98 protein-coding genes and 2 pseudogenes (1 of these 100 running past the window's edge) are annotated in these 115,343 nt (G+C 54.5%); 46 read left to right on the top strand and 54 right to left on the bottom strand.

Annotation, left to right across the window (positions count from 1 at the left end):
• Positions 1-262 precede the first annotated feature (262 nt).
• The gene (locus tag ACQ0PY_RS04990) at positions 263-1,915 is read left to right on the top strand and encodes a DUF3300 domain-containing protein (RefSeq protein ID WP_109739881.1); all 1,653 of its coding nucleotides are present in this window, start codon (positions 263-265) and stop codon (positions 1,913-1,915) included.
• Positions 1,916-1,927: 12 nt separating this feature from the next.
• Positions 1,928-2,719: a DUF2950 family protein gene (locus ACQ0PY_RS04985; RefSeq protein WP_044267424.1), complete on the top strand. Its 792-nt coding sequence runs from the start codon at positions 1,928-1,930 to the stop codon at positions 2,717-2,719.
• Positions 2,720-2,774: 55 nt separating this feature from the next.
• Here ACQ0PY_RS04985 and lpdA read toward each other — a convergent pair whose 3' ends face one another.
• From lpdA to pdhR, 4 genes are all read right to left on the bottom strand, one after another.
• Complete coding sequence (gene lpdA, locus ACQ0PY_RS04980) at positions 2,775-4,202, bottom strand: dihydrolipoyl dehydrogenase (RefSeq protein WP_042997911.1); 1,428 nt, start codon at positions 4,200-4,202, stop codon at positions 2,775-2,777.
• Between the two features lie 199 nt (positions 4,203-4,401).
• On the bottom strand, positions 4,402-6,309 hold the full coding sequence (gene aceF / locus ACQ0PY_RS04975; protein ID WP_109739880.1) for a pyruvate dehydrogenase complex dihydrolipoyllysine-residue acetyltransferase: 1,908 nt from the start codon (positions 6,307-6,309) through the stop codon (positions 4,402-4,404).
• Between the two features lie 14 nt (positions 6,310-6,323).
• A complete protein-coding gene (gene aceE / locus ACQ0PY_RS04970) occupies positions 6,324-8,987 on the bottom strand; it encodes a pyruvate dehydrogenase (acetyl-transferring), homodimeric type (protein WP_042997913.1) in 2,664 nt (887 codons plus the stop codon).
• Between the two features lie 288 nt (positions 8,988-9,275).
• Positions 9,276-10,040, bottom strand: coding sequence for a pyruvate dehydrogenase complex transcriptional repressor PdhR (gene pdhR / locus ACQ0PY_RS04965; protein WP_042997914.1), 765 nt, complete (start codon positions 10,038-10,040; stop codon positions 9,276-9,278).
• A gap of 589 nt (positions 10,041-10,629) precedes the next feature.
• Here pdhR and aroP point away from each other — a divergent pair.
• The 3 genes from aroP (at position 10,630) to ACQ0PY_RS04950 (ending at position 14,518) form a co-directional block, all read left to right on the top strand.
• Positions 10,630-12,003, top strand: a complete 1,374-nt coding sequence (aroP, locus tag ACQ0PY_RS04960) for an aromatic amino acid transporter AroP (RefSeq protein WP_086512694.1) — start codon at positions 10,630-10,632, stop codon at positions 12,001-12,003.
• A gap of 158 nt (positions 12,004-12,161) precedes the next feature.
• A complete protein-coding gene (locus ACQ0PY_RS04955; protein WP_044267419.1) occupies positions 12,162-13,568 on the top strand; it encodes a glycoside-pentoside-hexuronide (GPH):cation symporter in 1,407 nt (468 codons plus the stop codon).
• A complete protein-coding gene (locus ACQ0PY_RS04950) occupies positions 13,568-14,518 on the top strand; it encodes a glycoside hydrolase family 43 protein (protein WP_042997917.1) in 951 nt (316 codons plus the stop codon). The genes ACQ0PY_RS04955 and ACQ0PY_RS04950 overlap by 1 nt, the downstream gene beginning before the upstream one ends.
• A gap of 47 nt (positions 14,519-14,565) precedes the next feature.
• Here the strand turns inward: ACQ0PY_RS04950 and ampE are convergent, their stop codons facing one another.
• Both ampE and ampD read right to left on the bottom strand, forming a co-directional pair.
• Positions 14,566-15,420 carry a beta-lactamase regulator AmpE gene (gene ampE / locus ACQ0PY_RS04945; protein WP_044255451.1) on the bottom strand — a complete coding sequence of 285 codons (855 nt, stop codon included), beginning with the start codon at positions 15,418-15,420 and terminating at the stop codon, positions 14,566-14,568.
• Entirely contained in the window at positions 15,417-15,980 is a 564-nt protein-coding gene (gene ampD, locus ACQ0PY_RS04940; RefSeq protein ID WP_044267415.1) for a 1,6-anhydro-N-acetylmuramyl-L-alanine amidase AmpD, read from the bottom strand. The genes ampE and ampD overlap by 4 nt, the downstream gene beginning before the upstream one ends.
• 87 nt (positions 15,981-16,067) lie before the next feature.
• On the opposite strand from ampD, the gene nadC reads away from it, so the two are divergent.
• The 4 genes from nadC (at position 16,068) to hofC (ending at position 20,204) form a co-directional block, all read left to right on the top strand.
• On the top strand, positions 16,068-16,967 hold the full coding sequence (gene nadC, locus ACQ0PY_RS04935) for a carboxylating nicotinate-nucleotide diphosphorylase (protein WP_042997920.1): 900 nt from the start codon (positions 16,068-16,070) through the stop codon (positions 16,965-16,967).
• A 206-nt stretch (positions 16,968-17,173) separates the two neighbouring features.
• Complete coding sequence (gene ppdD / locus ACQ0PY_RS04930) at positions 17,174-17,611, top strand: prepilin peptidase-dependent pilin (RefSeq protein WP_042997921.1); 438 nt, start codon at positions 17,174-17,176, stop codon at positions 17,609-17,611.
• Positions 17,612-17,620: 9 nt separating this feature from the next.
• The gene (gspE, locus tag ACQ0PY_RS04925; protein ID WP_109739879.1) at positions 17,621-19,012 is read left to right on the top strand and encodes a type II secretion system protein GspE; all 1,392 of its coding nucleotides are present in this window, start codon (positions 17,621-17,623) and stop codon (positions 19,010-19,012) included.
• Positions 19,002-20,204, top strand: coding sequence for a protein transport protein HofC (gene hofC / locus ACQ0PY_RS04920; RefSeq protein WP_042997923.1), 1,203 nt, complete (start codon positions 19,002-19,004; stop codon positions 20,202-20,204). Before gspE ends, hofC begins: the two co-directional genes overlap by 11 nt.
• A gap of 56 nt (positions 20,205-20,260) precedes the next feature.
• Here hofC and ACQ0PY_RS04915 read toward each other — a convergent pair whose 3' ends face one another.
• The gene (locus ACQ0PY_RS04915) at positions 20,261-21,304 is read right to left on the bottom strand and encodes a GMP reductase (RefSeq protein WP_109739878.1); all 1,044 of its coding nucleotides are present in this window, start codon (positions 21,302-21,304) and stop codon (positions 20,261-20,263) included.
• A gap of 225 nt (positions 21,305-21,529) precedes the next feature.
• On the opposite strand from ACQ0PY_RS04915, the gene coaE reads away from it, so the two are divergent.
• The 3 genes from coaE to yacG are packed head-to-tail and all read left to right on the top strand — an operon-like array spanning position 21,530 to position 23,097.
• A complete protein-coding gene (gene coaE, locus ACQ0PY_RS04910; protein ID WP_044255456.1) occupies positions 21,530-22,150 on the top strand; it encodes a dephospho-CoA kinase in 621 nt (206 codons plus the stop codon).
• On the top strand, positions 22,150-22,893 hold the full coding sequence (zapD, locus tag ACQ0PY_RS04905) for a cell division protein ZapD (RefSeq protein ID WP_042997926.1): 744 nt from the start codon (positions 22,150-22,152) through the stop codon (positions 22,891-22,893). Before coaE ends, zapD begins: the two co-directional genes overlap by 1 nt.
• Positions 22,894-22,902: 9 nt before the next feature.
• Positions 22,903-23,097, top strand: coding sequence for a DNA gyrase inhibitor YacG (gene yacG, locus ACQ0PY_RS04900; protein ID WP_042997927.1), 195 nt, complete (start codon positions 22,903-22,905; stop codon positions 23,095-23,097).
• A gap of 59 nt (positions 23,098-23,156) precedes the next feature.
• Here the strand turns inward: yacG and mutT are convergent, their stop codons facing one another.
• The 23 genes from mutT to leuO all read right to left on the bottom strand — a co-directional run bounded on the left by mutT (position 23,157) and on the right by leuO (position 50,288).
• Positions 23,157-23,549 carry an 8-oxo-dGTP diphosphatase MutT gene (gene mutT / locus ACQ0PY_RS04895; RefSeq protein WP_044255459.1) on the bottom strand — a complete coding sequence of 131 codons (393 nt, stop codon included), beginning with the start codon at positions 23,547-23,549 and terminating at the stop codon, positions 23,157-23,159.
• Positions 23,550-23,612: 63 nt separating this feature from the next.
• Positions 23,613-26,318 carry a preprotein translocase subunit SecA gene (gene secA / locus ACQ0PY_RS04890; RefSeq protein WP_042997929.1) on the bottom strand — a complete coding sequence of 902 codons (2,706 nt, stop codon included), beginning with the start codon at positions 26,316-26,318 and terminating at the stop codon, positions 23,613-23,615.
• A 63-nt stretch (positions 26,319-26,381) separates the two neighbouring features.
• Positions 26,382-26,888: a secA translation cis-regulator SecM gene (secM, locus tag ACQ0PY_RS04885; protein WP_042997930.1), complete on the bottom strand. Its 507-nt coding sequence runs from the start codon at positions 26,886-26,888 to the stop codon at positions 26,382-26,384.
• A gap of 276 nt (positions 26,889-27,164) precedes the next feature.
• Positions 27,165-28,082: a UDP-3-O-acyl-N-acetylglucosamine deacetylase gene (lpxC, locus tag ACQ0PY_RS04880; RefSeq protein ID WP_000595473.1), complete on the bottom strand. Its 918-nt coding sequence runs from the start codon at positions 28,080-28,082 to the stop codon at positions 27,165-27,167.
• Positions 28,083-28,182: 100 nt separating this feature from the next.
• A complete protein-coding gene (ftsZ, locus tag ACQ0PY_RS04875; RefSeq protein ID WP_004857884.1) occupies positions 28,183-29,334 on the bottom strand; it encodes a cell division protein FtsZ in 1,152 nt (383 codons plus the stop codon).
• A gap of 61 nt (positions 29,335-29,395) precedes the next feature.
• Positions 29,396-30,658, bottom strand: coding sequence for a cell division protein FtsA (ftsA, locus tag ACQ0PY_RS04870; protein ID WP_003018755.1), 1,263 nt, complete (start codon positions 30,656-30,658; stop codon positions 29,396-29,398).
• The gene (gene ftsQ / locus ACQ0PY_RS04865) at positions 30,655-31,485 is read right to left on the bottom strand and encodes a cell division protein FtsQ (protein ID WP_150547070.1); all 831 of its coding nucleotides are present in this window, start codon (positions 31,483-31,485) and stop codon (positions 30,655-30,657) included. The genes ftsA and ftsQ overlap by 4 nt, the downstream gene beginning before the upstream one ends.
• Before the next feature lies 1 nt (position 31,486).
• Entirely contained in the window at positions 31,487-32,407 is a 921-nt protein-coding gene (locus ACQ0PY_RS04860) for a D-alanine--D-alanine ligase (RefSeq protein ID WP_109739877.1), read from the bottom strand.
• Positions 32,400-33,875 carry a UDP-N-acetylmuramate--L-alanine ligase gene (murC, locus tag ACQ0PY_RS04855; protein WP_042997934.1) on the bottom strand — a complete coding sequence of 492 codons (1,476 nt, stop codon included), beginning with the start codon at positions 33,873-33,875 and terminating at the stop codon, positions 32,400-32,402. The genes ACQ0PY_RS04860 and murC overlap by 8 nt, the downstream gene beginning before the upstream one ends.
• A gap of 52 nt (positions 33,876-33,927) precedes the next feature.
• Positions 33,928-34,995 (bottom strand): undecaprenyldiphospho-muramoylpentapeptide beta-N-acetylglucosaminyltransferase, encoded by a 1,068-nt coding sequence (gene murG / locus ACQ0PY_RS04850; protein WP_044255477.1) that lies wholly within the window; start codon positions 34,993-34,995, stop codon positions 33,928-33,930.
• Positions 34,992-36,236 carry a cell division protein FtsW gene (gene ftsW / locus ACQ0PY_RS04845; protein ID WP_042997936.1) on the bottom strand — a complete coding sequence of 415 codons (1,245 nt, stop codon included), beginning with the start codon at positions 36,234-36,236 and terminating at the stop codon, positions 34,992-34,994. Before ftsW ends, murG begins: the two co-directional genes overlap by 4 nt.
• Positions 36,236-37,552, bottom strand: a complete 1,317-nt coding sequence (murD, locus tag ACQ0PY_RS04840) for a UDP-N-acetylmuramoyl-L-alanine--D-glutamate ligase (protein WP_042997937.1) — start codon at positions 37,550-37,552, stop codon at positions 36,236-36,238. Before murD ends, ftsW begins: the two co-directional genes overlap by 1 nt.
• Before the next feature lie 2 nt (positions 37,553-37,554).
• On the bottom strand, positions 37,555-38,637 hold the full coding sequence (gene mraY / locus ACQ0PY_RS04835; protein ID WP_042997938.1) for a phospho-N-acetylmuramoyl-pentapeptide-transferase: 1,083 nt from the start codon (positions 38,635-38,637) through the stop codon (positions 37,555-37,557).
• Positions 38,631-39,989 carry a UDP-N-acetylmuramoyl-tripeptide--D-alanyl-D-alanine ligase gene (murF, locus tag ACQ0PY_RS04830; RefSeq protein ID WP_044255486.1) on the bottom strand — a complete coding sequence of 453 codons (1,359 nt, stop codon included), beginning with the start codon at positions 39,987-39,989 and terminating at the stop codon, positions 38,631-38,633. Before murF ends, mraY begins: the two co-directional genes overlap by 7 nt.
• Entirely contained in the window at positions 39,986-41,473 is a 1,488-nt protein-coding gene (murE, locus tag ACQ0PY_RS04825) for a UDP-N-acetylmuramoyl-L-alanyl-D-glutamate--2,6-diaminopimelate ligase (RefSeq protein ID WP_109739876.1), read from the bottom strand. Before murE ends, murF begins: the two co-directional genes overlap by 4 nt.
• On the bottom strand, positions 41,460-43,226 hold the full coding sequence (ftsI, locus tag ACQ0PY_RS04820) for a peptidoglycan glycosyltransferase FtsI (RefSeq protein ID WP_042997941.1): 1,767 nt from the start codon (positions 43,224-43,226) through the stop codon (positions 41,460-41,462). Before ftsI ends, murE begins: the two co-directional genes overlap by 14 nt.
• Before the next feature lie 15 nt (positions 43,227-43,241).
• Positions 43,242-43,607, bottom strand: a complete 366-nt coding sequence (gene ftsL, locus ACQ0PY_RS04815; RefSeq protein ID WP_012904474.1) for a cell division protein FtsL — start codon at positions 43,605-43,607, stop codon at positions 43,242-43,244.
• Entirely contained in the window at positions 43,604-44,545 is a 942-nt protein-coding gene (gene rsmH, locus ACQ0PY_RS04810; protein ID WP_044255494.1) for a 16S rRNA (cytosine(1402)-N(4))-methyltransferase RsmH, read from the bottom strand. Before rsmH ends, ftsL begins: the two co-directional genes overlap by 4 nt.
• A gap of 1 nt (position 44,546) precedes the next feature.
• Positions 44,547-45,005: a division/cell wall cluster transcriptional repressor MraZ gene (gene mraZ / locus ACQ0PY_RS04805; RefSeq protein ID WP_044255498.1), complete on the bottom strand. Its 459-nt coding sequence runs from the start codon at positions 45,003-45,005 to the stop codon at positions 44,547-44,549.
• 610 nt (positions 45,006-45,615) lie between these two features.
• The gene (gene cra / locus ACQ0PY_RS04800) at positions 45,616-46,620 is read right to left on the bottom strand and encodes a catabolite repressor/activator (RefSeq protein ID WP_042997944.1); all 1,005 of its coding nucleotides are present in this window, start codon (positions 46,618-46,620) and stop codon (positions 45,616-45,618) included.
• 180 nt (positions 46,621-46,800) lie between these two features.
• Positions 46,801-47,292, bottom strand: coding sequence for an acetolactate synthase small subunit (gene ilvN / locus ACQ0PY_RS04795; RefSeq protein ID WP_042997945.1), 492 nt, complete (start codon positions 47,290-47,292; stop codon positions 46,801-46,803).
• 2 nt (positions 47,293-47,294) lie between these two features.
• Positions 47,295-49,019 (bottom strand): acetolactate synthase 3 large subunit, encoded by a 1,725-nt coding sequence (ilvI, locus tag ACQ0PY_RS04790; protein ID WP_044267398.1) that lies wholly within the window; start codon positions 49,017-49,019, stop codon positions 47,295-47,297.
• Positions 49,020-49,337: 318 nt separating this feature from the next.
• Positions 49,338-50,288 carry a transcriptional regulator LeuO gene (gene leuO / locus ACQ0PY_RS04785; RefSeq protein WP_042997947.1) on the bottom strand — a complete coding sequence of 317 codons (951 nt, stop codon included), beginning with the start codon at positions 50,286-50,288 and terminating at the stop codon, positions 49,338-49,340.
• 658 nt (positions 50,289-50,946) lie between these two features.
• Here leuO and leuL point away from each other — a divergent pair.
• The 5 genes from leuL (at position 50,947) to leuD (ending at position 55,804) form a co-directional block, all read left to right on the top strand.
• Entirely contained in the window at positions 50,947-51,033 is an 87-nt protein-coding gene (leuL, locus tag ACQ0PY_RS04780; protein WP_042323878.1) for a leu operon leader peptide, read from the top strand.
• Between the two features lie 89 nt (positions 51,034-51,122).
• Positions 51,123-52,694 carry a 2-isopropylmalate synthase gene (leuA, locus tag ACQ0PY_RS04775; protein WP_109739875.1) on the top strand — a complete coding sequence of 524 codons (1,572 nt, stop codon included), beginning with the start codon at positions 51,123-51,125 and terminating at the stop codon, positions 52,692-52,694.
• Positions 52,694-53,785 (top strand): 3-isopropylmalate dehydrogenase, encoded by a 1,092-nt coding sequence (gene leuB / locus ACQ0PY_RS04770; protein WP_042997949.1) that lies wholly within the window; start codon positions 52,694-52,696, stop codon positions 53,783-53,785. Before leuA ends, leuB begins: the two co-directional genes overlap by 1 nt.
• A 2-nt stretch (positions 53,786-53,787) precedes the next feature.
• The gene (gene leuC / locus ACQ0PY_RS04765; RefSeq protein WP_109739874.1) at positions 53,788-55,188 is read left to right on the top strand and encodes a 3-isopropylmalate dehydratase large subunit; all 1,401 of its coding nucleotides are present in this window, start codon (positions 53,788-53,790) and stop codon (positions 55,186-55,188) included.
• 10 nt (positions 55,189-55,198) lie between these two features.
• A complete protein-coding gene (leuD, locus tag ACQ0PY_RS04760; RefSeq protein ID WP_044255511.1) occupies positions 55,199-55,804 on the top strand; it encodes a 3-isopropylmalate dehydratase small subunit in 606 nt (201 codons plus the stop codon).
• Positions 55,805-55,893: 89 nt separating this feature from the next.
• Here leuD and ACQ0PY_RS04755 read toward each other — a convergent pair whose 3' ends face one another.
• Entirely contained in the window at positions 55,894-57,072 is a 1,179-nt protein-coding gene (locus tag ACQ0PY_RS04755; RefSeq protein ID WP_109739873.1) for a sugar efflux transporter, read from the bottom strand.
• A gap of 109 nt (positions 57,073-57,181) precedes the next feature.
• Positions 57,182-57,304 (bottom strand): glucose uptake inhibitor SgrT, encoded by a 123-nt coding sequence (gene sgrT / locus ACQ0PY_RS04750; RefSeq protein WP_042323887.1) that lies wholly within the window; start codon positions 57,302-57,304, stop codon positions 57,182-57,184.
• A gap of 95 nt (positions 57,305-57,399) precedes the next feature.
• Here sgrT and sgrR point away from each other — a divergent pair, with 95 nt between their 5' ends.
• The 4 genes from sgrR (at position 57,400) to thiQ (ending at position 62,592) form a co-directional block, all read left to right on the top strand.
• Positions 57,400-59,055, top strand: a complete 1,656-nt coding sequence (sgrR, locus tag ACQ0PY_RS04745) for an HTH-type transcriptional regulator SgrR (RefSeq protein ID WP_109739872.1) — start codon at positions 57,400-57,402, stop codon at positions 59,053-59,055.
• 285 nt (positions 59,056-59,340) lie between these two features.
• Positions 59,341-60,324, top strand: coding sequence for a thiamine ABC transporter substrate binding subunit (thiB, locus tag ACQ0PY_RS04740; protein ID WP_044255518.1), 984 nt, complete (start codon positions 59,341-59,343; stop codon positions 60,322-60,324).
• The gene (thiP, locus tag ACQ0PY_RS04735; protein ID WP_109739871.1) at positions 60,300-61,910 is read left to right on the top strand and encodes a thiamine/thiamine pyrophosphate ABC transporter permease ThiP; all 1,611 of its coding nucleotides are present in this window, start codon (positions 60,300-60,302) and stop codon (positions 61,908-61,910) included. The genes thiB and thiP overlap by 25 nt, the downstream gene beginning before the upstream one ends.
• A complete protein-coding gene (gene thiQ / locus ACQ0PY_RS04730) occupies positions 61,894-62,592 on the top strand; it encodes a thiamine ABC transporter ATP-binding protein ThiQ (RefSeq protein ID WP_109739870.1) in 699 nt (232 codons plus the stop codon). Before thiP ends, thiQ begins: the two co-directional genes overlap by 17 nt.
• A 40-nt stretch (positions 62,593-62,632) precedes the next feature.
• Here thiQ and ACQ0PY_RS04725 read toward each other — a convergent pair whose 3' ends face one another.
• From ACQ0PY_RS04725 to araC, 3 genes are all read right to left on the bottom strand, one after another.
• Positions 62,633-63,400, bottom strand: coding sequence for a DedA family protein (locus tag ACQ0PY_RS04725; protein ID WP_042997957.1), 768 nt, complete (start codon positions 63,398-63,400; stop codon positions 62,633-62,635).
• Between the two features lie 483 nt (positions 63,401-63,883).
• The gene (locus ACQ0PY_RS04720) at positions 63,884-64,840 is read right to left on the bottom strand and encodes a hypothetical protein (protein WP_224788342.1); all 957 of its coding nucleotides are present in this window, start codon (positions 64,838-64,840) and stop codon (positions 63,884-63,886) included.
• 97 nt (positions 64,841-64,937) lie between these two features.
• Positions 64,938-65,783 (bottom strand): arabinose operon transcriptional regulator AraC, encoded by an 846-nt coding sequence (gene araC / locus ACQ0PY_RS04715; protein ID WP_044255526.1) that lies wholly within the window; start codon positions 65,781-65,783, stop codon positions 64,938-64,940.
• 340 nt (positions 65,784-66,123) lie between these two features.
• On the opposite strand from araC, the gene araB reads away from it, so the two are divergent.
• From araB to rluA, 6 genes are all read left to right on the top strand, one after another.
• Positions 66,124-67,833 carry a ribulokinase gene (araB, locus tag ACQ0PY_RS04710; RefSeq protein ID WP_109739869.1) on the top strand — a complete coding sequence of 570 codons (1,710 nt, stop codon included), beginning with the start codon at positions 66,124-66,126 and terminating at the stop codon, positions 67,831-67,833.
• Between the two features lie 10 nt (positions 67,834-67,843).
• Entirely contained in the window at positions 67,844-69,346 is a 1,503-nt protein-coding gene (gene araA, locus ACQ0PY_RS04705) for an L-arabinose isomerase (RefSeq protein WP_042997960.1), read from the top strand.
• Between the two features lie 96 nt (positions 69,347-69,442).
• The gene (gene araD / locus ACQ0PY_RS04700; RefSeq protein ID WP_044327795.1) at positions 69,443-70,138 is read left to right on the top strand and encodes an L-ribulose-5-phosphate 4-epimerase; all 696 of its coding nucleotides are present in this window, start codon (positions 69,443-69,445) and stop codon (positions 70,136-70,138) included.
• An 84-nt stretch (positions 70,139-70,222) separates the two neighbouring features.
• Complete coding sequence (gene polB / locus ACQ0PY_RS04695; RefSeq protein WP_109739868.1) at positions 70,223-72,574, top strand: DNA polymerase II; 2,352 nt, start codon at positions 70,223-70,225, stop codon at positions 72,572-72,574.
• A gap of 134 nt (positions 72,575-72,708) precedes the next feature.
• Positions 72,709-75,615, top strand: a complete 2,907-nt coding sequence (gene rapA, locus ACQ0PY_RS04690; RefSeq protein WP_044267394.1) for an RNA polymerase-associated protein RapA — start codon at positions 72,709-72,711, stop codon at positions 75,613-75,615.
• An 11-nt stretch (positions 75,616-75,626) separates the two neighbouring features.
• Positions 75,627-76,286, top strand: coding sequence for a bifunctional tRNA pseudouridine(32) synthase/23S rRNA pseudouridine(746) synthase RluA (gene rluA / locus ACQ0PY_RS04685; RefSeq protein ID WP_109739867.1), 660 nt, complete (start codon positions 75,627-75,629; stop codon positions 76,284-76,286).
• Positions 76,287-76,449: 163 nt separating this feature from the next.
• On the opposite strand, the gene djlA is transcribed toward rluA, so the two are convergent.
• Positions 76,450-77,265, bottom strand: coding sequence for a co-chaperone DjlA (djlA, locus tag ACQ0PY_RS04680; protein ID WP_054176442.1), 816 nt, complete (start codon positions 77,263-77,265; stop codon positions 76,450-76,452).
• Between the two features lie 255 nt (positions 77,266-77,520).
• Here djlA and lptD point away from each other — a divergent pair, with 255 nt between their 5' ends.
• Genes lptD through apaH form a run of 6 tightly spaced genes read left to right on the top strand, consistent with a single transcriptional unit; the run spans position 77,521 to position 84,261 of the window.
• On the top strand, positions 77,521-79,875 hold the full coding sequence (lptD, locus tag ACQ0PY_RS04675) for an LPS assembly protein LptD (RefSeq protein WP_044267389.1): 2,355 nt from the start codon (positions 77,521-77,523) through the stop codon (positions 79,873-79,875).
• A 53-nt stretch (positions 79,876-79,928) separates the two neighbouring features.
• Positions 79,929-81,215: a peptidylprolyl isomerase SurA gene (gene surA, locus ACQ0PY_RS04670; protein ID WP_044267387.1), complete on the top strand. Its 1,287-nt coding sequence runs from the start codon at positions 79,929-79,931 to the stop codon at positions 81,213-81,215.
• Entirely contained in the window at positions 81,215-82,204 is a 990-nt protein-coding gene (gene pdxA / locus ACQ0PY_RS04665; RefSeq protein WP_042997968.1) for a 4-hydroxythreonine-4-phosphate dehydrogenase PdxA, read from the top strand. Before surA ends, pdxA begins: the two co-directional genes overlap by 1 nt.
• The gene (gene rsmA / locus ACQ0PY_RS04660) at positions 82,201-83,022 is read left to right on the top strand and encodes a 16S rRNA (adenine(1518)-N(6)/adenine(1519)-N(6))-dimethyltransferase RsmA (RefSeq protein WP_044255552.1); all 822 of its coding nucleotides are present in this window, start codon (positions 82,201-82,203) and stop codon (positions 83,020-83,022) included. The genes pdxA and rsmA overlap by 4 nt, the downstream gene beginning before the upstream one ends.
• 2 nt (positions 83,023-83,024) lie before the next feature.
• A complete protein-coding gene (gene apaG / locus ACQ0PY_RS04655) occupies positions 83,025-83,402 on the top strand; it encodes a Co2+/Mg2+ efflux protein ApaG (RefSeq protein ID WP_042997970.1) in 378 nt (125 codons plus the stop codon).
• A gap of 10 nt (positions 83,403-83,412) precedes the next feature.
• The gene (apaH, locus tag ACQ0PY_RS04650) at positions 83,413-84,261 is read left to right on the top strand and encodes a bis(5'-nucleosyl)-tetraphosphatase (symmetrical) ApaH (protein WP_042997971.1); all 849 of its coding nucleotides are present in this window, start codon (positions 83,413-83,415) and stop codon (positions 84,259-84,261) included.
• Between the two features lie 92 nt (positions 84,262-84,353).
• On the opposite strand, the gene folA is transcribed toward apaH, so the two are convergent.
• The 5 genes from folA to ACQ0PY_RS04625 form a co-directional block, all read right to left on the bottom strand.
• Complete coding sequence (gene folA / locus ACQ0PY_RS04645; protein WP_042997972.1) at positions 84,354-84,833, bottom strand: type 3 dihydrofolate reductase; 480 nt, start codon at positions 84,831-84,833, stop codon at positions 84,354-84,356.
• Positions 84,834-85,030: 197 nt separating this feature from the next.
• Positions 85,031-86,893: a glutathione-regulated potassium-efflux system protein KefC gene (gene kefC / locus ACQ0PY_RS04640; RefSeq protein WP_044255555.1), complete on the bottom strand. Its 1,863-nt coding sequence runs from the start codon at positions 86,891-86,893 to the stop codon at positions 85,031-85,033.
• The gene (gene kefF, locus ACQ0PY_RS04635) at positions 86,886-87,416 is read right to left on the bottom strand and encodes a glutathione-regulated potassium-efflux system oxidoreductase KefF (RefSeq protein WP_044255558.1); all 531 of its coding nucleotides are present in this window, start codon (positions 87,414-87,416) and stop codon (positions 86,886-86,888) included. The genes kefC and kefF overlap by 8 nt, the downstream gene beginning before the upstream one ends.
• A 103-nt stretch (positions 87,417-87,519) precedes the next feature.
• Complete coding sequence (locus ACQ0PY_RS04630; protein ID WP_042997976.1) at positions 87,520-87,753, bottom strand: YgdI/YgdR family lipoprotein; 234 nt, start codon at positions 87,751-87,753, stop codon at positions 87,520-87,522.
• A gap of 102 nt (positions 87,754-87,855) precedes the next feature.
• Positions 87,856-89,187 carry an MFS transporter gene (locus ACQ0PY_RS04625; protein ID WP_109740612.1) on the bottom strand — a complete coding sequence of 444 codons (1,332 nt, stop codon included), beginning with the start codon at positions 89,185-89,187 and terminating at the stop codon, positions 87,856-87,858.
• Positions 89,188-89,227: 40 nt separating this feature from the next.
• On the opposite strand from ACQ0PY_RS04625, the pseudogene ACQ0PY_RS04620 reads away from it, so the two are divergent.
• Positions 89,228-89,329 (top strand): annotated as a pseudogene (locus ACQ0PY_RS04620) (hypothetical protein); the annotation flags it as partial.
• On the opposite strand, the gene fixX reads toward ACQ0PY_RS04620, so the two are convergent.
• Genes fixX through ACQ0PY_RS04600 form a run of 4 tightly spaced genes read right to left on the bottom strand, consistent with a single transcriptional unit; the run spans position 89,326 to position 92,646 of the window.
• Positions 89,326-89,613 carry a ferredoxin-like protein FixX gene (gene fixX / locus ACQ0PY_RS04615; RefSeq protein WP_042997977.1) on the bottom strand — a complete coding sequence of 96 codons (288 nt, stop codon included), beginning with the start codon at positions 89,611-89,613 and terminating at the stop codon, positions 89,326-89,328. The pseudogene ACQ0PY_RS04620 and the gene fixX overlap by 4 nt on opposite strands.
• A complete protein-coding gene (locus ACQ0PY_RS04610; RefSeq protein ID WP_044267384.1) occupies positions 89,610-90,896 on the bottom strand; it encodes an FAD-dependent oxidoreductase in 1,287 nt (428 codons plus the stop codon). Before ACQ0PY_RS04610 ends, fixX begins: the two co-directional genes overlap by 4 nt.
• A gap of 22 nt (positions 90,897-90,918) precedes the next feature.
• On the bottom strand, positions 90,919-91,860 hold the full coding sequence (locus ACQ0PY_RS04605) for an electron transfer flavoprotein subunit alpha/FixB family protein (RefSeq protein WP_109739866.1): 942 nt from the start codon (positions 91,858-91,860) through the stop codon (positions 90,919-90,921).
• 12 nt (positions 91,861-91,872) lie between these two features.
• On the bottom strand, positions 91,873-92,646 hold the full coding sequence (locus tag ACQ0PY_RS04600; protein WP_061070535.1) for an electron transfer flavoprotein FixA: 774 nt from the start codon (positions 92,644-92,646) through the stop codon (positions 91,873-91,875).
• A 478-nt stretch (positions 92,647-93,124) separates the two neighbouring features.
• Here ACQ0PY_RS04600 and caiT point away from each other — a divergent pair, with 478 nt between their 5' ends.
• From caiT to caiE, 7 genes and pseudogenes are all read left to right on the top strand, one after another.
• Complete coding sequence (gene caiT / locus ACQ0PY_RS04595) at positions 93,125-94,642, top strand: L-carnitine/gamma-butyrobetaine antiporter (protein WP_042997981.1); 1,518 nt, start codon at positions 93,125-93,127, stop codon at positions 94,640-94,642.
• 32 nt (positions 94,643-94,674) lie between these two features.
• On the top strand, positions 94,675-95,817 hold the full coding sequence (caiA, locus tag ACQ0PY_RS04590; RefSeq protein WP_042997982.1) for a crotonobetainyl-CoA dehydrogenase: 1,143 nt from the start codon (positions 94,675-94,677) through the stop codon (positions 95,815-95,817).
• 84 nt (positions 95,818-95,901) lie between these two features.
• On the top strand, positions 95,902-97,119 hold the full coding sequence (gene caiB / locus ACQ0PY_RS04585) for an L-carnitine CoA-transferase (RefSeq protein WP_109739865.1): 1,218 nt from the start codon (positions 95,902-95,904) through the stop codon (positions 97,117-97,119).
• Positions 97,120-97,181: 62 nt separating this feature from the next.
• Positions 97,182-98,735 carry a crotonobetaine/carnitine-CoA ligase gene (gene caiC / locus ACQ0PY_RS04580; protein WP_109739864.1) on the top strand — a complete coding sequence of 518 codons (1,554 nt, stop codon included), beginning with the start codon at positions 97,182-97,184 and terminating at the stop codon, positions 98,733-98,735.
• Between the two features lie 52 nt (positions 98,736-98,787).
• On the top strand, positions 98,788-99,573 hold the full coding sequence (caiD, locus tag ACQ0PY_RS04575) for a crotonobetainyl-CoA hydratase (protein ID WP_042997985.1): 786 nt from the start codon (positions 98,788-98,790) through the stop codon (positions 99,571-99,573).
• Positions 99,570-99,707, top strand: a pseudogene (locus ACQ0PY_RS04570) (hypothetical protein); the annotation flags it as partial. The gene caiD and the pseudogene ACQ0PY_RS04570, both read left to right, overlap by 4 nt.
• Positions 99,688-100,284, top strand: coding sequence for a carnitine operon protein CaiE (caiE, locus tag ACQ0PY_RS04565; RefSeq protein ID WP_109739863.1), 597 nt, complete (start codon positions 99,688-99,690; stop codon positions 100,282-100,284). The pseudogene ACQ0PY_RS04570 and the gene caiE, both read left to right, overlap by 20 nt.
• A gap of 44 nt (positions 100,285-100,328) precedes the next feature.
• On the opposite strand, the gene caiF is transcribed toward caiE, so the two are convergent.
• The 5 genes from caiF to ACQ0PY_RS04540 all read right to left on the bottom strand — a co-directional run bounded on the left by caiF (position 100,329) and on the right by ACQ0PY_RS04540 (position 107,780).
• Positions 100,329-100,718 carry a carnitine metabolism transcriptional regulator CaiF gene (gene caiF / locus ACQ0PY_RS04560; protein ID WP_042997987.1) on the bottom strand — a complete coding sequence of 130 codons (390 nt, stop codon included), beginning with the start codon at positions 100,716-100,718 and terminating at the stop codon, positions 100,329-100,331.
• Between the two features lie 250 nt (positions 100,719-100,968).
• The gene (carB, locus tag ACQ0PY_RS04555) at positions 100,969-104,193 is read right to left on the bottom strand and encodes a carbamoyl-phosphate synthase large subunit (protein WP_109739862.1); all 3,225 of its coding nucleotides are present in this window, start codon (positions 104,191-104,193) and stop codon (positions 100,969-100,971) included.
• Between the two features lie 18 nt (positions 104,194-104,211).
• Positions 104,212-105,360, bottom strand: coding sequence for a glutamine-hydrolyzing carbamoyl-phosphate synthase small subunit (gene carA, locus ACQ0PY_RS04550; protein WP_044255590.1), 1,149 nt, complete (start codon positions 105,358-105,360; stop codon positions 104,212-104,214).
• A gap of 457 nt (positions 105,361-105,817) precedes the next feature.
• Positions 105,818-106,639, bottom strand: a complete 822-nt coding sequence (gene dapB / locus ACQ0PY_RS04545) for a 4-hydroxy-tetrahydrodipicolinate reductase (protein ID WP_042997990.1) — start codon at positions 106,637-106,639, stop codon at positions 105,818-105,820.
• Between the two features lie 133 nt (positions 106,640-106,772).
• A complete protein-coding gene (locus ACQ0PY_RS04540) occupies positions 106,773-107,780 on the bottom strand; it encodes a LacI family DNA-binding transcriptional regulator (RefSeq protein WP_044267378.1) in 1,008 nt (335 codons plus the stop codon).
• 187 nt (positions 107,781-107,967) lie between these two features.
• On the opposite strand from ACQ0PY_RS04540, the gene ACQ0PY_RS04535 reads away from it, so the two are divergent.
• Genes ACQ0PY_RS04535 through ACQ0PY_RS04515 form a run of 5 tightly spaced genes read left to right on the top strand, consistent with a single transcriptional unit; the run spans position 107,968 to position 112,281 of the window.
• Entirely contained in the window at positions 107,968-109,713 is a 1,746-nt protein-coding gene (locus ACQ0PY_RS04535) for a class I mannose-6-phosphate isomerase (protein WP_044255596.1), read from the top strand.
• A 4-nt stretch (positions 109,714-109,717) separates the two neighbouring features.
• The gene (locus tag ACQ0PY_RS04530) at positions 109,718-110,146 is read left to right on the top strand and encodes a PTS sugar transporter subunit IIA (RefSeq protein WP_109739861.1); all 429 of its coding nucleotides are present in this window, start codon (positions 109,718-109,720) and stop codon (positions 110,144-110,146) included.
• Between the two features lie 11 nt (positions 110,147-110,157).
• Positions 110,158-110,652, top strand: a complete 495-nt coding sequence (locus ACQ0PY_RS04525) for a PTS sugar transporter subunit IIB (protein ID WP_042997994.1) — start codon at positions 110,158-110,160, stop codon at positions 110,650-110,652.
• Positions 110,653-110,662: 10 nt separating this feature from the next.
• On the top strand, positions 110,663-111,463 hold the full coding sequence (locus ACQ0PY_RS04520; RefSeq protein ID WP_109739860.1) for a PTS mannose/fructose/sorbose/N-acetylgalactosamine transporter subunit IIC: 801 nt from the start codon (positions 110,663-110,665) through the stop codon (positions 111,461-111,463).
• On the top strand, positions 111,463-112,281 hold the full coding sequence (locus ACQ0PY_RS04515) for a PTS system mannose/fructose/sorbose family transporter subunit IID (RefSeq protein ID WP_042997996.1): 819 nt from the start codon (positions 111,463-111,465) through the stop codon (positions 112,279-112,281). Before ACQ0PY_RS04520 ends, ACQ0PY_RS04515 begins: the two co-directional genes overlap by 1 nt.
• A gap of 40 nt (positions 112,282-112,321) precedes the next feature.
• Here ACQ0PY_RS04515 and ACQ0PY_RS04510 read toward each other — a convergent pair whose 3' ends face one another.
• The 4 genes from ACQ0PY_RS04510 to ispH all read right to left on the bottom strand — a co-directional run.
• Entirely contained in the window at positions 112,322-113,104 is a 783-nt protein-coding gene (locus ACQ0PY_RS04510; RefSeq protein ID WP_042997997.1) for a glucose-6-phosphate isomerase family protein, read from the bottom strand.
• Positions 113,097-113,660, bottom strand: a complete 564-nt coding sequence (locus ACQ0PY_RS04505; RefSeq protein ID WP_042997998.1) for a glucose-6-phosphate isomerase family protein — start codon at positions 113,658-113,660, stop codon at positions 113,097-113,099. Before ACQ0PY_RS04505 ends, ACQ0PY_RS04510 begins: the two co-directional genes overlap by 8 nt.
• 98 nt (positions 113,661-113,758) lie before the next feature.
• Positions 113,759-114,673 (bottom strand): ribonucleoside hydrolase RihC, encoded by a 915-nt coding sequence (gene rihC, locus ACQ0PY_RS04500; RefSeq protein ID WP_042997999.1) that lies wholly within the window; start codon positions 114,671-114,673, stop codon positions 113,759-113,761.
• 66 nt (positions 114,674-114,739) lie between these two features.
• Positions 114,740-115,343, bottom strand: partial view of a 4-hydroxy-3-methylbut-2-enyl diphosphate reductase gene (ispH, locus tag ACQ0PY_RS04495; RefSeq protein ID WP_042998000.1) — the 3' portion only. It continues 347 nt past the right edge of the window; 604 of the gene's 951 nt are visible here — the last part of the coding sequence; the start codon falls outside the window, past its right edge — the gene reads right to left on this strand; the stop codon is at positions 114,740-114,742.

The raw sequence follows: 115,343 nt of genomic DNA, 5'->3' as shown, positions 1-115,343 counted from the left end.
TGTTAATCTGTTTACAAAAAAGCAACATAAAAAAGTGGCTGAATCGTTAAGGATGGTCTAATGCCCTTTTCGATTTCAGAAGCGGGAAATTTATCGCTGTTACGAATCGTCACACTATTTCGCATTCTTATAATCACTCTACTGTACCGATCCCAAGATTAGTCAAAAATTAAACTATCGTCTCTTTATACTCACGCAACACTGCACCTGCGGGTGGCAGCACTTCGACCATTGCGATTTCCAGGAAATCGGGAGTAAGAATATGACGTTGCCCTTTAAACCCCACGTGCTTGCGTTGTTCTGTAGCGCCGGACTACTCGCTGCTTCAGGCGTGCTGTATGTCAAAAGCCGCACACCGGAAGCCCCTACGCTGCCCACGCCCCCCATCGCTGCGCAACCGCTCGCGCCAGCCGAAGCGACTCCCGTTGCGAAAGTGAGCTTTACCACGGCGCAAATCGATCAATGGGTCGCGCCGATCGCCCTCTATCCGGACCCGCTGCTTTCGCAAGTTCTGATGGCCTCGACCTATCCGGCTAACGTCGTCCAGGCAGCACAATGGTCGCGCGATAATCCGACACTGCAAGGCGATACCGCCATTCAGGCTGTCGCAAACCAGCCGTGGGATCCCAGCGTGAAGTCACTGGTCGCCTTTCCGCAACTTATGACGCTGATGGGGGAAAACACGGAGTGGGTGCAAAACCTCGGTGATGCATTTCTGGCGCAACCGCAGGATGTGATGGACTCCGTGCAACGCCTGCGCTTACTGGCCCAGCAGACCGGCTCGCTGAAATCTACGCCGCAGCAGACGGTGACCAGCACGCCGAAAAAGAGCGTCGCGGCAGCCCCCTCAACCACCTCCTCCGCAACAAAATCCAGCGCCGTTTCCGCCGCCCCAGCCTCCACGGTAATTAAAATTGAACCTGCAGATCCGCAGGTGGTGTACGTCCCCAGCTATAATCCCGCTACGGTTTATGGCACCTGGCCCAACACCGCATACCCGCCGGTGTATCTCCCGCCTACGCCAGGCGAGCAGTTCGCTGGCAGTTTTGTTAAAGGGTTCGGCTACAGCCTGGGCGTCGCCACCACCTATGCGCTGTTCAGCAATATCGACTGGGATGACGACGATCATCACCACGATGACGATCACCATCATGATGACGATCATCACGACGGTCACGGTTATCAACACAATGGCGATAACATCAATATCAACGTCGATAACTTCAACCGCATCTCCGGACAGAATCTGAAAACACAGAACATGACCTGGCAGCACAACCCGGCCTGGCGCGGCGGCGTACCGTATCAGAATGGCACGACCGCCCCGCGTTTCCACCCGACCGACGTCAGCGGCGGTCTCAGCGCTACACAGCAGCCTGCTGCGACGGCATCCCGCGACAGCCAGCGTCAGGCAGCGATGGCACAACTGCAACAGCGTCATCCGGATGCGTCTAAAGCGCTGGCTCAGCAACCGACAGCCACAACGCGTGATGCCCAGCGCAAAGCGGCCGCTCAACAGTTGAATCAGGTTGCCCAACGCAATAATTATCGCGGCTATGACGACAACAGCAACAGCGCGCGTCGTCAGAACGCGCAACAGACCTTGAAACAATCGACTACGACAGCGCAACAACTGCATCGTGACGATCTCAGGGCCAAAGCGCAGCAACGCCCGATTTCACAACCGCAGCGGGAGACGGTACGTCAGCGCGTCGAATCCTCCTCGCCACAGCAGCGTCAGGCGTTTCAGCAAAACCATGCGAATGTATTTAGCGGTAACGACAGCCGTTCGCCGAACTGGCAATCGCAGCAGCAGCGCGGTCAGGAAAGCCGCCGTCTGAGTAACATCAGTAATGAGCAACGAGCCCACATGCGCGAACGCGCATCTGAACACCATGAATTTCGCCGTCGTTAACGGGAGCCGATAATGAAAAAAGTACTGTTAAGCACCCTGCTGCTCTCGCTTCCGTTAATGAGCTACGCCCAGCAGATGTTCGCCACGCCAGACGAGGCCGCCAGCTCTTTTGCCCGTGCAATTGCCGACAATAACGATGCGCAAATGACTACCCTGTTAGGCGATAACTGGCGACAGTTTTTGCCCCCTGAAGGCGCGGACCCCGAAGCCATTGCGCGCTTTAACCGCGACTGGAAAGTCAGCCACCAGATTGTGCAACAAGGTAACGTCGCTCACCTGAACGTCGGCCAGGAGAACTGGCAGTTGCCCATCCCCATCGTGAAGGCGAGTAAAGGCTGGCATTTTGATATGTCTGCCGCGCAGGATGAGATCCTCACGCGCACGATTGGCCGCAATGAACTCTCGGCGATACAGGCCATGCGTGCCTATGTCGACGCCCAGTATGACTACTGGCAGCGCAAACAAGCATTTGCCAGCCGAATTATCAGCCATGCAGGTCAACAGGACGGTCTCTACTGGCCGGTAAAACCAGGTGAAACGCCCAGTCCCTTAGGGCCGGCTTTCAGTCCTGAGTCACCTGGCGAAGGGTATCACGGCTATTATTTCCGCATTATTGCCAGCGATAACGCGAAAGGATTTGCGCTGCTTGCCTGGCCGGTGACCTGGGGCGAAACGGGTGTGATGAGCTTCATGGTAAGTCAGGACGACCGGGTGTATCAGACGAATTTAGGGGAAGATAGCGGGCTAAAAGCCATCGCCATAGAGAAATTTACGCCACACGAGCCGTGGAAGCCGGTGGAGTAGCAGGCATAAAAAAAGCGGCATTTACGCCGCTTTTTCGTTACCGGAAGGCTGAAGATTATTTCTTCTTCTTCGCTTTTGCGTTCGGCAGGTCAGTGATGCTACCTTCGAACACTTCTGCCGCCAGGCCCACGGACTCGTGCAGAGTCGGGTGCGCGTGGATGGTCAGCGCGATGTCTTCAGCGTCACAGCCCATTTCGATTGCCAGACCGATCTCACCCAGCAGCTCGCCGCCGTTGGTACCGACAATCGCACCACCGATGACGCGGTGAGTTTCTTTGTCGAAAATCAGTTTAGTCATACCGTCTGCGCAGTCGGAAGCGATAGCACGGCCAGAAGCAGCCCACGGGAAGGTGGCGGTTTCGTAGCTGATGCCTTTCTCTTTCGCTTCTTTCTCGGTCAGACCTACCCATGCCACTTCTGGTTCAGTGTAGGCAATGGATGGGATCACTTTCGGATCGAAGTAATGCTTCATGCCGGCGATAACTTCAGCGGCAACGTGACCTTCGTGAACCCCTTTGTGCGCCAGCATCGGCTGACCGACGATATCGCCGATAGCAAAGATGTGCGGCACGTTGGTGCGCAGCTGTTTGTCAACGCGGATGAAACCACGATCGTCCACTTCCACGCCTGCTTTGCCAGCGTCGAGGTTTTTACCGTTCGGCACACGACCGATTGCCACCAGCACGGCGTCATAACGCTGCGCTTCAGCAGGGGCTTTTTTGCCTTCCATGGAAACGTAAATACCGTCTTCTTTCGCTTCAACGGCAGTCACTTTGGTTTCCAGCATCAGGTTGAATTTCTTGCTGATGCGTTTGGTGAAGACTTTAACGATATCTTTGTCCGCCGCCGGGATAACCTGGTCGAACATTTCAACCACGTCAATCTCTGAACCCAGCGCGTGGTACACAGTACCCATTTCCAGACCGATGATACCGCCACCCATGACCAGCAGACGCTTCGGTACGGATTTCAGTTCCAGGGCGTCGGTGGAATCCCACACGCGCGGATCTTCATGAGGAATGAACGGCAACTGGATCGGACGGGAACCCGCCGCGATGATCGCGTTGTCGAAGTTGATCACGGTTTTACCGTTCTCACCTTCCACTTCCAGGGTGTTCGCCCCGGTGAATTTACCCAGACCGGTAACCACTTTCACTTTACGGCCTTTCGCCATGCCAGCCAGACCGCCGGTCAGCTGAGTGATTACTTTTTCTTTCCAGGTACGAATCTTGTCGATATCGGTTTTCGGCTCGCCGAAGACGATACCGTGTTCTGCCAGCGCTTTGGCCTCTTCGATAACTTTGGCTACGTGCAGCAGTGCTTTAGAAGGGATACAGCCGACGTTCAGACAAACACCACCGAGGGTGCTGTAACGTTCAACGATTACGGTTTCCAGACCTAAATCAGCGCAACGGAAGGCTGCAGAGTAACCTGCGGGGCCTGCCCCAAGTACCACGACCTGAGTTTTGATTTCAGTACTCATCATGACCTCTTAATTTATTTCCGGCGATCCCTGGTCTTGTCGCCCATCGTCCACCGGGTCGTTCTATCCGTCCGTATTTTACAAAATTGTTAACAATTTTGAAACAACAAAACGGCAACGATTTATCTTTAGCACTAATAACCCCAAAACCATCATGAGATTACCAGAAAAAAGCCGGCCGTCGGGCCGGCTTTTTTGCTTACATCACCAGGCGGCGAATGTCAGACAGCATATTGTTAATGATGGTAATGAAACGCGCACCATCAGCACCGTCAATCACGCGGTGGTCGAAGGACAGAGAGATCGGCATCATCAGACGCGGTACGAACTCTTTACCATTCCACACTGGCTCCATCGCGGACTTGGAGACACCCAGGATCGCGACTTCAGGCGCGTTCACAATCGGTGCAAAGTGGGTCGTACCCAGGCCGCCGATGCTGGAGATGGTGAAGCAACCGCCCTGCATTTCGCCAGCCGTCAGCTTACCGTCACGCGCTTTCTTAGAGATAGCCGTCAGTTCACGAGACAGCTCGGTCACGCTCTTCTTGTTCACGTCTTTAAAGACCGGAACCACCAGACCATTCGGGGTATCTACCGCCACACCGATGTTGATGTATTTCTTCAGCGTCAGGCGCTGGCCGTCTTCGGACAAGGAGCTGTTGAAGCGTGGCATCTGTTCCAGAGCCGCAGCAACCGCTTTCATGATGAAGACCACTGGGGTGAATTTCACGTCCAGTTTGCGCTTCTCAGCCTCAGCGTTCTGCTGTTTACGGAACGCTTCCAGGTCGGTGATATCGGTTTTGTCGAAGTGGGTAACGTGCGGGATCATCACCCAGTTACGGCTCAGGTTAGCACCAGAAATTTTCTGGATGCGGCCCAGTTCCACTTCTTCGATTTCACCAAACTTGCTGAAGTCGACTTTCGGCCATGGCAGCATGCCCGGGATACCGCCACCTGCTGCGGCTGCCGGAGCAGCTTCCGCACGCTTGATAGCGTCTTTCACGTAAGCCTGAACGTCTTCGCGCAAGATACGACCTTTACGGCCTGTGCCCTTCACTTTCGCCAGGTTCACGCCGAACTCGCGCGCCAGACGGCGAATCAGTGGGGTCGCATGAACGTAAGCATCGTTCTCAGCAAACTCAGATTTGCCTTCAGCTTTTGCGGCCGGAGCAGCGGCAGCTGGCGCAGGTGCAGATGCAGATGCAGATGCAGCGGCTGGAGCCGGTGCGGCAGCCTGCTGTGGCGCGGCAGCAGCAGGTGCTGCGCCTTCCACTTCGAAGACCATAATCAGAGAGCCGGTTTTCACTTTATCGCCGGTGCTGATCTTGATTTCTTTAACGGTACCCGCGAACGGCGCCGGCACTTCCATAGAAGCTTTGTCGCCTTCAACGGTGATCAGTGATTGCTCAGCGGTCACTTTATCGCCCACTTTCACCATCACTTCGGTCACTTCAACTTCGTCACCGCCGATATCCGGTACGTTAACGTCTTTCGCGCCAGTGGCTGCTGGTGCAGCAGCCGGGGCCGGAGCAGCGGCCTGTGCAGGCGCGGCAGCAGGTGCAGCACCCGCCACTTCGAAGACCATGATCAGGGAGCCGGTAGACACTTTGTCGCCGGTGTTGATTTTGATCTCTTTCACGGTACCCGCGAACGGCGCCGGCACTTCCATAGAAGCTTTGTCGCCTTCTACGGTGATCAGGGACTGTTCAGCGGCAACGGTATCGCCCACTTTGACCATGATCTCAGTCACTTCAACTTCGTCACCGCCGATGTCGGGTACATGGACGTCTTTCGCTGCTGCAGCTGCAGGTGCTGCTGCCGGAGCGGCTTCTTTCTTCTCTTCTGCCGGAGCAGGTGCAGCGGCTGCTGCACCGTCAGCGGAATCGAAAATCATGATCAATTTGCCAGTCTCGGTTTTGTCGCCAACAGAGACTTTAATCTCTTTAACAACACCAGCCTGCGGAGACGGGACTTCCATAGAGGCTTTGTCGCCTTCTACGGTGATCAGCGACTGTTCGGCTTCTACCTTGTCGCCTACTTTGACCAGGATCTCGGTGATTTCAACTTCATCTGCCCCGATGTCCGGTACTTTGATTTCGATAGCCATTATTCTTTTACCTCTTACGCCAGACGCGGGTTAACTTTTTCTGCATCGATGTTGAATTTGGTAATTGCATCCGCAACCACTTTCTTATCGATTTCGCCACGTTTAGCCAGTTCGCCCAGTGCCGCGACTACCACGTAGGAAGCATCCACTTCGAAGTGGTGACGCAGGTTTTCACGGCTGTCAGAGCGACCGAAACCGTCGGTACCCAGTACGCGATAATCATCAGCCGGTACATAAGTACGAACCTGTTCGGCAAACAGTTTCATATAGTCAGTTGATGCTACAGCCGGCGCGTCGTTCATCACCTGAGCGATGTACGGAACGCGCGGGGTTTCCAGTGGGTGCAGCATGTTCCAGCGTTCACAGTCCTGACCATCACGCGCCAGTTCGGTGAAGGAGGTGACGCTGTACACGTCAGAGCCCACGCCGTAGTCTTTCGCCAGGATCTCTGCCGCTTCACGCACGTGACGCAGGATAGAACCGGAGCCCAGCAGCTGAACTTTACCTTTGCTACCTTCCAGGGTTTCGAGTTTGTAGATACCTTTACGGATACCTTCCTCAGCACCTTCCGGCATGGCTGGCATGTGGTAGTTTTCGTTCAGCGTGGTGATGTAGTAGTAAACGTTCTCTTGTTTCTCACCGTACATACGCTCCAGACCATCGTGCATGATGACCGCAACTTCGTAGGCATAAGACGGATCGTAAGAGATACAGTTCGGGATAGTCAGAGACTGAATATGGCTGTGACCATCTTCGTGCTGCAGACCTTCACCGTTCAGCGTTGTACGACCAGACGTCCCGCCAATCAGGAAGCCACGCGCCTGTTGGTCACCTGCTGCCCAGCACAGGTCGCCGATACGCTGGAAACCGAACATGGAGTAGTAGATGTAGAACGGAATCATCGGCAGATCGTTGGTGCTATAGGAAGTCGCCGCGGCCAGCCAGGAAGACCCTGCGCCCAGCTCGTTGATCCCTTCCTGCAGAATCTGACCTTTCTCGTCTTCTTTGTAGTACGCAACCTGTTCACGGTCCTGCGGGGTGTACTGCTGGCCGTTCGGGCTGTAAATACCAATCTGACGGAACAGACCTTCCATACCGAAAGTACGCGCTTCGTCGGCGATGATCGGAACCAGACGATCTTTGATCGATTTGTTCTTCAGCATCACGTTCAGGGCACGAACGAAAGCGATGGTCGTAGAGATTTCTTTGTTCTGCTCTTCCAGCAGCGCGCCGAAGTCTTCCAGGGTCGGCAGTTCCAGCTTCTCAGTGAAGTTCGGCTGACGGCTCGGCAGGTAGCCGTGCAGCGCCTGGCGGCGTTCGTGCAGGTATTTGTGCTCTTCAGAACCTTCCGGGAAGGTAATGTAAGACAGTTTTTCAACCTGCTCGTCAGTAACCGGAACATTGAAACGGTCGCGAATGTAGCGCACGCCATCCATGTTCATTTTCTTCACCTGGTGAGCGATGTTTTTACCTTCGGCGGTGTCACCCATGCCATAACCTTTGATGGTATGGGCCAGGATGACGGTGGCTTTGCCTTTGGTTTCCTGCGCTTTTTTCAGTGCAGCGTAGACTTTCTTCGGATCGTGACCACCACGGTTCAGCGCCCAGATCTGCTCATCAGTCCAGTCGGCAACCAGTGCTGCGGTTTCCGGATATTTACCGAAGAAATGCTCACGAACGTATGCGCCATCTTTGGATTTGAAGGTCTGGTAGTCGCCGTCAACGGTTTCGTTCATCAGTTGGATCAGTTTACCGCTGGTGTCTTTACGCAGCAGCTCATCCCAACGACCGCCCCACATCACTTTGATTACGTTCCAGCCAGCACCTTCGAAGATGCCTTCCAGCTCGTTAACGATTTTGCCGTTACCGGTGACCGGGCCGTCCAGACGCTGCAGGTTACAGTTGATGACGAAGACCAGGTTATCCAGTTTTTCACGGGTCGCAATGGTGATAGCACCCTTGGATTCCGGCTCGTCCATCTCACCGTCGCCAAGGAAAGCGTAAACGGTCTGTTTAGAGGTGTCTTTCAGGCCACGGTGTTCCAGATATTTCAGGAACTTAGCCTGATAGATCGCACCGATTGGGCCCAGACCCATAGAAACGGTCGGGAACTGCCAGAATTCTGGCATCAGTTTCGGGTGCGGGTAGGAAGACAGGCCATTGCCATGAACTTCCTGACGGAAATTGTCCATCTGCTCTTCAGTCAGACGGCCTTCCAGGAATGCACGTGCGTAAATGCCCGGGGAGATGTGGCCCTGGAAGTACACCAGGTCGCCGCCATCCTGCTCATTGCGGGCACGGAAGAAGTGGTTGAAGCACACATCGTACACGGTCGCAGAAGACTGGAAGGATGCCATGTGGCCGCCCAGCTCGAGGTCTTTTTTAGACGCACGCAGCACGGTCATGATGGCGTTCCAACGGATAGCAGAACGAATACGACGCTCCAGCTCCAGATTGCCCGGATATTCCGGCTCATCTTCAACGGCAATAGTGTTGATGTAATTGCTTGCCCCTGTACCTGCCGCTACTTTCACGCCGCCTTTGCGGGCTTCAGAAAGAAGCTGGTCAATCAGATACTGAGCGCGCTCAACACCTTCTTCACGGATGACCGATTCGATCGCCTGTAGCCAGTCGCGAGTTTCGATCGGATCCACGTCATTTGGGAAACGTTCTGACATGGGGGTATTCCTTATCTATCTAATACGTTGAGTTATCTGGAACCTGTCCCATTGCGCTCTTTGTTCTTCATTCTTCAGGTTGTCTCTTTGTTGGCTGCGCTTCCTTGCGCCAGTCACATAGTTCACTATGCTCCTGGCGACTCGCGCGCTTGCCGCCGCGATACAAGCCGAATTATTTTGAACAACTAAAAGTGCAATAAGACAGGTTCTGCGTTTAGTTGCCGCGCTTTTCATTCATTAGCGCTTGATTTACAACATCTTCTGGCTAACGAGCTACCAGAAAAATCACTAATTCTTTCGCTGCTCCAGACGACGTAAGGCGCGTTCACGACGGCTCTCCTCACGGCTGCGGTCGAGCAGTATCTCTTCGATAAATGCCAGATGGCGATGTGATGCTTCACGCGCCTCTTCTGGCTTACCGGCAATAATCGCTTCGAAAATACGGGTGCGGTGACCACTCACCAGCGGAAGCATCTCGCGACGCGAATAGAGCAACTCGAAGTTCTGACGTACGTTCTGGGCCAGCATGGGCTCCATACACCTTAGCAGATGAAGTAACACCACATTGTGCGCAGCTTCGGTGACAGCAATTTGATACTGGAGGACCGCATCGGACTCGGCATCGCGGTCACCCGACTCTTGCGCCAGTTCAATGGCATGATGCAATTCACGAATACGTGTTTTGTCTTCATCCGTACTGCGCAACGCTGCGTAGTATGCAGCAATGCCTTCCAGCGCATGGCGCGTCTCAAGCAGGTCAAACTGGGATTCAGGATGGTCGGAGAGCAGTTCTACCAGTGGATCGCTAAAGCTCTGCCACAGGCTACTCTGAACAAAAGTGCCGCCGCCCTGGCGACGAAGCAGCAATCCCTTCGCTTCGAGACGTTGAATCGCCTCACGCAAGGAGGGACGGGAGACGTCGAACTGTTTCGCCAGTTCGCGTTCCGGTGGGAGTTTTTCGCCCGGGCGTAGTGTGCCCTCAAGAATCAAAAACTCCAGCTGTTGCTCAATCACATCGGATAATTTTGGTTGGCGGATTTTGCTGTAGGCCATGATGTCCTGTCTTAAGCCATTTGCCCGAAGTCAATTGGTCTTACCAATTTCATATCTGTGACGCTAAAGTAACAAAGTATTCACCTTATGTCCATACAGGTTTTGATTGAAATCAGTAAAGCAGGCACATTTTAACAACATCACAGAAATATCGTTTCAAACATGTAACTATGCACAAATGTTAAATTTACCACCCGCGAGGTAGTTTTAACCTTATTGAAACGAAGAAAAATCCTGGTTGAACCGATTCAGATGCATTTTTATGCATATTTTATGTATGGGTAATCACTTTATATCTTACAGAAGTGTTATCAGGGAATAAGAGGCGGGATAGACAACTGCTCTCTTTTTATTCAACTCGTCATCATCCATTCACAAAGCAGGTGCATTCCCTGCCGCATACCATTATTCTGTTCCGGACAAAAGAGTTTCGGCGACATTTTAAAAAACATTGCTGTAAACATAATAATACAACAGACGGAATTGCAAACTTACACGCATCTCTGCGTAGGACAAATAATAATTACTCAAATTGCCCGGTCGCCGTCACGCGGCCGGGTACTGAAGGGTAAACCACTCACGAGGTTTCATGATGGACAGTCAGCAGCACGGCGAGCAGCTAAAGCGCGGCCTTAAGAACCGCCATATCCAGCTTATCGCGCTGGGCGGCGCGATAGGAACAGGCCTGTTCCTGGGAAGCGCCTCCGTAATTCAGTCCGCGGGCCCCGGTATTATTCTGGGTTATGCGATAGCCGGTTTTATTGCCTTCCTTATTATGCGCCAGTTGGGTGAAATGGTGGTTGAGGAGCCGGTCGCCGGTTCATTCAGTCACTTTGCCTACAAGTACTGGGGAAGTTTTGCGGGATTTGCATCGGGCTGGAACTATTGGGTGCTGTATGTGCTGGTTGCAATGGCGGAACTGACCGCCGTCGGCAAGTACATTCAGTTCTGGTGGCCGGAGATCCCCACCTGGGTTTCGGCAGCCGTTTTCTTTATTGCGATCAACGCCATCAACCTGACCAACGTAAAAGTGTTCGGTGAGATGGAGTTCTGGTTTGCGATCATCAAAGTCATCGCCGTGGTCGCGATGATCCTGTTCGGCGGCTGGCTGCTGTTCAGCGGCAATGGCGGCCCGCAGGCAACCGTGCGTAACCTGTGGGAACAGGGCGGCTTCCTGCCTCATGGCATGACCGGGCTGGTAATGATGATGGCGATCATCATGTTCTCTTTCGGCGGGCTCGAGCTGGTCGGTATCACCGCAGCTGAAGCCGATAACCCAGAGCAGAGCATTCCCAAAGCCACCAACCAGGTAATCTATCGTATTCTGATTTTCTATGTGGGTTCACTGGCCGTTCTGCTTTCCCTGCTGCCGTGGACGCGTGTCACCGCTGACACCAGCCCGTTTGTCCTAATCTTCCACGAGCTGGGCGATACCTTCGTGGCGAACGCGCTGAATATCGTGGTTCTGACGGCGGCACTGTCGGTATACAACAGTTGCGTTTACTGTAACAGCCGCATGCTGTTTGGTCTGGCGCAACAGGGTAACGCCCCGAAAATCCTGCTCACTATCGACAAACGCGGCGTGCCGGTGAATACCATCATCGTTTCGGCGCTGGTGACGGCGCTGTGCGTATTGATCAACTACATGGCGCCAGAATCCGCCTTCGGCCTGCTGATGGCGCTGGTGGTCTCCGCACTGGTGATCAACTGGGCGATGATCAGTCTGGCGCACATCAAATTCCGCCGAGCGAAGCAGCAACAGGGAGTGAAAACCCGCTTCCCGGCACTGTTCTACCCGCTGGGTAACTGGGTCTGTCTGGCCTTCATGGCGGCGGTGCTGGTAATTATGCTGATGACGCCGGGTATGGCGATTTCGGTTTACCTGATCCCGGTATGGCTGGTTGTTCTTGGCATCGGTTATCTGTGCAAACAGAAATCCGCGAAGACGGCGAAAGCCCATTAATTCCTTGAACCCTCACCCGTCATGGGTGAGGGTTGTTACCTGCCTCACACTTTCTCCCCAACAGCCATTTCGTCCATATCAGCGGCGCTATCCTGCAACGCAATTAAAGGCTTACAGACGAATAATTCTTTCCATCACCTTGATGGGGAGACATCTCAATGGATACAGGTAAGCTGTCGGTAAGAGAAAAGATTGGTTATGGCATGGGCGATGCCGGATGCAACATCATCTTTGGCGCTATCATGCTGTTTGTTAACTATTTTTATACGGATGTTTTTGGTCTCGCCCCGGCTCTGGTAGGGGTGTTATTACTGTCAGTACGCGTTATCGACGCCGTTACTGACCCCATTATGGGCGCTATTGCTGACCGAACCCAAAGCAAATATGGCCGTTTTCGTCCATGGTTATTGTGGATTGCCTTCCCTTACGCGCTGTTCAGCATTCTGATGTTCACCACCCCGGAGTGGACTTATAGCAGCAAGGTTATCTATGCGTTTGTCACATACTTCCTGCTGTCGATTACTTATACGGCGATCAACATTCCTTATTGCTCATTGGGCGGCGTGATCACCAACGATCCGAAAGAACGCGTGGCCTGCCAGTCTTACCGCTTTGTACTGGTCGGTATCGCGACGTTGCTGCTGTCGCTCACTCTACTGCCAATGGTCGACTGGTTTGGCGGCGACAACAAAGCGAAGGGCTATCAACTGGCGATGACCGTGCTGGCCATTATCGGCATGTGTATGTTCCTGTTCTGCTTTGCCACCGTTCGTGAACGTGTGCGCCCTGCCGTTCCCACGCACGATGACATGAAAAACGACTTCAAAGACGTGTGGAAGAACGACCAGTGGGTACGCATACTGCTGCTGACGCTGTGCAACGTCTGTCCGGGCTTTATCCGTATGGCGGCAACCATGTACTACGTCACCTGGGTTATGGGACAAAGCACCCATTTCGCCACGATCTTTATCAGTCTCGGCGTGGTCGGCATGATGATCGGTAGCGTGTTGGCGAAAGTGCTGACCGACCGCTGGTGCAAGCTAAAGGTTTTCTTCTGGACCAACATCGCGCTGGCCCTTTTCTCCTGCGCGTTTTACTTCTTCGATCCCAAAGCCACGATGATGATTGTCGTGCTCTACTTCCTGCTTAACATTTTGCACCAAATCCCGTCGCCGCTGCACTGGTCGCTGATGGCAGACGTTGACGACTACGGCGAATGGAAAACCGGCAAGCGCATTACCGGCATAAGCTTTTCCGGCAACCTGTTCTTCCTGAAACTCGGTCTGGCGATTGCCGGGGCGATGGTTGGCTTTCTGCTCTCGTGGTACGGCTACGATGCCGGGGCGAAAGCGCAAAGCGACTCCGCGATCAACGGCATCATGCTGCTCTTTACCGTGATTCCGGGAGTCGGCTATCTGATTACCGCCGGCGTAGTACGTCTGTTGAAAGTCGACCGCGAACTGATGAAACAGATTCAGGACGATCTGGAAAAACGCCGCGCTAACTACCGCGAACTCAATGATTATCAGGAACTGAAAGCCACTGAAACCGTAAGGAAAGCCTGATGCAAAACTGGCCTAACCCGTTTATTGAACAACGCGCCGATCCGTTTATCCTGCGCGACGGCAGCGACTATTACTTTATTGCCTCAGTGCCAGAGTACGACCGACTGGAAATCCGGCGGGCGGATTCGCTGGAAGGATTACGTACAGCGTCACCCGTTGTCGTCTGGCGCAAACCCGAACACGGCCCGATGAGCGAGCTGATCTGGGCACCGGAAATTCATCACCTCGATGGTAGATGGGTCATCTACTTTGCCGCCGCGCATACTCAGGCGCTCGACAAACTGGGCATGTTTCAGCATCGGATGTACGCGCTGGAGTGTACAGATCCCGATCCGCTCACCGGCAACTGGGTCGAAAAGGGTCAGGTGAAAACACCGTTTGATACCTTTGCACTCGATGCCACAACATTCCACCATCAGGGAAAACAGTGGTATCTGTGGGCGCAAAAATCCCCAGATATCGCCGGTAACTCCAACATTTATCTGGCGGAGTTGGAAAATCCCTGGACGATTAAAGGCCAGCCGGTGATGCTCAGCAAACCGGAGTACGACTGGGAGTGTCGGGGTTTTTGGGTCAACGAAGGTCCGGCAGTATTAACCCACGGTGACAGGCTGTTTATCAGCTACTCCGCCAGCGCCACGGATGAAAATTACTGCATGGGACTGTTATGGATTGATATTCACGCCGATCCGCTGAATCCGGCAAACTGGCATAAATCCCCGCGGCCGGTGTTTACCACCAGCAATGAAAATCGCCAGTATGGACCCGGGCACAACAGCTTTACCCAAACACCGGAAGGCGATGACGTGCTGGTGTATCACGCGCGTAACTACACCGAAATTGAAGGCGATCCGCTCTACGATCCCAATCGGCATACCCGTCTGAAGCTGATTCACTGGGATGACCACGGAATGCCAGACTTCGGCATCCCGCCCGCAGATACGCTTTAACATCATTGCCCGGTAACACGCAACTTACCGGGCGTCCTGCCAGGACGTTAAATCAACGTGCCATAAATGGTGAGCACGGCAATCACCACCACTAAGGCAAACGACGTTTTCTTCGCCATGGAAACGGCCGCTTTTGGCGTTTCAACCTTATCGGTATGCGACTCACGCGCCAGCGAGAACTGCGCCAGGCGTGTTAACACCTGATATTGCGAAGTACGCAGATCCGCCAGAGAGGCAAACCACGCGGGCAACGCTTTTTCGCCATGCCCGATCAGCGCATACACTACGCCCGCCAGACGCACCGGGATCCAGTCCAGCACGTGGAGAATGGCATCAATACCCGACTGTAAACGTTCATGCGGCGTCTGGTAACGCGCCAGCCAGGACTGCCACGAACGCAGGAAGGCATAGCCCACCAGCAGTACCGGTCCACATGGACCACCGACGATCAGCCAGAACAGCGGTGCGATATAGAAACGGAAGTTAATCCACAGCAGCGCATTTTGCAGTTCACGCAAAAACTCACGCTCATTGCAATCCGGTGGAACGCCATGAATCAACGTCAGTTCGCTGGCCATCGCCGTTCGGGCATGCGCATCATCGCGAGACGCCGCGTTAAGGTAAGCGTGATAGTGCATCCGCACTTTGCCCGCGCCAATGCACAGCAACCCAATCAGGATCCACGCCACAATCGTTGGCACATTAAACAGCAGTCCATCGAGCGCTCGCAGCAACAGGAATGTGACCACCATTGCGATGATCATCATCCCGAGCGTACGCGCCATTGAGAAGCGTTTGACCCGGCGAAAAAAAGTTTCTAAACGGTGATCGAACTGCCAGTGTTCGCCCAGCTTAAACAGGCGCTCGACAAGCAGCACCAGTAATGTCGTAAATAGCGTCATGTCATCTCCTTATCTGACGAGGCGGTGACCAGGGCGCGAAACTTTGCCCAGTCAAAAGCCGGACCGGGATCGGTCTTACGCTCAGGCGCAATATCACAGTGTCCGGTTATGTTTTCGGCAACGGCCGGGTAAATCTTTATTAATGCACGCGTGATGGCAGCCAGTTGTTGGTACTGGACATCGGTGTAGGCCAGCGTATCGGTCCCTTCCAGCTCAATACCAATCGAAAAATCATTGCAGCGTTCACGTCCATAATAATTCGACACGCCGGCATGCCATGCTCGCTTATCAAAAGGAACATACTGAACGATTTCGCCATCACGGCGAATCAGACAATGAGCGGAAACGCGAAGATGCGCGATTTCGGCAAAAAAGGGATGGGCATTGGGATCAATTGTTCCAGTGAATAGTGCGTCAATCCACGGACCGCCAAACTCGCCGGGCGGCAGGCTGATATTGTGCACCACCAGTAACGAAGGGACTTCATCATCCGGGCGGCAATCGTGGTGCGGAGAAGGAACGCGTCGCGCTTCCGCCAGCCAGCCCTTGTCTAACAACATGCTGAATCTCCTTTTGAGTGGTGCTTATAGCCGCTTCAGAGTAGCATGTTTCTACCTTATGATTCGTTAGCAATTTGGAGTTTTATCATGCCGCCTCGCCGCTATAACCCTGACTACCGACGTGACGCGCTGTTGGAACGTATTAACCTGGATATCCCAAACGTTGTCGCCCAGGCGCTGCGCGAAGATTTAGGCGGTCAAGTGGATGCCAGCAACGATATTACGGCTCAACTTTTACCGGAGAACAGCCGTTCTCATGCCACGGTCATCACCCGTGAAGACGGCGTATTTTGTGGCAAACGCTGGGTTGAAGAGGTCTTTATTCAACTGGCTGGCGACGATGTCAGCATCACCTGGCACGTCGAAGACGGCGACAGCATCAAGGCGAACCAACCGCTGTTTGAGCTGGACGGTCCCTCGCGCGTGTTACTGACCGGCGAGCGTACCGCGCTGAACTTCGTGCAGACCCTGTCAGGTGTCGCCAGCGAAGTGCGTAAGTACGTTGATATCCTGGAGGGCACAAAGACCCAACTGCTGGATACGCGTAAAACCCTGCCTGGGCTGCGTACCGCGCTGAAATATGCCGTACTCTGCGGTGGCGGCGCGAATCATCGCCTGGGGCTTTCGGATGCCTTCCTGATCAAAGAGAACCACATTATTGCGTCTGGTTCCGTGCGTCAGGCGGTGGAGAAAGCCTTCTGGCTGCATCCGGATGTGCCTGTAGAAGTCGAAGTTGAAAACCTCGATGAACTGGACGACGCGCTGAAAGCCGGTGCCGACATCATCATGCTGGATAACTTTGAAACGGAACAGATGCGTGAGGCGGTAAAACGGACCAACGGCCAGGCGCGCCTGGAAGTTTCCGGCAACGTGACCAACGAAACGCTGCGGGAATTTGCCGAAACTGGCGTCGATTTTATCTCCGTGGGTGCGCTAACCAAGCATCTCCGGGCGCTGGACCTGTCCATGCGCTTCGCTAACGCGTAATCATTATACGGCCTGATAACGCGCTGCTTATCGGGCCTGTTTATTCCTTTCAATCACTAAAATCCTCGTCGAGCCTCGCAATCTCATTGCTTGCGACTGCAAACCGATAACATTCCTCTGAACCCGCCTTCCTGATTCATTTTTTGCTGCTCGCCTGGCGTGCCGGCGTTTGCCAAAGTGACGTCCACTCACTCAAGGAGCGAACAATGGATAAACAACGCGGATTTACCCTTATTGAACTGATGGTGGTGATCGGCATTATTGCCATCCTCAGCGCCATCGGCATTCCGGCCTATCAGAACTATCTGCGCAAAGCGGCGCTAACGGATATGCTGCAAACCTTTGTCCCCTACCGCACTGCCGTCGAACTCTGCGCCCTGGAGCATGGTGGTACAGACACCTGCGACGCAAGCGTCAACGGGATTCCCTCTCCCACAACAACGCGCTATGTCTCAGGAATGAGCGTCGAAAATGGGGTGGTTTCGCTTACTGGCCAGGAAAGTCTGAACGGGCTTAGCGTCATCATGACCCCTGGGTGGGACAAAGCAGAAGGCATTACGGGCTGGACGCGTAACTGCAACATCCAGAATGACAGCGCGTTAAAACAGGCCTGCGAAGACGTCTTTCGCTTCGATAGCCATTAAGGAAGCGCCATGAACACGACGCAACTCAGCGCGCTGTGCCAGCGCTACCAGGGGATATTACTTGATGCCAATAACGATGTGGTACACATTGCCGTCGAAGATGCCCCTTCTCAAGAACTGCTGGACGCCCTACATTTTGCCACGACTCGCCGCATTGAGATTGCCTGCTGGACGCGCCAGCAAATGGAGCAACACCAGCATCACGCCTCACCCGCGCTGCCGTCCGTGGTGCCTGAGAGCAGCGTCAGCGCGGCGGTTTTACTGGATAACACATTACAAAGCGCGCTGGCGAAACGGGCCTCAGATATCCACATAGAACCTGCAGAGCATCACGTCCGTCTCCGCTTACGCGTGGACGGCGTGCTACATAGCTTACCCAATATCGCCAAAGAGACCGGTATCGCCCTGACAGCACGTTTGAAAGTGTTAAGCCATCTGGATATCGCGGAACACCGCTACCGCTTGCCGCAGGACGGGCAATTTACCATTGAGTTGAACGGCGCTGCCGTCTCGTTTCGTATCGCCACCCTTCCCTGTCGTTATGGCGAAAAGGTAGTGCTACGGTTGCTGCATCAGGTAAATCAGGCACTGGATGCCTGCACGCTGGGTATGCACGACACGCAACTCTCTACCTTCCTCCACGCCCTGCAACAACCTCAGGGGCTGATCCTCGTCACTGGCCCCACGGGTAGCGGTAAAACGGTAACGCTTTATAGCGCGCTGCAAACGCGAAACGCACCGGAGGTGAATCTGTGCAGTGTTGAGGATCCGGTGGAGATTCCCCTCGACGGTATCAATCAGACGCAGATCCATCCCCGTGCCGGGCTGACCTTTCAGGGCGTCTTGCGGGCACTGCTACGCCAGGATCCGGATGTCATCATGGTAGGTGAGATCCGCGACGGCGAAACCGCAGAAATTGCTATTAAGGCCGCACAGACCGGGCATCTGGTGCTTTCCACGCTGCATACCAACTCAACCTGCGAAGCGCTGGTACGCTTACAGCGGATGGGGGTGGCGCGCTGGATGCTCTCTTCCGCGTTAACCTTAGTGGTCGCGCAACGGCTGGTCAGAAAACTGTGTCCGCACTGTCGACGGCTGAGTGACGATCCCCTTCGCTTACCGCCCGCATGGTACCCAACGCCGCTACCCCGCTGGCAGGCGGTTGGCTGCGAACACTGCTATCACGGCTTCTATGGTCGTGCAGCGTTGTTTGAATTACTTGCGATCACCGCTGAACTGCGTCATCAGATTGCCAACGACGCCTCAGCCGCAACGCTGGAAGCCCATGCAAAACAGGCAGGAATGAGCACGCTCTTTGAAAGCGGATGCCGCGCCGTCGATCAAGGGCTGACGACGTTTGAGGAACTGGTGCGCATTCTGGGTATGCCAGATGATCACTAAAAAGCTGTGGTACTGGCAGGGAATGAATCACGATGGCCTGCCCGGAGAGGGAACCCGTTGGGCGGAAAACCGACTCGTGTTGATGCAGGAACTTGAACAGCATCAGATAATACCTTTGCGCGTGAAATCCTTACGCGTAAAGCGTGCGCTCTGGCGCCATGACAAATCCACGGAAGTGATTCACCAGCTCGCTACGCTGCTAAAAGCGGGGCTAACGTTGTCTGAAGGGCTGGAATTGCTTGCCGGACAGCAACCAAGCAAGCAGTGGCAAGCCCTGTTAGGGAGCCTTGCAAACGAACTGGAACACGGTACGCCGCTCTCCAGCGCGCTGGCGCAGTGGCCTGACGTGTTTCCACCGCTGTATCAGGCGATGATACGCACCGGAGAGTTAACCGGGAAACTGGATGAATGCTGCTTTGAACTCGCCCGGCAGCAGAAGGCGCAAAAACAGTTAACCGATAAGGTCAAAAAAGCACTGCGCTACCCCATCATTATTTTAACGATGGCGGTCATGGTGGTGGTGGCGATGCTCCACTTTGTCCTGCCTGAATTTGCCGCCATTTACCGGACCTTTAACACGCCGCTACCTGCTCTCACTCAGGGGATCATCGCGTTTGCCGACTGGAGTCATCGCTGGAGTGGGCTGATTGTCCTGATGCTCGTCATGCTAATTGCAACCAACAGCCTGCTGAGCCGAAAGCCCGGCTGGCAAATGCTGCGCCAGAGAGGATTACTCCGCATGCCCGTGATGGGCCAGTTGATAAGGGGTCAGAAGCTCACACAAATTTTTACCATCCTCGCGCTAACGCAGACGGCGGGGATCGCATTTTTACCCGCGCTTGAGAGTGTGAAAGAGACGATTCAGTGCCCTTACTGGGCACTGCGCCTGGCCCAGGTACAGCACGATATCAGTACCGGCGTGCCCGTCTGGCAGGCACTCAAAAATGCGGAAGAATTTAGCCCATTATGTCTGCAACTGGTCAGGACCGGAGAAGCCTCTGGCTCGCTGGATATCATGTTGCGCAGCCTTGCCCGTCATCATGATGAACATACCCAGGCGATGGCTGACAACCTGGCGGCACTACTGGAACCCGCGCTGCTGGTGATTACAGGGCTTATCATCGGCACACTGGTCGTGGCGATGTATTTACCGATTTTCCATCTGGGCGATGCGATGAGTGGCGTGGGATAACGAAGGAAGTCGACAGCAGAACTGGCGCTCAATGCAGCGCCAGTTCCTGGGGAGGGTTACAGGCTATTGAAAACGCGGTTTTCTTGTTCCTGAACCCGGATAAACGTCGTACGTTTGGTCAGCTCTTTCAAACGAGAGGCACCGACGTAGGTACAGGCTGAACGCAGGCCGCCGAGAATATCACGCGCGGTGTTCTCCACCGGGCCACGCAGCGGCAGCTTGACGGTTTTCCCTTCCGCAGCGCGATACTGCGCAACGCCGCCGACATGACGGGTCATGGCGGATTCAGAGCTCATGCCGTAGAACAGCATGAATTTACCGCCGTTTTCTTCAACGATTTTACCGCCACTCTCTTCGTGACCAGCCAGCATACCGCCAAGCATCACGAAATCAGCGCCGCCACCGAATGCTTTCGCCACATCACCAGGCATGGTACAACCGCCATCGCTGACAATCATTCCACCCAGACCGTGCGCCGCATCAGCACACTCGATCACCGCAGACAGTTGCGGATAACCAACACCGGTTTTCACACGCGTAGTGCAGACAGAGCCCGGACCAATACCGACTTTAACGATATCCGCGCCAGACAGAACCAGTTCCTCACACATTTCGCCCGTGACCACATTACCAGCGCAGATGGTTTTGGTCGGCCAGGCTTCACGCGCTTTCGACACGAACTGAACAAAGTGTTCGGAGTAACCATTGGCAACATCGATGCAGACAAAGTTCAGTGCCGGATCCAACGCCAGAATCTGTTTGGTCTTCTCGAAATCCGCATCGGACGTACCGGTAGAGACCATGACGTGCTTGAGTACATCGGCTGATGCCGAGCTCACAAAAGCCGTCCAGTCTTCAACGGTGTAATGCTTATGAACGGCGGTCAGCACATCGAAAGAGGCAAGAGCCGTTGCCATCGCAAATGTCCCGACGGTATCCATGTTGGCAGCAATAATAGGTACGCCGGACCAGGTCTGACCTGAATGTTTAAAGGTGAATTGACGTTCCAGCTCAACATCGGAACGACTTTTAAGGGTAGAACGCTTAGGGCGGATAAGAACGTCTTTAAAACCTAACTTCAGATCTTCTTCAATACGCATGTGCGGATTCCTGGGGTTAAGGGCTATTAGTATGAGAGCGCAACTCCAGTGACGCTATCATACGCACTAATCAATGCCGCGCAAGACTGCGAAATTCTCTTTTTTTACGCTACAATCCCATAAATTTACCTGGCGAATAGCGGGCACGCCCAGAGTCATCATCGCCAGTGTACGTTCAACTTTCAACCAATTGATTATCATAATGAATTCCCGGGAACCGAGCTTATGAGGTATACAGTAGCCTTAACTGGCGGCATTGGCAGTGGTAAAAGCACCGTTGCGAATGCCTTTGCTGACCTCGGAATTCAGATAATTGACGCCGATATTATTGCCCGCCAGGTGGTCGAACCGGGCAAGCCTGCGCTGGATGCGATTGCGGCACATTTTGGCCCTGAACTGATTGCCGCAGACGGCACGCTGCATCGTCGACTGCTTCGCGAACGGATTTTTGCTGATCCGCAGGAGAAGGCCTGGCTCGGTGCCTTGCTTCATCCGCTCATCCAGCAGGAGACCCAACGTCAGTTGCAACAGGCGACGTCTGCATATGTGCTGTGGGTGGTGCCATTACTGGTTGAAAACGGCCTTTATCGCCAGGCCAATCGCGTGCTCGTGGTGGATGTCACCCCCGAGACGCAGCTTGCCCGGACCATGCAGCGCGATGACGTTACGCGCGCACACGTTGAACAGATTCTCGCTGCTCAGGCGACGCGTGAAGCACGTCTTGCCGTGGCAGACGATGTTATTGATAATAATGGCGCACCAGATTCCATCATGTCGGATGTCGCCCGCCTGCACGCACGTTATCTCCAGCTTGCGTCGCAGTTTGTCTCACAGGAAAAACCGTAATGCACACCCAGGTCCTTTTTGAACACCCTCTCAATGAGAAGATGCGCACGTGGTTGCGCATTGAGTTTTTGGTTCAACAACTCTCTGCACGCTTACCGATTGCAGAGAGTTCAGATGCTCTGCATTTCTTTCGCAATGCCGGAGATTTGTTGGACGTATTCGAACGTGGTGAAGTGCGTACAGAATTACTGAAAGAGCTTGAGCGCCAGCAGCGTAAACTTCAGGCATGGACAGAAGTCCCGGGCGTCGACCAGAGCCGTATTGATGCTCTGCGCCAGCAGTTAAAAACGGCCGGCAGTATTTTGATTTCCGCGCCGCGCATGGGACAATTTTTACGTGAGGATCGGCTGATTGCCCTGGTCCGCCAGCGTCTGAGTATTCCCGGCGGTTGTTGCAGCTTTGATTTACCGACGCTGCATATCTGGCTGCATATGCCACAGGCACAGCGCGATGCGCAGGTCGATAGCTGGCTTGCCAGCCTGCACCCGCTGACTCAGGCGCTGACTCTGATCCTTGATTTAATTCGTAACTCGGCACCGTTTCGTAAACAAACCAGCCTGAACGGCTTTTATCAGGACAACGGGGAAGACGCAGACTTACTGCGCCTGCAGTTGCCGTTGGGTTTACAGCTTTATCCGCAAATTTCCGGCCACAAGAGCCGTTTTGCGATCCGTTTTATGCCGCTCGATAGCGACAATGGCGTGGTGCCTGAGCGCCTCGATTTCGAACTGGCCTGCTGTTAAGGAGTTAAGATGTCTGAGACGATCACCGTAAATTGCCCCACCTGTGGCAAAACGGTTGTATGGGGTGAAGTCAGTCCATTCCGTCCGTTTTGTTCCAAACGTTGTCAGTTGATCGATTTAGGTGAATGGGCCGCTGAAGAGAAACGCATTGCCAGCAGCAGCGATCTTTCCGACAGCGACGACTGGAGCGAAACGAAAGAGTAAACAGAGACGGTCTGGGGGATCATACGCCCCCACCGCGCATCGGCGTCGCCTCATCCGGCCTACAGGTTTTGTTTTAACTTCGCAATCACGGGCGCATTCGCCGGAGGGAAATCCTCCGCCTGCAACATCCCGGCGGCAATCCATTTTCCAGGCTGCCCCTCTTTTCCCCACGGTTCACCTTTCCAGCTTTCCACCAGCCAGAACCACAGCGTGATATGCCTGTCCGGAAACTGATACTCCAGCTTCTCGAAAAGCGTGGCACCTACCGGCGTAATGCCCACCTCTTCCTGTAGCTCGCGGCTCAGCGCCTGCTCCGGCGTCTCTCCCGCCTCAATCTTTCCGCCTGGAAATTCCAGTTTATTCGCCATATGCGCGTCGGCCGCACGCTGGGTGATAAAGATTTCGTTATACGGATTACGAATAATCCCGACCGCGATGTTCAGTTTTTTCATATTGTCGTACCCATAAAAAAGGCGCAGTTTCCTGCGCCTTCAGACATCGTTATTATGCAGATCTTAGCTCAGACGGCCGTGGCACTGTTTGTATTTTTTACCAGAACCACACGGGCACGGATCGTTACGACCTACTTTACGCTCGCCCGTTTGTGCCGCCAGATCGGCCGCCGCAGCGCTGTCGTCGTCCTGATGGCTGAGCTGTTGCATCTGCGCTAAACGCTCCGCCTCTTCACGACGCTGCTGCTCCATGGCTTCAACTTCTTCCGGCATGCGAACCTGAACTTTGCTCAGCGTACTGATCACTTCGTATTTCAGTGATTCCAGCATAGAGGCAAACATCGAGAAGGATTCGCGCTTATATTCCTGCTTCGGATCTTTCTGCGCATAGCCACGCAGATGGATGCCCTGACGCAGGTAATCCATCGCCGCCAGGTGCTCTTTCCACAGGGAATCAAGCGTTTGCAGCATGACGCCTTTTTCGAAGTGACGCATCATCTCTGCGCCAACCACTTCTTCTTTGCGCTGATACACGTCGATGGCCTGCGCCAGAATACGCTCACGCAGTGTCTCTTCATGCAGTTCTGGTTCTTTATCCAGCCATTCTGCGATCGGCATCTCCAGATCGAAGTCATTTTTCAGGCGTTCCTGCAGACCCGGGATATCCCACATTTCTTCCAGAGACTGCGGCGGAATGTAAGCATCAATCGTGGCTTTGAACACGTCTTCACGAATGCTGTTGATAGTTTCACTAACGTCGCTTACATCCAACAGTTCGTTACGCTGGGTATAGATCGCACGACGCTGATCGTTGGCAACATCATCGTATTCCAGCAGTTGCTTACGAATATCGAAGTTGCGGCTTTCCACTTTACGCTGCGCGTTAGCAATCGCTTTGGTGACCCACGGGTGCTCAATGGCCTCGCCCGGTTTCATCCCCAGTTTACGCATCATGCCGGACACGCGGTCAGAGGCAAAAATACGCATCAACGCATCTTCCATTGACAGGTAGAAACGCGAAGAACCCGCATCACCCTGACGACCGGAACGACCACGCAACTGGTTATCGATACGGCGAGATTCATGACGCTCAGTACCGATGATGTGCAGACCACCGGACGCCAGCACCGCTTCGTGGCGAACCTGCCAGTCGGCTTTAATCTGTGCAATCTGTTCTGGCGTTGGGTTTTCCAGCGCGGCCACTTCAGCCTGCCAGCTACCGCCCAGCACAATATCGGTACCACGACCAGCCATGTTGGTGGCGATGGTCACCGCCGCCGGATAGCCCGCCTGCGCGACGATGGCCGCTTCGTTGGCGTGGAATTTTGCGTTCAGAACGTTGTGCTTGATGCCCGCTTTGGTCAGTTCGTTAGAAACCACTTCGGATTTCTCAATGGAGATAGTCCCCACCAGTACCGGCTGACCATTGGCGGTACGCTCTTTAATATCTTCAATAATGGCCTGAATTTTTTCCGCTTCGGTCATGTAGACCAGATCCGGCATATCTTTACGGATCATCGGACGGTTGGTCGGCACCACTACGGTATCCAGTTTATAGATTGAGCTAAATTCGAACGCTTCGGTATCTGCCGTACCGGTCATACCGGCCAGTTTTTCATACAGACGGAAGTAGTTCTGGAAGGTGATCGAGGCCAGCGTCTGGTTCTCGTTCTGGATATCCACGCCCTCTTTCGCTTCAACAGCCTGGTGCAGACCATCAGACCAGCGACGGCCCTGCATGGTACGACCGGTGTGTTCGTCAACGATGATAACTTCGCCGTCTTTTACGATGTAGTCAACGTCGCGGGTGAACAGCGCGTGCGCGCGCAGCGCTGCGGTCACGTGGTGCATCAGCATAATGTTGCCCGGAGAGTACAGAGACTCGCCTTCATCCATGATGCCTTCTTTCACCAGCAGTTCTTCAATCAGTACCAGACCACGTTCAGTCAGGTTAACCTGGCGCGCTTTTTCATCCACAGAGAAGTGACCTTCACCCTGGAAGCTGTCAGAATCTTCTTTTTCCTGACGAATCAGGTGCGGGATGATTTTGTTCACTTTCTTGTACATTTCCGAGCTGTCTTCAGCCGGGCCGGAAATGATCAGCGGCGTGCGCGCCTCATCGATGAGGATGGAGTCGACCTCATCCACCAGCGCATAGTGCAGTTTACGCTGTACGCGTTCTTCAGGGCTGAACGCCATGTTGTCACGCAGGTAGTCAAAGCCATATTCGTTATTGGTGCCATAAGTAATGTCGGCGGCGTAGGCTTCGCGCTTGGCTGGCGCAGGCATACCCGGCAGGTTGATCCCGACGGTCATACCGAGGAATTCGAACAGCGGACGGTTGTTTTCGGCGTCACGCTGCGCCAGATAGTCGTTCACGGTAACCACGTGAACACCTTTGCCGCTTAGTGCGTTCAGGTAAGCTGGCAGCGTTGCAGTCAGGGTTTTACCTTCACCGGTACGCATTTCCGCGATGCAGCGATCGTTAAGGACCATCCCACCGAGCAACTGAACGTCGAAGTGACGCATGCCGAACACGCGCTTACTGGCTTCACGTACGACAGCAAACGCTTCCGGGATTAGACTCTCCACGCTTTCGCCTTTTTCCAGACGCGCACGGAATTCACCGGTTTTCGCTTTCAGTTCGTCATCGGAGAGTTTTTCCATCTCCGGTTCCATGGCATTGATCACTGCAACCGCTTTACGCATACGACGTAACGTACGATCGTTACGGCTACCGAATACTTTCGTTAATAATTTGATTAGCATATTGAAATCTCAAACGCCCCGCGATGTGGGGTCATAATAATGTATTGAAGTTTATTGGGTTTTTTAGCTGAGGCGTTGAGGGCCGGCACGGATCCCCTGCGCCTGGCTGATCCAGGCGGGAACGGTGAATACGGCCTGAGGCGTAAAATGGGCATACGTTACGCGCGACACACTTGCCGGAGGCGTACCTTCCTGCGTCAGCATCGCGCTGAGCGTGTTCAGTAAGGCTAAATGGTGTGCCTGAAGCGGTAACGGTTCTTCAGCAACGGGCAGCGCCTGCGGTGCCATTGCGAAGGAAAGATGACGGATGACCGTACGAATAGCATGCTGATGCCAGTAATCGACGGTGAAATTGGGGCGACGATTGCTCGCTTCCAGCAGCGCCAGTTGGCTGAAATTAACTCTAACGCGCTGTTCATGGCTACTGGCTGTCGCCTTTGCCGGCGTTGTTGGCTCAACGGTATTTCCGAGCGCGGGCAAGCCAAAACTCGCCGCGACCATCCCAAATAAGAGATGCGGCCAGAAGTAGCGTCTACCTAACTGTCGCCAGCGCGTCAGTATTCCACTCACGTTATTGCCATCCCAATCGTGTTATTCAAAACGTTTTTTGCGCACAAATCTTATCATTAATGCGCAGGCACTACAGCAGTATTGATGAGAAGTTACAGGCAAAAGTGCTTAAGAAAGCAGCGTTCGCACGGCATCGCGATTCAGTACGCGAAAGAACACAACCGAAAGGCACTTTTGCCAACAGGCAGGGAAGAAAATGTCAAAAAAAACGACTGGCTTACCTGGCCGGAGAGAGTGCCAGATTAACCAGTCGAATTTATGCGACAACCTGTGTCGTTATGCCAGTACGGTAGAAGGCGCTTTGAAAGCCAACGGCAGTTCTGCGTCGTCCTGGAAGGTCACATATTCCCAGGCTTCCTGTTTTGCCAGAACAGCCTGTAGCAGTTTGTTATTCAGCGCATGTCCGGATTTGTACGCGGTAAATGCACCGATAATGTTGTGACCACACATGAACAGGTCGCCAATGGCGTCGAGCATTTTGTGACGAACGAATTCATCTTCAAAACGCAGGCCGTCTTCGTTCAGTACGCGATAATCGTCAACAACGATGGCACAATCGAAGCTGCCGCCCAGGCACAAGCCACGGGACTGCAGATATTCGATATCACGCATGAAACCGAAAGTACGCGCGCGGCTGATCTGGCGCATGAACGCATCAGCAGAGAAATTCATCGCATAGCGCTGAGTGCTGGAGTCGATCGCCGGATGGTTAAAGTCGATGGTGAAATCCAACGTAAAACCATTGTACGGTCTGAACTCAGCCCACTTGTCGCCATCTTCGACCCGAACGGTCTCTTTGATGCGAACAAATTTCTTGGCACTGTTCAGTTCTTCAATACCGGCATCAAGCAGCAGGTAGACGAACGGAGCAGCACTGCCATCCATGATCGGGATTTCCGGAGCATCGACTTCGATAACAATGTTATCGATACCCAAACCCGCCAGAGCAGCGTTAAGGTGCTCAACGGTTGAAATCCGTACATCATGCTCATTAACCAGACATGTACAGAGCATGGTATCACGCACAGATTTGGCATCGGCCGGGAAATCTACCGGTGGATTCAAGTCGGTGCGACGATAGATGACCCCGGTGTTGGCCGGCGCAGGGCGTAATGTCAGGGTGACTTTCTTGCCGGTATGTAAACCGACACCAGTCGCCTGAACGATACGTTTAAGTGTCCTTTGTTTGATCATCGTATAATCTCGCCAAATTACCTATCCAACCGAAGTGTACTATACATTCGGTGGGCCAGTTTAGCACAAAGAGCCTCGAATCCCAAATTCCAGCCAATTCTTAATCGGCTTGCTTGCGCAGGAACGCAGGGATATCCAGATAATCCGGCTCTTTCGCGGTTTGCGGCGTATTATCGTTCACCACTTTCGCGACCGGTTTCTGCTCTTGCGTCAACGGCGCCATACCATGCTGCTGGTAACGATCCATCACCGGCTGCTGCACCTGTTTGTTGGTGACCAGGGTGATTTCAGGACGCTTGTCCATACCGATACCGGTAGCAACAACGGTCACGCGCAGCTCGTCGTTCATATCCGGGTCCAGAGAGGTACCAATCACCACGGTCGCGTTATCCGATGCAAAGGCACGGATGGTGTTACCCACGGTTTCGAACTCATCCAGACGCAGGTCGAAGCCCGCCGTGATGTTGACCAGTACGCCACGCGCGCCAGACAGATCGATATCTTCCAGCAGCGGAGAAGAGATCGCCATTTCAGCAGCTTCTTCTGCACGGTCTTCACCGCTCGCCACACCAGAGCCCATCATCGCGTAGCCCATTTCGGACATTACGGTGCGCACGTCAGCAAAGTCGACGTTCATCAGGCCCGGACGGGTAATCAGTTCCGCGATGCCCTGAACAGCGCCTTTCAGCACGTCGTTCGCCGCGCCAAACGCGTCGAGCAGGGAGATACCACGACCCAGCACTTTCAGCAGTTTGTCGTTCGGGATGGTGATCAGCGAGTCCACATGCTTGGACAGCTCAGTGATCCCCTGCTCCGCGAAAGCCATACGCTTTTTGCCTTCAAAATTGAAAGGCTTGGTCACGACCGCAACGGTCAGGATCCCTAAATCTTTAGCTACTTCAGCAACCACTGGCGCTGCACCGGTACCGGTACCGCCGCCCATGCCTGCTGCGATAAACACCATGTCTGCACCGTCAAGCGCTGCACGCAGAGCTTCACGATCTTCGTCTGCTGCATTGCGACCGACTTCCGGGTTCGCACCCGCTCCCAGACCTTTGGTAATACCGCTACCGATCTGAATAGTCTGGCCAACCGCCGTCTTGCGCAACGCCTGAGCGTCGGTATTTACCGCGAAGAATTCAACACCCTCAATGCGCTCGCGCACCATGTGTTCAACGGCGTTACCGCCGCCGCCACCGACGCCGATGACTTTAATCACCGCGTCGTTGGTCAGTTCCATAGGTTCAAACATAGTTTCTCTCTCCGTTGTGCCTGTCGCCTGAGGCCGTAATTTTCGCCGGCCTCATAAAAAATTAAAACTCTTTTCGCAGCCAGCTATTAAGACGTTTAATCCAAGAGCCAACTGAAGCCGTAACACGCTTTTCTACTTCAGCTTCACCACTTAAGTGGGACTCTTTCCCGTAGTGAAGCAGCCCCACCGCCGTTGAGTAATACGGCTCCTGAGCGTAATCCGTCAGACCGGTAATATTCAGCGGCGCGCCGATACGCACTTGCGTATGGAACACGCGCTGGGCACAGGCGGCAAGACCTTCAATTTGCGCCGCGCCACCGGTCAGTACAATCCCCGCCGCCAGATGATGTTTCACACCCTGCTGGCGAAGCTGTTCCTGTAATTGCAATATCTCTTCGTTGACCAGGTTGAGCAGTTCGGTATAACGCGGCTCAATCACCTCTGCCAGCGTCTGTCGTTGCAGACTGCGCGGCGGACGCCCGCCCACGCTTGGCACTTCAACGCTTTCGTCTTTCCCGACGATGGATCCCAGCGCGCAGCCGTGGCGAACTTTAATCGCTTCGGCGTCGCTCGGCGGCGTACCGAAGGCATACGCGATGTCGCTGGTGACCACATTCCCTGCATAAGGGATCACTTTGGTGTGGCGCAACGCCCCGCCAGTATAAACGGCGATGTCCATTGTACCACCACCAATATCGACGACGCAGACGCCCAGTTCACGTTCATCTTCCGTCAAGACGGAATAACTGGCCGCCAGTCCGGCGAATATCAGTTGGTCAACTTTCAGGCCACAACGTTCCACAGCTTTAACAATGTTCTTCGCCATATCGTTGTGGCAGGTGATCAAATGCACTTTTGCCTGCATACGAACACCGGAAAGACCGACCGGGTTTTTAATCCCTTCCTGATAGTCAATCGCATATTCCTGCGGGATGACGTGCAACACACGGTGCTCATCGCGAACGCGCACTGATTTCGCGGTATGCACAACGTTTTCCACGTCTTCCTGCGTCACTTCTTCTTCTGAAATCGGCACCATGCCGATTTCATTCTGACAGCTAATGTGTTTGCCCGAAAGCGCCAGATAGACCGAGGAGATTTGGCAATCTGCCATCAGTTCTGCCTGGTCAATGGCGCGCTGTACGCATTTCACCACGGATTCGAGGTCGTTCACCCCGCCTTTATCCATCCCCCGTGATGGGCAACTGCCCACGCCAATGATATTGACCATACCGTCGGGCAGAACTTCCCCTACTAAAGCGGCGACCTTCGCGGTGCCAATCTCCAGTCCAACTACCAGTTTTCTGTCCGTCGCCTTGATCATTGTTGTTCTGCCTGTACCTGATTCTGTTGCTGATTAGATTCCTCAGGAGGCAAGGGAACCCACCCTACTGCCGCTCCTGAGTCATAACGCAAATCAACGTAGCTAATCCGTTTGCCATCGGTTTGCGCCTGCTGCTGTAAAACCGGATACAGTTCTACAAAGCGAGCCAAACGTTTCATCGTGTCACCCCTGCCAAGATTGAGCTTAATATCGTTATTAAGCGTCAACTGCCAGGAACGACGAGCGGTCATTGCCGCCTCCTTCAGGGTAAACCGGTCCTTCGCCAACACCTGCGACATGTCACGATACCCCTGCAACACTTCACTCGCGCTACCTTCGGGGCCAGATAACATGGGTAAAACCTGCTTGCTGGTGCGATCGGCCGTCACGCTGAAGGCATTTCCTTCGGCGTCCACCATATGCTGATCATTCCAACGCGCAATCGGCACATATTCAACCAGATGAATCTTCAATTCATCGGGCCATTGCTTTCTGACGCTGGCCTGCTTGATCCACGGCAAGCGTTCGATCTGACTCTGGATGATATTCACGTCCTGGGTCATAAAGGTGCCGGGCGCACCCAGCGCCAGAATCGACTGGCGAATATCATCATTCTTCGTGTAATGGCGCTCACCGGTTAACACCAGCTTTGACAGCGGCAAACGCTGTGCATCTTCCATCCACCCCAACACCACCCAGCCGCTGACCAGCACGGTACACAGCACCGTCAGCAGGAAGAAAATACCTGCAAGACGCGTTCCATTATTGCGACGTGAGGAAGAAACCTCTTCATCACTGTTTCGCGTGTTCAGCGCAGCCTGCGACATATCAGTCCGCCAACTCCAGAATTCGTACCACCAACTGCGAGAAACTCATCCCCGCCTGACGCGCCGCCATCGGCACCAGGCTGTGGCTGGTCATACCCGGAGAGGTATTCGCTTCCAGCAGATAAAACTGGCCATCGTTATCCAGCATGACGTCAATGCGACCCCAGCCTTTACAGCCCAGGGTTGTCCATGCTTTCAGCACGACTGCCTGTAAAATATCTTCTTGCTCGCTTTCCAGACCTGCAGGGCAGAAATACTGTGTCTCATCAGACAGATACTTCGCCTCATAATCATAGAAGGTTCCGGCAGGTTGGATACGAATTGCGGGTAAAATTTCTTCACCCAGTATCGCGACCGTAAATTCCGGACCGCTGAGCCATTTCTCGATCAGAACTTCTTCATCATGCTGAAATGCCAGCGTTAATGGATCCTGTAAAGTGTCATATTCTGACACTTTCGACATTCCCACACTGGATCCTTCACGGCTGGGCTTCACAATCAGCGGTAAACCCAGCGCAGAAATTTGCTTAACCAGTTCTTCATCAAGACCTTTTTCAAACTGAGATCGCGTCAGCGCGACCCATGGCGCGACAGGTAATCCCGCCCCCTGCCACAGCAGCTTGCTGCGCAGTTTATCCATGGAGATCGCCGATGCCATCACGCCGCTGCCGGTATAAGGCAAACCAACCAGCTCCAGCAGTCCCTGTAAGGTTCCGTCTTCCCCACCACGGCCATGCAGGGCGATAAAGACTTTCTGAAAGCCCATTGATTTCAGCAGCGTCACGTCGACCTCTTTCGGGTCGACCGGATGTGCATCCACGCCGCCTTCCCGTAATCCGGCCAACACTGCCGCGCCGGAATTCAGCGACACATCACGTTCAGCAGAGGTACCGCCCAGCAGGACCGCGATTTTATCAGCCATGTTGTTCGTCCTCCTGAATTTGCGGCTTCAGTTTGATTTCGGCTAAGGAACGCGCGATTTTGCCGATATTTCCCGCGCCCTGTACCAGAATCAAATCGTTGCCGGTTAATACCGGTGCCAGCATTTCTGCGACCTGCGCCGGATCGGAAACCAGAATCGGGTCGATTTTACCGCGACCACGAATAGTGCGGCACAGTGAACGGCTGTCCGCTCCTGGAATCGGCGCTTCACCCGCTGCGTAGACATCCAGCATCAGCAACGCATCAACCTGGGTCAGCACGTTGGCAAAGTCGTCATACAGATCACGCGTACGCGTGAAACGGTGTGGCTGAAACAGCATCACCAGATTTTTGTCCGGCCATCCCGCCCGCGCCGCTTTAATGGTCGCATCCACTTCCGTCGGGTGATGCCCGTAATCATCCACCAGCATTGCCGTACCGGCTTTACCGTTCACCGGCTCGAGCGGGTACTCACCGAGGAAGTCGAAGCGCCGCCCGGTCCCCTGGAAGCTTTCCAACGCACGCAGGATCGCATCGTCTGCAATACCTTCTTCCGTCGCAACTGCCACGGCCGCCGCCGCGTTCAGGGCGTTATGGCGACCTGGCGCATTCAACGTGACGCGCAGGTCTTGCATCCCCTGGCGCAGCAGGGTGAAGTGCCCTTGCGGGCCCACCTGCTGATAATCTTCGACGCGAACGTCTGCGTCATCGCTAAAGCCATAAGTAGTGGTCTGACGGCCCACACGCGGCAAGAGCTCGCGGATCACCGGATCGTCAACACACATCACCGCACGACCATAAAACGGCAGGTTGTGCAGGAAATTAATAAACGTCTGCTTTAAATTTTCGAAATCGCCATGGTAGGTATCCATGTGGTCGGCTTCGATGTTGGTGACAATCGCCACCATCGGCTGCAGATGAAGGAATGACGCGTCGCTCTCATCCGCTTCCGCAATTAAGTAACGGCTATGGCCCAGACGCGCATGCACGCCTGCCGCTTTCACCAGACCGCCGTTAACGAAAGTGGGATCCAGTCCCGCTTCCGCGTAAATACTGGAGACCATCGCGGTGGTGGTCGTTTTACCGTGCGTCCCGGCAATCGCGATGCCATGACGAAAACGCATCAGCTCCGCCAGCATCTCCGCGCGGCGGATCACTGGGATGCGCGCTTCATGCGCCGCCACAATCTCCGGGTTATCAGCCGAGATGGCGCTGGAGACCACAACCACACTCGCATCTCGCACGTTTTCCGGGCGATGGTTGAAATAAATCGTTGCTCCCAGGTTCGTCAACTGCTGCGTCACCGGGTTAGGCGCTAAATCTGAACCACTGATCTGATACCCTTCATTGGCCAGAACTTCGGCAATACCGCCCATCCCGGCACCACCGATGCCGACAAAGTGGATGTGCCGAACGCGACGCATTTCGGGCACGATAGAACGCAGTTTTGCCAGTTGTTGTGTATTCATTCTTTACGCCATTCACTTCTCAATTCAGGCGATGCAAAAGGCACCGCTACAATTACGCCCGGGCAGCCCGGATCACTTCATTTGCGACACGCTCGGTGGCATCCGGAATGGATGCAGCGCGGGCACGTTCTGCCATGGTTAACAAACTTTCTCGCGACCACCCGCACAGGGTGCTGGCGACGGCATCCACAGTAAACTGCGGCTGCTCGAGAATTTTGGCTGCGCCCGCTTTTTCCAGCGGCAGCGCATTCCAGTACTGCTGTCGGTCTTTATGTTGAAACGGCACAAACAGCGCCGGTAAACCGGCGGCGGCAATCTCACTTACCGTCAATGCGCCAGAACGACAGACCACCACATCGGCCCACGCGTAGGCGGCCGCCATGTCATCAATAAATTCCGTTACCTTATGCTGGGGTTGCCCCACGTCGGCATAGGCCTGTTCTACGGTCTGCTGCGCGCCTTTCCCGCTCTGATGCCAGATAGTCACCGCATCACCCAGTCTGGCGGCAACCTGCGGCAGGGTCTGGTTCAGCACGCGAGCGCCCTGCGATCCGCCGACCACCAGCACACGAATCGGACCTTCGCGTCCGGCAAGACGATCCTGCGGCAACGGCAGCGCCAGCACGTCTGTACGTACCGGGTTCCCGACCACTTCCGCATTCGGAAACGCGCCAGGAAACGCCTGCATGACCTTGGTAGCAATTCTCGCCAGCCATTTATTCGTTAACCCGGCGATACCATTTTGCTCGTGCAACACGACTGGAATGCCCAGTGACCACGCGGCCAGACCGCCGGGACCGGAAACATACCCGCCCATCCCCAGCACCACATCGGGGTTAAAACTTTTCATGATTGCGCGCGCCTGACGCCATGCGTTGAAAATACGCAAAGGGGCGGCCAACAGCGCTTTCACGCCTTTTCCGCGCAATCCGGAGATACGGATGAAGTCAATATCGATGCCATGCTTAGGGACTAAATCCGCTTCCATACGATCTGCGGTACCCAGCCAGCGAACTTCCCAGCCCTGGGACATTAAATGGTGCGCGACCGCCAGTCCCGGGAACACGTGCCCGCCGGTACCGCCCGCCATCACCATTAACCGCTTCGCTTGACCACTCATCGTGAACCTCGTGTAAACGCCTGTGCTTTTTCCAGGCGCGTTTCATAATCAATTCGCAACAAAAACATGATGGCCGTCGACATAATCAGCAAACTCGAGCCACCATAACTGATGAGCGGCAGTGTCAGACCTTTAGTTGGCAGCATGCCTGCCGCCGCACCGACGTTCACCAGAGCCTGAAAACTAAACCAGATACCGATGGAACAGGCCAAAAATCCGGAAAAACGGTGGTCGATCTCCAGCGCTTTGCGGCCAATCGACATCGCGCGAAAAGCGACGAAGAATACCATTAAAAGCGCCAATACCACACCGATATAACCCAGTTCTTCCCCAATGATGGCGAAGATAAAGTCCGTATGCGCTTCCGGCAGATACTCCAGTTTCTGTACCGAGTTGCCCAGCCCCTGCCCCCACATTTCACCGCGACCGAATGCCATCAGTGACTGGGTAAGCTGGTATCCGCTACCAAACGGATCTTCCCACGGGTTCCAGAACGAGGTTACGCGGCGAATACGATACGGTTCGGCGAGAATCAGCAGTACGACCGCAGAAATCCCCATGCCGATAATGGCAATGAACTGCCACAACTTTGCCCCAGCCAGAAACAGCATCGCCAGCGTGGTCACGAACAGCACGACCACCGTACCGAGGTCAGGTTGCGCCAGCAACAGGATCGCCAGTACCAGAATCACGCCCATCGGCTTTAAAAAGCCGCGCAGGTTATTACGAACTTCGTCAACCTTGCGCACCAGGTAGTTCGCCAGATAGCAGAACAGCGACAGCTTGGTAAATTCCGCAGGCTGAATACGCAGAGGACCTAATGCAATCCAACGCGATGCGCCGTTCACCGAACTCCCTACCACCAGCACGATCAACAGCATGATGATCGAGGCGATCAGCATCGTGGTACTGTATTTCTGCCAGAACTCCATCGGCAGACGCAGCGTGATCATCGCCAGACAAAATGCCAGAAAAATATAGAGCGCATCACGCTTGGCAAACAGAAACGGATCGCCCGCCAGACGCTGCCCAACGGGCATGGATGCCGACGTCACCATGATGAAACCGATCGCCGCAAGGCCTAACGTCAGCCATAGCAGCACGCGATCGTACATGATCAGACTGTCAGAATCTTTGTCCCGTGAGGCCATCACCCAGCCTTTAAGCGCCGCAAAGATCCATCCCAGGATGCCAAATCCCGGCAGGCGCGGCAGTCTCAGGCGAGGGAGAGATAAACGCATCAACCCAGCTCCTTCGCCAGACGGGTAAAGACATCACCCCGTTGCTCAAAATTCTTAAACTGATCGAGGCTGGCGCAGGCCGGAGACAACAGCACCATATCGCCTGACTTCACGCGCGGCGCCAGCAGGCGCATCGCCTCTTCCATCGTCTCGGTTTGTTCCGCAATTTCCGGGCGCAGCGCCGCCAGTTGCGCGCCATCCCGACCAAAACAGTACAACCGCACGCGATCGCCTTCCAGATAACGACTCAGCGAAGAGAAGTCCGCCGATTTACCATCGCCGCCCAGCAACAAATGCAGCGTGCCATCAACATGCAGGCCGTTCAGCGCCGCTTCGGTGCTGCCGACGTTGGTCGCTTTCGAGTCGTTAATCCAGCGCACACCGTTATGATCCAGCGCTAACTGGAACCGATGCGCCAGACCAGTGAACGTCGTCAGCGCTTTCAGGCTGCTGGCGCGCGGTAAACCTGCCGCATCCGCCAGCGCCAGCGCCGCCAGCGCGTTGGTGTAGTTATGCTGGCCGGAAAGCTTCATCTCTTTCACGTTCAGCACTTTCTCACCCTTCACCCGCAGCCAGGTCTCACCCTGCTGACGGTTAAGGTGATAATCGCCCATGTTGACGCCAAAGCTCACACAGCGCGCATCGGCTCCACGAATCGGCATCGTCAACGCATCATCGGCATTGACCACACAGACTTTCGCATTCTCGTAAACGCGCAGTTTTGCCGCGCGATACTGTTGTAAACCAAACGGATACCGGTCCATGTGATCTTCAGTAACGTTCAGAATAGTAGCCGCGGCCGCCTGCAGGCTGAACGTGGTTTCCAGCTGGAAGCTGGAGAGTTCAAGGACATACAGTTCGCGTTCTGCATCCAGCAGCATCAAGGCGGGCAGGCCAATGTTGCCGCCAACGCCGACGTTCACACCTGCCGCTTTCGCCATTTCACCTACCAGCGTCGTGACGGTGCTTTTCCCGTTCGAACCGGTGATCGCCACAATCGGTGCCTGCGCTTCACGGCAAAACAATTCGATATCGCCAACAATCTCAACACCCGCATCAGCCGCTGCGCTCAGTGACGGATGCGCGAGGGCGATACCAGGGCTTGCCACAATCAGATCCGCCGCCAGCAGCCAGTCGTCGTTCAGACTGCCGACATGACGCTCTACTGCCTCCGGTAACTTATCCAGTCCCGGCGGTGTCGCACGGGTATCCATCACGCGAGGGGTTACGCCACGAGCGAGGAAAAAGTCCACGCAAGAGAGTCCGGTTAATCCCAGACCGATAATGACGACGTTTTTACCCTGGTAATCAGCCATGATTAACGTACCTTCAGCGTTGCCAGGCCAATCAGGACCAGCATCAGCGAAATAATCCAGAAGCGCACAATCACGCGCGGTTCCGGCCAGCCTTTCAGTTCATAGTGGTGATGAATCGGCGCCATGCGGAAGATACGCTGCCCGCGCAACTTGAAGGAACCGACCTGCAATATCACCGACAAGGTCTCCACGACAAATACCCCACCCATGATCACCAGCAGGAACTCCTGACGCAGCAGCACGGCGATAATGCCAAGCGCGCCGCCCAGCGCCAGCGATCCGACGTCGCCCATGAAGACCTGCGCCGGATAGGTGTTAAACCACAGAAATCCTAAGCCCGCGCCGACAATCGCCGTACAGACGATTACCAGTTCGCCGGCATGACGTAAGTACGGAATATGCAGATAGTTGGCAAAATTCATGTTACCGGTCGCCCACGCCACCAGCGCGAATCCCCCCGCGACGAAGACAGTTGGCATAATCGCCAGACCATCCAGACCGTCAGTCAGGTTCACCGCATTACCGGTGCCGACAATCACGAAATACGCCAGCAGAACGTAGAACAGCCCCAACTGCGGCATGACGTCTTTGAAGAACGGCACCACCAGCTCTGTCGCTGGCGTGTCTTTCCCGGCGAGGTACAGTGCGAAAGCAACACCCAGCGCAATGACCGACATCCAGAAGTATTTCCAGCGCGCAATCAGGCCTTTGGTGTCTTTGCGGACCACTTTGCGGTAGTCATCGACGAAGCCGATAATGCCGTAACCAATCAACACCACCAATACGCACCAGACGTACGGGTTTGACGGGTAGGCCCACAGCAGAACGGAAATAACGATCGCCGTCAGGATCATGATCCCACCCATCGTCGGCGTGCCGCGCTTGCTGAAGTGGGACTCCGGACCATCGTTACGTACAACCTGACCGAAGGAGAGTTTTTGCAGACGGGCGATCATGCGCGGGCCCATCCACAATGAGATGAACAGTGCGGTCAGCAGGCTGACAATGGCGCGAAACGTCAGATAGGAAAAGACGTTAAAGCCGGAATAATATTTGACCAAATGTTCGGCCAGCCAAACTAGCATGATCCTTTCTCCTGTAATGCGCGTACGACCTCTTCCATGGCGGCACTACGTGAACCTTTCACCAAAATGGTAATTATCTGTTGCTCTGCAATCAGCGTCTGCAGACGCGCGATCAGCGCGGCTTTATCCGCAAAATGTTCGCCGACGCCACTCGCATCGCTGATAGCCTTGCTCAGTTTCCCTGAACTCAATACGCAGTCGATGCCTGCCGCTTTCGCCGCCTCACCGACCTGCACGTGGCAGGCTTCGCTTTCTGCGCCCAGTTCGGCCATATCGCCGACAATCAGCACACGGTAACCCGGCATTTCGGACAGCACCTGTACCGCGGCGGTCATTGACCCGACGTTGGCGTTATACGAATCATCAAGCAGCAGTTGGTTTTCCGCTAACTGGACAGGGAACAGACGGCCCGGTACCGCTTTTAAATTTGCCAGACCGGTTTTGATCGCCTCCAGCGTCGCGCCAACAGCCATCGACAACGCTGCCGCCGCCAGGGCATTGGCGATATTGTGACGTCCGGGCAATGGCAGCAGTACATCAATGCTTCCGCCAGGCGTTTGCAGTAAAAATTCGGTGCCATGTGACGTCACATGGACATTGGTGGCAGTGAAATCGCTGTTGGTAGCATTCGGTGAAAAACGCCAGACTTTTCGATCGCCGATAATGTTCTGCCAGTTCAACCAGTCATTGTTATCGGCATTCATAATGGCAATGCCGTTTTCAGGCAGACCGGTAAAAATTTCGCCCTTCGCCTTCGCCACTCCCGCCAGCGAACCGAAGCCTTCCAGATGCGCCGCCGCCAGGTTGTTGACCAGTGCCGCTTCCGGACGCGTCAGGCTGACGGTCCAGGCGATTTCGCCCTGGTGGTTGGCACCTAACTCAATGACCGCATAGTCATATTCCTGGGTTAAGCGCAGCAGCGTCATCGGTACGCCAATGTCGTTATTCAGGTTGCCTGCGGTATAGAGCGTATTGCCACACTGGCTGAGAATCGCCGCCGTCATCTCTTTCACAGAGGTTTTACCGGACGAGCCGGTTAACGCCACCACGCGTGCCGGAACCTGAGCGCGAACCCACGCAGCCAGTTCGCCGAAGGCCAGACGGGTGTCTTGCACAATCACCTGTGGCAAATCAACCGCCAGCGGACGGCTAACCAAGAGCGCGCCCGCCCCCCCCTCTTTTGCCTGTTCGGCAAAATCGTGAGCATCAAAACGTTCGCCTTTGAGCGCCACAAACAGGCAGCCCGGCGTCAGCTTACGCGTATCGGTGGTGACGGCATCAAGGGACAGATCGCCCCCTTTCAGTTCGCCGCCGAGAATACCGGCGAGTTGGCTGAGCGTTACGCGAATCATGCGATCACCCCCAGCAGGCGCGCCGCAGTTACGCGGTCGGAATAGTCGAGACGCTGCGTACCGACAATCTGGTAATCCTCGTGCCCTTTACCTGCCACCAGCACGACATCGTTATCTTTCGCCTGCATAATGGCGTTGGTCACCGCTTCGGCACGGCCTTCCATCACTTTTGCACGACCAGCATCCAGCATACCTGCCAGAATGTCGTCGATAATGGCGCGCGGCTCTTCAGTACGTGGGTTGTCGTCCGTTACGACCACAACATCAGCGAACTCTTCGGCAATCGCCCCCATCAGTGGGCGCTTCCCTTTGTCACGATCGCCGCCGCAGCCAAAGACGCACCAGAGTTGCCCGGTGCAGTGCAGACGCGCCGCCTGTAGCGCTTTTTCCAGCGCATCAGGGGTATGGGCATAATCGACAACCACGGTGGTTTTACCCGGCGCGCTAAAGACTTCCATACGCCCGCAAACGGGTTGCAGACGCGCAGCAGTTTTCAACAAGTCAGCCAGTAGATAGCCCAGCGCCAGCAGCGTGGCCAGCGCCAGCAACAGATTACTGACGTTAAACGCGCCCATCAGACGGCTTTCAATTTCACCCTCGCCCCAGCTTGAGGCGAAGCGGATGGTCGCGCCGCTGTCGTGATAATTCACCTCAACGGCCTTCAGCCACCGGCCATGACAGTTAGGGTTAATATGATCTTCCATTGAGACGGCCACGGCATCCGGCAGTTTCGCCAGCCAACGGCGACCGACTTCATCATCCGCGTTGATAATTGCCTGCCCACAACGGTGCGTGGAGAAAAGTAGCCATTTCGCGGCTTCGTAATGCTCCATATCGCCATGATAATCCAGATGGTCACGGCTTAAATTGGTAAACACCGAGGCGGCAAATTTCAGCGCCGCGACGCGATGCTGCACCAGACCGTGGGAAGAGACTTCCATCGCGCATAAGGTCGCGCCCTGCTCGACCAGTCCCGCCAGCACCTGCTGAACGTCTACGGCCGAGCCGGTGGTATTTTCCGTTGGGATCACTTTACCGAGCAGGCCGTTGCCTACCGTGCCCATCACTGCGCTAGTTTCGCCGAGCAGTTGGCTCCACTGCGCCAGCAGTTGGGTCGTGGTGGTTTTACCGTTCGTGCCGGTGACGCCGACCAGACGCATGTTTTCAGATGGCTCGTGATAGAAGCGGCCCGCCAACGCAGATAAACGCTCGTTAAGCTGGCTGAGATAGATAACCGGTACGCCGTGCATTTCACGCACTTCACCGTCGGTTGCCTCGTCTTTTGCCTCTGCAATAATGGCAGCCACACCTTGCGCTATCGCCTGCGGGATATATCGACGCCCGTCCGCCTGATGACCTTTCACTGCCACAAAGAGATCGCCCGCCGCAGCCACACGGCTGTCGAGTGTCATCTCTCGCAGTTCTCGCGCAGGTAAACCTGATACCCACGGAGCAAGAAGGTCGCGCAAATTACGATCTGCCACCTGTTCCCTCGCCTTGATTAATTACGAATTCACTTTTTTCGCCCGTTGCCAGCGCATCCGGTTCGATGTTCATGGTGCGCAGAACGCCGCCCATGATGGCACCGAATACCGGCGCGGAAACGGCGCCGCCGTAGTATTTACCCGCCTGCGGATCGTTGATAACAACAACCAGCGCGAAGCGCGGCTGACTCGCAGGCGCAACGCCTGCGGTATAAGCAATGTATTTGTTGATATAGCGGCCATCCGGACCAACTTTCTTCGCGGTACCGGTTTTAATGGCGATGCGATAACCTTTAATCGCCGCCTTCACCCCACCGCCGCCCGGCAACGCCACGCTTTCCATCATGTGCACAACGGTACGTACGGTCGATTCCGGGAAAATGCGCTCGCCGGGAACCGGGGGATCCACTTTGGTAATCGACAGCGGACGATAAACGCCATAGCTGCCAATCGTTGCGTAGACTCGCGCTAACTGTAACGGGGTTACCATTAGCCCGTAGCCGAAAGAGAAGGTGGCCCTCTCTATGTCAGACCACCGTTGTTTTTGAGGATATAAGCCACTGCGTTCTCCGACCAACCCCAAATTGGTCGCCTTTCCTAGCCCAAAACGTGAGTAAGTATCTACTAACGCTGAGGACGGCATCGCTAACGCCAGCTTAGAAACACCGACGTTACTCGACTTCTGTAAAACCCCGGTCAGGGTCAATTCGCTGTAGCGCGCCACGTCTTTGATTTCGTGGCCATTAATTCGGTAGGGAACGGTATTGAGCACGCTGTTTTCCCGCACCACGCCGCGCTGGAGCGCGGTCATCACCACCATCGGTTTGACGGTAGAACCCGGCTCGAAAACGTCGGTAATGGTACGGTTACGCATCGCGTCTTTTGGCGTGCCGCTCAGGTTGTTCGGGTTGTAGGACGGGCTGTTCGCCATTGCCAGCACTTCGCCGGTACTCACATCAACCAGCACCGCGCTCCCGGATTCTGCCTTGTTAAACGCCACCGCATTGTTCAGTTCGCGATACACCAGCGCCTGTAGGCGTTCATCAATGCTCAGCGCGAGGTTATGCGCCGCCTGGCTGTCGGTAGAAGAGATATCTTCAATGACGCGACCGTAGCGGTCTTTACGCACAATACGCTCGCCCGGTTGACCGGTGAGCCATTTGTCAAAACTCTTCTCAACGCCTTCAATCCCCTGGCTATCCACGTTGGTAAAACCAATGAGGTGAGCGGTCACTTCGCCGGAAGGATAGTAACGACGGGACTCTTCGCGCAGATAAATACCCGGCAGCTTTAGCTTTTTGATGTAATCCGCCATATCCGGGTTTAACTGACGCGCCAGATAGATAAAACGCCCTTTTGGGTTGGCGTTGATCCGGGCAGACAGTTGGTCGAGGGGAATATTCAGGGCAGTGGAGAGCGCTCTCCAGCGGTCGCCAACGGTAATGCCCCCGGCTTCATGCACCTCTTTTGGATCGGCCCAGATAGCTTTCACCGGTACGCTGACGGCCAGCGGACGGCCCGAACGGTCGGTGATCATACCGCGCGACGTTGCCACTTCCTGTACGCGAAGCGAACGCATGTCGCCCTGACGGACCAGCATGTCCGGCGCGATAATCTGCAGCCAGGCGACGCGGCCCAGCAAGAAACCCAGCGCCAGTAAAATGCAGCCGCACAGCAACGCAAAACGCCAACTGATAAAGTTGGCCTGTTCTTCCTGACGTTTTGGTTTTAGCGTTTTTGCCGCTGCTTTCATGCGTCGCGTTTTTCCTTATTTTTGCACTACGATATTTTCTTGTGAGGGATCAACATGCTGCATTTGCAGCTTCTCCGTTGCGATCCGTTCAACCCGGCTATGATCGCCGAGGGCATTCTCCTCAAGAATCAGGTTGCGCCACTCGATATCCAGCGCATCGCGCTCCAGAACCAGTTGTTCGCGTTGCGCAGTCAGTAATCGTGTGTGGTGCGCGGTTGTTACCACCGTCACCGCCGTCACAATGATGCAAATGAACAGGCAGAGTGGCAGCTTCCCAAATCGCAAAAGATCGTCACCGATCACGCCAGGCAAAGCATGGCGCTCGTTGCTTCCAATCGATCCCTTAACTTTGCTGAGGGCCTCTGTCACTCTGCTGATCATGCGTTCGTCCTCTCTGCAATACGCAGAACTGAACTACGGGCACGAGGATTCTCTGCAACCTCTTCTTCACCCGGCATCAACTTGCCTAATGCTCTTAGCTCACGACCGCCCAGTTTTTTGAGCTGCTCTTCCGTCATCGGTAATCCTGCCGGAACCTGCGGACCACGGCTTTGCTCACGCATAAAGCGTTTCACAATGCGGTCTTCCAGCGAGTGGAAACTGATGACAGAAAGCCGCCCCCCCGGGGCCAGCACGCTGAGCGAGCTTTTTAGCGCCTGCTCTATCTCCTCCAGTTCACTGTTCACCCAGATGCGCACCGCCTGGAAGGTACGGGTCGCGGGATGTTTGAATTTGTCTTTCACCGGCGTTGCCGCCGCGACCACTTCCGCCAGTTCTTTCGTGCGGGTCATGGGCTGTTCGCGGTTGCGCTCAACGATGGCGCGGGCAATACGTTTGGCAAAACGCTCTTCGCCAAAGGTTTTCAGCACCCAGGCGATATCGGCTTCTTCTGCGGTTTGCAGCCATTCAGCAGCCGACTGGCCGCGAGTGGGATCCATGCGCATATCCAGCGGGCCGTCACGCATGAAAGAAAAACCGCGCTCAGCGTCGTCAAGCTGCGGTGAAGAGACGCCAAGATCGAGAAGAATCCCGTCGATCTTGCCGGTCAGTTCGCGCTCGCCAACATAGTCAGCCAGCGCGGAGAAAGGTCCATGAATGATGGAGAAGCGAGGATCATTGATGGTCTGGGCGACGGCGATCGCCTGCGGATCGCGATCGATTGCCAGCAGACGTCCCTCTTCGCCAAGCTGCGAGAGAATGAGACGCGAGTGACCACCGCGACCAAATGTTCCATCAATGTAGATGCCATCAGGACGAATATTGAGACCGTTTACGGCCTCGTCCAGCAGCACCGTGGTGTGTTTAAAATTTTCCATCATCTTATAGAGACAAGTCCTGCAGGCGCTCCGACAACGTCCCGGTCGCACTCTGCTCAGCGTCGATATCTTCCTTGACCTGTTGATACCAGGTCGTTTCATCCCACAGTTCAAACTTATTGAACTGTCCAACCAGCATCACTTCTTTTGTCAGCCCGGCATGTTGCCGCAGGACAGGCGCCACCAACAATCGCCCGGCACTGTCCATCTGACATTCACTGGCATGCCCCAACAGTAAACGCTGCACACGGCGTTCTACCGGGTTCATGCTCGACAGACGCGATAATTTTTGCTCGATAATTTCCCATTCAGGCAGGGGGTAAAGCAGCAGGCACGGGTGATGGATGTCAATGGTACAAACCATTTGACCGGTAGCACTCTCGATCAGTTGATCCCGGTAACGGGTAGGCACAGATAAGCGCCCTTTACTGTCGAGATTGACTAACGTTGCTCCCCGGAACATGCCAGTCTCCCCCCTCATTACCACTTTGCCCCACAAATTCCCACTCAAAGGAGTTTACGGAGCGGAGGAAAAGCTTGTCAAGCGAGTCACAACGCTTACCTGAGTAAAAAACCCAATGTTTACGGCTAATATCAGCGTTGATTAAATTCTGTCCAACGAACGAAGCAAATTAACGTCATGAATATTTGTAAGAAAAAATCCCAAAACTCATCACCGCTTTAAAACGAACAATTATTCTCAGGAGGGAATATAAAGTGTCAGTTTGCGACGCGAGCGGCATTTTAGGACATATTGCATCATGAATACAGTCCCTGTTTATGGCTGCAAACACCGCGCACCAACAAGCCCGCCGAGACATTCGTGCTGGGGCGACAAAAAGTGTTTGTTAATTCGGCAATTCACGACAAGCATGTAACAAAATAATACATATCTAACCTGCCGTTACGTCTCAATAACCTGAAACCGCCTCTGTTTCGTTTAAATACGGATTATTTCGGTAAAGTTGAGAAAATTATAAGGAATAATCTTAATTATGGTGAGGGTATTGTGGAGAGGGGAGCGTTAAGTTGCGCCAGAAAAATTGTCTTCTGGCGCAGAATTCAAAAATTGACTAGCTGCGGCTTAATACGCCACGACGATAGAGATTACGTTTAATGCGCGTTAAACCAGGTTTTGGTTTACGCGGCTCATCCAGACTCGCCAGGACAATTTCCAGCACGCGCTCTGCAACATCACGATGGCGCTGCGCCACGGCCAGAACCGGGCACTGTAAGAAATCCAGCAGTTCGTTGTCGCCAAAGGTCGCAATCGCCAGGTCGGAAGGCAGCTTACCATCACGACGCAACGTCACATCCATCACCCCCTGCAACAGGGCAAATGAGGTGGTAAACAGCGCCTGCGGCATCGGATGCGTCTCCAGCCATTTTTCAAATAGCTGTGCCGCCGCGTCACGCTCATAGCTGTTGGCATACAGAAAATTCACTTCACGCGGATCGTCTTTCCAGGCAGCACGGAAACCCTGCTCGCGCAGGAAGCTCACAGACAACTCCGGCAGCGCGCCCAGATAGAGCACGGTGTCAGCCGGGAACTTACGCAACTCTGCGGCCAGCATTTCGGCATCGTCCTGATCGGCACCCACGACACTGGTAAAATGTTCACGATCTAATGCACGATCCAGCGCCACAATTGGGAAGGTATCATTGGCCCAGCGTTGATAGAACGGGTGTTCCGGCGGCAACGATGTGGAGACAATGATCGCATCAACCTGACGCTGTAAAAGATGTTCAATGCAACGCATTTCGTTATCAGGCTGATCTTCCGAACAGGCAATCAGCAGTTGATAACCACGCTGGCGCGCCTGGCGTTCAAGATAATTCGCAATACGGGTATAGCTCGTGTTCTCCAGATCCGGGATCACCAGACCGATAGAACGTGTGCGTCCAGCACGCAGCCCGGCAGCCACAGCATTCGGGTGGTAATTATGCTCACGCACCACCGCCATGACTTTTTCGACAGTCTTGTCGCTCACGCGGTATTGCTTTGCTTTTCCGTTAATTACGTAGCTTGCAGTCGTTCGCGATACACCAGCCAGCCGAGCGATTTCATCCAGTTTCACAATTGCCCCTTGCGTAAAATGTACAAACCATAACCATTGTAACGGCATGGGTTAAAATCGGTAACATCTAAGCGCAGAATAGTTACTGCGGCAACCGCTTTTATTCCGGGTTACCACGGATTTCGCAAAAAAATGCCCAACGGAGGACGTTGGGCATATGAATTAACGAAAAGAGAATGATTAGCGCATTATTTTGTCGCCGCGCGATAGTCCCACCACCCCGGAACGCGCAACCTCAACGATTTTCGCCACTTCGCGCAGCGTTGCCAGAAAAGCGTCCAGCTTATCGCTGGTCCCCGCCAGCTGAACGGTGTAGAGGTTTGGCGTGACATCAATAATCTGCCCACGAAAAATCTCCGTGTTGCGTTTCACCTCTTCCCGACCATAGCCGCTGGCCTGAATCTTCACGAGCATGATTTCGCGCTCGACGTGCGCGCCGTGCCCAAGTTCGCTGACCCGCAACACATCCACCAGCTTGTGCAGTTGCTTTTCAATTTGCTCCAGTACTTTCTCGTCGCCTACCGTCTGGATGGTCATACGAGAGAGCGTCGGATCGTCCGTCGGCGCGACGGTCAGGCTCTCAATGTTGTAACCCCGCTGAGCAAAAAGGCCGATCACGCGCGACAGCGCACCGGATTCGTTCTCCAGCAGTACTGATAATATCCGGCGCATAATCAGGTCCTCTCCGTTTTACTTAACCACATTTCATCCATCCCGCCGCCGCGAATCTGCATCGGGTAGACGTGTTCGCTGCCATCGACGGTAACATCAACAAACACCAGACGACCGTTTTTCACTTGCGCCAGCGCTTCACTCAATTGACTTTCCAGTTGATCAGGACGAGAAATCTGAATGCCGACATGTCCGTAGGCTTCCGCCAGGCGAACAAAATCAGGCAGCGACTGCATATACGATTGAGAGTGACGACCCGAGTAGATCATGTCCTGCCACTGCTTCACCATGCCCAGATAACGGTTGTTCAGGTTTAGCACCAGAACCGGCAGTTTATACTGCAGCGCGGTCGACAACTCCTGAATGTTCATCTGAATACTGCCGTCACCGGTCACACAGACCACCGTTTCCTCCGGCAGCGCCATTTTTACCCCCAGTGCCGCAGGCAGGCCGAAACCCATCGTACCGAGACCACCAGAGTTGATCCAACGGCGCGGTTTATCGAAGGGGTAATAAAGGGCGGCAAACATCTGATGCTGACCCACATCCGACGTCACATACGCATCGCCATTGGTCAGACGCCAGATAGCCTCAATGACCGCCTGCGGTTTGATACTTTCGCTGTGCGTGTCATATTTCAGGCACTGACGCGCGCGCCAGCGTTCAATCTGTTGCCACCAGTCACGAATATCATCCAGCGGCTGCTGAGCGGATTCCTGCGGCAATAATTCCAGTAACTGCTCCAGCACCTGACGTGCATCCCCGACAATCGGGATATCCGCCGTCACCGTCTTGGAAATGGATGTCGGGTCGATATCAATATGCAACACCGTTGCATTCGGGCAATACTTGGCCAGATTATTCGTTGTGCGATCGTCAAAACGTACCCCAACGGCAAAAATCACATCGGCGTTATGCATCGTCATGTTGGCTTCATAAGTGCCATGCATGCCCAGCATCCCGAGCGACTGACGGTGCGTTGCGGGAAATGCCCCAAGCCCCATCAGCGAAGAGACCACCGGCAGGTTAAGCGTTTCGATGGTCTGACGCAGCTGCTCGTGGCATCCCGCCGTCACCGCCCCGCCGCCGACATAGACAACCGGTTTTTTTGCCGCAACCAGCGTTTGCAGAGCGCGCTTAATCTGCCCTTTATGGCCCGCCGTGGTCGGGTTATACGACCGCATGCTGACTGATTCTGGCCAGGAATAAGGCAGTTTTTTGCCGGGATTAAGAATATCCTTCGGCAAATCCACCACCACCGGACCCGGACGACCGCTCGCCGCCAGCCAGAAGGCCTTTTTCAGCACCTGTGGAATATCTTCCGTCTGCTTCACCAGAAAACTGTGTTTCACGACCGGGCGGGAGATCCCCACCATGTCGCACTCCTGAAAGGCGTCGTAGCCAATCAACGAGGTCGCGACCTGACCGGAAAGAATCACTAACGGAATAGAATCCATATACGCCGTTGCGATTCCAGTAATCGCATTGGTGGCGCCTGGGCCGGAAGTTACCAGCACCACGCCCACTTCCCCCGTTGCCCGCGCCAGGCCATCGGCCATATGCACGGCCGCCTGTTCATGGCGGACGAGCACATGATCGATCCCACCGACCGTATGCAACGCATCATAAATATCGAGGACGGCGCCCCCGGGATAACCGAATACCTGCTTAACGCCCTGATCGATAAGCGATCGGACGACCATTTCGGCTCCAGACAACATCTCCATGGCTTGCCTCACTGAATGACGATTAATGATGTGTAAAACACCTTAACCGCTCCCCAGGGCGCAGGCAATTCAGAGAAAGGGGGAAAGACGCCGGAAAATAAGCATAAAAGAGAGGTAAGCGACGAAGAAACGGTGAATTAAACTAAATTTTTCTCAGATAATGAGAATTAATCGGTTGAAAATGGGCGCATACAGCGAATCATCAATTTTTACGCGAATGAAAGAAAGATAGCCAGACTCAATTCAGAATAAAATGCCAATAAATAAAAAACAGACAGGATAAACCGGATGTCTGCACCCGGTTTATCTCATTCATGCCTAACGCTTGCAGACGGAAGCTAACAATTCTTCCATCCATTGGTGCCCTTTGTCCCGACCCGCAGCTTCATGCCATGACAGATAACAAGTTCTGCTATTCAATTTTAAAGGTAACGGTAATATTTGTAGATCCAGAGAGGGTGCAAACTCTTCAGCTAACCAGCGAGGGGCAATAGCCACCAGATGCGTTTGCGAAACAACATTAAGCACACTGATTAATGCCATCCCCTGATAGGCTACACACGATTGCGAATCAACCGAGTCATACCAGGGCCGACTAAACGAGTCAAAACGGTCAAGTGAAACGACCGCATGCTGTTCATTATAAACATCGCTTTCCACCAATGGTCCGTTAATGCGTGGATGCTTACGACTGGCGACCAGCACCATTTCGTCATTAAACAATGGAATACTTGTAAATTCAGGACGACGGAATTCTTCATAACTAATAACGAACTCAGTTTCCTGATAACGTAATTGGTGTTCAGTATCCTTATTTAAAGAGGACTTAAATACAACATGAATATTAGGGGCGATTTTTTCAATACGATTATAAATTAAAGAGGTCAGAATATTATCCAGCGGACTGCAAACGCAAAGATGAAACACACGCTCACTGCTGCCAGGTTCAAATCCTGAACCGGGCAATTCATTCTGCACTAATTGCAGCGCCTGGCGGACGGAACCGAAAAGCTGGAAGGCCCGCGCGGTGGGTTGAATACCGCGACCGTAGCGAACAAAAAGTTCGTCATTAAACATCACTTTAAGACGCGCCACGGCGTTACTTACGGCTGGCTGCGACATGCCAAGAGCATGCGCGGCACGGGTAATATTCTGCTCCTGCATTACCGCATCAAATACAGTCAATAGATTAAGATCAACCATACGAAGTTGCGGTTTATCCATCTCTAAATGATGGGGATTAGGTTTATCAACGGTTACTTCTGGCATACTTAACTCCACTGTCACGCTTAACTCCCTTTTTGCTTGCCGGAATGCAGAGAAATAATCTCAGAAAATATGATTTACCATGCATATAAAATAAGAAAAAGGGCAGAGATAAAATTTCGGAAAACATAAAGGTGCGGGAAGATCGCCGTAAAAACCCCGCATCAGCACGATGTGGAATCCTTCCCCGCACGATAAATCATAAATTTCAATGACGGGAGCAATATAAACATAAGCGACGCCAATAAACAATCATGAGCTTTATGAATAAAATGCTGGCATTCAATTAAATTTTTATATTACTCACGCGTTAATTCTTAACATTAGCTTATCAATTGCCATATTCACCCCCATTATTAATTTATTATTAACTACCATAAAATCTTCAAAATCATATGGATAACTAATTTATTGCGTTCGTGACTTATCAGACTGCCGTGACAGCATTTGAAAAAAAGCGTGCTTAAATATGTCAAACGATGAAAAGTGTAAGCCCTCCGCCGTTTTTTCATCGGCAATAACAGAAAAAGTTCAGCACAATTAGCTAAATCCGCCCCTCCCTTTTCTTCTGACTGGGGCGGTGTTTTCAGCGGTGGGGTTGACATCAGTCATCGTATCCAGTACCACTAAAAGCATATCGCATTCGCCTGGAGTTGATTTAATGATTCGTATCGCTCGCTTTAACGGTCTACTACTACTAAACGCATCTTCGTTGCGCGGTAGACTGGTGAGCGGCATTCAGCATTAAGTCGTATCCAGTAAGATAAAAAACCCGCGCCGTTGCGCGGGTTTTTTTATGCTCGAAGCAAGGCGCCCTAAAGACTAAGGACCTAAAACATGAGCCAGCAAGTCATTATTTTCGATACCACTTTACGCGACGGTGAACAGGCGTTACAGGCAAGCCTGAGTGTGAAAGAGAAGCTGCAGATTGCGCTGGCCCTTGAGCGTATGGGTGTTGACGTGATGGAAGTCGGCTTTCCGGTCTCCTCTCCCGGCGACTTCGAATCCGTACAAACTATCGCTCGTCAGGTCAAGAACAGCCGGGTTTGCGCATTAGCCCGCTGTGTGGAAAAAGATATCGACGTCGCGGCTGAGTCGCTGAAGGTTGCTGAAGTCTTCCGTATTCATACCTTTATCGCCACCTCACCGATGCATATCGCTACTAAACTGCGCAGCACGCTGGACGAGGTGATTGAGCGCGCGGTCTATATGGTGAAACGCGCACGTAATTACACCGACGATGTTGAATTCTCTTGTGAAGATGCTGGCCGTACGCCGATCGCCGATCTGGCCCGCGTTGTGGAAGCCGCCATTAATGCTGGCGCTAAAACCATCAACATTCCGGACACCGTCGGTTACACCATGCCCTTCGAGTTTGCGGGCATTATCTCCGGTCTGTATGAGCGCGTACCAAACATCGATAAAGCGATCATTTCCGTCCACACCCATGACGACTTAGGTCTGGGCGTCGGCAACGCGCTGGCTGCGGTTCACGCTGGCGCACGTCAGGTAGAAGGCGCGATGAACGGCATTGGCGAGCGTGCCGGTAACTGTTCGCTGGAAGAGGTGATCATGGCGATTAAAGTTCGCCAGGATATCCTGAACGTCAACACTCGCATTAACCATCAGGAGATCTGGCGTACCAGTCAGTTGGTCAGCCAGATCTGCAACATGCCGATCCCGGCGAACAAAGCGATTGTCGGCAGCGGTGCGTTTGCCCACTCCTCAGGGATCCACCAGGACGGCGTGCTGAAGAACCGTGAAAACTACGAAATCATGACGCCGGAATCCATCGGTCTGAATCAGGTGCAGTTGAATCTGACCTCCCGTTCCGGGCGCGCAGCGGTAAAACACCGTATGGATGAGATGGGTTATAAAGAGAGTGAATACAGCCTGGACAATCTGTACGACGCTTTCCTGAAGCTGGCCGACAAGAAAGGTCAGGTGTTTGATTACGATCTGGAAGCGCTGGCGTTTATTGGTAAGCAACAGGAAGAGCCTGAGCACTTCCGCCTGGATTATTTCAGCGTCCAGTCTGGCTCTAACGATATCGCCACTGCCTCCGTCAAGCTGGCCTGCGGCAGTGACGTAAAAGCCGAAGCGGCTAACGGTAACGGCCCGGTCGATGCCATTTACCAGGCGATCAACCGCATTACCGATTACGACATTGAACTGGTGAAATATAGCCTGTCCGCCAAAGGACATGGCAAAGACGCACTGGGTCAGGTCGATATCGTCGCCAACTATAACGGACGTCGTTTCCACGGCGTCGGTCTGGCGACAGACATTGTTGAATCTTCCGCGAAAGCGATGGTGCACGTGCTGAACAACATCTGGCGTGCGGCAGAAGTCGAAAAAGAGTTGCAACGTAAAGCTCAGAACAACGAGAACAACAAGGAAACCGTGTGATGTCGAAGAATTACCATATTGCTGTTTTGCCGGGCGACGGTATTGGTCCGGAAGTGATGACGCAAGCCCTGAAAGTCCTGGACGCTATTCGCCATCGTTTTGAGATGCGCATTACCACCAGCCATTATGATGTCGGCGGCGCGGCGATCGACAACCACGGTCAACCGCTGCCGAAGGCGACGGTGGAAGGCTGCGAACAGGCCGATGCCGTTCTGTTTGGCTCCGTCGGCGGCCCGAAATGGGAACATCTGCCGCCGGACAGCCAGCCGGAACGCGGCGCGCTGCTGCCGCTGCGCAAGCACTTCAAACTGTTCAGCAACCTGCGTCCGGCAAAACTGTATCAGGGACTGGAAGCATTCTGCCCTCTGCGCGCCGACATCGCCGCGAATGGCTTCGACATTTTGTGCGTCCGTGAACTGACCGGCGGGATCTACTTCGGTCAGCCAAAAGGTCGCGAAGGCAGCGGCCAGCATGAAAAAGCGTTCGATACCGAGGTCTATCACCGCTTTGAAATTGAACGTATCGCGCGCATTGCGTTTGAGTCTGCGCGTAAACGCCGCCGTAAAGTGACCTCCATCGACAAAGCTAACGTTCTGCAAACGTCTATTTTGTGGCGCGAAATCGTCAATGAAATTGCCAAAGAATATCCGGACGTTGAGCTGGCGCACATGTACATCGACAACGCCACCATGCAGTTGATTAAAGACCCGTCCCAGTTTGACGTGCTGCTGTGCTCCAACCTGTTTGGCGACATTCTGTCTGATGAATGCGCGATGATCACCGGCTCGATGGGGATGTTGCCCTCCGCCAGTCTGAACGAGCAGGGTTTTGGTTTGTATGAACCGGCGGGCGGCTCCGCACCGGATATTGCCGGCAAGAATATTGCTAACCCGATTGCGCAAATTTTGTCGCTGGCGCTGCTGCTGCGCTACAGCCTGGATGCCGATGACGCGGCATCCGCCATTGAACGTGCGGTTAACCGCGCATTAGAAGAAGGTATCCGCACCGGTGATTTAGCCCGTGGCGCGGCTGCCGTCGGTACCGATGAGATGGGCGACATCATTGCTCGTTATGTCGCACAAGGGGTGTAATCATGGCTAAAACGTTATACGAAAAATTGTTTGATGCGCACGTCGTCTATGAAGCGCAAAACGAAACCCCGCTGCTGTATATCGACCGACATCTGGTGCATGAAGTGACCTCTCCGCAGGCGTTCGACGGCCTGCGTGCGCATGGTCGCCCGGTTCGCCAGCCGGGTAAAACCTTTGCCACGATGGATCACAACGTCTCCACGCAGACCAAAGATATCAATGCGTCCGGCGAGATGGCGCGTATCCAGATGCAGGAACTGATTAAGAACTGTAACGAATTTGGCGTTGAGCTGTACGATCTGAACCACCCGTATCAGGGCATCGTTCACGTGATGGGGCCCGAACAAGGCGTCACCCTGCCGGGAATGACCATCGTCTGCGGCGACTCGCATACCGCGACCCACGGCGCCTTTGGCGCGCTGGCGTTCGGTATCGGCACCTCCGAAGTCGAGCACGTGCTGGCTACCCAGACCCTGAAGCAGGGCCGCGCCAAAACCATGAAGATTGAAGTCAAAGGCACCGCAGCGCCGGGAATCACCGCCAAAGACATCGTACTGGCGATTATCGGTAAAACCGGTAGCGCCGGCGGTACCGGTCATGTCGTTGAGTTTTGTGGCGATGCCATCCGAGCCCTGAGCATGGAAGGCCGCATGACCCTGTGCAACATGGCGATTGAAATGGGTGCCAAAGCCGGATTAGTCGCCCCGGATGAAACCACCTTTAACTACGTCAAAGGTCGTCTGCACGCGCCGAAAGGTAAAGATTTTGATGACGCAGTCGCGTACTGGAAAACGTTGCAAACCGACGCCGACGCACGCTTTGATACGGTTGTCACCTTACAAGCTGAAGAGATTGCTCCTCAGGTGACCTGGGGAACCAATCCGGGCCAGGTGATCTCCGTGACGGACAACATTCCCGATCTGGCGTCGTTTACCGATCCGGTTGAGCGCGCCAGTGCTGAAAAAGCGCTGGCCTATATGGGCCTGAAACCGGGTGTACCGTTAACGGAAGTGGCGATCGATAAAGTGTTCATCGGCTCGTGCACTAACTCGCGTATTGAAGATTTGCGCGCCGCCGCAGAGGTCGCCAAAGGTCGTAAAGTCGCGCCGGGCGTCCAGGCGCTGGTGGTTCCAGGATCCGGTCCGGTCAAAGCACAGGCAGAAGCGGAAGGGTTAGATAAGATCTTTATCGAAGCCGGATTCGAATGGCGTCTGCCGGGGTGCTCCATGTGTCTGGCGATGAATAACGATCGCCTGAACCCGGGCGAACGCTGCGCGTCAACCAGCAACCGTAACTTTGAAGGGCGTCAGGGCCGCGGTGGGCGTACCCATCTGGTCAGCCCGGCGATGGCCGCGGCTGCCGCCGTTACCGGTCATTTTGCCGACATTCGCAGCATCAAATAAGGAGACTCCCATGGCAGAGAAATTTACCCAACATAACGGCCTGGTTGTCCCGCTGGATGCCGCCAACGTCGATACTGACGCCATCATTCCTAAGCAGTTTTTGCAGAAGGTTACCCGCACCGGTTTTGGCGCGCACCTGTTCAATGACTGGCGTTTTCTGGATGAAAAAGGTCAGCAGCCGAATCCGGAGTTCGTCCTGAACTTCCCTGAATACCAGGGCGCCTCGATTCTGCTGGCGCGTGAAAACTTCGGCTGCGGCTCTTCTCGTGAGCACGCGCCGTGGGCGTTGACGGACTACGGCTTCAAAGTGGTGATTGCGCCGAGCTTCGCGGACATCTTCTACGGCAACAGCTTTAACAACCAGTTGCTGCCCGTGAAGTTAAGTGATGAAGAAGTCGACGAGTTGTTTACGCTGGTACAGGCGAATCCGGGTATTCACTTCGAAGTGGATCTGGAAGCGCAGGTCGTGAAAGCAGGCGAGAAAACGTATCACTTTAACATCGACGCCTTCCGCCGCCACTGCATGCTGAACGGTCTGGACAGCATCGGGTTGACGCTGCAACACGAAGACGCGATCGCCGCCTACGAAGAGAAACAACCGGCGTTTATGCGCTAAGTCCGCCATGCCGGGAGCACTGTGCTTATCCGGCCTACGGATTTCTGTAGGTCGGATAAGGCGTTAGCCACCATCTGGCAATCCATAAATCAAACGTCTTTCACCCGCCCGGTCATCACCAGCGTAACCAACGAAATCGCCGCAATCACCCAGTATACTGCGAAGTGACCATAGCTCTGAGCAACCGCGCCCTGGATCACCCCCGCCAGAATTACGCCGGTCGAAATACTGTTGGTAAATAGCGTCGTCGCCGATCCGGCCCTGCCCGGCATCAGATCCTGAAACCAGAGCATGCCAATACCGGCAATGATCCCGATAAACGCCGCATTAAACAGTTGCAATATCAGCAGCGCCTGATGGCTGTGGAAGAAAATCAGCCCGAGATAAAACAGCACGCCCGCGGTGACGGCAATAAGCATCATCCGGCGCTTACCGAAGCGTTTTACGTAAAAGCCGGCAAGGATCATGATCGGAATTTCCAGTCCTGCGGCGGTGCCCATCAGGATCCCGGCAAGCTTATCCGGCAGTCCAAGCTCCGCGCTAATCCATAACGGCATATCGATGATATACATGGTGTTGCAGGTCCACATCAGCGTGGAAGCGATAAACAACATGCGTACGTTTTTATCCTGCCAGCCACCAGTCTGGATCACTGGCGCATCCGCCGGTTGTTCAACGCGTGCGACAGACGGCAGCATAAAGGCAATAAGGATGAAACTGAGCGCAAAAATCGCGGCGGCAATCGAAAACATCACGGTAAAACCGTAATTCAGCGCCAGCATAAAGGCCATCGGCGGGCCAATCACCCACGCCAGTGAAAGCTGCGCACGCATCACAGAGCTGAACATCACCACTTCTCGCGCCGAGCTGTCGGCATATTCCCGCGCCAGCGCGAACAATTGCGGCATCGCGGTATTTGCCAGCGACGCCAGCAGTACGCCGCAGGTGATCAGCGTCAGGTAGTGGCGATTAAAGGCAAACAGCAGCGCATTACCGATGGCCATCAGGCAACAAAACAGAATCAGCTTGCGCCGGTCTCCCTGGCTGTCCGAGCGTTTTGCCAGAACAAGGCTTACGCCAATCCCGGCGATGGCGTTAACGGTGTAAAACAGCCCCACCCAGAACGGCTGCGCCCCGACCTCGCGACTGAGAAACAGGCTCAGCGTCGGCGCCTGTAGCGCCCCCGCCACGCCCATCATAAATGCGACGAGCATAAACGCCGCGTAAACACCGTTGAGACGTCGTCCCATCGTCATTAACCAGAGCATATCTTTCCTTAGTCAGCGCAGCCGAAACGAAAAAAGCCAGCAGATAATACCTGCTGGCGCGGTGATTAACACCAATACTCAGTCACACATGATGTCTGCTACTCCAGGGTCAGGCTGTCACCTCCCACTGCATCAGTTCTTCCAGCATCTTTAAGCGCTGCGGCGCGCTCAGGCAAGCCAACCAGGACAACCCTTCTGTCGCGGCAAAGTACTTCTGATAAAACTGGCGCATATAGATGACCCCGTCATAGTGCTTCATCGGAATGTATTATTGGCCTAATATAGGGATAATAAAATTGCTGAGTTTTCCGCAGGAGTTCCCCTTTTATGTCTTCTGGCCGTCTGCAACAACAGTTCATCCGCTTGTGGCAATGCTGCGACGGCAAAACACAGGACACCACGCTCAACGAACTGGCGGATCTGCTGAACTGCTCGCGCCGTCATATGCGCACGCTGCTCAATACCATGCAGGAGCGCGGCTGGCTGACGTGGGAGGCGGAAGTGGGACGCGGAAAACGTTCACGCTTAACCTTCCTGTATACCGGACTGGCGCTCCAGCAACAGCGCGCGGAAGATCTGCTGGAGCAGGATCGCATCGATCAACTGGTGCAACTGGTCGGCGACAAAACGGCCGTGCGGCAGATGCTGGTTTCCCATCTGGGCCGCAGCTTCCGTCAGGGCCGTCACATCCTGCGCGTACTTTACTATCGTCCAATGCAAAATCTGCTGCCCGGCAGCGCACTGCGTCGCTCAGAAACCCACATTGCCCGCCAAATCTTCAGCGCCCTGACCCGCGTAAATGAGGAAAATGGGGAACTGGAAGCCGACATAGCCCACCACTGGCAGCAAATCTCCCCCCTGCACTGGCGCTTTTTCCTGCGTCCGGGGATCCATTTTCACCACGGTCGTGAACTGGAAATGGACGATGTGGTGTCGTCACTGACACGCATTAACGTCTTACCGCTCTATTCGCACATCAGCGAGATCGTTTCACCCACGCCCTGGACGCTGGACATTCATCTTTCGCAACCCGATCGCTGGCTCCCGTGGCTGCTGGGCCAGGTCCCGGCGATGATCCTGCCGCGCGAATGGGAAACCCTGAGCAATTTTTCCAGCCATCCGATTGGCACCGGCCCATACGCGGTGATACGGAATACTCGTAATCAGCTGAAAATTCATGCATTTGATGATTTCTTCGGTTATCGGGCCCTGATTGATGAAGTGAACGTCTGGGTTCTGCCGGATATCGGCGACGAACCAAACGGCGGCCTGACGCTGAAAGGTCCCACGGAAGATGAGAAGGCTATCGAAAGCCGCCTGGAAGAGGGATGCTATTATCTGTTGTTCGACGCCCGCACCCATCGCGGCGCCAATCAGGAGGTTCGGGAGTGGGTCAGTCGCGTACTGTCACCAAGTAACCTGCTTTACTATGCCGATGAACAGTATCAACGTCACTGGTTCCCGGCCTATGGCTTACTGCCCCGCTGGCATCACGCGCGACCGGGTCACGGCGAGAAACCTGCCGGGCTGGAGACGCTCACGCTGACCTATTATCACGAACACATCGAACACCAGGTGATTGCACAGATCATGAGTCAGCTTCTGGCTGAACATCAGGTGAAGCTAGAGATTCAGGAGATCGACTACGATCAATGGCATGCCGGGGAAATTGAAAGCGACATCTGGCTTAACAGCGCCAACTTCACCCTGCCGCTCGACTTCTCTTTGTTCGCGCATCTGTGTGAAGTCCCGCTGTTACAGCACTGCATTCCGCTGGACTGGGAAGCCGACGCCGCGCGCTGGCGCACCGGCGAAATGAATCTGGCCATGTGGTGTCAGCAATTGCTTGCCAGCAAAGCCATTGTCCCGCTGATCCACCACTGGCTGATTATTCAGGGCCAGCGCAGTATGCGCGGCCTGCGCATGAACACCCTCGGCTGGTTCGACTTTAAATCTGCGTGGTTTGCGCCGCCGGATCCATGATTGCCGCAACGCGGCAAAATCACTACACTAACGCCGTTCTCAACGGGGTGCTAATAAACATACACAAAATCATTCAAGCTGCAGCAAGGCGGCAAGCGAGTGAATCCCAAGGAGCATAGAACACTATGTGACTGGGGTGAGCGGACGCAGCCAACACAGAGGCTGCTTGAATGATGAAGCGTATGGGCTGAGATAATACCCGTCGAACCTGATCCGGATAACGCCGGCGAAGGGATTTGAGGCTACAGCTCAAAATCCTTTGCCACCCATCTTTTGAGGTGCAAAGTGTTGAAAAAATGTCTTCCCCTTTTACTCCTGTGCGCAGCGCCTGCCTTCGCAAAACCGGTTCTCACCGTCTACACCTACGACTCGTTCGCCGCAGACTGGGGCCCTGGCCCGGCGGTGAAAAAAGCCTTTGAAGCCGACTGCAACTGTGAACTGAAGCTGGTGGCGCTGGAAGATGGCGTGTCGTTACTTAATCGCCTGCGAATGGAAGGGAAAAACAGCAAGGCCGACGTGGTGCTGGGACTGGATAACAACCTGCTTGAAGCGGCGACGCAAACCCAATTGTTCACGAAAAGCGGTGTCGCCAGCGAGGCGGTCAATGTCCCAGGCGGCTGGAAGAATGACACCTTCGTCCCGTTTGATTACGGCTACTTCGCTTTCGTGTATGACAAAAACAAACTGAAAAACCCACCGAAAAGCCTGAAGGAGCTGGTCGAGAGCGATCAGAAATGGCGGGTGATTTATCAGGATCCGCGCACCAGTACGCCAGGACTTGGGCTGATGCTGTGGATGCAGAAAGTGTATGGCGATAAAACGCCGCAAGCGTGGCAGAAGCTGGCGGCCAAAACCGTCACTGTCACCAAAGGCTGGAGCGAAGCTTATGGCCTGTTCCTGAAAGGTGAAAGCGATTTGGTGCTGAGCTACACCACCTCTCCGGCGTATCACATCATCGAAGAGAAAAAAGAGAACTACGTGGCGGCCAACTTTAGCGAAGGCCATTACCTGCAGGTGGAGGTCGCCGCGCGTACTGCCGCCAGCAAGCAACCTGAGCTGGCAGAAAAGTTCCTCAAATTCATGGTGTCACCCGCGTTCCAGAATGCTATCCCGACCGGCAACTGGATGTATCCGGTGGCAAATGTCACCCTGCCTGCCGGATTCGAACAACTGACTCAACCCGCAACGACCCTGGAATTCACGTCAGCGGAAGTGGCAGCACAACGCCAGGCATGGATTAGCGAATGGCAACGCGCCGTCAGCCGTTAATTGCCGGCTGGCTGATCCCTGGCCTTTGTGCCGCCACGTTGATGGTGACGGTGGCGCTGGCCGCATTTCTGGCATTGTGGTTCAACGCGCCGCAGGCGGCGTGGTCCTCGCTGTGGCAGGACAGCTACCTGTGGCACGTGGTGCGTTTTTCCTTCTGGCAGGCCTTCCTGTCGGCGGTGCTTTCTGTTGTTCCAGCCATCTTCCTTGCCCGTGCACTGTACCGACGCCGTTTTCCGGGGCGTCTGGCCCTGCTGCGCCTGTGCGCCATGACGCTGATCCTCCCCGTGCTGGTTGCGGTGTTTGGTATTCTCAGCGTCTATGGACGCCAGGGGTGGCTGGCTTCGCTCTGGCACGTGCTTGGACTGGAGTGGACCTTCTCGCCTTACGGGTTGCAGGGCATCCTGCTGGCTCACATCTTTTTTAATCTGCCGATGGCAAGCCGCCTGCTGTTGCAGTCGCTGGAGAATATCCCTGGCGAGCAGCGTCAGCTTGCCGCCCAACTGGGTATCCGCGGTTGGCAGTTCTTCCGCTTTGTCGAGTGGCCATGGCTGCGTCGCCAAATCCCACCGGTCGCTGCGCTGATTTTTATGCTCTGTTTTGCCAGTTTCGCCACCGTGCTGTCGCTGGGCGGCGGGCCGCAGGCGACCACCATTGAGCTGGCGATTTATCAGGCGCTGAATTTCGACTACGATCCTGCCCGCGCCGCCATGCTGGCGCTGATCCAGATGGTGTGCTGTCTGGCGCTGGTGCTCCTCAGTCAGCGATTGAGTAAAGCTATTGCTCCCGGCACAACACTGGTTCAGGGTTGGCGCGATCCGGACGATCGGCTGCACAGCCGTTTAACCGATGCCCTGCTGATCGTCCTCGCGCTGCTGCTGTTGCTTCCACCGTTGTTGGCGGTGATGGTCGACGGGGTGAATCGCCATCTGCTGGACGTGCTCGCGCAGCCCATTTTGTGGCAGGCGGTGTGGACTTCGCTGCGTATTGCGCTGGCAGCGGGTCTGCTGTGCGTGATCCTGACGATGATGCTGCTGTGGAGCAGCCGCGAACTGCGCGCCCGTCAGCAGTTGATGGCAGGACAAGCGCTTGAGCTAAGCGGGATGCTTATTCTGGCGATGCCAGGCATCGTGCTGGCCACCGGCTTCTTCCTGTTGCTCAATAACAGCATCGGCCTGCCGGAGTCCGCTGACGGCATCGTGATTTTCACCAATGCGCTGATGGCCATTCCCTACGCGCTGAAAGTGCTGGAAAACCCGATGCGCGATATTACCGCCCGCTACACCATGCTGTGTCAGTCGCTGGGGATTGAAGGCTGGCAGCGGCTAAAAGTGGTAGAACTGCGGGCATTGATGCGTCCGCTGGCGCAGGCGCTGGCCTTTGCCTGTGTGCTGTCTATCGGCGATTTTGGCGTGGTGGCGCTGTTCGGCAACGATGATTTCCGCACCCTGCCGTTTTATCTGTATCAGCAAATTGGCTCTTACCGCAGTCAGGACGGTGCCGTCACTGCGCTCTTATTGCTGATCCTGTGCTTTATTTTATTTACCGTTATTGAGACGTTACCGGGGCGAAATGTTAAGACTGACTGATATCACCTGGCTCTACCACCATTTGCCCATGCGCTTTACGCTGTCCGTGGCGCGCGGTGAACAGGTGGCGATTCTGGGGCCAAGCGGCGCAGGGAAAAGTACGTTACTGAGTCTGATTGCCGGTTTTCTCACGCCTACCCGCGGCACCCTGTTGATCGAAGGGGAAGACCACACCACCACGCCGCCATCACGTCGTCCGGTTTCGATGTTGTTTCAGGAGAACAATCTGTTCAGCCATCTAAACGTTGAGCAAAACATCGGTCTGGGGTTGGATCCAGGACTGAAATTAAGCGCCGAACAGAAAGAGAAGCGCCTGCATATCGCGCAACAAATGGGGATCGAGACGCTGATGGCCCGCCTGCCCGGAGAGCTTTCCGGCGGTCAACGCCAGCGTGTGGCACTGGCGCGCTGTCTGTTACGCGAACAGCCGATCCTGCTGCTTGACGAACCCTTTTCAGCCCTCGATCCTGCGCTACGCCAGGAGATGCTGACCCTGGTAAGCGATATCTGCCATGCCCGGCAACTGACGCTACTGATGGTGTCGCACAGTGTCGAAGATGCGGCGCGCATTGCCCCGCGCTCAGTGGTCGTGGCCGACGGTCGCATCGCGTGGCAGGGCGAAACGGATGAATTGCTGAGCGGTAAAGCCAGCGCCTCAGCGCTGTTGGGGATTAAAAAATAATGGATTGCCGGATGGCGCTTACGCTTATCCGGCAGGAATATCAGTAGCCCACCACTTTTTGCAGAATATCGAGATACATCGGCATCAGCGGGTGGCGCAGCAACGTCACCAGCGCAACAATCCCCATCCCCAACACGATCGGCGCCAGCCAGAGCAGACGTCTTTTTGGCAGGTAATGCGTTAAGCGATCCGTCGCGGCTTTTCCACTACGCCACAGGCGCCAGCACAGCCAGCCACCGAACCACAGCAGGATGGCTGTCGCCAGCAGCAGCCACTTAAACTCGCCACTTTGCATACCCGCCGGAATATCAATTGCCGCACCAGCCAGAATCCCCGGCAGAAAATAAAATGGCGGCCAGAGCAGGCAGCCAATAATGTTGGGCGTGATGAATTTCGCCACCGGCAGATCGAGCATTCCGGCGACCATCGGCACCAGCGGGCGCGTTGGGCCAACAAAGCGTCCCACCAGAATCGTGAACATACTGTGCTGATGCAGTGCGTGCTCGGTTTTATCGAGCAGCGCTTTGTTCTTTTTCATGAACGACCAGCGGTGCAGCGGTTTTTTGAAACGCCAGCCCAGCCAGAACGAGATCCAGTCGCCAAGCAGACAGCCGATAATTCCCGCCAGCCATGCATGCCAGAAGTTGAGTTCCCCGCTGCCTATCAGGGCGCCCAGCCCGGCCATCAATACCGTTCCCGGTAAAATCAACCCCACCAGCGCCAGCGATTCCAGGAAGGCCACCAGCGCCACAGCAATCAAAGCGTACATGGCGGACTGGAGAATAAAGTGTTCCAGCAATGCTTGCATAATGCGTCCGTCAGTTTTACGAAACAGGGATTCTGCAAACCCATCCCTGCGACGTCAAGCGACCAATCATCTGAATAGTTACAGGTTATGACATCTTCACGGGCACATCATTCACTTTTTCTTCACAACCGCACGACGGCATGCTGTAAGGCCAGGCATTTGAGTCATCTCACGGTTTCGTAGTATTCCAGTTCAAGGGCATCCCTTTTTTGGTGTACACAATACCGTTGGTAGTTATCAGCGTAATCACGCTGATCGTGATACACCCACAAACAATTATATTTCACAGAAGGACTTAATTGCTGCAAAAAATCTAATAAACATGTTTTTTTAGCAATAATATCATTAATATTGCTCCACTTTATGACAACATAGGTATGTTGATCATCCAGGTCATAATAATGTTCATATTCAACTTCTTTTGATAGTTGTGGTACCTTTTTCAGAATATCAGGGGTATATAACCAGTAAGAAATAATGTCATCACGTCTGTAATGATGATCCCCTGACATCAGAGCAAAACAACCAAAGAAGACGATAAAAGGGAACAGAAGCAATGACAATAATAGTAAAATCCATTTTTTCATGTTCACCATTGCCTCTGTGGTGAGTGAGAGTGCAGAAGAAAAAAAGTGGACGTTCAAAGGGAGAGTCAGCATAATTTGTCGTATCAGATACTGACACTGAACCATAAAGCTCATGGTTTATCCTGTCTTTGTTCTTAAAAAAACCATTGACAGGACTATTATGAAACTGATTATATAATACACTGGGAAATGAACCATCCAGAGGTTTTATATAACTTAACCATTCTGGAAGAAGTTTTTTGATAGGTTCACCATATTTAAATGGTGATATCGTCGAAAATAGTTTGGGCGAAAACTCTTTATTCTTAAAAGTACCTATCGGATCATGAGCATCCCATATTTGTATGGCTGTTTCATAGGATACGGGGTTCGCCAGCCAAAGTGGATCTGGGCCAGTGCCAAAAACACGATAAAAACCAACTAAATCAGAAAGTAAGTCCTCAACGCTAAAACCACTATCGGTATACCAGTTGAAGAGAATTGAGTCTTGCCATGCTTCAAATCTTTTTGCAGTTCCATACATAATGGTTAAGGCAACCTTTGCCTTAAGGGCAGGAGAAAGGCATGAGCGAACCATAACCTGCGTATGTACACCAGTATGAAAATTCAGGTCAACACCAAATAATCTTCTCCTTACTTCCATTTCCTGGTAATAATTTACTGGGAAGTACCAGTCATTGAATTTTTCATAGTATTTAGCAAAATGTTCTTGTTCCAGTTTTCTCTTTAACACTCTGGCATCATTCCCTTGCGCATGACCTAAATCAATCCATCCCAATTCCTCAGTATAAACAAGCCCATAATTTTTTGTTGTGGCAAACATACCATCAGTAATATCCATACGCTTACTCATCTGATACCTCCTTATATGAAAATTTTTATAGCAGATGAAGTTTTACAGAACAAATACAATGTTCTTATTTTTTATAGCGAACGATACACGAAATATATTATTCACAACCGGCACGGAACTCGCTCGGACTGGCGCCAGTACATTTTTTAAAGACGCGGGAGAAATAGAGCTGGTCGTCGAACCCGACATTGCGTCCAACGGTAGCAATCGGCATGCGTGTTGTACTGAGCAGCAGCTTCGCCTGGCTGATCCGCTGATCCTCACGCCAGCTCAACACGCTGATACCCAACTGTTGACGGAACAGGTGCGACAGGCGCGATGGCGACAGGCAGACATGCTGAGCAACGCTGGCAATATCGAAGTGGCTGTCCGCCAGATGATCGCTGATGTACTGACAGGCATCGCGCACGCGGTTATCCATCGGCGGATGCAGCGAAGCGTTGATCGCCTCCATGCGCCTCAGCAGTAACTGCTCCAGCAGGTTGATCGCCAGCAGTTCAGAGTAGCGCCCTTCCCCCTGTCCGGCGTGGATAATCTGGCCGAACAGCTCATTAAAGTGCGGCTGATGCGCTTCGTCCGGACGGAAAAAACCGGTCTGCGCAAAAATGGACGGCCAGGTGAGCCACTCCTGCCAGTAGGCGCGGGGACGAAAGTAAACCCACTGGTGATACCACTCGCTGGCATCCGGATGGCGTCCGTAGTGATGAATTTCACCCGGCGGGAACAACAAAATGTCACCGGGTCGGCAGACAAACTCCCGTCCCTGATTTTTAATCACCCCTTCCCCCCGAATCGTGAGGTTAAGGATATAGCCTTTCATCCCCAACGGCCTGTCGATAAAAAAATCCAGATATCCGTTGGCGTCTATCGGCGTTAAACCGGCGACCAGATGCGCGTTAAACGAGTACCCTGGCAGGAGAGGGTCATTTTGCGGTTCAGCCATAATTTCACGACTCCCGAGGTTCAGTGAGGAAACAAATTGTCCATATTACGCAGGACAGTATGGTTTGCGTCCTGCCTTGTTGCCGCACCATCACGGGCGGCCCCATCAACCCCGCTTGTGAAAAGCATTATGTCACGACTCAGTACGATGACTGCCACAAAAACGGGTAACAAAAGTGTCTATAACCAGAGCAGAAATGTCCACATTGATTATTTGCACGGCGTCACACTTTGCGATGCCATAGCATTTTAATCCATAAGATTAGCGGATCCTACCTGACGGTTTTTATCCCCACTCACTACTGTTTCTCCATACCCGTATTTCTGGATGGAGCAAGAGGATGGCAATTGCAATTGGCCTCGATTTTGGCAGTGATTCTGTGCGCGCGCTGGCTGTGGAATGCGCCACCGGCGAAGAAATCGCCACCAGCGTTGAGTGGTACCCGCGCTGGCAGGAAGGACGTTTTTGTGACGCCCCGAACAACCGGTTCCGCCATCACCCCCGCGACTACATGGAGTCGATGGAAGCCGCACTGAAAAGCGTATTGGCGGAACTCAGCGTGGCGCAACGTGCCGAGGTCGTTGGGATTGGCGTCGACAGTACGGGCTCAACGCCAGCGCCGATTGACGCCGATGGCAACGTGCTGGCACTCCGGGAAGAGTTCGCGGAAAACCCAAACGCGATGTTCGTCCTGTGGAAAGACCACACGTCAGTGGAAGAAGCCGAAGCCATTACCCGTCTGTGCCATACGCCGGGCAACGTCGATTACTCCCGTTACATCGGCGGCATTTACTCCAGCGAATGGTTCTGGGCCAAGATCCTTCATGTCACCCGCGAAGACCGCGCAGTTGCCCAGGCTGCCGTCTCGTGGGTTGAGCTGTGCGACTGGGTGCCAGCCCTCCTTTCTGGTACTACGCGCCCGCAGGATATCCGCCGGGGTCGTTGCAGCGCCGGGCACAAATCATTATGGCATGAAAGCTGGGGCGGTCTGCCGCCTGCCAGTTTCTTCGACGAGCTCGATCCGCTGATTAACCAGCATTTGCAATACCCCCTGTTCACCGACACGTTCACTGCCGATCTGCCAGTTGGTACGCTGTGCGCCGAGTGGGCGCAGCGCCTTGGTCTGCCGGAGAACGTCGTCATCTCTGGCGGCGCGTTCGACTGCCACATGGGTGCCGTCGGCGCGGGCGCACAGCCCAATGCGCTGGTGAAAGTCATTGGAACCTCCACCTGCGACATCCTGATTGCGGACAAACAGAGCGTCGGCGAGCGCGCCGTGAAAGGCATTTGTGGGCAAGTCGATGGCAGTGTGGTCCCCGGTTTTATCGGTCTGGAGGCCGGACAGTCTGCCTTTGGCGATATCTACGCGTGGTTTGGTCGCATTCTCGGCTGGCCGCTGGAGCAACTCGCCGCGCAGCATCCGGAACTGAAAGCGCAGATCAGCGCCAGCCAAAAACAACTGCTGCCCGCGCTGACCGACGCCTGGGCGAAAAACCCATCGCTGGATCACCTGCCGGTGGTGCTTGACTGGTTTAACGGCCGCCGCACGCCGAACGCAAACCAGCGTCTGAAAGGGGTGGTGACCGATCTGAATCTGGCCACGGATGCCCCGGCGCTGTTCGGCGGTCTGATAGCCGCAACCGCCTTTGGCGCAAGAGCCATTATGGAATGCTTTACCGAACAAGGTATTGCGGTTAACAACGTCATGGCGCTGGGCGGCATCGCCAGGAAAAACAAGGTCATTATGCAGGCCTGCTGCGATGTCCTGAACCGTCCGCTACAAATCGTCGCCTCCGATCAGTGCTGTGCGCTGGGCGCGGCTATCTTTGCCGCCGTGGCTGCCGGGGTGCATGCCGATATTCCTGCGGCGCAGCAGAAAATGGCCAGCGCGGTGGAAAACACGCTGCAACCTCGCCCCGACCAGGCACAACGTTTCGAACAGCTTTATCGCCGCTACCAGCAGTGGGCGGTAAGCGCTGAGCAACATTATCTTCCGACTGCCACCCCGGTTAATACTGCGCCGGCTGACCAGGCAACCCTGACTCACTAAGGACACGACAATGACTATTTTTGATAACTATGAAGTGTGGTTTGTAATTGGCAGCCAGCATTTGTACGGCCCTGAGACGCTGCGTCAGGTTACTCAGCACGCGGAGCACGTCGTCAAAGCGCTGAATACCGAAGCGAAACTACCCTGCAAGCTGGTGTTAAAACCACTGGGGACCACACCGGATGAAATCACCGCCATTTGCCGTGACGCGAACTATGACGATCGTTGTGCGGGTCTGGTGGTCTGGCTGCATACCTTCTCTCCAGCCAAAATGTGGATCAACGGCCTGACCATCCTCAATAAACCGTTGCTGCAATTCCACACCCAGTTCAATGCAGCCCTTCCGTGGGACAGCATCGACATGGACTTTATGAACCTCAACCAGACTGCGCACGGCGGTCGTGAGTTCGGTTTTATCGGCGCACGCATGCGCCAGCAACATGCGGTAGTCACCGGTCACTGGCAGGATCAACAGGCTCATGCCCGTATCGGTTCCTGGATGCGTCATGCGGTGTCGAAACAGGATACCCGTCATCTGAAAGTGTGCCGCTTTGGCGACAACATGCGTGAAGTGGCGGTTACCGATGGCGATAAAGTCGCCGCGCAGATCAAGTTCGGCTTCTCGGTCAACACCTGGGCTGTGGGCGATCTGGTGCAGGTGGTGAATTCCATCAGCGACGGCGACATCAATGCCCTGATTGACGAATACGAAAATAGCTACACCCTGACCGCCGCCACTCAGGTTCACGGTGAAAAACGCCAGAACGTGCTGGAAGCGGCGCGTATTGAACTGGGTATGAAGCGCTTTCTGGAGCAGGGCGGCTTCCACGCCTTCACGACCACCTTTGAAGATTTGCACGGTCTGAAACAGCTTCCGGGTCTGGCCGTACAACGCCTGATGCAGCAGGGCTATGGCTTTGCTGGCGAAGGCGACTGGAAAACTGCCGCTCTGCTTCGCATCATGAAAGTGATGTCAACCGGTCTGCAGGGCGGCACCTCCTTTATGGAGGATTACACCTATCACTTCGAGAAAGGCAACGATCTGGTACTCGGCTCCCACATGCTGGAAGTGTGTCCGTCGATCGCGGTGGACGAAAAACCGATCCTTGATGTTCAGCATCTCGGCATTGGCGGTAAAGACGATCCTGCCCGTCTGATCTTCAATACGCAGACCGGTCCGGCGATCGTGGCCAGCCTGATCGACCTAGGCGATCGCTATCGTCTGCTGGTCAACTGCATCGACACCGTGAAAACCCCGCATGCGCTGCCGAAATTGCCGGTTGCCAACGCGCTGTGGAAAGCTCAACCGGACCTGCCGACCGCGTCTGAAGCGTGGATCCTGGCCGGCGGCGCGCACCATACCGTCTTCAGCCATGCGCTGGATCTCAACGACATGCGTCAGTTCGCCGAAATGCACGATATCGAAATCACCGTGATTGATAACGATACCCGCCTGCCCGCCTTCAAGGACGCGCTGCGCTGGAACGACATGTATTACGGCTTTAAACGTTAAGCAAATGGTTGCCTGATGGCGCTTTGCTGAATCAGGCCTACATCTCTGTGTAGGCCTGATAACGCGTTTACACCGTCATCAGGCAGGGAGAAAAACATGCTAGAAGATCTCAAACGCCAGGTACTGGCAGCGAATCTGGCGCTGCCAAAGCACAACCTGGTCACGCTCACCTGGGGGAACGTCAGTGCCGTCGATCGCGACCACGGCGTCTTTATCATTAAACCTTCCGGCGTGGATTACAGCGTGATGACCGCAGACGATATGGTGGTTGTCAGCATCGCGACGGGTGAAGTGATTGAAGGTCAGAAAAAGCCCTCGTCCGATACGCCGACGCATCGTCTGCTGTACCAGGCTTTTCCCACCATTGGTGGTATTGTGCATACCCATTCGCGCCACGCGACCATCTGGGCGCAGGCCGGACAGTCCATTCCGGCAACGGGCACCACGCATGCCGACTATTTCTACGGCCCCATCCCTTGCACCCGCAAAATGACCAGCCACGAGATCAACGGCGAGTATGAATGGGAAACCGGCAAGGTGATCGTCGAAACCTTTAAGATGCATGGAATAGACGCCGCGCAAATGCCAGGCGTACTGGTGCATTCACACGGTCCCTTTGCGTGGGGGAAAAATGCCGAAGACGCGGTGCATAACGCCATCGTCTTAGAAGAGGTTGCCTACATGGGCATTTTCTGCCGCCAGCTCGCGCCACAGTTACCCGAGATGCAGCAAACGTTGCTGGATAAGCATTACCTGCGCAAGCACGGAGCGAAAGCCTACTACGGGCAGTAGCAGCGCCAATAACTGTATAAAACCCCAGCACAACACGTTGAACCAGGCTATAATCATGCCTGGTTTTTTTGATGGATAAACAGCGTGGCGCAGGCAGGTTTTATCTTAACCCGGCACTGGCGGGATACGTCGCAGGGAACTGAAGTCTCCTTCTGGCTGGCAACAGACAGCGGGCCTTTGCAGGTCACGCTTGCGCCGCAGGAGTCCGTTGCGTTTATCCCTACCGCGCTAACCGCCCGCGTCACGTCGTTATTAAGCAGTGAAAATGGTTATCGTCTGACGCCGCTCAACCTCAAAGATTTTCATCGTCAGCCGGTTTCGGGTCTTTACTGCCGTTCGCATCGCCAGCTGATGCGACTGGAAAAGCTGTTGCGTGAGAATGGCGTGACGGTTTATGAAGGCGATGTCCGCCCGCCTGAACGCTATCTGATGGAACGCTTTATCACCTCGCCAGTGTGGGTCGAAGGTGAGACGCGCAACGGTGCGATCGTCAATGCGCGATTAAAGCCCCATCCCGACTATCGTCCACCGCTCAAATGGTTGTCTCTGGACATTGAAACCACCCGCCACGGCGAGTTGTACTGCATTGGGCTTGAAGGCTGCGGGCAGCGCATTGTCTATATGCTCGGCCCCGAAAATGGCGATTCCTCAGAGCTCGATTTCCAGCTTGAATACGTTAACAGCCGCCCACAACTGCTGGAAAAGCTTAACGAGTGGGTTGCCCGCTACGATCCCGACCTCATCATCGGCTGGAATCTGGTGCAGTTCGACCTGCGCGTGTTGCAAAAACATGCTGAGCGCTACCGTATCCCGCTGCGTTTTGGCCGCGATAACAGCGAACTCGAGTGGCGTGAGCACGGTTTTAAAAATGGCGTTTTTTTCGCCCAGGCGAAAGGGCGGCTGATCGTTGACGGCATTGAGGCGCTGAAGTCTGCCTTCTGGAATTTCTCGTCGTTTTCGCTGGAGACCGTTTCGCAAGAACTGCTGGGGGAAGGTAAATCTATCGATAATCCCTGGGATCGCATGGATGAGATCGACAGACGTTTTGCCGAAGATAAACCCGCGCTCGCCACCTACAATCTGAAAGATTGCGAGCTGGTGACACGAGTCTTTCATAAAACCGAGATCGTGCCGTTCCTGTTAGAACGATCCACGGTTAACGGATTACCAGTCGATCGTCACGGCGGTTCGGTCGCCGCGTTTGGCCATCTCTATTTTCCACGTATGCATCGCGCCGGGTACGTTGCGCCGAACCTCGGTGAAGTGCCGCCCCACGCCAGCCCCGGCGGTTACGTGATGGATTCGCGTCCCGGCTTGTATGATTCGGTGCTGGTGCTGGATTACAAAAGCCTGTACCCCTCGATCATTCGCACCTTTTTGATCGACCCTGTCGGACTGGTGGAAGGGATGGCGCACCCGGATCCCGAACACAGCACCGAAGGATTTCTCGACGCCTGGTTCTCGCGGGACAAACACTGCCTGCCAGAGATCGTGACGTCGATCTGGCAGGGGCGTGACGACGCCAAACGGCACGGTAATAAACCGCTTTCTCAGGCGCTGAAGATCATCATGAATGCCTTTTACGGTGTACTCGGCACAACGGCCTGCCGCTTTTTCGATCCGCGCCTGGCGTCGTCGATCACCATGCGCGGTCACGCGATCATGCGTCAGACCAAAGCGCTCATTGAAGCCCAGGGCTATGACGTGATTTATGGCGACACCGACTCCACCTTCGTCTGGCTGAAGCGCGCCCACACAGAAGAGGAAGCGGCGAAAATTGGTCGCGCGTTAGTGGCACACGTCAACGCCTGGTGGACGCAATCGCTTCAGGAGAAGAACCTTACCAGCGCGCTGGAACTGGAGTATGAAACGCATTTCTGCCGCTTTCTGATGCCCACCATTCGTGGCGCGGATACCGGCAGCAAAAAACGCTACGCGGGTTTGATTCAGGAAGGAGAAAACCAGCGGATGGTGTTTAAAGGGCTGGAAACCGTGCGTACCGACTGGACACCGCTGGCGCAGCAGTTCCAGCAAGAATTGTATCTGCGCATATTTCGTCACGAACCGTATCAGGATTACGTACGTGAAACCATTGATCGGCTGATGGCGGGCGAACTGGACGAGCGTCTGGTCTATCGTAAGCGGCTGCGTCGACCGTTAAGCGAGTACCAGCGCAACGTTCCGCCACACGTACGCGCCGCCAGACTGGCTGATGAAGAAAACCTGAAGCGGGGACGCCCGGCGCAGTACCAGAACCGCGGCACCATTCACTATGTCTGGACCCTGAACGGTCCGGAGCCAAAGGATTATCAACACTCGCCGCTGGATTACGAGCATTACCTGACGCGACAGCTCCAGCCCGTCGCGGAAGGAATTCTTCCCTTCATTGATGATAACTTTGCTACACTACTGACAGGCCAATTAGGGTTATTTTGACGCGTGACGAATCCATCGCCATCCATTACCATAGCGCCCTTTCCATTCCTGGACCCCATTTACCGTTCTGCCATAGCATCTCCCTGGCAGAGGGTGGTTATTGCCTGCAATTAAAGATATAGAGCCGAACAAATATGCCTTTTACACTTGGTCAACGCTGGATCAGCGATACAGAAAGCGAACTGGGACTTGGAACCGTTGTCGCCATGGATGCGCGCACCGTCACTTTGCTTTTCCCCTCCACCGGTGAAAACCGTCTGTATGCGCGCAGTGACTCCCCCGTGACCCGCGTGATGTTCAACCCTGGCGATACCATTACCAGCCATGAAGGCTGGCAGCTGCAAATCGATGAAGTAAAAGAAGAAAATGGTTTGCTTGCCTACATTGGTACCCGTCTTGATACCGAAGAAGCCGGCGTCACGCTGCGTGAAGTCCTGCTCGACAGCAAACTGGCGTTCAGCAAACCGCAGGATCGCTTGTTTGCTGGTCAGATTGACCGCATGGATCGGTTTGCGCTGCGCTACCGCGCACGTAAATTTCAAAGTGAACAGTACCGCATGCCATGGAGCGGTCTGCGCGGCCAGCGCACCAGCCTGATCCCTCATCAGCTCAACATCGCCCACGATGTGGGTCGCCGTCATGCGCCGCGCGTACTGCTGGCAGATGAAGTGGGTCTGGGCAAAACCATTGAAGCCGGGATGATCCTGCATCAACAACTGCTTTCTGGCGCGGCAGAACGCGTGCTGATTATTGTGCCAGAAACCTTGCAGCATCAGTGGCTGGTCGAAATGCTGCGCCGTTTCAATCTACGTTTCGCCCTGTTTGACGACGAACGCTACGCCGAAGCGCAGCACGATGCGTTTAACCCGTTCGAAACCGAACAACTGGTGATCTGTTCTCTGGACTTCGCCCGCCGTAACAAGCAGCGTCTGGAACACCTGTGCGATGCCGAGTGGGATCTGCTGGTTGTCGATGAAGCCCACCACCTCGTCTGGAGCGAAGAGGCGCCGAGCCGTGAATATGTGGCGATAGAACAACTGGCGGAACGCGTGCCAGGCGTACTGTTGCTGACCGCCACCCCGGAACAACTGGGTATGGAAAGCCACTTTGCGCGTCTGCGCCTGCTGGATCCCAACCGTTTCCACGATTTCGCACAGTTTGTTGAAGAGCAGAAAAATTATCGCCCGGTTGCCGACGCCGTCGCTATGCTGCTGGCCGGTAACAAGCTCAGCAATGAAGAGCTCAACATGCTGGGCGAACTGATTGGCGAGCAGGATATTGAACCGCTGCTGCAAACGGCAAACAGCGACCGCGACGGTGCGCAGAACGCACGTCAGGAGCTGGTTTCCATGCTGATGGACCGCCACGGCACCAGCCGCGTGCTGTTCCGTAACACCCGTAACGGCGTAAAAGGCTTCCCGAAACGCGAACTGCACACCATTAAGCTGCCGCTGCCGACGCAGTATCAGACTGCCATTAAAGTGTCCGGCATCATGGGTGCCCGCAAAAACGCCGAAGACAGAGCGCGTGACATGCTCTATCCGGAACAGATTTATCAGGAATTTGAAGGGGATACCGGCACCTGGTGGAACTTCGACCCACGCGTTGAGTGGCTGATGGGCTACCTGACCAGCCATCGCTCACAGAAAGTGCTGGTGATCTGTGCGAAGGCGGCAACCGCCCTGCAGCTGGAGCAAGTGCTGCGCGAGCGCGAAGGTATCCGCGCGGCGGTCTTCCACGAAGGGATGTCGATTATCGAACGTGACCGCGCCGCCGCCTGGTTCGGCGAAGAGGACAGCGGTGCACAGGTGCTGCTGTGTTCAGAAATCGGCTCGGAAGGTCGTAACTTCCAGTTTGCCAGCAACCTGGTGATGTTCGACCTGCCATTTAACCCGGACCTGCTGGAACAACGTATTGGTCGTCTCGACCGCATCGGCCAGGCGCACGATATCCAAATCCATGTCCCGTATTTAGAGAAAACCGCCCAGTCGGTGCTGGTTCGCTGGTATCACGAAGGTCTGGATGCGTTCGAACATACCTGCCCGACCGGTCGTGCTATTTATGACACGGTTTACAGCAACCTGATTAACTACCTGGCGGCGCCCGAAGAGACCGATGGCTTTGAGGATCTGATCAAAAGCTGTCGCGAACAACACGAAGCGCTGAAAGCGCAGCTGGAACAGGGCCGCGACCGTCTGCTGGAGATCCACTCCAACGGCGGCGAAAAAGCGCAGCAACTGGCCGAAAGTATTGAAGAGCAGGACGACGACACCAGCCTTATCGCCTTTGCCATGAACCTGTTTGATATCGTGGGGATTAACCAGGACGATCGTGGTGAAAACCTGATTGTACTGACCCCATCCGATCACATGCTGGTGCCGGACTTCCCGGGGCTACCGGAAGACGGTTGTACCATTACCTTTGAACGTGACGTGGCGCTGTCGCGTGAAGACGCGCAGTTTATTACCTGGGAACATCCGCTGATCCGTAACGGGCTGGATCTGATCCTCTCTGGTGATACCGGTAGCAGTACCATTTCCTTGTTGAAAAATAAGGCGCTGCCGGTCGGTACGCTGCTTCTGGAGCTGGTATACGTTGTGGAAGCCCAGGCACCGAAGCAGTTGCAGCTTAACCGCTTCCTGCCGCCGACGCCGGTGCGCATGCTGCTGGATAAAAACGGCAACAACCTCGCGGCGCAGGTGGAGTTTGAAACCTTCAACCGCCAGTTGAGTGCCGTAAACCGCCACACCGGCAGCAAACTGGTTAATGCGGTGCAGCAGGATGTTCATGCGATTCTGCAACTGGGTGAAGCGCAGGTTGAGAAGTCCGCCCGCGCCCTGATTGACGCGGCGCGTAATGAAGCGGATGAAAAATTGTCTGCTGAACTGTCGCGCCTGGAAGCGCTGCGCGCCGTCAACCCAAACATTCGTGATGATGAACTCGCGGCCATTGAAAGCAACCGTCAACAGGTGCTGGAAAGCCTGAATCAGGCAGGATGGCGTCTGGATGCGCTTCGTCTTATCGTCGTCACGCATCAGTAACGGAGTCAAATATGGCGATGGAAAACTACAATCCGCCGCAGGATCCCTGGCTGGTGATCCTGTATCAGGATGAGCACATTATGGTGGTCAACAAGCCAAGCGGCCTGTTATCCGTGCCGGGGCGTCTTGAGGAACACAAAGACAGCGTGATGACGCGTATCCAACGCGACTATCCACAGGCTGAATCTGTGCATCGTCTGGATATGGCAACCAGCGGCGTAATTGTAGTGGCCCTCACCAAGGCGGCAGAGCGAGAGCTGAAGCGTCAGTTTCGCGAGCGCGAGCCGAAAAAACAGTATGTGGCGCGGGTATGGGGACATCCTGCGCCCGCAGAGGGACTGGTGGATTTACCGCTCATCTGCGACTGGCCGAATCGTCCGAAACAGAAAGTGTGTTATGAAACCGGCAAAGCAGCGCAGACCGAATATGAAGTGGTGGAGTTTGCGGAAGATAACACCGCGCGACTAGTGTTGAAGCCCATCACCGGACGTTCACACCAACTGCGCGTACATATGCTGGCGTTAGGCCACCCCATTCTCGGCGACCGTTTTTATGCCCCGCCTGAGGCGCTGGCGATGGCCCCCCGACTGCAACTGCATGCCGAGATGCTGACCATCACCCATCCCGCATACGGCAACAGCATGACGTTTAAAGCGCCAGCGGATTTTTAATCTTATAACGTAGCCCCTTTGAATTACGCTCGCGAATAGACACAAATCATTCGAGATGCATCGAGGCGGCAAGCGAAGAAATCCCCAGGAGCATAGATAACTATGTGACTGGGGTTTCACAGCGCGGCCAACAAAGAGGCAGCTTGAAGGATGCCGTGTAAATTTATTTAAAGCCTTTCTGCTCTTTGATCAGCTCGTAAGCCTTCTGAATTTCCTGCGCTTTTTGCTTCGCCATTTCCATCATTTCCGGCGGCAGACCTTTCGCCACCAGCTTATCCGGATGGTGCTCGCTCATCTGCTTACGATAAGCACGTTTAATGGTAGTCGCATCGTCAGTAGATTTAACCCCGAGGACGTTGCAGGCGTCCTCCAGCGTCGGGCCGCGTTGCGCCTGCTGCCAGCCACCGCCGCCGGACTGCTGCTGATAACCACCGCCAAACTGGGCTCCCCCTTGCATCATGCGCAGGAACTGATCGAACTGAGTGCGGGAAATGCCCAACTCTTCGGCAATCACATACAGCACTTCACGCTCGTTGGGATGCAGTGAACCATCGGCAAACGCCGCCTGAATCTGAATTTCAAGAAACATACGAATAAGATCGAAGCGACCAAAACAGACGCTACGAAACTGGCGCATTTTTTCACGTAACGGGTAATTATCTGATTTTCCGATACGAAACGCATTTTGCGCAGCCGATCGCGATTCACCGTGCAAATTCATCCTGTCCATCAGCACATTGGCGACATGGATATCGGCTTCGGTAACCCGTCCTTTCGATTTGGTTAAGTGCCCCATCACCTCAAAGGTGGTGGCAAAAAACAGCGCCTGACGCTCACGCTGGTTGGCAAACCACGCCATTTTGCGGCTGCGGGCTTTGTCGAACATGTGGCCAACCAACAGCCCCAGCACCACGCCCCAAAAGCCGCCGCCCATGAGCAGAGCCACGGCCACGCCAATTATTTTTCCCCAGTACTGCATAGACTCCCCAATTTGTCTCACTCTCGGTGAGGCCAGGTCCCACAAAATAAGCGGCTTTTTACGATCTTTCGGCTACGGTCAATTGTGGGACATCGCCTATAATTTGCATTATCATACCTGTCATTCACAGCCGTGACTAACACCACAGACGCTATAGCGGCAGGATTAACACTAGCGCTACGAACATGAGTAAGTTAGGCTGTGGCGGTTTGTCACGCGCGACGCTACTGATGATGGAACAATAAAATACAACGTATGAAAAAACGTATTCCCACCCTCCTGGCCACCATGATTGCCACTGCCCTTTACAGTCAACAGGGTCTGGCAGCCAGTCTCGCCTCACAATGTATGTTAGGCGTGCCAAGCTATGACCGTCCTCTGGTGCAGGGCGAGACAAATGAACTCCCCGTCACGATTAATGCCGATCATGCGAAAGGAAATTATCCTGACGACGCGGTGTTTACCGGCAATGTGGATATCATGCAGGGCAACAGCCGTCTGCAGGCCGACGAGGTGCAGCTTCATCAGAAAGAGGCTCAGGGTCAGCCTGAGCCTGTACGTACCGTCGATGCGCTCGGCAACGTCCATTACGATGACAACCAGGTTATCCTGAAAGGACCGAAGGGCTGGGCGAACCTGAACACCAAAGACACCAACGTCTGGGAAGGCGACTACCAGATGGTAGGCCGTCAGGGCCGCGGTAAAGCGGATCTGATGAAACAGCGCGGCGAAAACCGCTATACCATTCTTGAGAACGGGAGTTTCACCTCCTGTCTGCCAGGTTCTGATACCTGGAGCGTCGTCGGTAGCGAAGTGATCCATGACCGTGAAGAACAGGTCGCAGAAATCTGGAACGCCCGCTTTAAGCTGGGTCCGGTTCCTGTCTTTTACAGTCCGTATTTGCAATTGCCGGTCGGGGATAAACGCCGCTCCGGTTTCCTGATCCCCAACGCCAAGTACACGACAAAGAACTATTTTGAGTTCTATCTGCCGTATTACTGGAACATTGCGCCAAACATGGATGCGACCCTGACGCCGCACTATATGCACCGTCGCGGCGGCGTAATGTGGGAGAACGAATTCCGCTACCTGAGCCAGGCGGGCGCCGGTATTATGGAATTCGACTATCTGAACTCCGATCGCGTCTACGACGATGAGCATCCGAACGATGACAACTCGCGCCGCTGGCTGTTTTACTGGCGACATGCGGGGGTGATGGATCAGGTGTGGCGTTTCAACGTCGACTACACCAAAGTGAGCGACTCCAGCTACTTTAATGATTTCGATAACAAGTACGGTTCAAGTACCGACGGTTACGCGACGCAGAAATTCAGCGTCGGCTATGCGGTGCAGAACTTTGACGCCACTGTCTCAACCAAACAGTTCCAGGTGTTCAGCGATCAAAACACCAGCAGTTATTCCGCTGAACCACAGTTAGACGTCAACTTCTATCAGAACGACCTGGGTCCGTTTGATACCCGTATTTATGGCCAGGCCGTGCATTTTGTGAATACCAAAGACAACATGCCGGAAGCGACGCGCCTGCACCTGGAGCCGACCGTCAGCCTGCCGTTGTCAAACCAGTGGGGCAGCATCAATACCGAAGCGAAACTGCTGGCAACCCATTATCAGCAAACCAATCTGGACTGGTATAACAACCGTAATACCACTCAGTTGGATGATACCGCCAACCGTGTGATGCCGCAGTTCAAAGTCGACGGCAAGATGGTGTTTGAACGGGATATGAACATGCTCGCGCCGGGTTATACCCAGACGCTGGAGCCGCGCGCGCAGTATCTGTACGTGCCGTATCGCGACCAGAGCAACATCTACAACTACGACTCTTCCCTGCTGCAATCTGACTATACCGGCCTGTTCCGTGACCGCAGCTATGGCGGTCTGGACCGCATTGCCTCCGCCAACCAGGTCACGACGGGCGTCACATCTCGCATATATGATGAGACAGCGGTTGAACGTTTTAACGTTTCTGTTGGTCAAATCTACTATTTCACGGAGTCTCGCACTGGCGATGACAACATCCAATGGGAGAACGATGACCAGACAGGTTCATTAGTATGGGCGGGTGACACCTACTGGCGTATTTCGGATCGTTGGGGCCTGCGTGGCGGTATTCAGTACGACACCCGTCTGGATAGCGTCGCCACCAGCAGTTCCAGTATCGAATATCGTCGTGATGAAGACCGTCTGGTTCAGTTGAACTACCGTTACGCCAGCCCGGAGTATATTCAGGCGACATTGCCAGCAAGATATTCCACGGCAGAGCAGTACAAAAACGGGATTAGCCAGATCGGTACCGTCGCCAGTTGGCCGATTGCCGATCGCTGGTCGATTGTGGGTGCCTACTACTTCGACACTAACGTGAATAAACCCGCCGACCAGATGTTAGGTGTGCAGTACAACTCCTGCTGTTATGCGATCCGCGTCGGTTACGAGCGTAAGCTGAACGGTTGGGATAGCGATAAAGAACACGCGGTGTATGACAACGTGATTGGCTTTAACATTGAACTTCGTGGTCTGAGTTCCAACTATGGTCTCGGCACGAGCGAGATGTTACGTTCCAACATTTTGCCGTATCAAAACTCTTTGTGATCTGATTGATTTACCACGTAATCCGCAGTGCGGTTAATTGAAATGGAAAAAGTATGAAGAACTGGAAAACGCTGCTTCTCGGTATCGCCATGATCGCGAATACCAGTTTCGCTGCCCCGCAGGTAGTCGATAAAGTCGCAGCCGTCGTAAATAACGGTGTGGTACTGGAAAGCGACGTTGATGGCCTGATGCAGTCTGTCAAATTGAACGCCAACCAGGCAGGTCAACAGCTTCCGGACGACGCTACGCTGCGTCATCAGATCCTGGAACGTCTGATCATGGATCAGATTGTCCTGCAGATGGGTCAGAAGATGGGCGTAAAAATCTCTGACGAACAGCTTGATCAGGCGATTGCCAATATCGCTAAACAGAACAACATGACGCTGGACCAGATGCGAAGCCGTCTGGCTTACGATGGTCTGAGCTACTCAACCTACCGTAATCAGATCCGTAAAGAGATGACCATCTCTGAAGTGCGTAACAGCGAAGTGCGCCGCCGCGTGACGATCCTGCCGCAGGAAGTGGATGCGCTGGCGCAGCAGGTTGGCAATCAAAATGATGCCAGTACGGAGCTGAACCTGAGCCACATCCTGATCCCACTGCCGGAAAACCCAACGTCTGACCAGGTGAACGAAGCAGAATCTCAGGCGCGTTCCATTGTCGATCAAGCCCGTAACGGCAGCGACTTCGGCAAACTGGCGATCACCTACTCTGCTGACCAGCAGGCGCTGAAAGGCGGCCAGATGGGTTGGGGTCGTATTCAGGAACTGCCAGGCATTTTTGCTCAGGCGCTGAGTACCGCGAAGAAAGGCGACATCGTTGGCCCGATTCGTTCCGGTGTCGGCTTCCATATCCTGAAAGTGAATGATATGCGCGGCCAGAGCCAGAGCATCTCCGTGACCGAAGTTCATGCCCGCCATATTCTGTTGAAGCCGTCGCCGATCATGACCGATCAGCAGGCGCGTCTGAAGCTTGAGCAAATCGCCGCTGATATTAAGAGCGGTAAAACCACCTTTGCTGCCGCAGCGAAAGAGTTTTCTCAGGATCCCGGCTCGGCTAACCAGGGCGGCGATCTGGGCTGGGCGGCTGCGGACATTTTCGATCCGGCATTCCGTGATGCGTTAACCCGCATGAACAAAGGCCAGATGAGCGCACCGGTGCACTCCTCTTTCGGTTGGCACCTGATCGAACTGCTGGATACGCGTAACGTCGATAAAACCGACGCCGCGCAGAAAGATCGCGCTTACCGTATGCTGATGAACCGGAAGTTCTCAGAAGAAGCAGCAACCTGGATGCAGGAACAACGCGCCAGCGCTTACGTTAAAATCCTGAGCAATTAATGACGGTTGCTCAACGCGTAGTGATCACTCCCGGCGAACCCGCCGGGATTGGTCCGGATCTCGTCGTTCAACTTGCCCAGCGCGACTGGCCGGTTGAACTGGTGGTCTGTGCCGATGCCACGGTATTGACTGACCGGGCAGCAATGCTCGGTCTTCCCCTCACATTACGCCCTTACTCCCCGCAAAGGCCTGCTAAACCGCAGACTGCCGGCACGCTTACGCTGTTACCGGTCGCGCTTCGTGCGCCCGTCGTTCCTGGGCAGTTGGCCGTGGAGAATGGCGAGTATGTGGTGCAGACGCTGGCCCGTGCCTGTGACGGTTGTGTAGAGGGTGAATTTGCGGCGCTGATTACGGGCCCTGTGCATAAGGGCGTTATCAACGACGCGGGCGTGCCTTTCACCGGTCACACCGAGTTTTTTGAAGAGCGCTCGCAGGCGAAAAAAGTGGTGATGATGCTGGCGACGGAGGAGTTACGCGTCGCACTGGCAACGACCCATCTGCCGCTGCGTGACGTCGCCGATGCCATTACACCAGCACTGCTGCACGAAGTGATTGGCATTCTGCATCACGATCTGCGCACCAAATTTGGCGTGGACGATCCGCACGTGCTGGTCTGTGGTCTGAATCCGCATGCCGGTGAAGGGGGGCATATGGGCAGCGAGGAGATCGACACGATCGTTCCGGTGCTCGATACGCTCCGCGCGCAGGGGATGAAATTGACAGGTCCATTACCCGCCGACACGTTGTTTCAGGCCAAATATCTGCAACATGCTGATGCGGTACTGGCGATGTACCACGATCAGGGTCTCCCCGTGCTAAAATACCAGGGATTTGGTCGCGGCGTGAATATCACGCTGGGCCTGCCTTTTATTCGTACCTCGGTGGATCACGGTACCGCGCTTGAACTGGCGGGCCGGGGTGAAGCTGATGTCGGCAGTTTTATTACGGCGCTTAATCTCGCCATCAAAATGATTGTTAATACCCAATGAATAATCGAGTCCATCAGGGCCACTTAGCCCGTAAACGCTTCGGGCAAAACTTCCTCAACGATCAGTTTGTGATCGACAGCATTGTCTCCGCCATTAACCCGCAGAAGGGTCAGGCGATGGTCGAAATCGGCCCCGGTCTGGCTGCGTTGACGGAGCCGGTTGGCGAACGTCTGGATGCGCTGACGGTCATTGAACTGGACCGCGATCTGGCCGCGCGTCTGCAAACGCATCCCTTCCTGGGCCCCAAGCTGACTATCTATCAGCAGGACGCCATGACCATGAATTTCGGCGAATTGTCTGAAAAGATGGGTCAACCGCTACGCGTGTTTGGTAACCTGCCTTATAACATCTCTACGCCGCTGATGTTCCACCTGTTTAGCTATACTGATGCCATTGCCGATATGCACTTTATGTTGCAAAAAGAGGTGGTGAATCGTCTGGTTGCAGGACCAAACAGTAAGGCGTATGGTCGCTTAAGCGTCATGGCGCAATATTATTGCAACGTGATCCCGGTGCTTGAAGTGCCGCCGTCCGCCTTCACGCCGCCGCCAAAAGTCGATTCCGCCGTGGTGCGCCTGGTGCCGCACACTACGATGCCCTATCCGGTCAACGATATTCGCCTGTTGAGCCGCATCACCACAGAAGCGTTCAACCAGCGCCGTAAAACGATTCGTAACAGCCTCGGCAATCTGTTCAGCGTTGAGGTCATGACGGAACTGGGTATTGACCCGGCAATGCGAGCGGAAAATATCTCTGTCGCGCAGTACTGCCAGATGGCGAACTATCTGTCAGAACACGCGCCATCGAAGGAGAGTTAAGCATGATCAATTCGCCCCGAGTGTGTATTCAGGTCCAAAGCGTCTATATTGAAGCGCAATCCTCACCTGAAGATGACCGTTACGTTTTTGCCTACACCGTAACCATCCGCAATCTGGGGCGAGCGCCCGTGCAGCTACTGGGACGCTATTGGTTGATCACCAACGGTCATGGCCGAGAAACTGAAGTCCAGGGAGAAGGTGTGGTTGGCGTTCAGCCGCACATTGAGCCTGGCGAAGAGTACCAGTACACCAGCGGCGCTGTTATCGAAACGCCGCTGGGCACGATGCAGGGTCATTACGAAATGATTGATGAGAACGGCGTCGCCTTTACCATCGATATTCCGGTTTTCCGACTCGCCGTTTCCACTCTCATTCACTAAAACAATAACTATGGCAACATACCTTATTGGCGACGTTCACGGTTGCTACGACGAACTGATCGCATTGCTACAACAAGTCAATTTTACCCCTGAAAGCGATACCCTGTGGCTGACGGGGGATCTGGTTGCTCGTGGCCCAGGTTCACTGGACGTGCTGCGTTATGTGAAATCACTCGGTGACTGCGTGCGCCTGGTGCTGGGTAATCACGACCTGCATCTGCTGGCGGTCTTCGCCGGTATCAGTCGTAACAAACCGAAAGACCGCCTGAGTCCGCTGCTGGAAGCGCCGGACGCAGACGAACTGCTCAACTGGCTGCGTCGCCAACCGCTGTTGCAGATAGATGAAGAGAAAAAACTGGTGATGGCGCATGCGGGTATCACACCGCAGTGGGATTTGCAGACTGCCAAAGACTGCGCGCGCGATGTTGAAGCGGTGCTGTCGAGTGACTCTTACCCCTTCTTCCTCGACGCCATGTATGGCGACATGCCAAATAACTGGACGCCGGAACTGACCGGACTGGCACGCCTGCGCTTTATCACCAACGCCTTTACCCGGATGCGTTACTGCTTCCCGAACGGGCAACTGGATATGTACAGCAAAGAGTCCCCGGAGGATGCCCCGGCACCGTTGAAACCGTGGTTTGCCATTCCCGGACCGGTCAGCGAAGCCTACAGCATTGCGTTTGGTCACTGGGCGTCTCTGGAAGGAAAAGGAACGCCGGAGGGAATCTATGCGCTGGATACCGGGTGCTGCTGGGGAGGAAATTTAACCTGCCTGCGCTGGGAAGATAAGCAGTACTTTGTGCAGCCGTCAAACCGGCAGATGGATCTGAATGAAGGCGAAGCCGTTAACGCCTGATCTGTTTGCCTGATGGCGCTACGCTTATCCGGCCTACAAACCATCTCGTAGGCCGGATAAGACGCTAAGCGTCGCCATCCGGCACTCATCGCTTAGCGACGTTCCAGAATTTCGAAGCAATAGCTGTGTGAATTCTGCCCGTCAGCGTCGTGAAACTCGCTGAACACCGATTCCCAGTCGTCCGGCTCGTAGTCCGGGAAATGCGTATCCCCTTCCACTTCCGCATCAATGTGCGTCAGATACAGTTTCTGCGCTTTAGGCAGGAACTGCTCGTACACACGACCACCGCCAATCACCATAATTTCTGGTGCATCACCACAGGCGGTAATCGCTTCATCAACCGATTTCACCCACTGCACGCGATCGTCAGTACCCGGCTGGCTGCTGATGACGATGTTCTTACGTCCCGGCAACGGTCGGCCGATGGATTCCCAGGTATGGCGTCCCATAACGACAGGTTTATTTAACGTATTACGTTTAAACCAGGCGAGATCCGCAGGCAGATTCCACGGCATGGCGTTTTCCATGCCAATAACGCGATCTACCGCTAACGCAGCAATCAGACTGATCATTGAATATTTCCCGGAGCAAAAAAAATTGTCGCCACTATACGGAAAGAGCAATCTTTCGTCGACTAACGAACAGAAGAAGAGCACGAAAATTTTCCGATCTGCTGGCGAGTCCACGACTTGTCAGTGGACTCCCGGCATTACAGTAGTTCAAAAACAATTGGTTAACAGTAAAGTTTGCAGTACATCACATTTTTGACTTAGGTTGACGGTTTAACTTCTGGCTCATCGGCAACGTCTCCCGTGTGTTTGCCTTCCTCAGTCCCCTGCCAGCCATGACGCTGAATCAACGACAGATGTTCGCGATCCTCGGTGATGATTTCACTCAGCATCGCGCTGGTCCGTTTATAGACTGCCGCACGGGAGGTGGCATCATCCTCACCTTTCGCCATCTCTTCTACCATTTGTGTATTAAAGCGACGGAACAGGTCCGCGCGTTCACGCGCTTCATAGCGGCCAAGCCCAAGACTTTCCAGCGCCAGACGCCCGGTTTTAAGCGCGCCTTCAAACGTTTCACGTTCCGGTTGCTCGACGCCCGCCTGGCGCAAACGAATGTAATGATCGACATCGCGTGCCCGGGCAATAATTTGCAGGTTCGGGAAATGGTCTTTTACCATCTCCGTCAGCTCCAGGTTGGTTTGCGGATCGTCAATGGCGTTGATCAGCACTTCCGCTTTCGCCGCCCCGGCGGACTCCAGCAGATCCATCCGCGTCGCATCACCGTAGAACACCTTCATGCCAAATTTACGCAGCGTCTCGATGTGGTCCGGATCGTGATCGAGAACGACCATCTTCACACCGCTGGAGAGCAGTAAACGACCGGTGATCTGCCCGAAGCGGCCAAATCCGGCAATAATCACCCGCGGCTGTTCTTCATCAATTTCATCGGCTTCCCGCTCTTCACCGGAAGCGGATTTCTCCATTCGCGTAAGGATGACCAGGAAAATCGGCGTCGCGGCCATCGACAGTGCCACCGCCAGCGTCAGCGCCTTCGCCCATTGTGGATCGAGCACGTTCGCCATCTGCGCCGCGCCAAAGACCACAAACGCGAACTCACTGCCCTGTCCGAGGAGTACCGCAAACCAGCGGCGCTGCTTATTCGGCACCTGTAAAGGACGGGCAATCAGCCATAGCATCCCGGTTTTAATCACCAGGAAACCGACCAGCAGAATGATGATACGGAGTGGATTATCGATAAGCGTCCCGAAGTCGATAGACATGCCGACACCGATGAAAAACAGCCCCAGCAGCAGCCCTTTAAACGGCTCGATGTCGCTTTCCAGCGCGTGGCGATACTCAGAGCTTGCCAGCAATACGCCAGCCAGGAACGCCCCCATCGCCATCGACAGCCCAACCTCTTCAAGCAACAGCCCGAAGCCAAAGACCAGAAACAGCGCCACGGCGCTGAAGACTTCGCGCAGGCCAGAACGCGCAACGAAACGCAGCGCCGGGCGGGTCACATAGCGCCCCAGCAGTACCACCAGGACTAACGCACCAGCCACTTTCAGTGCCGACAGCGCGAATGCGCCAAGCGTGGTTGACGCCCCGCTGGTCGCCAGTAGCGGAATCATTGCCACCAGCGGAATCGCCGCGATGTCCTGGAACAGCAGCACAGCAAAGGCGCTGCGTCCCATCTGCGAAACGGTCAGGTTGCGCTCATTCATCGCCTGCATAGCTATCGCCGTGGAGGAGAGCGCCAGCGTCATACCAATCAGTTCCGCCACCTGCCAGCGCAGACCGAGGAACATACAAAACAGACCAATCAGGCCGCCGCAGACCACCATCTGTAGCGCGCCGCCGCCAAACACTGAAGCGCGCAGTTTCCATAGCCGCTGGGGATCAAGCTCCAGGCCAATGACAAACAGCATCAGCACCACGCCGATTTCAGCAAAGTGCAGAATAGATTCGGCATCGGTCACCAGACGTAACCCCCAGGGGCCGATGATGCACCCCGCAATGAGATACCCCAGAACCGAGCCTAAGCCCAACCGGACGGCAATCGGCACGATCAGCGCCGCCGACCCAAGATAAATCAGCGCCTGTATGAGCGTATGGCTATCCATTGTGCGCCTCCTGCCATGCCATCAGTCGTTGCTTGTAATGACGCGCCTGCGCCTGCAGCGTTTCGTCGTCGCAAATAAACGTACAGTGCATTGCAAACGGCGCAAGCCAGTTGAGCCCGCAGTAGATGGCTGTCGCCTGGAGCGGCTGTGAGAGTACGTCAAACCCCGGATGCGAGCCGATATCGAAGTGATTATCGCCGCCGCCAGTAGTCACCGCCCACATGACCTGCTTACCGCGCAGCGCGGTCCCGCCGTGACCATAGGCCCAGCCGTGGGAAAGCACTTTATCCATCCACAGTTTGAGTAGGGGGGGAACGCTGTACCATTGCATGGGATGCTGCCAGACGATCAGGTCAGCGCGAGAAAGCGCCTCTTGTTCCGCAGCGATATCAATATTGAAATCAGGGTAGAGTTCATAGAGAGAACGAACTTCGACGCCTTCCAGCGTCCTTGCCTGCTCAAGCATCCGTTTATTCGCATGCGAATGCTGCGGATAAGGATGCGCATAAATGATAAGAATCATGATTAGCCTGTTATTTTACCACTCTGTTTTATAAGAGAGTGTAGTCAGTAAACCAACAGGCTAATAGTGAATATTATTGAGCGGATGAATGGGGAAAATTGAACTAGTTATCCAGCTCGCTCATATTTTTCACCTGATCGCGGTTAATTTGCTCCGTCTGACCCGTTTCGGCATTTTTGTAGGAGACCAGGCCCGTGTCATCGTCTACCTGCGGTTTACCGTCGGTGACAATGGTTCGGCCATCGGTCGTACGCACAGCCTGGTTCGAGGAGCAGCCTGCGAGAGTAAAGACGGTTGCTGCGGTGAAAAGGGAAGCGATTAATAGTTTCTTTTGCATGGTGTTCTCCCTGCTTTTCAGTCATTTTCAGTGATATACCCATTAACTGTAGACGTACTGACTGAGGTTGAGGGGAAATACAGAACACTCTGAAGACTCACCTTAACACAACGGTTTCCTGCGAATCGTCATCGTACTGGTCTGGGCAAGCGTCAGACCGCGCGTTTCTGGCGCGAAGGCAATGGAGACCAGCAACCCGACCAACGAGATCCCCGCCCCCATCAGCATCACCTGACTAATACCATATTTAGTAATGAAAATAGGCAGCGCCCAGGTCGAGAGGATGGTACCGATACGACTCAACGACATGATAACCCCCACTGCGGAGGCGCGGATGTCGGTCGGGAACAGTTCATTGGGATAGAGCCATTGCAAATTCCCCGGTCCGCCGGAGAAAAAGGCGTACACCGCGAATGCCGTCACCACCAGCCAGATCCCCATTTCCGGGATCAGCCCCAGCACCGCCAACGCCAGCGTCATCATCACGAAGCTGCCAATCAGCAGCGGCCTCCGCCCCGCGCTGTTCAGCCAGAACATTGGCGGGATACAGCCCAGCATAAAGAACAGGCTGATCACCACATTCCCCAGCGCTGCGCTCTTCCCGGCCCCCAGTCCCAACAGGCCGACGATCTGCGGACCAAAGGTGTAAATGGCAAACATCGGGATCACCTGACAGGTCCAGATCGCGGCGACAAACAGCACAAACGGGAAGTGGCGACGATTAAACAATTGTAAAAAGCGCGTCTCCTGCGCTGTGTCTTCATCGAACGCAACCGGCTCACCGAACAGCTTGATCATCATCGCTTCACACTCTTTGACCCGGCCTTTACGCAACAGCCAGCGCGGAGACTCGGGCAGATCGAAGCGACCAATCAGGATCAACAAGCAAGGGATCGCCGCGCTGCCCAGCATCCAGCGCCAGCCGCCCTCGACGTCATAGAGCCAGTAACCAACCAGATCGGCGCAGGTCGCGCCGACGTACCACATCGCCGCAATAAAGCTTATAGAGAAGGCACGTTGGCGGGTACTGGAAAATTCGGTGATCATCGAGGTGGCAATGGGATAATCCGCACCAATCACCACGCCAATCAGCACCCGCATCACCAGCAGTTCAACCGGAGATGAGACAAACATAGTGGCCACCGATATCACCCCAATAGCGATGATATCGATAAGAAACATTTTGCGCCGCCCCACTTTGTCCGAGATATAGCCAAAAAAAGAGGTGCCGACAAACAGCCCGGCCAGCGTCCCCGCGCCCAACAGGCCAATCCACTCAGCATCCAGCTTCAGCGCAGGCGTGAGCTGTTCTAGCGCGACGCCAATCATCACCAGCACATAACCATCCAGAAACGGTCCACCGCTTCCCCACAGCATGATCCTGCGGTGAATAGAGGAGAACTGGATGTCATCAAAGTTCCTGGGCTGTTGCATGGCAATGTCCTGTTTGCCGACATTCGGCATTAGTGCTTAACTGCCTGATGGCGCTGCGCTTATCAGGCCTACTTATCCCCGTAGGCCGGATAAGGCGTTTTCGCCGCCATCCGGCAGTGGAGCGTATACCTGTACTCATTAACCGTAACGAAACTCCACGCCGAAGGTGCCGCGTGGGTACTCCCATTTTTCCAGCGCCGTATCAAGTCCGAGAATTCGACACGTTCCGCACTCCAGGCATCCGGCATAATCAAAGCGCACGCTGCCGTCATCCTGCTTTTTGTATAACCCGGCCGGACAGGCTTTGATCAACACTTCCAGCACCTGCTTATCCGGCGCAGTTTTCATGATGATGTGCGGATGCTCTTCATCGACATTGAATTTGTTGACGCCCAGCTTGACGTCTACGTTGACGGGAGAAGTCATAATACGGTCACTCCTTTAATGCCATCCTTCATCAGGTTGATGAAGCCCACTTTCTTCGCATGGCGCAGGATCGTCTTACGCATCGGCACCGGCGCACTACCATCGACGGTAAAGAGGTCACGGGCGATACCAACAACCATTTCCGGGTAGCGGGTGAACATGCGCGGGTTATCGAGGAACGCCGGCAACCGCTGGTACATACGCATATCGCGCATCGGACCGTTGTCGAGATGCTGGCGATATTCCGCCAGCCCTTGACGGCTAAAGTCGTTGCTTTGCATGGCGGAAAGCACCGTTTTCGCCGCCGCTTCACCTGCTGCCACCGCGAGATCCATCCCGCGAATCGTGAAGCCGAGATTCATACACATACCCGCCGCGTCGCCCGCAATCAGCACGCCGTCGCCCACCAGCTCAGGCTGCATGTTCATCCCTGCTTCCGGCACCACGTGTGCCGCGTACTCCACCAGCTTGCCACCCGCGATCAGCGGGGCAACGGCCGGATGCTGTTTGAAATCTTCCAGCATTTGCGGGACCGATTTTTTCGCCTCTTTCAGATGATGAAGCCCGCATACCAGCCCCAGTGACAGGGTGTTTTCGTTGGTATACAGGAAGCCACCGCCCATCAGGCCATCCGTGGGCGATCCCGCGAACAGACAGGCCGCCCCTTCGTTACCCTGCAACTGGAAGCGATCTTCAATCACCGATTTCGGCAGTTCGATCAACTCTTTCACGCCGACCGCCACGTGCGAGGCCTCAACGCGTTTTGCCATTCCCAGTTTTTCCGCCAGCAGGGAGTTGACGCCATCGGCGAGGATCACCACTTTCGATTCGATGATGTCGCCGTCCGCTTCTACACCAACGACTTTGCCATCGCGCTGCACGACGTTATCCACGCGGATCCCGGTGATCAACTGCGCGCCCGCCTCTTCCGCCTGCTCCATCAGCCAGGCGTCAAATTTACTGCGCAACACCGAATAAGAGACCTGCGACGGGCCAGCCTTTTCACCGTTGAGATAGTCCACGGTCATCGCCCCGTTATCGGTCATAAAGGCGAGTTTTTCATGGGTAATGACCCGTTCAACAGGGGCCTGCTGAGCAAAGCCTGGAAGAATGCGCTCCAGACTGTGAGCATAGATGCGCCCACCGGTGACATTCTTCGCGCCAGCGGAATTTCCGCGCTCGATAACCAACACCTGGGCCCCTTCGCGGGCGAGCACCAGGGCCGCGACGGAACCGGCAAGCCCCGCGCCCACGATGATGGCATCAAAGATATCTTCGGACATACGTACTCCCTGCCTGAATGGGTTAGCGTGCCAGTGCGGTCGTCAGCGCGGGCAGGATTTTCAGCGCATCGCCGACAATGCCGTAATCCGCGTACTGAAATATCGGCGCATTTTTGTCTTTGTTGATGGCAAAAATAGTCTGCGCGCCGTTTGCCCCCACCATGTGCTGGATCTGCCCGGAGATCCCCACCGCCAGATACAGTTCCGGCTTGAGCATCAGATTCGAGATCCCGACATAGCGCTCATGCTCCATCCACTTCTCGTTTTCGGCGACCGGACGCGAGCAGGCCAGCTCCGCGCCAATGGCCTGACACAGCGCTTGCGCCAGTGAGATATTCTCTTTGCTGCCGATACCGCGTCCCACGCTGACCACCAGCCGGGCTTTGTCGAGATCGACGCTGTTACTCTGACGTGGTTGCGTGGCAGTGCGCGTGACGGTAATTCCCGGCGCCTGCCAGGCTACGCTGTGCGTCTCGCCGCTGCGGGTCGCATCAGGCTGTTGCGCCTCAAAAGTGCCGCTGCTGAGCGTCAGTACCGCAAACGGCGTGGAGAGCGTCTCTTCGCCCATCGCCAGGCCGCCATACACCATGTGTTTGACCGTCGCCCGGCCATCCTGCTGCGTCACGGTGCTGGCATCATTAGAAACCGCTGCGGCAAGGCGATAGCCCAGTTTTGCCGCCAGCAGTTTGCCGCGACGGGTGTTGGGCAGCAGCAACAGGCCAGAATCACCCTGTTGACGAACGGTCTGTGCCATCACGTCCGCATAATCTTCCACCATACGATCGTCCGGCTTGCCGCTCAGTTGCCAGACGTGATGTGCGCCCAACTGAATGGCCGTGGTTGCCTCATCGGCGCTTTGCACAAATGCGTTAATCTGTTCACCTAAAATCTGCGCGCCGCTCATCAGTTCCGGCAGGCGAGACACGGTATCGCTGAATACCCAGACGCTGGAAAACTTGCTCATAACATCCCCTTCTTAATTAATGATTTTGCGCAGACTATCGGCAAACGCAGCGATCTGTTCTTCACCATCGCCTTCAATCACAATGCGCTGGCGCTCACGTTGTTTCGGTGCGGCCACCGTTTGCGTGGACCAGGCATCCCCGGCGCTAAAGCCAATGTCCGCCGCTGACCAGACCTGAACCGGTTTTTTCGCCGCCCCCAGAATGGCTTTCATCGATGGTATTTGTGGAGAGTTAATATCGGTGGAAACGGCCACGACCGCCGGCAGCGGAATGCTCAGCGTTTCAATTTCATCTTCCAGTTCACGTTCAACGGTCAGCGTACTTTCCGTCAGTGAGAGGATCTTGCTCACGCCGTTGATGGCGGGAATGTTCAGCGTTTCGCCTACCAGCAGGCTGACCTGCTGGGCGTAGAGATCGGAGGAACCATCGCCGCAGAGAATCAGATCAAAACCCGACTTTTGCGCGGCAGCAGCCAGCGCTGCGGCGGTTTGCTGTGGCAATGCCTGCTCGAACCGATCGTCAATGACGACCACCAGTTCGTCCGGGCCGCGGGAGAGGACATCCTTACGCCCTTTCGCGTTGGTTAACGCCTTGCCGCCCACGCTCAGGGCGATCACCTGCGCGTCGCTGGTCTGCTGTTTCAGTTGGCAGGCCGCTTCAATCGCATTCAGGTCGTACTGGCTGATTTTGCCATCTGCTTTGCTGAAATCTAATGAACCATCTGCGTGATTGACGACAATATCCTGTTCATCAGGTACGCACTTGTAGCAAGTAATTATCTTCATTGCATCTCCAGAAATCATGAAGGAAACGTATATATATCGGCGGTGTTAAATACAGATATCACGCTCTTTAATTCGGAAATAAAACCATAATCACCAATATTGAAAATGTCACACACTGATATTCGCAACTTTCAATATTGTTAAGCACCTCACCAATATTGAAATCCGACGTCCAAAAGAAATATTTTCAATATTGCCTGGCAGATCACCAATATTGAACGCCAAACGGTGAAAAACCCAACAAATTAGAATTTAACCAAATGATAAATATACATTTTTAAGAGCTGCCCGCACCAAAACACCCCAAACAAAAAGTGTGACGAAGATTACAGAATGCCGCAAAACGAATACCCATTATGAGTTACTCGCCAACGCGTCCTGAGGTTAAACGGGTATCAACAAATATTTAATAAAAATAAACAAAAATAAAACAAACGGGAACGCTAAATAAATTTCGTTTTCAACCTGGAATTCACTCATGAAAAATGAAAAGAGAAAGTCTGGAATTGAGCCAAAAGTTTTTTTCCCGCCGCTAATAATCGTCGGAATACTTTGCTGGCTAACGGTACGCGATCTCGATGCCGCAAATGTCGTTATTAATGCCGTCTTTAGTTATGTCACCAATGTCTGGGGATGGGCATTTGAGTGGTATATGGTCATTATGCTCATCGGCTGGTTCTGGCTGGTGTTTGGTCCCTACGCGAAAAAGAAATTAGGTGACGAGAAACCGGAGTTCAGCACCGCCAGCTGGATCTTCATGATGTTCGCCTCCTGTACCTCTGCCGCCGTGCTGTTCTGGGGATCGATAGAGATTTACTACTACATCTCCACGCCGCCGTTTGGCCTGGAACCTAACTCTACCGGAGCGAAAGAGATTGGCCTCGCTTACAGCCTGTTTCACTGGGGACCGCTGCCATGGGCGACTTATAGCTTCCTCTCCGTGGCCTTCGCCTACTTCTTCTTTGTGCGCAAGATGGACGTCATTCGTCCCAGCTCCACGCTGGTGCCGCTGGTCGGCGAAAAACACGCCAAAGGTCTGTTAGGCACCATCATTGATAACTTCTATCTGGTCGCACTGATCTTCGCGATGGGCACCAGCCTTGGGCTGGCCACGCCGCTGGTCACCGAATGTATGCAGTACCTGTTTGGTATCCCGCACACGCTGCAACTGGATGCGATCATCATTACCTGCTGGATCATTCTTAACGCCATTTGCGTGGCCTGCGGCCTGCAAAAAGGGGTCAGGATCGCCAGTGACGTGCGCAGCTATCTGAGCTTCCTGATGCTCGGCTGGGTGTTCATCGTCAGCGGCGCCAGCTTCATTATGAACTACTTCACCGACTCCGTCGGGACGCTGCTGATGTATCTGCCGCGCATGCTGTTCTACACCGACCCGATCGCCAAAGGCGGTTTCCCACAGGGCTGGACGGTCTTCTACTGGGCGTGGTGGGTGATTTACGCCATTCAGATGAGCATCTTCCTGGCGCGTATCTCTCGCGGTCGTACCGTGCGTGAACTGTGCTTTGGCATGGTGCTGGGCCTGACCGCCTCCACCTGGATCCTGTGGACGGTACTGGGCAGTAACACTCTGCTGTTGATGGATAAAAACATCATCAACATCCCGCAACTGATTGCCGATCACGGCGTGCCGCGCGCGATTATCGAAACCTGGGCCGCCCTGCCGCTCAGCACCGCCACGATGTGGGGATTCTTTATTCTCTGCTTTATTGCCACCGTTACGCTGATCAACGCCTGCTCTTACACCCTGGCAATGTCAACCTGCCGTGAAGTGCGCGATGGCGAAGAGCCGCCGTTACTGGTGCGTATCGGCTGGTCAGTGCTGGTCGGCGTGATTGGCATCGTGCTGCTGGCACTCGGCGGCCTGAAGCCAATACAAACCGCGATTATCGCCGGGGGCTGCCCGCTGTTCTTCGTCAACATTATGGTGACGCTCTCCTTTATCAAAGACGCCAAAGTGCACTGGAAAGATAAATAAACCTAATTACCCCATGACATAGAGGTTAGAAGATGGATTTCAATTTCAATGATGAGCAGGAACTGTTTGTCGCCGGTATTCGTGAACTGATGGCCAGTGAGAACTGGGAAGCCTATTTTGCCGAATGCGATCGCGACAGCGTGTATCCGGAGCGTTTCGTGAAAGCGCTGGCGGACATGGGCATCGATAGCCTGCTGATCCCGGAAGAACATGGCGGCCTGGAAGCCGGATTCGTCACCGTGGCTGCCGTCTGGATGGAACTGGGACGCCTCGGTGCGCCTACGTACGTGCTGTATCAGCTGCCGGGCGGGTTTAATACCTTCCTTCGCGAAGGCACCCAGGAGCAGATCGATAAAATCATGGCGTTCCAGGGAACCGGGAAACAAATGTGGAACTCCGCCATCACCGAACCGGGAGCGGGATCGGATGTTGGTAGTCTGAAAACCACTTATACCCGTAAAAATGGTAAGGTTTATCTTAATGGTAGTAAGTGTTTTATCACCAGTAGCGCCTACACCCCTTATATCGTGGTGATGGCAAGAGACGGCGCTTCCCCGGATAAACCTGTCTATACCGAATGGTTTGTCGACATGAGTAAACCCGGCATCAAGGTCAACAAACTTGAGAAGTTGGGTCTGCGCATGGACAGCTGCTGTGAAATCAACTTTGACGATGTCGAGCTGGACGAAAAAGACATGTTCGGTCGGGAAGGTAACGGCTTTAACCGCGTAAAAGAAGAGTTCGACCACGAACGTTTCCTGGTAGCCCTCACCAACTACGGTACAGCAATGTGCGCCTTTGAAGATGCGGCGCGCTACGCCAACCAGCGCGTGCAGTTTGGCGAAACGATCGGTCGTTTCCAGTTGATCCAGGAGAAGTTCGCCCATATGGCGATCAAATTAAACTCCATGAAAAACATGCTGTTAGAAGCGGCATGGAAAGCCGACAACGGTACCATCACCTCGGGTGATGCGGCGATGTGTAAATACTTCTGCGCCAACGCGGCGTTTGAAGTCGTGGACACCTCCATGCAGGTTCTCGGTGGTGTTGGGATTGCGGGTAACCACCGCATCACCCGCTTCTGGCGTGACCTGCGCGTTGACCGCGTATCCGGCGGCTCTGACGAAATGCAGATCCTGACGCTCGGTCGTGCCGTGCTGAAACAATACCGTTAAGACAGCGACATGCCCGGTGGCGCTGTGCTTACCGGGCCAATGCTTTGCGTCTTATCAGGCCTACAAATTTATCAGGAGCATTTTATGGATCGTCTACCAATGCCTGCTTTTGGGCCGCTTGCCGGGCTGCGGGTTGTCTTCTCCGGGATCGAAATCGCCGGGCCGTTCGCCGGTCAGATGTTTGCCGAGTGGGGCGCTGAAGTTATCTGGATTGAGAACGTCGCCTGGGCCGATACCATCCGTGTTCAGCCAAACTATCCGCAGCTGTCGCGGCGTAATTTGCACGCGCTCTCGCTGAATATTTTTAAAGATGAAGGTCGGGAAGCGTTTCTGAAACTGATGGAAACCACCGATATCTTCATTGAAGCCAGTAAAGGTCCGGCGTTTGCCCGTCGTGGAATTACCGATGAGGTCCTGTGGCAACATAACCCGAAACTGGTTATCGCTCACCTGTCCGGCTTCGGCCAGTACGGTACCGAGGAGTACACCAACCTTCCGGCCTATAACACCATCGCTCAGGCCTTCAGCGGTTACCTGATCCAAAACGGCGACGTTGATCAGCCGATGCCAGCCTTCCCGTACACCGCCGACTACTTCTCCGGCATGACGGCCACCACAGCCGCGCTGGCGGCACTGCATAAGGTGCGGGAAACCGGCAAAGGCGAAAGTATCGATGTGGCGATGTACGAAGTGATGCTGCGCATGGGTCAGTATTTCATGATGGATTACTTCAACGGCGGTGAAATTTGCCCGCGCATGACCAAAGGTAAAGACCCCTATTACGCCGGTTGTGGGCTGTATAAATGCGCCGACGGTTACATCGTGATGGAGCTGGTCGGGATTACCCAGGTCACCGAATGCTTTAAAGACATCGGTCTGGCGCACATTCTCGGTACGCCGGAAGTGCCGGAAGGAACACAACTGATTCACCGCGTCGAGTGCCCGTACGGACCGCTGGTCGATGAAAAACTGGATGCGTGGCTGGCCGCACACACCATCGAGGAAGTGCAGACGCGTTTCGCCGAGCTGAATATCGCCTGCGCCAAAGTGCTGACCATTCCGGAGCTGGAAGGCAATCCGCAGTACGTTGCCCGCGAATCCATTACCCAGTGGCAAACGATGGATGGCCGCACCTGCAAAGGGCCAAACGTCATGCCGAAATTCAAAAACAATCCCGGGAAAATCTGGCGCGGCATGCCGTCGCACGGCATGGACACTGCCGCCATTCTGAAAAATATCGGTTACAACGACGCAGACATTAAGGAACTGGTCAGTAAGGGTCTGGCCAAAGTTGAGAACTAAATGCGAAATGCTGACCGGCTCGCCCGGTTAGCACAACGCCTGTGAAAATGGACAGGAGTGCAATGGATATCGTTGGCGGACAACACTTACGCCAGATGTGGGGCGATCTGGCCGAAGTTTATGGCAGTAAAACAGCGCTGATTTGCGAATCCAGCGAAGGGGACGTGCGCCAGTACAGCTACGCCTCGCTTAACGAGGAGATCAATCGGACGGCAAACCTTTTCCACTCGTTGGGCATTCGCAAAGGTGATAAGGTCGCCCTGCATCTGGATAACTGCCCGGAGTTTTTCTTTTGCTGGTTCGGGCTGGCGAAAATTGGCGCGGTCATGGTGCCGATCAATGCCCGTCTGCTGCGTGAAGAAAGCGCGTGGATCCTGCAAAACAGTGACGTTCAGTTGCTGGTAACCAGCGCCGCTTTTTATCCGATGTATCGGCAGATCCAACAGGCAAAGACGACGCCGCTTAGCCATATCTGCCTGATTGGTGAGGCGTTGCCGATCGCTGATGGCGTAAGCCATTTCACGACGCTGAAGGATCAGCAGCCGACGACATTGCGCTATACCCCACCGTTGTCCACGGACGACATGGCCGAGATCCTGTTTACCTCCGGCACCACTTCCCGCCCTAAAGGCGTGGTGATCACCCATTACAACCTGCGTTTTGCCGGCTACTACTCGTCGTGGCAATGCGCCCTGCGTGATGACGATGTTTACCTGACGGTCATGCCTGCGTTTCACATCGACTGTCAGTGCACTGCCGCCATGGCCGCCTTCTCGGCGGGCGCAACCTTTGTGCTGATAGAGAAATACAGCGCCCGCGCTTTCTGGGGACAAGTGCGTAAATACCGCGCGACCGTCACGGAATGCATCCCGATGATGATCAGAACGCTGATGGTTCAACCCGCATCACCGCTGGACAGAGAGCACTGTTTACGGGAAGTGATGTATTACCTCAACCTGTCAGTGCAGGAAAAAGATGCATTTGTTGAACGCTTCGGTGTGCGTCTGCTGACCTCTTACGGCATGACGGAAACCATTGTCGGCATCATCGGCGATCGCCCCGGTGATAAGCGACGCTGGCCCTCTATTGGACGCCCCGGCTTTTGTTACGAAGCAGAAATTCGCGATGAGCAAAACCGTGCGCTGCCCGCCGGTGAAATTGGGGAAATCTGTATTAAGGGTGTGCCGGGTAAAACGATTTTCAAAGAGTACTACGGCAGGCCGGATGCCACCGCCAAAGCGCTCGAGCCGAACGGCTGGCTGCATACCGGTGATTCCGGCTATCGCGACGAAGACGGTTTTTTCTATTTTGTCGATCGCCGCTGCAACATGATTAAACGAGGGGGAGAAAACGTCTCCTGCGTGGAGCTGGAAAATATTATTTCGGCACACCCCAAAATTCAGGACATCGTCGTTATTGGAATTAACGATTCAATTCGTGACGAAGCGATAAAAGCCTTTGTAGTTCTCAACGAGGGTGAAACGCTCAGTGAAGAAGAGTTTTTCAGCTTCTGCGAAAAAAATATGGCGAAATTTAAAGTCCCTTCAATTATGGAGATTAGAACCGACCTGCCGCGAAATTGTTCAGGAAAAATAATCAAAAAAAACCTGAAATAACCCTACAGGCAGGAATAACCCCTGCCAGACATCCTATTTTTGGAGATGAACCATGAGTGAATCTTTACATTTAACCCGCAACGGATCGATTCTGGAAATTATATTGGATCGACCAAAAGCAAATGCGATCGATGCCAAAACCAGTTTCCAGATGGGTGAGGTTTTTCTTAATTTTCGTGACGATCCCGAACTGCGCGTGGCGATTGTCACCGGCGCAGGCGAGAAGTTTTTTTCCGCCGGTTGGGATTTAAAAGCCGCGGCGGAAGGTGAAGCACCAGACGCCGATTTTGGCCCCGGCGGATTCGCTGGCCTGACTGAAATCTTCAATCTCGACAAACCGGTGATCGCTGCCGTCAATGGCTATGCATTCGGCGGTGGCTTTGAACTGGCGCTGGCCGCAGACTTTATTGTCTGTGCCGATAACGCCAGCTTTGCCCTCCCTGAAGCCAAACTCGGCATCGTACCGGACAGCGGCGGCGTCCTGCGTCTGCCGAAAATACTGCCCCCGGCCATCGTCAATGAAATGATCATGACCGGCAGACGCATGGATGCAGATGAAGCGCAGCGCTGGGGGATCGTCAATCGCGTGGTCAGCCAGCAGGAACTGATGGACAGCGCGCGTGAACTGGCACAACAGCTGGTGAACAGCGCACCACTGGCCATCGCCGCGCTGAAAGAGATTTACCGCACAACCAGTGAAATGCCGGTGGAAGAGGCTTATCGTTTCATCCGCAGCGGCGTGCTGAAACACTATCCGTCCGTGCTGCACTCCGAAGATGCGCTCGAAGGGCCGCAGGCGTTTGCTGAAAAACGCGATCCGGTCTGGAAAGGACGCTAATGCCTTATGGTGCTGCGCTTATCAGGCCTACGCAGGCCCGAATGTCTGCACGCTTGCGTAGGCCGGATAAGGCGTTTACGCCGCCATCCGGTAAACAACAATTGAGGAATGCCGATGAGTTTTTACGCCTTTGAAGGCTTAATTCCCGTGGTCCATCCCGAGGCGTATGTGCATCCCAGCGCAGTACTGATTGGCGATGTCATCGTAGGGGCTGGCGTATACGTCGGCCCGCTCGCCTCACTGCGCGGGGACTATGGCCGCTTAATCCTTGAAGCGGGATCCAACCTTCAGGATGGCTGCATTATGCATGGCTACTGCGATACAGACACGGTGGTACGCGAGAATGGACACATCGGACACGGTGCTATCCTGCACGGTTGCGTGATAGGCCGGGACGCACTGGTCGGCATGAACTGCGTGATCATGGACGGTGCGGTGATCGGCGACGAAAGCATTGTCGCCGCCATGAGTTTCGTCAAAGCCGGATTTACTGGCGCCGCACGACAGTTGCTGGTCGGCACGCCAGCCCGCGTTATGCGTGAGGTCAGCGAACAGGAACTGCACTGGAAGCGGCTGAATACGAAGGAATATCAGGATCTCGCCGTACGCTGTCGGGCATCGCTACGGGAAACGTCGCCATTAACGGCGGTTGAAGCAAACCGGCCGCGCCTGAAGGGCACAACGGAGGTGAAGCCTAAATCGGCCATGTAATCATGCCGGATGGCGGCGCAAGGCACCATCCGGCAAAACCGAACTTATCGACGCATACTTTTTGACAACATCATCTGCCATTTTTGCTCGCGGTTTAGTTCTGATGGCGGCACCGCCGACATCCGCGGCGATTTGCTGACCATCTTCACCTGCGCGCTATGCCCAAGGCGGGCATACAGCTGTGGATCAATATGCGTCACTCTGACCAGGCGCTGACACTGACATCCACGACCTTCCAGTTGATTAGGGATAGTCTTAGTCTCGCAATTAATCTCCCCAACCTCAGCGAGAATATAAGAGACGGTATTGATCGCTTTGCAGTGATCCATATTAAAGTGCTTCGCGATCTCTTTCGCACTTACCCAACGCTTTTCTGCCATCACCCAATCGGCAATTAACAGATAAAGCGGCTTTTCAACATATTTTTCACACATAAGCACACCATTTCACAAATTAAAAATCTTGTTATGCCCTGTCCGTAAAAATACAAAACAAGACCCTATTTAAATTGTGGGATTCAATGATAGTAAGCAACTTAGCGGCGCATTAGTGTGAGCCAAATCTTGCTTGTTACAATGAAAATTGTCCTGTTGCGCAATATATCTCCAGGAATGAACTGAGTGCATAAAAAAACGGCTCCGTTTCCGGAGCCGTTTTTAAAACCGGGGCAAATGATGCCGCCGCTTATTTTTTAATTTGCGCGTGCATTTCCTGAACGGAGATGACTTTCTCTGTTGCATCGGCATTCAGCGCCATCGCGGTGGCAAAGCCGCCGTTCAGCGTGGTGTCGTAGTGCACTTTGTATTGTAGTGCGCTACGGCGAATCACCCTGGAGTCTTCAATGGCGCGACGCCCTGCGGTGGTGTTGATGATGTAGGTGTATTCGCCATTCTTGATACGGTCCTGAATGTGCGGACGACCTTCATGCACCTTGTTCACCAGACGTGGGTTGATACCGGCTTCACCCAGCACAATCGCGGTACCGTGGGTGGCGTCCAGTTCAAAGCCCTGCTTCAGCAGTTTCGCCGCCAGGTCAACCACACGCTCTTTGTCGCCCTCACGTACGGAGAGCAGCGCACGGCCCTGTTTTTTCATGGTAGAACTGCTGCCCAGTTGCGCCTTGGCGAACGCTTCCGCAAAGGTACGCCCCACGCCCATCACTTCCCCGGTGGAGCGCATTTCTGGCCCTAACAGCGGGTCGACGCCCGGGAATTTGTTGAACGGCAGCACCACTTCTTTCACCGAGTAGTACGGCGGGATAATTTCTTTGGTCACGCCCTGTTCGGTCAGCGATTTACCGGCCATCACACGCGCCGCCACTTTCGCCAGCGGTACGCCGGTCGCTTTAGAGACGAACGGTACGGTACGCGCCGCACGTGGATTCACTTCAATCAGGTAGACTTCGTTATCTTTCACCGCAAACTGGACGTTCATCAGACCGCGAACCTGCAGTTCGAAGGCCAGTTTCTGTACCTGCTGGCGCATCACATCCTGAATTTCCTGGCTCAGCGTGTAGGCCGGCAGAGAACAGGCAGAGTCACCCGAGTGGACGCCCGCTTGTTCGATGTGTTCCATGATGCCGCCAATCAGCACCATTTCGCCGTCGCAGATGGCGTCAACGTCCACTTCAACCGCGTCATCCAGGAAGCGGTCGAGCAGAACCGGCGCGTCGTTGGAAACGCTAACGGCGGTCTGGAAGTAGCGGCGCAGGTCAGCTTCGTCGTAGACGATTTCCATCGCCCGGCCGCCCAGCACGTAGGACGGACGCACCACCAGCGGATAGCCAATCTCTTTCGCTTTTTCGACAGCCTGTTCGATGGCTGTCACGGTGGCGTTGGCCGGTTGTTTCAGCTTCAGACGGTCCACCGCATGCTGGAAACGCTCACGGTCTTCTGCGCGGTCAATTGCGTCCGGGCTGGTACCAATAACCGGTACGCCTGCTGCTTCCAGCGCACGCGCCAGTTTCAGCGGAGTCTGGCCGCCGTACTGCACGATTACGCCCTTCGGCTTCTCAATGCGCACGATTTCCAGCACATCTTCCAGCGTGACCGGCTCAAAGTAGAGGCGATCGGAAGTGTCATAGTCAGTAGAGACCGTTTCCGGGTTACAGTTGACCATGATGGTTTCGTAACCGTCTTCGCGCAGCGCCAGAGAGGCGTGTACGCAGCAGTAGTCAAATTCGATCCCCTGGCCGATACGGTTTGGACCGCCGCCAAGCACCATGATTTTGTCACGGTCAACGGACGGGTTCGCCTCGCACTCATCTTCATACGTGGAGTACATGTAGGCGGTATCGGTGGCGAATTCTGCCGCGCAGGTGTCCACACGCTTGTAGACCGGGTGCAGATTGTACTGGTCGCGCAGTTTGCGAACTTCCGCTTCACGGACACCGGCCAGTTTAGCCAGACGCGCATCGGCGAAGCCTTTGCGTTTCAGCTGGCGCAGGAAGTCAGGGGTCAGGCCGTTAATGCCCAGCTCTGTCACTTTCTCTTCCAGACGCACCAGCTCTTCAATTTGAACCAGGAACCAGCGGTCAATGTTGGTCAGGTTGAACACACCGTCAACGGAGAGGCCCGCACGGAAGGCATCGGCGATATACCAGATACGCTCAGCGCCCGCGTCTTTCAGTTCGCGGCGGATTTTCGTCAGCGCTTCCGGGTCATCCAGGCTCACTTTCGGGTCAAAGCCGGTGGCGCCCACTTCCAGACCGCGCAGCGCTTTTTGCAGAGATTCCTGCTGGCTGCGGCCAATCGCCATCACTTCGCCGACCGATTTCATCTGGGTCGTCAGACGGTCGTTAGCACCAACGAATTTTTCGAAGTTGAAGCGTGGGATTTTAGTGACCACATAGTCGATGGACGGTTCGAACGATGCCGGCGTACGACCGCCAGTGATGTCATTCATCAGCTCATCAAGGGTGTAACCCACCGCCAGTTTCGCCGCCACTTTCGCAATCGGGAAGCCGGTGGCTTTTGATGCCAGCGCGGAGGAACGGGATACGCGCGGGTTCATTTCGATCACAATCAGGCGGCCGTTTTTCGGGTTCACCGCGAACTGCACGTTTGAACCGCCGGTTTCTACGCCGATTTCACGCAGTACCGCCATCGAGGCGTTACGCATGATTTGATATTCTTTGTCGGTCAGCGTCTGGGCCGGTGCCACAGTGATGGAGTCACCGGTGTGAATGCCCATGGCGTCGAAGTTTTCGATGGAGCAGACGATGATGCAGTTGTCGTTTTTATCACGCACCACTTCCATCTCGTACTCTTTCCAGCCAATCAGCGATTCATCAATCAGCAGCTCGTTGGTTGGGGAGAGATCCAGGCCGCGAGTACAAATTTCTTCAAACTCTTCGCGGTTGTAGGCGATACCGCCGCCGGTGCCGCCCATGGTAAAGGACGGGCGGATGATGCACGGATAGCCGACGTCAGCCGCTACCGCCAGCGCCTCTTCCATCGTATGGGCAATGCCCGAACGCGCGGTGTCGAGACCGATTTTCTTCATCGCGATATCGAAGCGACGACGGTCTTCGGCTTTATCAATCGCATCGGCGGTCGCACCAATCATGGTCACACCGAATTCGGCCAGCACGCCCTGGCGCTCCAGTTCCAGCGCACAGTTCAGCGCCGTCTGACCGCCCATGGTCGGCAGCACCGCGTCCGGGCGCTCTTTCTCAATAATCTTGCGCACGACTTCCCAGTGAATCGGCTCGATGTAGGTCGCATCGGCCATTTCCGGGTCGGTCATGATGGTCGCGGGGTTGGAGTTCACCAGAATGACGCGGTACCCCTCTTCACGCAGCGCTTTACACGCCTGCGCGCCGGAGTAGTCAAACTCACACGCCTGACCGATAACAATCGGACCCGCGCCCAGAATCAGGATACTTTTTATGTCTGTACGTTTTGGCATGGCTCTCTTAACTCCTGATTATTTCGCGGACTGACGGTAAAGCTCAATTAACTCGATAAAGTGGTCGAACAATGGCGCGGCATCGTGAGGACCCGGGCTCGCTTCCGGGTGGCCCTGGAAGCTGAATGCCGGTTTGTCGGTGCGATGAATCCCTTGCAGGGTGCCATCGAACAGCGACTTGTGGGTCACACGCAGATTGGCCGGCATGGACGCTTCATCCACCGCAAAGCCGTGGTTCTGGGCCGTAATCATCACCGTATTGTTGTCGATATCTTTGACCGGATGGTTACCACCGTGGTGACCGAATTTCATCTTCACGGTTTTTGCCCCACTCGCCAGCGCCAGCAGCTGATGGCCTAAGCAAATGCCAAACACCGGAATATCGGTCTCGAGGAATTTCTGAATTGCGTCGATAGCGTAATCGCATGGCGCCGGGTCACCAGGGCCGTTCGACAGGAAGATCCCGTCCGGATTCATCTTCAGCACATCTTCTGCCGACGTTTTTGCCGGGACAACCGTCAGGCGGCAGCCTCTGTCCACCAGCATGCGCAGAATGTTGCGCTTGGCGCCAAAGTCATAGGCGACAACATGGAACGGCAGTTCGTCTTCTTTCTTTGCTTCCGGCAGGTCGCCCGCCAGCGTCCAGCTCCCCTGGGTCCAGCTGTAAGATTCCGTGGTGGTCACTTCTTTGGCAAGATCCATGCCGTTCAGGCCCGGGAAGGCTTTCGCTTTTTCCAGCGCCAGCGCCGCATCCGGGTTATCGCCCGCGATAATGCAACCGTTTTGCGCCCCTTTCTCGCGCAGCAGACGCGTCAGCTTACGGGTATCGATATCGGCAATCGCCACAATGTTATGGCGTTTCAGGTAAGAAGAGAGGTCTTCGGTATTGCGGAAGTTGCTCGCAATCAGCGGCAGGTCACGAATGACAAGGCCTTGCGCATGGACCTGGGAGGATTCTTCATCGGCGGCATTGGTGCCGACATTACCGATATGGGGATAAGTAAGAGTAACGATTTGGCGGGAATAGGAAGGATCAGTGAGGATTTCTTGATAACCGGTCATTGAAGTATTGAAAACGACTTCCCCAACCGCCGAACCTGTTGCCCCTATGGCCCGACCGTGAAACTGGGTTCCGTCTTCCAGAACCAATAGCGCTGACTTAATCAAAACACCCTCCAGAGAATATTCACTCACTTTATTTGCATATTAATGCATTCGCATAGCATGAATCAATGCAAATTTGCTTACCCGTGGATTTCTGGCAAACGGCGGCATTCTGGAGATAAGGCAGGCAAAAGTCAACTTAAAGGCGGTATTTTTTATATTCTTTTGCGACTCAGGATGAAATCAACGGATTTAACAGGCAAAAAGATCAGCTAACCCTGGCAGGAAAACGCTTGCGTGAACAATTATGCGTAGAAAATAGTCTCAGGCTTCGAAAAAGTGGACCACTTGGTCAAAATTTACATTCAGGCAACGTAAAAAAGAGAGAAAAGATAGATTTTTACGCCATTTGTAATGAAAGCAATCTGTAACAGGTAAAATAAAAGGGCAATAAAAATATTGCCCCATGTAATCAATGCATTGAGATTACAATAACCACATCACGAAAGGTAATAATTAACTATAAATTGTTGAGATCAAGGACATCTCGCATATCAAAAAGACCATTTTTCTTTGCACTAACCCAAAGTGCCGATCTCACCGCACCATTGGCAAAAGTCATACGGCTGGACGCTTTGTGGGTGATTTCGACACGTTCGCCGATATCGGCAAACATGGCGGTATGTTCGCCCACAATGTCCCCGGCGCGGACGGTGGCAAAGCCAATTGTTCCCGGCACGCGTTCGCCGGTGTAGCCTTCGCGACTGTAGACGGCGCATTCTTTTAGATCTTTATCCAGCGCATGGGCAATCGCCTCCCCCATCGCCAGCGCGGTGCCTGACGGCGCGTCAACTTTATGGCGGTGGTGAGCTTCAATGATTTCAATGTCGGTATAGTCGCCCATCACCTTCGCCGCCTTTTCCAGCAGCTTAAGCATCACGTTGACACCGACGCTAAAGTTCGCCGCGAAGACAATGCCAATGTCCTGCGCGGCATCGCGAATCGCCTGTTTTCCCGCATCGTCAAAACCGGTGGTGCCAATGACCATCCCTTTGCCATGCTGACGACAAAACGCCAGATGATTCAGCGTGCCTTCCGGACGGGTAAAATCGATGAACACATCGAAATCATCTTTTACTGCCTCAAGGCGACTTTGCACGGTAACGCCGGTTTTCCCGACACCCGCCAGTTCTCCGGCATCGCTGCCCAGCAGTGACGATCCCTCGCGCTCAAGCGCCGCACCAAGCGCAACGCCATCCATCTGCAGCGCTGCCTGAATTAACTGGCGGCCCATACGGCCACCCGCGCCCGCTATCGCGACACGGACCTGTGCATCATGCATAGTTATTCTCTTACGTTAAAATGATGTAAATCGTTTTCAGATTAACCAGCACGTCGTCATGCCGCTAGCCAAAAACGTCGATAATTAGAATTTAATGATAAACAGCGAGAGATATCAGTAAAAGACATGACGATCAGCGAAAACCACATGATTCTCTGACCACCAGTGCCGGAGGCAGAATAATGCGTTTCGCCGGCTCATCGTTCCCCTGAATACGACTGTAAAGTAACTCTCCCGCCTTACGACCAATCTCTTTTGCCGCGACCGACACGGTGGTCAGCGCAGGCTGAACCAACGCCGCTTCGGTAATATCATCGAACCCGACTAATGCAAAGTCGCGCCCGGGTTCACGCCCCATTTTACGTAGCGCCTGCATTACCCCCAATGCCACAATATCCTGATAACACACCGCGGCAGTAATTTGTGGATGTTGCATCAGCAGAGACTCCGCCACTTTCGCGCCATCAATCTGGCTGGCCTGAGTGGCAACGATCCACTGCGGATTCGGTGAAATGCCATATTCCAGTAGTGTGCTGGTAAATCCGCCAATGCGCTGCGCCCGGCTCCCTGAATTCGGGCTGCCGCCGATGAAGGCGATATTTTTGTGCCCCAGTTTAACTAAATGGGTCGTTGCCATTTGCGTCCCGAGAAAATTATCGGTGCCGACAAAATCAAAGTCCGGATCGCTAAGCGGGCGAACCACCATGATAGCGGGAATATTACGCCGTTTAAGCGCTTCAAAGAACGAGGTCGGTGTTTCCCGCGCCGCGCAGAGCACCATACCGCAGGCGTTATTGCGCATCAGAGAATCAACAAACTTTTGCTGGCGCTCGCCGGACTCTTCGCTGTTCGCCAGAAACAACAGCAGATCGTGCCGCTCCATTTCATGACTGAGCCCCGCCGTCATCTCGCCATAAAATGGGTTAGTAATATCATGCAACAAGAGCCCGACCTGATTGCTGCTGCGATTACGCAAATTCGCTGCGGTCTGGTTATAGACATAGCCAGAATCATCCAGCGCTTTAAGTACGCGTTCACGCGTTGCCTGTGAAATACGCCCCCGATTACGCAGTACCATCGACACGGTCGCCGTGGAGACGCCAGCGCGTTCCGCAACCTGCGCCAGGGTAATGGTTGTCATGACTTCTCCTGTTTCTCGCAAAGGTTAATCGAATAACCTCACTAATGTGCCAGTACGTGTGATTCTCATCACGCTGATGAGCTTTTTACCGCCCTGGTTTCTGATTATGGCGGGTTAATCGCGTTAACCACCCTATGAAAATAAGGTTAATCGATTAATCTTTAATTAGCCAACACGGAGAGAGAAAATGCGTACAACCTATAATAAATTCCCTGAGGTTTATGTTCAGGGCTATGACGACGAGGCCTGGCAAGGCTGGGCGTCGGTCCATTCGGTACTTCGCAGCCGGGTTTCTGAATCGCCTAAAACCGTACTGATTATCGATTGTTATCCGGGCGTGCGACTGGATGAGCTGGAGCAACACCTCTTCGCCGCGCTAAACGCCACCGTAGTGATTAATGTTGAATCCGCGCGACGGGATGAGCAGGCGCTGCATGAGTTGTTGGCGCGTAATCTGACCGATGACCGCGTCTTTGGCGTTCTCTCCTGTCACCATCTTGATGAGTTTTTTGATCCCGACAAGCTCAACCGGATGCGTCAACAGATTGAAGCCATCCCCGAAGGTCTCGTGGTGGTATATGGGCCAGGCGCGGCGCTGGCGCATCCCGGCGATGTGTTGGTGTATGCCGATCTGCCGCGCTGGGAAATTCAACAGCGTATGCGTCATGACGGTCTCGGTAACTGGGGCGCAAAAAACCAGAATGAAGATATTCTTCGTCGCTATAAACGCGCCTTTTTTATTGAATGGCGGGTCTTTGACCGGCACAAAACGCCGCTGCTCAAACGCGCTGATTATTTGCTGGATACGACGGTCGCAGGCGCGCCCGCAATGGTCAGCGGCGAAGCGCTACGCGCCGGGTTGCAACAAACCACCACGCAACCGTTTCGCGTCGCCCCCTTCTTTGACCCTGGCGTCTGGGGCGGGCAGTGGATGAAACAACAATTCGATCTCGATCCCTCAGCGCCCAACTACGCGTGGTGTTTTGATTGCGTGCCCGAGGAAAACAGCCTGTTACTGCGTTTTGGTCATGTGCGGATCGAGATCCCCTCTCAGGACCTGGTGCTGACGTATCCCCGCGCCCTGCTTGGCGAGAAAGTTCATGCTCGTTTTGGCGCGGAATTTCCGATTCGTTTTGACTTTCTCGATACCATTGGCGGTCAGAACCTGAGCTTCCAGGTTCATCCGGTTACTGAATACATCCAACAGCAATTTGGTATGCACTATACCCAGGATGAGAGTTACTACATCCTTGAAGCAGAGCCAGATGCGGTGGTCTACCTGGGCACAAAAACCGGGATCGTACCAGGCGAGATGCTGGACGATTTACGCGCGGCGGGACGAGGCGAGAAAGCCTTTGATGACGAGCGGTTTGTCAATCAATTCCCTGCCCGTAAGCACGATCATTTTCTCATCCCTGCCGGAACCGTCCATTGCTCAGGCGCCGGGACAATGGTCCTGGAGATCAGTGCCACGCCGTATATTTTCACCTTCAAACTGTGGGACTGGGGGCGTCTGGGTCTGGACGGATTGCCGCGTCCTGTCCATCTTGACCACGGTCAACAAGTCATTGACTGGCAGCGCGATACACAATGGGTTCAAGACAATCTGATCAACCGTATTGAGCCCATCGCTGAAGGGGACGGCTGGCGGGAAGAAAGAACCGGGATGCACGAACGTGAGTTTATCGAAACCCGCCGTCACTGGTTTACTGCCCCAGTGACACACCATACTCAGGGTGGTGTGAACGTTCTGAACCTGGTCGAAGGTGCGCAAGCCGTGGTCGATAGTCCGAGCGGCGCATTTGCTCCCTTCATCGTTCACTATGCAGAGACCTTTATCATCCCGGCAGCCGTTGGGGAATACCGAATTTCACCTTCAGGCGACAGCGTTGACCAGCCTCTGGCGACGATCAAAGCCTGGGTAAGAGGATAAGCCGATGATCCACATTATTGTTGCCAGTCACGGTCCTCTGGCGGAAGCGCTTCTTACCAGCGGACGCATGGTTTACGGCGAATTACCGCATGTTTACGCCGTGACACTAAGCGAACAGGCCGGTATCGAAGGGTTTAAAACGCGCTTTAGAGAAGTACTGGCACAGGCGGGACAACACGCTGACGGAGTACTGGTGCTCTGCGATATGCAAAGTGGCACGCCGTGGAACGTCGCCTGCCAGCATGCTTTTTCACCACAAACGTTGCCTCCCATCGCCGTTGTGGCAGGAGTGAATCTGCCGATGCTGCTGTTAAGCGAGGAAGTGCTTCCATTCATGGATGTCCATGCCGCAGCCGATACCCTGCTGGCGTTAACTGCCCCCACGTTGACGAAGGCTGCCCCGGTTTTTTCCGTGCAGTCAGATGATTTTTAAAGGAAACCGCTATGAGTATTTCTTTTGTCCGTATCGATGACCGCGTTATTCATGGGCAGCTCGTCACACGTTGGGCCAAAGAGCTGCCCTGCGATGGCATTGTCGCCATTGACGATGCCGTCGCGGCCGATCCCCTGCTCTCCTCGGTGATGAAAGGCGCCGTGCAGGACACCAAAGTCTGGTTGTTTGATACCGCCACCGCGATTGAGAAACTGCCCAAAGTCATCGCCAGTGAGAAACGTTATTTCGTGATTGGCAAATCGCCGGTCACGCTGATGCGCATCGAAGAAGCGGGTATCAGTCTGCACAACGCCAACGGCAAAATTAACGTCGGTCCAATGAGTGCGCGCGCCGACACCACGACAATTGGCCCTAATCAATCAGTCAATGCACAGGAGATCGCCGCCTTTGACTGGCTGACGCAGCGCGGGCATCAGGTTGAATTCCGGCTGGTGCCGGATGCCAGTTGCTACAGCTGGCAGGATGCGCGCCAGAAGCTGAAATAAGGAGCGGACGATGATTATCGAAGCGATGTTGATTGGCATTCTGTGTTATCTCGGCGCCCTCAGCAGCCCCTGGCTGTTGGGACTGACGGGCGGCTGGTATTTAATCACTCGACCGCTGATTTCCGGCACGTTGGTCGGGATTATTCTCGGTGACATGAAAACCGGGATCATGATTGGCGTTGCGGTTCAGGCAGTATATATCGCGATGGTCACGCCCGGCGGCTCAATGCCTGCCGATCTCAACTTTGTGGCTTACCCGGCCATTGCATTGGGGATCCTCTCAGGCAAAGGCCCGGAGGTCGCGGTCGCCTTAGCCGCTACCATCGGGATTGCCGGGACCATCTTATTTAATGCGATGATGGTACTGAACTCTTTCTGGAACCATCGTGCCGATGCGGCACTGGTTCGGGGCGATGAGCGGGGAATTTACCTGAACAGCGCCATCTGGCCTCAGGTGACAAACTTTGTCCTGCGTTTTGTGCCCACCTTTATTGCGGTTTACTTTGGCGCACAGTACATCAGCGGTTTTATGGACAGCCTGCCGAAGATGGTGTTGTCGACAATGAACGTACTGGGCGGCATTCTGCCCGCCGTCGGGATTGCAATTCTGCTCAAGCAGATCATCAAAAATTACACCATGTTGATCTACTTCCTCGTCGGTTTCGTCTGCATCGTCTTTTTAAAACTCAACATGGTCGCGCTGGTGATCGTCGGTTCACTGTTGGCGCTGATCCACTATAACTACAAGCCGGAACCGCCGCAGGCTGCAAACGCGACGTCGGTTACCCGCGATGATGAGGATGAATTCTGATGGAAGAACGTACGCTGACCCGTAAAGATCTTCGCCGCTGCTGGCGGGCCTGGATGATGCATAACTTATCGTCGATGAGTTTTGAACGTCTGGAATCTTTTGGATTTTGTCTGAGCATGTTGCCGGTGGCGAAAAAGCTCTATCCCGATGCCGCACAACGAACCGAAATGTTGCGTCGACACGCCTCGTTCTACAATACCGAACCCCAGATTGGCGCCATTGTGAATGGAATGGCGCTGGGGCTGGAAGAGAAAAAAGCGAACGGAGAGCCGATCGACGGAGAGACGATCAACACCCTTAAGGTGGGTTTAATGGGTCCCATTGCCGGGATCGGTGATTCCATGATCCCTGGGATGTTGATCCCCATCCTGCTCAGTATCGGCATGGCGCTGGCGGCAGGCGGCAATATCCTCGGTCCCTTGTTTTATACCGTCGCCTGGCTTGCGATCATCATTCCCGGCTCATGGTTCTTGTTTCTGAAAGGCTACAAAATGGGCTCCGGCTCGGTAGAAATACTGGTGAGCAGCAAGTCCACTCGTCTGCGCGAAGCCTTATCGCTGTTAGGCGTTTTCGTTATGGGGGGCGTCGCAGCCAGCTACGTGAAGCTTGGAACCGGGATGGAGTTTATTACCAAAGATGGTGTGAATATCCATGTTCAGCAGATGCTGGATGGCATTTTCCCGCAATTGCTGCCGCTGGTCGTCGTTCTCGGTACCTGGTATCTGATGGCAAAACGCGGTGTCTCACCGGTAAAAGCGATGGTTTTACTGCTGATACTGGCCGCGCTTGGCGTCGCAACAGGTCTGTTTGCAGGTTAATCGCGAAAAGACGGAACTACCGGGGCAATGCCCCGGTTTTTCATGGATGGAAGTTCTGCCACAGCCCTGCGCATTTATCCGGGCGAGAGATAAACTGAAAGCGCCCCGGGTCGGATATAAATTGCTGATAGATTGGCGCTGAAGTCAGTGAAAACTCCGTATACTGACGAGGCGTGACGGCCTGCAATCGCCCGGCAATATAGCGCGGGTTGTGCTGCCAGATGACGTGGTCACCCTGTAATAACGGATACCACGCCAGCCCTTTATGCGCCCGCACAGCCTCATATTCAAAACCATATTCCCGATCGCACCACGCGCCAAAGGTTAACGGCTCATTCGGATCGGCGGATATCGTCGCATGTCCCCAACCGGGCGGCACCAGCACTTTTTCACCGGGTCCTGCGATCACCGCAAAGCAGCGACCAGGATCGTCCCCAACATATTCCTGCATGTAGATGATCGCTTTCCCCTGCCAGATCTCATACAACTCTGGCGGAGACCACCCGCTGTGCTGACTCACACGATGCACATGTCCCTGACTACGAATCGGTTCTTCACCCAACCGACCCGCGGCATAGGTCACCACACCGAACAACAGCATGCGTTTTTTTAGCTCCTCGCGATCCTGCAGACGCGCCACGTCCATCGCGATAGCGTATACCTCTTCCGGTCCCTCACACTGCGGATCACGCAGCGAAGCACGAATCTGATCGAGTCGGCGAATTTCCGGCATAGGCCCGGTCACGTCATCCCCATAACTGAACCCAAGCGGATGACGATGCACGGTCATATCCAGACCATAAAGAGAGGCAGAGTCAACCATTCTGCACCTCCCTTACTTGAATCTGCTGATTTTCCTCAAAGACCCTGAGGGTGAACCCCTTCGCCAGCGCCGCATAATCATGTCCGGCGATAGCAGGCCAGACTGCAAGCGCGGAGAGCACCTCATTTCCGGTGTTGATTAAGCGGTGTGCAGTAAAACCTGGGATGATATGAATGGATCCGGCGAAAACGTTTTCCAGTCGCGCCTGCCCGTGCTCATTTTGCAGCAGCAAAAGTCCCTTTCCGCGCAGGCCAAAATAGACTTCGCCCTGTTCACGGCGCGCATGGAAATGCCCGCGGGTCATAAAGTATTCACCGCCGACATGTCCGGGATAAAGATGCGTCACGCCCGTATAGAGTTCGCCTTCCGCCGAAGAAGTCGCCAGCATCTCAACGTCATACACCACGTGTTCGCCCGCCAACTGTTGCCGGGCAGGCTCATCGGCAAAAACCTCAATGAGATCCTGAATGCGGGTTGATTTACGTAACAGCGGCCCTTTTGCCAACGCGCCGCTCGCCCATTCCACCTGCGGTGGCTGGATAAAAGTAAGATTCATATGTGTCTCCGGCCCGAGGAGAACAACAGAATCAGATTAGCAGATTAATCGATTAACCTACCAGTTCCGTCCACAGAGTGCGATGCGCATCACACTCCTTACGGTGCCAGTGCCAGAACTTCTGCCACCCACTGCTGGAACCCTGCAACATTAATTTCCAGAGCGACCTGCACGTTTGCTGGTCTGTTCATCCGCCCTTCAATATCCACCACGGTCGTCCCGGCGGTATAATCCCCCCGGGTTTCAACCGCGACAAAGCACGGCTTGACGGTAAACAGATCCGGACGCACCAGCCAGGCAATCGCGCAGAGATCGTGCATTCGCACGCCGGTGCGCATTGTCCCGCTGCGATAGTGGCTGAACAAGGCATGTAACATCTTTCCAGTGCGATTGAGGGTGGGCAGCGAGGCCAGATAATCCGGCGTCAACATCGCCTGGTTTGTGACATCCAGCCCACACATCACAATCTCAATGCCACTTTCGAATACGCGCGCTGCGGCTTCCGGATCGACGGCGATATTGAATTCAGCGTTAGGGGTGAAATTTCCCCGTCCGGCAGAACCGCCCATGATCACCAGACGGCGGATGTTGAAGGTGCACTCCGGATAGTGCATCAGCAGCAGCGCAATATTCGTCAGCGGACCAATCGCCACCAGCGTGATCGGCTCCGGGGCGCTGATCAGCGCGTCACGAAGGGCGATAAACGCCGGTTTCGCCAGCGGTTGTCGGTCATGCTCGACAAAATCATAGCCTTCCATGCCGGATTCGCCGTGAACATAGGCGGCATCGCGTAGCGGACGTAACAGCGGCGTGGCGGCCCCCTGGGCGAGGGGAATGTCGGCATTCCAGAAATGCAGCAGTTGCAGGGCGTTGCGGGTGGTCTTTTCCACGGAAACATTACCGGCGACCGTAGTCATCAATTGCAGATCGAGCTGAGGGGCAAACAGCGCAGCAGCAATCGCCGCAGCATCATCAATGCCCGGATCGGTGTCGAGAATAATGGGCAGACGCATGATTCCTCCATAAAAAAATACCGGGTATCAGACCCGGCATCTTCGCACAGATTAGCGTGAACTAAATCATTCTACTTCACGAACATCCACACGCAGCTCTTTTGGCACTTCGAAGACAATATTCTCTTCGCGGCCTTCCAGCGGAACCGCTTCGCCGCCGCCGAGTTCCTGCAGGCGGGCAATCACGTTTTGCACCAGAATATCCGGCGCTGACGCGCCTGCAGTCACGCCCACGCATTTCGCCTCTTTCACCCAGGCTTCCTGGATATCGGTCGCATCGTCAATCAGAAATGCCGCTTTCCCCATCCGCTGCGCCAGTTCAGCCAGACGGTTGGAGTTCGATGAGTTTTTTGAGCCCACCACCAGCACAACATCCGCCTGCTCCGCCAGCGCGCGCACCGCTTCCTGACGGTTGGTAGTGGCGTAGCAAATGTCATCTTTACGCGGTCCGACGATTTTCGGGAAGCGCTGACGCAGTGCGTCAATCACGTCTGAGGTATCGTCCACGGAGAGCGTGGTCTGGGTCATAAAGGAGAGCTTGCCTTCGTTTTTCACCTTGAGCGAAAAAACATCTTCCGGCGATTCCACCAGGTACATGCCCCCTGCCGGGTTACTGTACTGCCCCATTGTGCCTTCCACTTCAGGGTGTCCGGCGTGACCAATCAGGATC

Source organism: Citrobacter sp. LST-B2, from assembly GCF_057983045.1.
This window is presented reverse-complemented; position numbering and strand designations above follow the sequence as displayed.

Coding starts and splice junctions, on each gene's coding strand:
- caiF (WP_042997987.1), bottom strand. CDS start 100,718: ATGTGTGAAAAATATGTTGAAAAGCCGCTTTATCTGTTAATTGCCGAT.
- ACQ0PY_RS04720 (WP_224788342.1), bottom strand. CDS start 64,840: ATGAGTAAGCGTATGGATATTACTGATGGTATGTTTGCCACAACAAAA.
- leuL (WP_042323878.1), top strand. CDS start 50,947: ATGATTCGTATCGCTCGCTTTAACGGTCTACTACTACTAAACGCATCT.
- fixX (WP_042997977.1), bottom strand. CDS start 89,613: ATGACTTCTCCCGTCAACGTAGACGTCAAGCTGGGCGTCAACAAATTC.
- coaE (WP_044255456.1), top strand. CDS start 21,530: ATGAGGTATACAGTAGCCTTAACTGGCGGCATTGGCAGTGGTAAAAGC.
- surA (WP_044267387.1), top strand. CDS start 79,929: ATGAAGAACTGGAAAACGCTGCTTCTCGGTATCGCCATGATCGCGAAT.
- leuC (WP_109739874.1), top strand. CDS start 53,788: ATGGCTAAAACGTTATACGAAAAATTGTTTGATGCGCACGTCGTCTAT.
- sgrT (WP_042323887.1), bottom strand. CDS start 57,304: ATGCGCCAGTTTTATCAGAAGTACTTTGCCGCGACAGAAGGGTTGTCC.
- ACQ0PY_RS04515 (WP_042997996.1), top strand. CDS start 111,463: ATGGAAGAACGTACGCTGACCCGTAAAGATCTTCGCCGCTGCTGGCGG.
- araC (WP_044255526.1), bottom strand. CDS start 65,783: ATGGCTGAACCGCAAAATGACCCTCTCCTGCCAGGGTACTCGTTTAAC.
- apaH (WP_042997971.1), top strand. CDS start 83,413: ATGGCAACATACCTTATTGGCGACGTTCACGGTTGCTACGACGAACTG.
- ACQ0PY_RS04950 (WP_042997917.1), top strand. CDS start 13,568: ATGCAAAACTGGCCTAACCCGTTTATTGAACAACGCGCCGATCCGTTT.
- ACQ0PY_RS04955 (WP_044267419.1), top strand. CDS start 12,162: ATGGATACAGGTAAGCTGTCGGTAAGAGAAAAGATTGGTTATGGCATG.
- aceE (WP_042997913.1), bottom strand. CDS start 8,987: ATGTCAGAACGTTTCCCAAATGACGTGGATCCGATCGAAACTCGCGAC.
- ilvN (WP_042997945.1), bottom strand. CDS start 47,292: ATGCGCCGGATATTATCAGTACTGCTGGAGAACGAATCCGGTGCGCTG.
- ACQ0PY_RS04510 (WP_042997997.1), bottom strand. CDS start 113,104: ATGGTTGACTCTGCCTCTCTTTATGGTCTGGATATGACCGTGCATCGT.
- ACQ0PY_RS04725 (WP_042997957.1), bottom strand. CDS start 63,400: ATGCAAGCATTGCTGGAACACTTTATTCTCCAGTCCGCCATGTACGCT.
- murC (WP_042997934.1), bottom strand. CDS start 33,875: ATGAATACACAACAACTGGCAAAACTGCGTTCTATCGTGCCCGAAATG.
- aroP (WP_086512694.1), top strand. CDS start 10,630: ATGATGGACAGTCAGCAGCACGGCGAGCAGCTAAAGCGCGGCCTTAAG.
- mraY (WP_042997938.1), bottom strand. CDS start 38,637: ATGCTAGTTTGGCTGGCCGAACATTTGGTCAAATATTATTCCGGCTTT.
- lptD (WP_044267389.1), top strand. CDS start 77,521: ATGAAAAAACGTATTCCCACCCTCCTGGCCACCATGATTGCCACTGCC.
- zapD (WP_042997926.1), top strand. CDS start 22,150: ATGCACACCCAGGTCCTTTTTGAACACCCTCTCAATGAGAAGATGCGC.
- murG (WP_044255477.1), bottom strand. CDS start 34,995: ATGAGTGGTCAAGCGAAGCGGTTAATGGTGATGGCGGGCGGTACCGGC.
- secA (WP_042997929.1), bottom strand. CDS start 26,318: ATGCTAATCAAATTATTAACGAAAGTATTCGGTAGCCGTAACGATCGT.
- gspE (WP_109739879.1), top strand. CDS start 17,621: ATGAACACGACGCAACTCAGCGCGCTGTGCCAGCGCTACCAGGGGATA.
- rsmA (WP_044255552.1), top strand. CDS start 82,201: ATGAATAATCGAGTCCATCAGGGCCACTTAGCCCGTAAACGCTTCGGG.
- ACQ0PY_RS04530 (WP_109739861.1), top strand. CDS start 109,718: ATGATCCACATTATTGTTGCCAGTCACGGTCCTCTGGCGGAAGCGCTT.
- rsmH (WP_044255494.1), bottom strand. CDS start 44,545: ATGATGGAAAATTTTAAACACACCACGGTGCTGCTGGACGAGGCCGTA.
- caiD (WP_042997985.1), top strand. CDS start 98,788: ATGAGTGAATCTTTACATTTAACCCGCAACGGATCGATTCTGGAAATT.
- ACQ0PY_RS04630 (WP_042997976.1), bottom strand. CDS start 87,753: ATGCAAAAGAAACTATTAATCGCTTCCCTTTTCACCGCAGCAACCGTC.
- leuD (WP_044255511.1), top strand. CDS start 55,199: ATGGCAGAGAAATTTACCCAACATAACGGCCTGGTTGTCCCGCTGGAT.
- murF (WP_044255486.1), bottom strand. CDS start 39,989: ATGATTCGCGTAACGCTCAGCCAACTCGCCGGTATTCTCGGCGGCGAA.
- rluA (WP_109739867.1), top strand. CDS start 75,627: ATGGCGATGGAAAACTACAATCCGCCGCAGGATCCCTGGCTGGTGATC.
- murD (WP_042997937.1), bottom strand. CDS start 37,552: ATGGCTGATTACCAGGGTAAAAACGTCGTCATTATCGGTCTGGGATTA.
- caiB (WP_109739865.1), top strand. CDS start 95,902: ATGGATCGTCTACCAATGCCTGCTTTTGGGCCGCTTGCCGGGCTGCGG.
- ampE (WP_044255451.1), bottom strand. CDS start 15,420: ATGACGCTATTTACGACATTACTGGTGCTGCTTGTCGAGCGCCTGTTT.
- sgrR (WP_109739872.1), top strand. CDS start 57,400: ATGTCTTCTGGCCGTCTGCAACAACAGTTCATCCGCTTGTGGCAATGC.
- ACQ0PY_RS04610 (WP_044267384.1), bottom strand. CDS start 90,896: ATGTCCGAAGATATCTTTGATGCCATCATCGTGGGCGCGGGGCTTGCC.
- dapB (WP_042997990.1), bottom strand. CDS start 106,639: ATGCATGATGCACAGGTCCGTGTCGCGATAGCGGGCGCGGGTGGCCGT.
- aceF (WP_109739880.1), bottom strand. CDS start 6,309: ATGGCTATCGAAATCAAAGTACCGGACATCGGGGCAGATGAAGTTGAA.
- ftsQ (WP_150547070.1), bottom strand. CDS start 31,485: ATGTCGCAGGCTGCGCTGAACACGCGAAACAGTGATGAAGAGGTTTCT.
- folA (WP_042997972.1), bottom strand. CDS start 84,833: ATGATCAGTCTGATTGCTGCGTTAGCGGTAGATCGCGTTATTGGCATG.
- mutT (WP_044255459.1), bottom strand. CDS start 23,549: ATGAAAAAACTGAACATCGCGGTCGGGATTATTCGTAATCCGTATAAC.
- ACQ0PY_RS04505 (WP_042997998.1), bottom strand. CDS start 113,660: ATGAATCTTACTTTTATCCAGCCACCGCAGGTGGAATGGGCGAGCGGC.
- caiA (WP_042997982.1), top strand. CDS start 94,675: ATGGATTTCAATTTCAATGATGAGCAGGAACTGTTTGTCGCCGGTATT.
- nadC (WP_042997920.1), top strand. CDS start 16,068: ATGCCGCCTCGCCGCTATAACCCTGACTACCGACGTGACGCGCTGTTG.
- pdxA (WP_042997968.1), top strand. CDS start 81,215: ATGACGGTTGCTCAACGCGTAGTGATCACTCCCGGCGAACCCGCCGGG.
- ftsW (WP_042997936.1), bottom strand. CDS start 36,236: ATGCGTTTATCTCTCCCTCGCCTGAGACTGCCGCGCCTGCCGGGATTT.
- rihC (WP_042997999.1), bottom strand. CDS start 114,673: ATGCGTCTGCCCATTATTCTCGACACCGATCCGGGCATTGATGATGCT.
- ampD (WP_044267415.1), bottom strand. CDS start 15,980: ATGTTGTTAGACAAGGGCTGGCTGGCGGAAGCGCGACGCGTTCCTTCT.
- ftsL (WP_012904474.1), bottom strand. CDS start 43,607: ATGATCAGCAGAGTGACAGAGGCCCTCAGCAAAGTTAAGGGATCGATT.
- thiQ (WP_109739870.1), top strand. CDS start 61,894: ATGTTAAGACTGACTGATATCACCTGGCTCTACCACCATTTGCCCATG.
- apaG (WP_042997970.1), top strand. CDS start 83,025: ATGATCAATTCGCCCCGAGTGTGTATTCAGGTCCAAAGCGTCTATATT.
- ACQ0PY_RS04985 (WP_044267424.1), top strand. CDS start 1,928: ATGAAAAAAGTACTGTTAAGCACCCTGCTGCTCTCGCTTCCGTTAATG.
- ACQ0PY_RS04860 (WP_109739877.1), bottom strand. CDS start 32,407: ATGGCTGATAAAATCGCGGTCCTGCTGGGCGGTACCTCTGCTGAACGT.
- araB (WP_109739869.1), top strand. CDS start 66,124: ATGGCAATTGCAATTGGCCTCGATTTTGGCAGTGATTCTGTGCGCGCG.
- lpxC (WP_000595473.1), bottom strand. CDS start 28,082: ATGATCAAACAAAGGACACTTAAACGTATCGTTCAGGCGACTGGTGTC.
- ftsA (WP_003018755.1), bottom strand. CDS start 30,658: ATGATCAAGGCGACGGACAGAAAACTGGTAGTTGGACTGGAGATTGGC.
- djlA (WP_054176442.1), bottom strand. CDS start 77,265: ATGCAGTACTGGGGAAAAATAATTGGCGTGGCCGTGGCTCTGCTCATG.
- yacG (WP_042997927.1), top strand. CDS start 22,903: ATGTCTGAGACGATCACCGTAAATTGCCCCACCTGTGGCAAAACGGTT.
- ACQ0PY_RS04625 (WP_109740612.1), bottom strand. CDS start 89,187: ATGCAACAGCCCAGGAACTTTGATGACATCCAGTTCTCCTCTATTCAC.
- caiE (WP_109739863.1), top strand. CDS start 99,688: ATGAGTTTTTACGCCTTTGAAGGCTTAATTCCCGTGGTCCATCCCGAG.
- ACQ0PY_RS04540 (WP_044267378.1), bottom strand. CDS start 107,780: ATGACAACCATTACCCTGGCGCAGGTTGCGGAACGCGCTGGCGTCTCC.
- thiP (WP_109739871.1), top strand. CDS start 60,300: ATGGCAACGCGCCGTCAGCCGTTAATTGCCGGCTGGCTGATCCCTGGC.
- caiT (WP_042997981.1), top strand. CDS start 93,125: ATGAAAAATGAAAAGAGAAAGTCTGGAATTGAGCCAAAAGTTTTTTTC.
- leuO (WP_042997947.1), bottom strand. CDS start 50,288: ATGCCAGAAGTAACCGTTGATAAACCTAATCCCCATCATTTAGAGATG.
- leuA (WP_109739875.1), top strand. CDS start 51,123: ATGAGCCAGCAAGTCATTATTTTCGATACCACTTTACGCGACGGTGAA.
- ACQ0PY_RS04755 (WP_109739873.1), bottom strand. CDS start 57,072: ATGCTCTGGTTAATGACGATGGGACGACGTCTCAACGGTGTTTACGCG.
- leuB (WP_042997949.1), top strand. CDS start 52,694: ATGTCGAAGAATTACCATATTGCTGTTTTGCCGGGCGACGGTATTGGT.
- ACQ0PY_RS04520 (WP_109739860.1), top strand. CDS start 110,663: ATGATTATCGAAGCGATGTTGATTGGCATTCTGTGTTATCTCGGCGCC.
- araD (WP_044327795.1), top strand. CDS start 69,443: ATGCTAGAAGATCTCAAACGCCAGGTACTGGCAGCGAATCTGGCGCTG.
- ACQ0PY_RS04990 (WP_109739881.1), top strand. CDS start 263: ATGACGTTGCCCTTTAAACCCCACGTGCTTGCGTTGTTCTGTAGCGCC.
- ACQ0PY_RS04915 (WP_109739878.1), bottom strand. CDS start 21,304: ATGCGTATTGAAGAAGATCTGAAGTTAGGTTTTAAAGACGTTCTTATC.
- caiC (WP_109739864.1), top strand. CDS start 97,182: ATGGATATCGTTGGCGGACAACACTTACGCCAGATGTGGGGCGATCTG.
- ftsI (WP_042997941.1), bottom strand. CDS start 43,226: ATGAAAGCAGCGGCAAAAACGCTAAAACCAAAACGTCAGGAAGAACAG.
- araA (WP_042997960.1), top strand. CDS start 67,844: ATGACTATTTTTGATAACTATGAAGTGTGGTTTGTAATTGGCAGCCAG.
- kefF (WP_044255558.1), bottom strand. CDS start 87,416: ATGATTCTTATCATTTATGCGCATCCTTATCCGCAGCATTCGCATGCG.
- ACQ0PY_RS04605 (WP_109739866.1), bottom strand. CDS start 91,860: ATGAGCAAGTTTTCCAGCGTCTGGGTATTCAGCGATACCGTGTCTCGC.
- kefC (WP_044255555.1), bottom strand. CDS start 86,893: ATGGATAGCCATACGCTCATACAGGCGCTGATTTATCTTGGGTCGGCG.
- ppdD (WP_042997921.1), top strand. CDS start 17,174: ATGGATAAACAACGCGGATTTACCCTTATTGAACTGATGGTGGTGATC.
- ftsZ (WP_004857884.1), bottom strand. CDS start 29,334: ATGTTTGAACCTATGGAACTGACCAACGACGCGGTGATTAAAGTCATC.
- rapA (WP_044267394.1), top strand. CDS start 72,709: ATGCCTTTTACACTTGGTCAACGCTGGATCAGCGATACAGAAAGCGAA.
- ACQ0PY_RS04525 (WP_042997994.1), top strand. CDS start 110,158: ATGAGTATTTCTTTTGTCCGTATCGATGACCGCGTTATTCATGGGCAG.
- ACQ0PY_RS04535 (WP_044255596.1), top strand. CDS start 107,968: ATGCGTACAACCTATAATAAATTCCCTGAGGTTTATGTTCAGGGCTAT.
- hofC (WP_042997923.1), top strand. CDS start 19,002: ATGATCACTAAAAAGCTGTGGTACTGGCAGGGAATGAATCACGATGGC.
- lpdA (WP_042997911.1), bottom strand. CDS start 4,202: ATGAGTACTGAAATCAAAACTCAGGTCGTGGTACTTGGGGCAGGCCCC.
- mraZ (WP_044255498.1), bottom strand. CDS start 45,005: ATGTTCCGGGGAGCAACGTTAGTCAATCTCGACAGTAAAGGGCGCTTA.
- carB (WP_109739862.1), bottom strand. CDS start 104,193: ATGCCAAAACGTACAGACATAAAAAGTATCCTGATTCTGGGCGCGGGT.
- pdhR (WP_042997914.1), bottom strand. CDS start 10,040: ATGGCCTACAGCAAAATCCGCCAACCAAAATTATCCGATGTGATTGAG.
- ACQ0PY_RS04600 (WP_061070535.1), bottom strand. CDS start 92,646: ATGAAGATAATTACTTGCTACAAGTGCGTACCTGATGAACAGGATATT.
- ilvI (WP_044267398.1), bottom strand. CDS start 49,019: ATGGAGATGTTGTCTGGAGCCGAAATGGTCGTCCGATCGCTTATCGAT.